The 108,863-nt window shown below is 56.3% G+C and carries 86 protein-coding genes, 4 tRNA genes and 1 pseudogene; 15 read left to right on the top strand and 76 right to left on the bottom strand.

Annotated features, from left to right (window positions below; all coding sequences use genetic code 11):
* The 4 genes from WHS88_06365 to WHS88_06380 all read left to right on the top strand — a co-directional run.
* On the top strand, window positions 1-1,653 hold a 1,653-nt coding region (locus WHS88_06365), incomplete at its 5' end, for a DNA methyltransferase (GenBank protein MEJ5259797.1).
* Between the two features lie 2 nt (window positions 1,654-1,655).
* Window positions 1,656-4,457, top strand: a complete 2,802-nt coding sequence (locus WHS88_06370; protein MEJ5259798.1) for a DEAD/DEAH box helicase family protein — start codon at window positions 1,656-1,658, stop codon at window positions 4,455-4,457.
* Between the two features lie 324 nt (window positions 4,458-4,781).
* On the top strand, window positions 4,782-5,987 hold the full coding sequence (locus WHS88_06375) for an aminotransferase class I/II-fold pyridoxal phosphate-dependent enzyme (GenBank protein MEJ5259799.1): 1,206 nt from the start codon (window positions 4,782-4,784) through the stop codon (window positions 5,985-5,987).
* Window positions 5,988-6,048: 61 nt separating this feature from the next.
* Window positions 6,049-6,477 carry a hypothetical protein gene (locus WHS88_06380; GenBank protein ID MEJ5259800.1) on the top strand — a complete coding sequence of 143 codons (429 nt, stop codon included), beginning with the start codon at window positions 6,049-6,051 and terminating at the stop codon, window positions 6,475-6,477.
* Window positions 6,478-6,504: 27 nt separating this feature from the next.
* On the opposite strand, the gene WHS88_06385 is transcribed toward WHS88_06380, so the two are convergent.
* Both WHS88_06385 and WHS88_06390 read right to left on the bottom strand, forming a co-directional pair.
* Window positions 6,505-6,575: transfer RNA gene (locus WHS88_06385), tRNA-Ala, on the bottom strand.
* A 176-nt stretch (window positions 6,576-6,751) separates the two neighbouring features.
* On the bottom strand, window positions 6,752-7,264 hold the full coding sequence (locus WHS88_06390; GenBank protein ID MEJ5259801.1) for a nitroreductase family protein: 513 nt from the start codon (window positions 7,262-7,264) through the stop codon (window positions 6,752-6,754).
* Between the two features lie 142 nt (window positions 7,265-7,406).
* Between WHS88_06390 and WHS88_06395 the strand changes: the two genes are divergently transcribed.
* Window positions 7,407-8,522 (top strand): MraY family glycosyltransferase, encoded by a 1,116-nt coding sequence (locus WHS88_06395; protein MEJ5259802.1) that lies wholly within the window; start codon window positions 7,407-7,409, stop codon window positions 8,520-8,522.
* Window positions 8,519-10,834 carry an O-antigen ligase family protein gene (locus WHS88_06400; protein ID MEJ5259803.1) on the top strand — a complete coding sequence of 772 codons (2,316 nt, stop codon included), beginning with the start codon at window positions 8,519-8,521 and terminating at the stop codon, window positions 10,832-10,834. The genes WHS88_06395 and WHS88_06400 overlap by 4 nt, the downstream gene beginning before the upstream one ends.
* Window positions 10,835-10,839: 5 nt before the next feature.
* On the opposite strand, the gene WHS88_06405 is transcribed toward WHS88_06400, so the two are convergent.
* The 11 genes from WHS88_06405 to WHS88_06455 form a co-directional block, all read right to left on the bottom strand.
* Window positions 10,840-11,598, bottom strand: coding sequence for a YebC/PmpR family DNA-binding transcriptional regulator (locus tag WHS88_06405; GenBank protein MEJ5259804.1), 759 nt, complete (start codon window positions 11,596-11,598; stop codon window positions 10,840-10,842).
* Window positions 11,599-11,638: 40 nt separating this feature from the next.
* Entirely contained in the window at window positions 11,639-12,574 is a 936-nt protein-coding gene (hisG, locus tag WHS88_06410; protein MEJ5259805.1) for an ATP phosphoribosyltransferase, read from the bottom strand.
* Window positions 12,571-13,272, bottom strand: coding sequence for a hypothetical protein (locus tag WHS88_06415; protein ID MEJ5259806.1), 702 nt, complete (start codon window positions 13,270-13,272; stop codon window positions 12,571-12,573). Before WHS88_06415 ends, hisG begins: the two co-directional genes overlap by 4 nt.
* A complete protein-coding gene (rbfA, locus tag WHS88_06420; GenBank protein ID MEJ5259807.1) occupies window positions 13,269-13,685 on the bottom strand; it encodes a 30S ribosome-binding factor RbfA in 417 nt (138 codons plus the stop codon). The genes WHS88_06415 and rbfA overlap by 4 nt, the downstream gene beginning before the upstream one ends.
* Window positions 13,686-13,730: 45 nt before the next feature.
* Window positions 13,731-16,436: a translation initiation factor IF-2 gene (gene infB, locus WHS88_06425; protein ID MEJ5259808.1), complete on the bottom strand. Its 2,706-nt coding sequence runs from the start codon at window positions 16,434-16,436 to the stop codon at window positions 13,731-13,733.
* Window positions 16,437-16,499: 63 nt separating this feature from the next.
* Window positions 16,500-17,729 carry a transcription termination factor NusA gene (gene nusA / locus WHS88_06430; protein MEJ5259809.1) on the bottom strand — a complete coding sequence of 410 codons (1,230 nt, stop codon included), beginning with the start codon at window positions 17,727-17,729 and terminating at the stop codon, window positions 16,500-16,502.
* Window positions 17,730-18,143: 414 nt separating this feature from the next.
* Window positions 18,144-21,599, bottom strand: a complete 3,456-nt coding sequence (locus tag WHS88_06435) for a glycosyl hydrolase (protein MEJ5259810.1) — start codon at window positions 21,597-21,599, stop codon at window positions 18,144-18,146.
* Between the two features lie 15 nt (window positions 21,600-21,614).
* Window positions 21,615-23,189 (bottom strand): sialate O-acetylesterase, encoded by a 1,575-nt coding sequence (locus WHS88_06440; GenBank protein ID MEJ5259811.1) that lies wholly within the window; start codon window positions 23,187-23,189, stop codon window positions 21,615-21,617.
* A complete protein-coding gene (locus tag WHS88_06445) occupies window positions 23,186-24,562 on the bottom strand; it encodes a glycoside hydrolase family 28 protein (GenBank protein ID MEJ5259812.1) in 1,377 nt (458 codons plus the stop codon). Before WHS88_06445 ends, WHS88_06440 begins: the two co-directional genes overlap by 4 nt.
* A 35-nt stretch (window positions 24,563-24,597) precedes the next feature.
* Entirely contained in the window at window positions 24,598-26,613 is a 2,016-nt protein-coding gene (locus tag WHS88_06450) for a family 43 glycosylhydrolase (protein ID MEJ5259813.1), read from the bottom strand.
* A 29-nt stretch (window positions 26,614-26,642) separates the two neighbouring features.
* Complete coding sequence (locus WHS88_06455; GenBank protein MEJ5259814.1) at window positions 26,643-29,294, bottom strand: carbohydrate-binding domain-containing protein; 2,652 nt, start codon at window positions 29,292-29,294, stop codon at window positions 26,643-26,645.
* A 394-nt stretch (window positions 29,295-29,688) separates the two neighbouring features.
* On the opposite strand from WHS88_06455, the gene WHS88_06460 reads away from it, so the two are divergent.
* The 6 genes from WHS88_06460 to WHS88_06485 all read left to right on the top strand — a co-directional run bounded on the left by WHS88_06460 (window position 29,689) and on the right by WHS88_06485 (window position 37,792).
* A complete protein-coding gene (locus WHS88_06460) occupies window positions 29,689-30,228 on the top strand; it encodes a sigma-70 family RNA polymerase sigma factor (protein MEJ5259815.1) in 540 nt (179 codons plus the stop codon).
* A 4-nt stretch (window positions 30,229-30,232) separates the two neighbouring features.
* Window positions 30,233-31,948, top strand: a complete 1,716-nt coding sequence (locus WHS88_06465; GenBank protein MEJ5259816.1) for an NPCBM/NEW2 domain-containing protein — start codon at window positions 30,233-30,235, stop codon at window positions 31,946-31,948.
* A 10-nt stretch (window positions 31,949-31,958) separates the two neighbouring features.
* A complete protein-coding gene (locus WHS88_06470) occupies window positions 31,959-32,717 on the top strand; it encodes a type II secretion system protein (protein MEJ5259817.1) in 759 nt (252 codons plus the stop codon).
* Between the two features lie 73 nt (window positions 32,718-32,790).
* Window positions 32,791-34,854, top strand: coding sequence for a hypothetical protein (locus WHS88_06475; protein ID MEJ5259818.1), 2,064 nt, complete (start codon window positions 32,791-32,793; stop codon window positions 34,852-34,854).
* A gap of 74 nt (window positions 34,855-34,928) precedes the next feature.
* Window positions 34,929-36,917 (top strand): LamG-like jellyroll fold domain-containing protein, encoded by a 1,989-nt coding sequence (locus tag WHS88_06480; protein MEJ5259819.1) that lies wholly within the window; start codon window positions 34,929-34,931, stop codon window positions 36,915-36,917.
* 125 nt (window positions 36,918-37,042) lie between these two features.
* Window positions 37,043-37,792, top strand: a complete 750-nt coding sequence (locus tag WHS88_06485) for a DNRLRE domain-containing protein (GenBank protein ID MEJ5259820.1) — start codon at window positions 37,043-37,045, stop codon at window positions 37,790-37,792.
* Window positions 37,793-37,872: 80 nt separating this feature from the next.
* Here the strand turns inward: WHS88_06485 and WHS88_06490 are convergent, their stop codons facing one another.
* Window positions 37,873-39,831 carry a glycoside hydrolase family 97 catalytic domain-containing protein gene (locus WHS88_06490; GenBank protein ID MEJ5259821.1) on the bottom strand — a complete coding sequence of 653 codons (1,959 nt, stop codon included), beginning with the start codon at window positions 39,829-39,831 and terminating at the stop codon, window positions 37,873-37,875.
* A gap of 218 nt (window positions 39,832-40,049) precedes the next feature.
* Window positions 40,050-43,346: a sugar-binding domain-containing protein gene (locus tag WHS88_06495; GenBank protein ID MEJ5259822.1), complete on the bottom strand. Its 3,297-nt coding sequence runs from the start codon at window positions 43,344-43,346 to the stop codon at window positions 40,050-40,052.
* Between the two features lie 278 nt (window positions 43,347-43,624).
* Here WHS88_06495 and WHS88_06500 point away from each other — a divergent pair, with 278 nt between their 5' ends.
* The gene (locus tag WHS88_06500; protein ID MEJ5259823.1) at window positions 43,625-49,924 is read left to right on the top strand and encodes a lamin tail domain-containing protein; all 6,300 of its coding nucleotides are present in this window, start codon (window positions 43,625-43,627) and stop codon (window positions 49,922-49,924) included.
* A 5-nt stretch (window positions 49,925-49,929) separates the two neighbouring features.
* Here the strand turns inward: WHS88_06500 and WHS88_06505 are convergent, their stop codons facing one another.
* From WHS88_06505 to WHS88_06770, 54 genes and pseudogenes are all read right to left on the bottom strand, one after another.
* Window positions 49,930-54,510: a lamin tail domain-containing protein gene (locus WHS88_06505; GenBank protein ID MEJ5259824.1), complete on the bottom strand. Its 4,581-nt coding sequence runs from the start codon at window positions 54,508-54,510 to the stop codon at window positions 49,930-49,932.
* 27 nt (window positions 54,511-54,537) lie between these two features.
* A complete protein-coding gene (locus WHS88_06510) occupies window positions 54,538-56,190 on the bottom strand; it encodes a TolC family protein (protein MEJ5259825.1) in 1,653 nt (550 codons plus the stop codon).
* A gap of 35 nt (window positions 56,191-56,225) precedes the next feature.
* Window positions 56,226-57,392, bottom strand: a complete 1,167-nt coding sequence (locus WHS88_06515) for an HlyD family efflux transporter periplasmic adaptor subunit (GenBank protein ID MEJ5259826.1) — start codon at window positions 57,390-57,392, stop codon at window positions 56,226-56,228.
* The gene (locus WHS88_06520) at window positions 57,382-58,080 is read right to left on the bottom strand and encodes a DUF4956 domain-containing protein (protein ID MEJ5259827.1); all 699 of its coding nucleotides are present in this window, start codon (window positions 58,078-58,080) and stop codon (window positions 57,382-57,384) included. The genes WHS88_06515 and WHS88_06520 overlap by 11 nt, the downstream gene beginning before the upstream one ends.
* On the bottom strand, window positions 58,077-58,952 hold the full coding sequence (locus tag WHS88_06525) for a polyphosphate polymerase domain-containing protein (GenBank protein MEJ5259828.1): 876 nt from the start codon (window positions 58,950-58,952) through the stop codon (window positions 58,077-58,079). Before WHS88_06525 ends, WHS88_06520 begins: the two co-directional genes overlap by 4 nt.
* A 431-nt stretch (window positions 58,953-59,383) precedes the next feature.
* Window positions 59,384-59,457, bottom strand: a tRNA-Met gene (locus tag WHS88_06530).
* Between the two features lie 55 nt (window positions 59,458-59,512).
* On the bottom strand, window positions 59,513-59,929 hold the full coding sequence (locus WHS88_06535; GenBank protein ID MEJ5259829.1) for an HIT family protein: 417 nt from the start codon (window positions 59,927-59,929) through the stop codon (window positions 59,513-59,515).
* 68 nt (window positions 59,930-59,997) lie between these two features.
* Window positions 59,998-60,435, bottom strand: coding sequence for a 50S ribosomal protein L17 (rplQ, locus tag WHS88_06540; GenBank protein ID MEJ5259830.1), 438 nt, complete (start codon window positions 60,433-60,435; stop codon window positions 59,998-60,000).
* Between the two features lie 38 nt (window positions 60,436-60,473).
* Window positions 60,474-61,472 carry a DNA-directed RNA polymerase subunit alpha gene (locus WHS88_06545; GenBank protein MEJ5259831.1) on the bottom strand — a complete coding sequence of 333 codons (999 nt, stop codon included), beginning with the start codon at window positions 61,470-61,472 and terminating at the stop codon, window positions 60,474-60,476.
* A 102-nt stretch (window positions 61,473-61,574) separates the two neighbouring features.
* Window positions 61,575-62,207 carry a 30S ribosomal protein S4 gene (gene rpsD, locus WHS88_06550; GenBank protein MEJ5259832.1) on the bottom strand — a complete coding sequence of 211 codons (633 nt, stop codon included), beginning with the start codon at window positions 62,205-62,207 and terminating at the stop codon, window positions 61,575-61,577.
* Window positions 62,208-62,255: 48 nt separating this feature from the next.
* A complete protein-coding gene (rpsK, locus tag WHS88_06555) occupies window positions 62,256-62,636 on the bottom strand; it encodes a 30S ribosomal protein S11 (GenBank protein MEJ5259833.1) in 381 nt (126 codons plus the stop codon).
* A gap of 51 nt (window positions 62,637-62,687) precedes the next feature.
* Window positions 62,688-63,071: a 30S ribosomal protein S13 gene (gene rpsM / locus WHS88_06560; GenBank protein ID MEJ5259834.1), complete on the bottom strand. Its 384-nt coding sequence runs from the start codon at window positions 63,069-63,071 to the stop codon at window positions 62,688-62,690.
* 31 nt (window positions 63,072-63,102) lie between these two features.
* Window positions 63,103-63,216 carry a 50S ribosomal protein L36 gene (gene rpmJ, locus WHS88_06565; GenBank protein ID MEJ5259835.1) on the bottom strand — a complete coding sequence of 38 codons (114 nt, stop codon included), beginning with the start codon at window positions 63,214-63,216 and terminating at the stop codon, window positions 63,103-63,105.
* Window positions 63,217-63,241: 25 nt separating this feature from the next.
* Window positions 63,242-63,457 (bottom strand): translation initiation factor IF-1, encoded by a 216-nt coding sequence (gene infA / locus WHS88_06570; protein MEJ5259836.1) that lies wholly within the window; start codon window positions 63,455-63,457, stop codon window positions 63,242-63,244.
* Between the two features lie 31 nt (window positions 63,458-63,488).
* Window positions 63,489-64,280: a type I methionyl aminopeptidase gene (gene map, locus WHS88_06575; GenBank protein MEJ5259837.1), complete on the bottom strand. Its 792-nt coding sequence runs from the start codon at window positions 64,278-64,280 to the stop codon at window positions 63,489-63,491.
* An 11-nt stretch (window positions 64,281-64,291) separates the two neighbouring features.
* Window positions 64,292-64,945 carry an adenylate kinase gene (locus tag WHS88_06580; protein MEJ5259838.1) on the bottom strand — a complete coding sequence of 218 codons (654 nt, stop codon included), beginning with the start codon at window positions 64,943-64,945 and terminating at the stop codon, window positions 64,292-64,294.
* A complete protein-coding gene (gene secY / locus WHS88_06585) occupies window positions 64,942-66,303 on the bottom strand; it encodes a preprotein translocase subunit SecY (protein ID MEJ5259839.1) in 1,362 nt (453 codons plus the stop codon). The genes WHS88_06580 and secY overlap by 4 nt, the downstream gene beginning before the upstream one ends.
* Before the next feature lie 26 nt (window positions 66,304-66,329).
* Window positions 66,330-66,779: a 50S ribosomal protein L15 gene (rplO, locus tag WHS88_06590; GenBank protein ID MEJ5259840.1), complete on the bottom strand. Its 450-nt coding sequence runs from the start codon at window positions 66,777-66,779 to the stop codon at window positions 66,330-66,332.
* A 7-nt stretch (window positions 66,780-66,786) separates the two neighbouring features.
* Window positions 66,787-67,278 carry a 30S ribosomal protein S5 gene (rpsE, locus tag WHS88_06595; GenBank protein ID MEJ5259841.1) on the bottom strand — a complete coding sequence of 164 codons (492 nt, stop codon included), beginning with the start codon at window positions 67,276-67,278 and terminating at the stop codon, window positions 66,787-66,789.
* Between the two features lie 66 nt (window positions 67,279-67,344).
* Window positions 67,345-67,710 (bottom strand): 50S ribosomal protein L18, encoded by a 366-nt coding sequence (gene rplR / locus WHS88_06600; GenBank protein ID MEJ5259842.1) that lies wholly within the window; start codon window positions 67,708-67,710, stop codon window positions 67,345-67,347.
* A 23-nt stretch (window positions 67,711-67,733) separates the two neighbouring features.
* The gene (gene rplF, locus WHS88_06605) at window positions 67,734-68,306 is read right to left on the bottom strand and encodes a 50S ribosomal protein L6 (GenBank protein ID MEJ5259843.1); all 573 of its coding nucleotides are present in this window, start codon (window positions 68,304-68,306) and stop codon (window positions 67,734-67,736) included.
* Entirely contained in the window at window positions 68,307-68,705 is a 399-nt protein-coding gene (rpsH, locus tag WHS88_06610; GenBank protein ID MEJ5259844.1) for a 30S ribosomal protein S8, read from the bottom strand.
* A 35-nt stretch (window positions 68,706-68,740) separates the two neighbouring features.
* Window positions 68,741-68,926: a type Z 30S ribosomal protein S14 gene (locus WHS88_06615; GenBank protein ID MEJ5259845.1), complete on the bottom strand. Its 186-nt coding sequence runs from the start codon at window positions 68,924-68,926 to the stop codon at window positions 68,741-68,743.
* A 26-nt stretch (window positions 68,927-68,952) separates the two neighbouring features.
* On the bottom strand, window positions 68,953-69,492 hold the full coding sequence (gene rplE / locus WHS88_06620) for a 50S ribosomal protein L5 (GenBank protein MEJ5259846.1): 540 nt from the start codon (window positions 69,490-69,492) through the stop codon (window positions 68,953-68,955).
* A 17-nt stretch (window positions 69,493-69,509) separates the two neighbouring features.
* Window positions 69,510-69,848 (bottom strand): 50S ribosomal protein L24, encoded by a 339-nt coding sequence (rplX, locus tag WHS88_06625; GenBank protein MEJ5259847.1) that lies wholly within the window; start codon window positions 69,846-69,848, stop codon window positions 69,510-69,512.
* A gap of 23 nt (window positions 69,849-69,871) precedes the next feature.
* The gene (rplN, locus tag WHS88_06630; GenBank protein MEJ5259848.1) at window positions 69,872-70,261 is read right to left on the bottom strand and encodes a 50S ribosomal protein L14; all 390 of its coding nucleotides are present in this window, start codon (window positions 70,259-70,261) and stop codon (window positions 69,872-69,874) included.
* A gap of 11 nt (window positions 70,262-70,272) precedes the next feature.
* Window positions 70,273-70,542, bottom strand: a complete 270-nt coding sequence (gene rpsQ, locus WHS88_06635; GenBank protein ID MEJ5259849.1) for a 30S ribosomal protein S17 — start codon at window positions 70,540-70,542, stop codon at window positions 70,273-70,275.
* 6 nt (window positions 70,543-70,548) lie between these two features.
* On the bottom strand, window positions 70,549-70,746 hold the full coding sequence (gene rpmC / locus WHS88_06640; protein MEJ5259850.1) for a 50S ribosomal protein L29: 198 nt from the start codon (window positions 70,744-70,746) through the stop codon (window positions 70,549-70,551).
* A gap of 15 nt (window positions 70,747-70,761) precedes the next feature.
* Window positions 70,762-71,184: a 50S ribosomal protein L16 gene (rplP, locus tag WHS88_06645; protein MEJ5259851.1), complete on the bottom strand. Its 423-nt coding sequence runs from the start codon at window positions 71,182-71,184 to the stop codon at window positions 70,762-70,764.
* A 186-nt stretch (window positions 71,185-71,370) separates the two neighbouring features.
* Window positions 71,371-72,000, bottom strand: a pseudogene (gene rpsC, locus WHS88_06650) (30S ribosomal protein S3).
* A gap of 18 nt (window positions 72,001-72,018) precedes the next feature.
* On the bottom strand, window positions 72,019-72,567 hold the full coding sequence (gene rplV / locus WHS88_06655; protein ID MEJ5259852.1) for a 50S ribosomal protein L22: 549 nt from the start codon (window positions 72,565-72,567) through the stop codon (window positions 72,019-72,021).
* 49 nt (window positions 72,568-72,616) lie between these two features.
* Window positions 72,617-72,895 (bottom strand): 30S ribosomal protein S19, encoded by a 279-nt coding sequence (gene rpsS / locus WHS88_06660; GenBank protein MEJ5259853.1) that lies wholly within the window; start codon window positions 72,893-72,895, stop codon window positions 72,617-72,619.
* Window positions 72,896-72,937: 42 nt separating this feature from the next.
* The gene (gene rplB / locus WHS88_06665; GenBank protein MEJ5259854.1) at window positions 72,938-73,792 is read right to left on the bottom strand and encodes a 50S ribosomal protein L2; all 855 of its coding nucleotides are present in this window, start codon (window positions 73,790-73,792) and stop codon (window positions 72,938-72,940) included.
* Window positions 73,793-73,812: 20 nt separating this feature from the next.
* Complete coding sequence (gene rplW, locus WHS88_06670) at window positions 73,813-74,091, bottom strand: 50S ribosomal protein L23 (protein ID MEJ5259855.1); 279 nt, start codon at window positions 74,089-74,091, stop codon at window positions 73,813-73,815.
* 12 nt (window positions 74,092-74,103) lie between these two features.
* The gene (rplD, locus tag WHS88_06675) at window positions 74,104-74,736 is read right to left on the bottom strand and encodes a 50S ribosomal protein L4 (GenBank protein ID MEJ5259856.1); all 633 of its coding nucleotides are present in this window, start codon (window positions 74,734-74,736) and stop codon (window positions 74,104-74,106) included.
* Between the two features lie 33 nt (window positions 74,737-74,769).
* Complete coding sequence (gene rplC, locus WHS88_06680) at window positions 74,770-75,420, bottom strand: 50S ribosomal protein L3 (GenBank protein ID MEJ5259857.1); 651 nt, start codon at window positions 75,418-75,420, stop codon at window positions 74,770-74,772.
* Between the two features lie 49 nt (window positions 75,421-75,469).
* Window positions 75,470-75,784: a 30S ribosomal protein S10 gene (rpsJ, locus tag WHS88_06685; GenBank protein ID MEJ5259858.1), complete on the bottom strand. Its 315-nt coding sequence runs from the start codon at window positions 75,782-75,784 to the stop codon at window positions 75,470-75,472.
* A gap of 372 nt (window positions 75,785-76,156) precedes the next feature.
* The gene (gene fusA, locus WHS88_06690; protein MEJ5259859.1) at window positions 76,157-78,238 is read right to left on the bottom strand and encodes an elongation factor G; all 2,082 of its coding nucleotides are present in this window, start codon (window positions 78,236-78,238) and stop codon (window positions 76,157-76,159) included.
* 111 nt (window positions 78,239-78,349) lie between these two features.
* Window positions 78,350-78,826, bottom strand: coding sequence for a 30S ribosomal protein S7 (gene rpsG / locus WHS88_06695; GenBank protein ID MEJ5259860.1), 477 nt, complete (start codon window positions 78,824-78,826; stop codon window positions 78,350-78,352).
* Window positions 78,827-78,881: 55 nt separating this feature from the next.
* A complete protein-coding gene (gene rpsL, locus WHS88_06700) occupies window positions 78,882-79,247 on the bottom strand; it encodes a 30S ribosomal protein S12 (GenBank protein MEJ5259861.1) in 366 nt (121 codons plus the stop codon).
* A 31-nt stretch (window positions 79,248-79,278) separates the two neighbouring features.
* Window positions 79,279-83,547 carry a DNA-directed RNA polymerase subunit beta' gene (gene rpoC, locus WHS88_06705; protein MEJ5259862.1) on the bottom strand — a complete coding sequence of 1,423 codons (4,269 nt, stop codon included), beginning with the start codon at window positions 83,545-83,547 and terminating at the stop codon, window positions 79,279-79,281.
* A 64-nt stretch (window positions 83,548-83,611) separates the two neighbouring features.
* Entirely contained in the window at window positions 83,612-87,367 is a 3,756-nt protein-coding gene (rpoB, locus tag WHS88_06710; protein MEJ5259863.1) for a DNA-directed RNA polymerase subunit beta, read from the bottom strand.
* A 225-nt stretch (window positions 87,368-87,592) separates the two neighbouring features.
* A complete protein-coding gene (gene rplL, locus WHS88_06715) occupies window positions 87,593-88,000 on the bottom strand; it encodes a 50S ribosomal protein L7/L12 (GenBank protein ID MEJ5259864.1) in 408 nt (135 codons plus the stop codon).
* A gap of 123 nt (window positions 88,001-88,123) precedes the next feature.
* Window positions 88,124-88,651 (bottom strand): 50S ribosomal protein L10, encoded by a 528-nt coding sequence (gene rplJ, locus WHS88_06720; GenBank protein MEJ5259865.1) that lies wholly within the window; start codon window positions 88,649-88,651, stop codon window positions 88,124-88,126.
* Window positions 88,652-88,698: 47 nt separating this feature from the next.
* Window positions 88,699-89,379, bottom strand: coding sequence for a 50S ribosomal protein L1 (gene rplA / locus WHS88_06725; GenBank protein ID MEJ5259866.1), 681 nt, complete (start codon window positions 89,377-89,379; stop codon window positions 88,699-88,701).
* A gap of 117 nt (window positions 89,380-89,496) precedes the next feature.
* The gene (gene rplK / locus WHS88_06730; GenBank protein MEJ5259867.1) at window positions 89,497-89,922 is read right to left on the bottom strand and encodes a 50S ribosomal protein L11; all 426 of its coding nucleotides are present in this window, start codon (window positions 89,920-89,922) and stop codon (window positions 89,497-89,499) included.
* A gap of 76 nt (window positions 89,923-89,998) precedes the next feature.
* Window positions 89,999-90,538: a transcription termination/antitermination protein NusG gene (gene nusG, locus WHS88_06735; protein MEJ5259868.1), complete on the bottom strand. Its 540-nt coding sequence runs from the start codon at window positions 90,536-90,538 to the stop codon at window positions 89,999-90,001.
* A 25-nt stretch (window positions 90,539-90,563) separates the two neighbouring features.
* Window positions 90,564-90,950, bottom strand: a complete 387-nt coding sequence (secE, locus tag WHS88_06740; GenBank protein MEJ5259869.1) for a preprotein translocase subunit SecE — start codon at window positions 90,948-90,950, stop codon at window positions 90,564-90,566.
* A 63-nt stretch (window positions 90,951-91,013) separates the two neighbouring features.
* Window positions 91,014-91,086, bottom strand: a tRNA-Trp gene (locus WHS88_06745).
* Between the two features lie 17 nt (window positions 91,087-91,103).
* On the bottom strand, window positions 91,104-91,271 hold the full coding sequence (rpmG, locus tag WHS88_06750) for a 50S ribosomal protein L33 (protein ID MEJ5259870.1): 168 nt from the start codon (window positions 91,269-91,271) through the stop codon (window positions 91,104-91,106).
* A gap of 110 nt (window positions 91,272-91,381) precedes the next feature.
* Entirely contained in the window at window positions 91,382-92,608 is a 1,227-nt protein-coding gene (gene tuf / locus WHS88_06755) for an elongation factor Tu (GenBank protein ID MEJ5259871.1), read from the bottom strand.
* Window positions 92,609-92,780: 172 nt separating this feature from the next.
* A tRNA-Thr gene (locus tag WHS88_06760) sits at window positions 92,781-92,853 on the bottom strand.
* Between the two features lie 239 nt (window positions 92,854-93,092).
* Window positions 93,093-95,336 carry a HEAT repeat domain-containing protein gene (locus WHS88_06765; GenBank protein MEJ5259872.1) on the bottom strand — a complete coding sequence of 748 codons (2,244 nt, stop codon included), beginning with the start codon at window positions 95,334-95,336 and terminating at the stop codon, window positions 93,093-93,095.
* Window positions 95,337-95,539: 203 nt separating this feature from the next.
* A complete protein-coding gene (locus WHS88_06770; GenBank protein MEJ5259873.1) occupies window positions 95,540-95,869 on the bottom strand; it encodes a hypothetical protein in 330 nt (109 codons plus the stop codon).
* Between the two features lie 158 nt (window positions 95,870-96,027).
* On the opposite strand from WHS88_06770, the gene WHS88_06775 reads away from it, so the two are divergent.
* The gene (locus WHS88_06775) at window positions 96,028-98,004 is read left to right on the top strand and encodes an alpha-L-arabinofuranosidase C-terminal domain-containing protein (GenBank protein ID MEJ5259874.1); all 1,977 of its coding nucleotides are present in this window, start codon (window positions 96,028-96,030) and stop codon (window positions 98,002-98,004) included.
* 22 nt (window positions 98,005-98,026) lie between these two features.
* On the opposite strand, the gene WHS88_06780 is transcribed toward WHS88_06775, so the two are convergent.
* The 5 genes from WHS88_06780 to WHS88_06800 all read right to left on the bottom strand — a co-directional run bounded on the left by WHS88_06780 (window position 98,027) and on the right by WHS88_06800 (window position 104,248).
* Window positions 98,027-98,719: an L-ribulose-5-phosphate 4-epimerase gene (locus WHS88_06780; protein ID MEJ5259875.1), complete on the bottom strand. Its 693-nt coding sequence runs from the start codon at window positions 98,717-98,719 to the stop codon at window positions 98,027-98,029.
* The gene (locus WHS88_06785; GenBank protein MEJ5259876.1) at window positions 98,716-100,392 is read right to left on the bottom strand and encodes a ribulokinase; all 1,677 of its coding nucleotides are present in this window, start codon (window positions 100,390-100,392) and stop codon (window positions 98,716-98,718) included. Before WHS88_06785 ends, WHS88_06780 begins: the two co-directional genes overlap by 4 nt.
* A gap of 28 nt (window positions 100,393-100,420) precedes the next feature.
* Entirely contained in the window at window positions 100,421-102,112 is a 1,692-nt protein-coding gene (locus WHS88_06790) for a sodium:solute symporter (GenBank protein ID MEJ5259877.1), read from the bottom strand.
* A gap of 37 nt (window positions 102,113-102,149) precedes the next feature.
* Window positions 102,150-103,214: an aldose epimerase family protein gene (locus WHS88_06795; protein ID MEJ5259878.1), complete on the bottom strand. Its 1,065-nt coding sequence runs from the start codon at window positions 103,212-103,214 to the stop codon at window positions 102,150-102,152.
* Between the two features lie 371 nt (window positions 103,215-103,585).
* Entirely contained in the window at window positions 103,586-104,248 is a 663-nt protein-coding gene (locus WHS88_06800) for a hypothetical protein (GenBank protein ID MEJ5259879.1), read from the bottom strand.
* 472 nt (window positions 104,249-104,720) lie between these two features.
* On the opposite strand from WHS88_06800, the gene WHS88_06805 reads away from it, so the two are divergent.
* On the top strand, window positions 104,721-106,250 hold the full coding sequence (locus WHS88_06805; GenBank protein MEJ5259880.1) for a redoxin domain-containing protein: 1,530 nt from the start codon (window positions 104,721-104,723) through the stop codon (window positions 106,248-106,250).
* Window positions 106,251-106,769: 519 nt separating this feature from the next.
* Here the strand turns inward: WHS88_06805 and WHS88_06810 are convergent.
* Both WHS88_06810 and WHS88_06815 read right to left on the bottom strand, forming a co-directional pair.
* Window positions 106,770-108,146, bottom strand: a complete 1,377-nt coding sequence (locus WHS88_06810) for a right-handed parallel beta-helix repeat-containing protein (GenBank protein ID MEJ5259881.1) — start codon at window positions 108,144-108,146, stop codon at window positions 106,770-106,772.
* A 135-nt stretch (window positions 108,147-108,281) separates the two neighbouring features.
* On the bottom strand, window positions 108,282-108,863 hold a 582-nt coding region (locus tag WHS88_06815), incomplete at its 5' end, for a hypothetical protein (protein MEJ5259882.1).

A 108,863-nucleotide genomic window follows, 5' to 3' on the forward strand; every position in this document is an offset into this window, starting at 1 on the left:
TACTACATTGACGACTATCCGCTCAAAGTGATGTCAGAAGTATGGACGGATACGGCCGGCTTCAATCCTGAACAAAGATACGTTGTTGAAACGCGCACAAAAGTCATCGAACGCTGCCTCCTGATGGCGACCGACCCCGGGGATTTGGTTTTTGATCCGACGTGCGGCAGCGGTACGACGGCCTACGTGGCCGAGCAGTGGGGCCGGCGCTGGATTACCTGCGACACCTCGCGGGTGGCGCTGGCCATCGCCCGCCAGCGTCTGATGACCGCCGTCTTCGACTACTATGAACTGGCACATCCGGAAGAAGGCGTCGGAAGCGGCTTTATGTACAAGACTGTGCCGCACGTGACGCTCAAGTCCATCGCCAACAACCCGGAGATTGACGGCATCTACGCCCGCATGCACCCGGCCATCGAAAAGGCACTGGCCGACCTCAACGCCTCGCTAAAGGGGCAAAAAATCAAATTCAAGGTTACATCCGGCGGACGCGAGGGGCATTTTGCGGATTTTGCCGCGCCCGATAATGCCACTTTCACAATGCCCTCTGGTCAAATCGTCAAGGTCAACGAACTCGTGGAGTGGGAAGTGCCGTTCGAGTTCCCTGCCGACTGGCCTGAGTCGGCACGGCCGCCGTTTGAGGCCTTTCACCGGGAACGGCGTGCGATGCAGAAGGCGATGGATGAGGCGATTGCCCGGCATGCTGAGCAGGAAACCCTCTATGACCAGCCGTTTGTGGACCGCAAGCGGGTGCGTGTGAGCGGACCTTTTACCGTAGAAGCCGTACCGGCGCCCGCGGTAAAATCTCCGGATGAGCTGCTGGAGGAAAAACCGCAGCCCGGGGATGTCTCTATCGCTCGAAGCGGGGAGACGCTTCGTCAGGCCGAGTGGCGGGATGAACTCTTACGAACCGGCATTCGCGGCAAGGGGGGGCAATACATTTATTTCAGCCGTCTGGAACCGATGCAGGGGTTCCGCTGGATAGCCGCAGAGGGAGAAACCAAGGGAGAGCCGCCCATGCGTGCGGTGGTTTCTTTCGGACCGGAACATGCCCCGCTGGAACAGCGGCAGGTGGCTCAGGCACTTGAGGAGGCACAGATGCTGGTACCCAAGCCCAAACTGGTGGTTTTTGCGGCGTTCCAGTTCGACCCCGAGGCGGCCAAGGATATTGATGAGACCAACTGGCCGGGAGTTACGCTGCTGAAAGTCCAGATGAATGCAGACCTCTTAACCGACGACCTGAAGAAAAAACGGGCCGGCAATGATTCGTTCTGGCTCATTGGACAGCCGGATGTGGAAATTCGACGAAATCCGGACGGACAATATATTGTCGAAGTGCTCGGTTTTGACTACTACAATACAAAAACCGGTCAGATTGAATCCGGCAGCAAAGACAAAATTGCCCTCTGGATGCTCGATACGGATTATGACGGACGGAGTCTTTATCCGCGTCAGGTCTTCTTTCCCCTGGCTGACGACAACGAAGCGTGGGCGAAGCTGGCCCGCAATCTCAAGGCGGAAATCGACCCCGAGCGCATCCGTGCCTACTGGGGCACCGTGTCGCTGCCCTTTGAACCGGGGGAATACAAGCGTATCGCTGTAAAAATCGTGGATGATCGAGGCATCGAGAGCTTAAAGATACTGGAGGTATAAAGATGGGTAAGACCACGATTGACCGGCTGATCATCAACTCGCCCTACGAAGAACCGCAGCACCACTGGCGCTACGAGCGGCAGACACGTATGTTTGAATTGGCGGACGGGCGGCGGCCGGCGGGCTATGTGACAGCCACACCGGATTCAAAATCTTTTGATGATCCGGGGATTTTTGTGGAAATTCCGCTGGTCAACCAGATTCGCCCGCGTGTGAAACAGTGGCGCCAAGCGGGGTACCCGGGTATCACGAGCATTACCAAACGGCTTCTGGAGCATTGGACGAATCCAGAAAACTTTGAACAGCGGCGTTTTTTCTTCTGTCAGCTGGAAGCGGTAGAGACGCTGATTTGGCTTACCGAGGCCCCTGCCTCGGAACGGACAGGGATTGACATTCCCGGCGACGGCGGAAAGTTTCTGCGGCAGTGCTGCAAAATGGCAACCGGTTCAGGAAAAACCATTGTGATGGCTATGGTAATCGCCTGGCATATTCTAAACAAGGTTGCAAATCCTCAGGATGCACGGTTTTCCAAAAACGTGCTGGTGATTGCGCCCGGACTTACAGTCAAGAAGCGGCTGGAAGTGCTGTATCCTTCGGCAGAACACAATTACTATGAAGCATTTGACATTGTCCCGTCGGCGCTGCTGGAAAAACTTCGTCAGGGTCGTGTGCTCGTGCGCAACTGGCATGCCCTGTCGTGGGAAAGCGAGGAGCAAATCAAGAGAAAAAAGGGGGTGGACAAACGCGGCGCTAAAAGTGACGAGGCCTATACCCGCGAGGTACTTGGAGAAATGGCAAATGCTCACAATCTTCTGGTCATCAATGATGAAGCCCATCATGCCTGGCGTGTGAACCCGGAAGCGACCGGCAAATACCTGCGGCAACGAGACCTAAAAGACAGCGCTGAAGAGGCAACTGTTTGGATCGGCGGGCTTGATCGTCTGCATCGTTCCCGCGGTATTTTGAAATGCTATGACTTTACAGCCACCCCCTTTGCTCCATCAGGAGGCCGCAGCGGAGAAGAAACATTGTTCGGCTGGATTGTCAGCGACTTCGGTCTGAACGACGCCATTGAATCCGGACTGGTCAAAACCCCGCGTGTTGTGGTCCGGGATGATGCTGTGCCTGATGCGCAGACGTATAAATCACGACTCTATCACATTTACAATGACCCTGAAGTCCGAGATGACCTAAGCCGTTCCGCCAAACCTGAAGAGCCGCTGCCTGATTTGGTGCTGAATGCATACTATTTGCTGGGATACGACTGGCGTGAGACGTTGAGGGCCTGGCGGGATGCAGGGCATGAGTTGCCGCCGGTGATGATTAGTGTGTGCAATCGTACCGAAACAGCGGCACGGGTAAAACACGCTTTTGAAACCAGACGAATCCACATTGATGAACTGTGCGATCCGGCCCGTATTCTTCATATCGACTCAAAAGTACTGGAAAAAGCAGAAGCCCAAGAGGAAGCCGCCGTTTCAACCGAGTCTGAAAAAAATCCGGATGAGGAAGAAGAAAGAAAGGAGCCCAAATTAAAGAAGAGTGAACAAGCAGAACTGCTGCGTCGCATGGTCGACTCCGTAGGCAAACCTGGGCAGCCGGGGGAAAAGATTCAGAATGTGATTTCCGTGGGGATGCTGTCGGAAGGGTGGGACACCAAAACTGTCACACACATTATGGGCTTGCGGGCTTTTACCAGCCAGCTTCTCTGTGAACAGGTGGTTGGTCGAGGTCTGCGCCGCACTTCCTACGAAATTAATCCGCAAACGGGCTTATATAATCCGGAATATGTCAACATCTTCGGTGTCCCCTTCACTTTTCTTCCGCACGAAGAGGCACAAGACGGACCGCCCAAGCCGCCTGCTCCTAAAACCGCTGTTTATCCTGATCCTGCAAAAGCACAGTATGAAATTCGCTGGCCGAATGTTGTGCGCATCGAACGGGTTTATCAACCCAAACTGACGCTGGATTGGTCCCATGTACGCCCGCTCGAATTGGATGCAACCAAAACAGCAAAAATTGCCGAATTAGCCCCTATTCTCGAAGGCAAACCGGATGTAACAAATATTGCCCGGATTGAGCTGGAGCGTCTGGCAAAAGAATTTCGCACTCAACGGATTATCTTTGAAACAGCCAGAGACGTGTTTGACCAGATGAAACATACATGGAAAGGCGGGAGAGAAATTTTACTGGCCCAGCTGGTAAAACTTATCGAACAATTTATTCGGTCAGACAGGATTTCTATTTTCCCGCCTCTTTTTAGTCAAGATGATTTGTTCCGCCGTCTGATCATCACATTAAACATGTCCCGTGTTGTTCAGCACATTTGGGATTCTATACGGCAGGAAAATACCGAGCGACTTGTGCCTGTGTTTGACCGCGACCATCCGATTCGCTCTACAGGGGAAATGCGTACCTGGTACACAAGCAAACCCTGTGAAAGAACTTTAAAATCCCATATCAACGTGTGCGTTTATGACAGTACATGGGAAGCAACGGATGCATTTGTACTGGACAACAGTGACAAAGTAACGTCCTGGGTCAAAAACGATCATCTTAATTTTGAGATTCTTTATCTTTATAAAGGTATTGTATACAAATACCGCCCAGATTTTCTTATACGACTTGCTGACGGACAGATGCTTGTACTGGAAACAAAAGGAGAAGAATCCGAAAAAGATAAAGTGAAACATCAATATTTAGATGAATGGTGTCAAGCCGTAACCAGCCATGGAGGATTTGGAAGATGGTCATGGTTTGCTGTCAGACGGCCCGGAGAAATCCATGAGATTCTAAATGGTTGAGACCATTTTCTACTCTGTTGCCGTCGCGAAAAAGGGCTTGCAAAGCGAAGCAAATTCACGATACTGGGAAGGAAAGAAAGCAGGAATACAGGAATACAGGAAGACAGGTATACAAGAATACAGGTAGGCAAGGAATCAGGGAAAAATTCGAAATCCGATCCGTCTTCGCTGCGCTTCGACGCGACAAGAAGCAGGAAGACAGGTAATCAGGTGGAAAGGGAAAAAATCCGAAATCCGAAATCCTAAACAAATTCGAAGTACGAAACTCGAAATACGAAACAAATACGAAACACGAAATACGAAATAACAGGAAGACAAGAAGCGATGGCAGCGAAGAGAACGGACAGCGTGGGCAAGCGCGGGCTTTCGATGGCCGCCCGGGCGGTGCATGCGGGGGAGCCGCGAAAGCGGTATGCGGACTCGATCACGACGCCGATTGTGCAGACGTCGACGTTTGTGTTTGCCGACAGCCGGGAGATTGAACGGTACACGCACGGGGGCAAAAAGCGGTACGAATACGGGCGGTACGGGAACCCGACGGCGACGATTGCGGAACGGCGGCTGGCGGATTTGGAGGGGGCCGAGGACTGCGTGGTGTTTTCGTCGGGGATGAGCGCGATTACGACGACGATTCTGTCGCTGGTACAGTCGGGCGACCATATTGTGATTACCGACGACAGCTACAAGAAGACGCTGGAGTTCTGCCGGTCGTACCTGAAGCAGTTCGGGATCGGCTGCACGATTGTGCCGTTCGGGGATTATGGGGCGCTGGAGAAGGCGATTCGGAAGAATACGCGGTTTATCTTTTCGGAGTCGCCGACGAATCCGTATCTGAATATTTTCGATTTGGTGAAGCTGAAGGCGATTGCGCGGCGGCATCGGGTGCTGACGCTGATTGACAGCACGTTTGCGACGCCGCTGAACCAGCGGCCGCTGGAGTTCGGGATTGATTTGGTGCTGCACAGCTGCACGAAGTATCTGGCGGGGCATAATGATATTCTGGCGGGGGCGGTGCTGGGGCGGACGGAGCTGGTGGACAAGATTCGCAACCTGCACAAGTCGATGGGGGGCACGATTGACCCGCACTGCTGCTATCTGCTGCTGCGGGGGCTGAAGACGTTTCCGCTGCGGGTGGCCAAGCAGAACGAGACGGCGCTGAAGGTGGCGCGGTATCTGGAGGGGCATCCGAAGATTCAGCGGGTGTATTATCCGTTTCTGGAGAGCCATCCGCATTATGAGGTGGCCAAAAGCCAGATGAGCGGGGGCGGCGGCGTGGTGACGTTTGAGACGAAGGGGACGCTGCGGTCGGCCAAGCGGTTTCTGGATGCGCTGCGGCTGTGCTATATCGGGCCGAGTCTGGGGGGCGTGGAGACGCTGATTACGCATCCGGCACTGGTCAGCTATTACGACTATTCGCGGAAGGAGCGGTACGAGCTGGGGATAACGGATACGCTGTTTCGGCTGGCGGTGGGAATTGAGGACGCCGAGGATATTATTGCGGACCTGGAGCGCGGGCTGCGGCAGCTGTGAAGAATTTCGGTTGCATATTCGGCGATTTGCCGTACTGTATATCCAAAAGGATAGTTTCCCGATGAGAAAACGGCTTTGCGTGTTTGCTTTCGCGGTTTTTCTGGCCGGGTGCAGCCGCTATCAGGCCGCCCGCATCGCCCAGCCAGCGGGGCCGTATGTGCCGGCGATTTATGCGGCCGCCCAGATTAACGATGCGGAACTTCGCAACGAGGGTCTTCGCAACCTGGCCGCACGAAAGGACTTAACAGAAGGCGAGCTGGATTATCTGGTTTGCCTGCTGGCCGTGCGAAAAGGCACCAGCCCGCAGGTCCGGGATGTCCTGCTGCAGGTACTGAATCATCCGGCGGTGTCCTACCGGATAAAACACCGCATCTCCAGCGTTCTGCCGAACTTAGGGCTTCTGCCGGCCGACCAGAAACAGATTGCGGACGCTTTGGCCCCCGTGCCGACGGAAAGCCAATCCTCCCGGGCGGAAACATCAGCGAATTGACCCAAGTGCCCCCCTGCCGGTGAAAACTGGAGCTGGCGGGAATCGAACCCGCATCCCCGCGATGCGACCGCGGTGTACTCCCATTATACGACAGCCCCTGAACGCAACAGGCCCCGCAGTATATCGGGACCTTTCGAAAAGTGCAATCTTTTTTCCTCCGATTCCCCGGACAAACCTTTGGAAAAAGAGCGGTCCTTGCGATGAGTGGAACCCGACAGCAGGACGCTCCGGTACGGCGGTTTGCCTGGTTCCGCCCTTGTTCCAAAAACTTGTTTCAAAAACTCCAGGTTTCAAAACAGGCAATCTTTTCCAGCGGGACACGGGCAGGACTTTTGAATTCGTCGGCCGGATAGCCCAGCGTCAAAAGCTCTACAACAACAGCGTCCGTGGGTATTTGCAGAATCTTTCGCACCTCGTGGGGCATAAAAGAGCCAATCCAGCAGGTTGCCAGGCCTAATTCGACCGCTTCCAGTGCCATATGCTCGAGGGCAATGGAGACATCGATCGGGGCTACGGGCTGTCCGCACCGCATGATGTAGGAGCTGACGGAACAGGCCGCTATCACCACCGGGGCCTGGGCCACGAAGGCCTGATTGTACGACGCCTGGGCCAGTGCGGTTCGCTTCTGCTGGTCTGTGACAACCACAAACCGCCAGTCCTGCAGATTGCGGGCGGAGGGAGCCAGCCGTGCCGCCTCCAATATCCGCATTAGTTTGTCTTTTTCAACCGGTTTGGGCAAATAAGCCCGACAGGAATACCGATTTTCAATCGCCTTCATCACATCCATTTTTCTGACTCCTCTTTTCTGTAGTTCGGCAGTGTACTGTATCATAATCGGCCTCGGCGGAAAAGGGAGTCTCTTCCGTCAATTTTTTCTTACATAAAATCTTCTTTTGAAGTATCTTATTGCTCCGGACAGAGGAAAAAAGATGGCATTTTTTCTTGTTTCAGGTTTGCTTTTAGGAATTGCTTCCTTCGGGCTGACGGTGATTCTGACTGCTGTCGTTCGGCGGGCGGCCGTCCGGTACGGCTTTGCCGCACACCCTCAGCCGGACCGCTATCACCAATCCGTAATCGCACTCGGAGGCGGCATCGCCCTTTTTGGAACCCTTCTGATTCTGCTGCTTTCGGCGGTCCTTTCCGTGCAGTTCGGCTCGGAATTTATCCGCCGCAGTTTTCCCGCTCTGAGCCCCTATTTGAGAGGGTTTGCGGACAAACAGAGGGATTTGCTTATCGTGCTGGGCTGCGGTCTGGTGCTGCATCTTGTCGGACTCTGGGACGACAAAAAGCGTCTGGGCCCCTTTCTGAAGCTGGCGGTCCAAATCCTGGTCTCCGCCGCTGCGGCTGTTTGGGCAGATATCCGCCTCGAATTCTTTATCCAAAACCGGCTGATTACACTTATCCTGTCTGTGCTGTGGATGGTTTTGTTGATTAACGCCTTCAATTTTCTCGACAATATGGATGGGGTTTCAGCCGGAATTGCCGCCATCGTCTCCGCCGTCCTGCTGGCGGCAGCCGCACGCAGCGGACAGGTCTTTGTCGGAGGGCTGGCGGTGCTGCTGCTGGGAAGTCTGCTGGGCTTCCTGACGTTCAACTTTCCGCCTGCGCGGATTTTTATGGGGGATGCAGGCTCGCTGGTGGTCGGTTTTTTTGTGGCCGTGCTCTCGCTTCGCACAACGTATTACAACCCGGCCCTTGAGCTGCCCCTCAGTGCCGTGTTTATGCCGCTGGTTGTGATGGCCGTTCCTCTTTATGATTTCAGCAGCGTCCTGTTTCTTCGGCTTCGGCAGGGGAAAAACCCCCTCATCGGCGATACGCAGCATTTCTCGCATCGGCTTCGCCGCCGCGGATTGTCCGACCGGCAGGTTGCCCTGACTCTTTATCTGACAACGCTCTGTACATCGGCCGGAGCCGTGGTTCTCCAGAAAACCGACTGGGTGGGTGCGGTTTTGATTTTTCTCCAGACGCTGATGGTGCTCGGCGTCATCGCCGTCCTCGAAAGCAGCGGACAGGCCAATCAGATTTCGTCTAAAGAACCCAAATGAAAAACACCTCAACCTGCGAAAAAACACCGTTTTTGACGGTTTCTGTTTTTTGGGAGAATGCGGCACTGCTGCTGATTCTCGGGGTGCTGGCGCTGCGGTCTGTTTTTATTGAGGTGACCTACTATACCGCTCCGGCCTCTCCCTTTCTGCTGCTGCCGGAGCCGGTCAACAGTCTGCTGATTTCGTTTGTCCTGCTTGCGGTTTTTTTTGTGCATCAGGTCCTGTTTTTTCTTCATCCACCGTCAGGTCAAATCAGCATTCGGCTGACCCTGTGGATCGGTGTTTTCGTTTTGCTGGGTTTTTTTTCGGCCGCCTCCGCCTCCAACAAACGCGATGCGATTACGGAGCTGACAACACTGGCCGCCGCCCTTCTGATTATCCCGACGGTCTCTGAGCTCTTCCGCAAACCTGACCGGATTCTTCTGTTCCTGTGGGTCTTGACGGCCCTGGGCATCACCGCCGTCTATCAGTGTCGGGAGCAGGCCCTCTCCGACAACGAAGCCGTCCTGCGAAATTATGAACAGAATCCGCAAAAAGTCCTGGAGGAAGTGGGGATTGAACCGGGGACGCTGAAGCACTGGCAGTTTGAGCACCGGCTCCGGTCCAAAGACATACGGGGGTTCCTGACAACCAGCAATTCGACGGGGTCTTTTCTGCTGCTTTGCCTGTTCGGCAGTCTGGGACTGCTGCGGTATGCCTTTTCGCTGCCGGCCCGTCCGGAACGGCTGATTCAGATTCTTCTGTACAGTTCTGCGGTGCTTTGTCTGGGTTACGGGCTGTTTTTGTGCCGAAGCCGCGGGGCCATCACTGCCGGCCTGTCTTGTCTGTTCGGCTGGATAGGGTGTCTTTGGCTGGGCAAACGGCTTTGGGCTTTCCGCGGGCAGCTGCTGACAGCGGCTCTGCTTTGTGCCGCCGCAGCTGTCTGCTGGGCTGTCTGGTACGGAATGCACCACGGTCGGCTGCCGGGCCCCAACGCCCTGCTGGTTCGCTGGCAGTACTGGGTGAGCACGGTTCAGATGATTGCCGAGCATCCCCTGCGGGGCATCGGCGGAGGCAACTTTACAATCTGGTATCCGCTGTACAAAATTCCGGCCGCTCCCGAATTAATCCGGGACCCGCACAACTTTCCGCTTTCTCTGGCGGCCCAATACGGCATTCCCGCCGCCCTCGTGTTTGCTGGCATTCTGATTGTGCCGCTGACCGCCGTGCTCCGGCACGGCCCCTGCCGTCCGGCCCCCTCCGGAACCGGCGGGCCGACTCTTTCGTCGGGGCTGCTCCTGATGGCGGTCTGTGCGGTCGTGCTGCTGATGGTGCGGCCCTGGGTCATCGGTCAAGTCGACGCCGAAGCAGACTCGCTGGTTCGCGGGGCGTATTTTCTGGTGTATTATCTGGCTCCGGCAGGAGTGATGCTTCTGTGCCTGTGGCTGTTCGTTTTGGCCGGACGTGTGCCGACGGATTCGGCGAATCTGCAAAGGGCCCTTCTGCCGGCACTCGGATGGGGGATTTCGGCGGTGCTGATTCACAATCTGATTGATTTTGCCCTCTTTGAAACCGCTGTGCTGACCGCTGGGATGCTCTGTCTGGGGGCGTTTTGGGCTCTGGGGGCGGCTCCTTCTTCGGTTTCCAACCGGAAAATCTCCGTGCGGCTTGCGTGTGTTTTCGGGCCGGCGGCGGTCTTTGCTGTTTGGACTTATGGGGCGGTCTGGCTGCCTCTTCGGGCAGGCCTTCTCCTTCAGCAGGCGCTGCGAACCCCTGCCCAAAGCATCTGCCTGCTGCGAGCGGCCGAAGCAAAAGACCCGCTTTCTCCACAGCCCGCCTGGTATCAGGGCCAAATTCTCTTTCAGCAGGCCGAAAAACGAACCGCTGACAGACAGCCCCTGCTCGAAGAAGCCCGCAAGGCCTTCACCCGCGCCCTGAGCCGCAACCCGATGGACTATCGGCTGATGGAGGCTCTGGGAGATTTGTTCACGGTTTGGGCCGAATCGGAAAACACAGAAGACGTCCGAACCTCTTTTTATCAAACGAGTTATGAATGGACCCTTCAGGCATGGCAGCGTTTCCCGGGCAGCGACCGGCTTGTGTATAAACTGGGGACGCTGTCCGAACGGCTGAACCGGCCTCAGGAAGCCGCCGGCTGGTACACTTTGGCCGTCCAGATTGAAGATGAATACCGCAGACAGTTTCGGCAGATGTACCCGAATGACCCGATTTTCAGCCGGCTGGGAGAAAGCCGCTATCAATATGCCAGAGATTATGCTCTCTCCCATACAGCCGCCCCGGCGCCGCCGGAGTCTCCGCCGTCCAGGCCGTAATCCCTTTAGCCCTGCGATTCGATTTTGGCCAGGATGCTGTCCGGAATATCAAAGTTGGCATACACGTTCTGGACATCATCGTGGTCTTCGAAATCCTCCATCAGCCCCAGAACCTTTCTGGCGGTTTCCTCATCTGTAATCTGCACGTTGGTTTGAGGGACCATGGCAATTTCGGCGGAGTTCAAGGGGATATTTTTTTCCTGCAGGGCTTTTTTGAGGGTCTCAAAAGAAGCGGGCGCACAGGTAATTTCATACAGCCGTCCGGTATTCTGCAAATCGTCGGCTCCGGCGGCCAGTGCCAGCTCCAGCAGCGTATCTTCGGCAATCGCCGAGGTATCGACGGTAATCAGGCCCTTCTTGGAAAACATCCAGCTCACACAGCCGCTGGCCCCCAGCGAGCCGCCCCGCCGTTCGAAGATTTTCTTGATTTCCGGGGCCGTTCGGTTTCGGTTGTCTGTAAGTCCTTCAATCATCACCGCGACACCGCCGGGGGCGTATCCTTCATAGAGCACCTCTTCGTAATGCACGCCGCCCAGCTCGCCGGTTCCTTTTTTGACGGCCTTTTCAATCGTGTCTTTGGGCATGTTGGCGGCTTTGGCCTTGTCAATGGCGTAGCGAAGGGGAAGATTCGCATCGGGATCGCCGCCGCCGTTTTTGGCCGCCACAATAATCATTCTTGCGATTTTGCTCCAGAGTTTGCCGCGTTTGGCGTCATTGGCCGCCTTTTTGTGCTTGATGCCTGCCCAGTGTGAATGTCCTGCCATATGGATTTACCCGCCTTGGAACGTTCGTCGTTTTCTCGGATTAATGAATCACTTTATTGAGCGAATAGGTAATAATTCCGGATGCGCCGGCATGCTTGAGCTGCGGAATGAGCTCCCGCTCGACTTTCTCTTCCACTACAATTTCCACCGCCGCATAGTCGGAATCGGCCAGCGGGGAGATGGTCGGGCTTTTCTCGGCCGGAAGAATCTGCAGAACCGCCGGCAAATCCTTCTTGGCGACGTTCATCTTCATTCCGACGAGGGTCCGGGCATCAATCGCGGCGTTCAGCAGAATCGCCAGGTTTTCGATTTTGCGTCTCTTGAAGGGATCCTTCCAGGCCTGACGGTTGGCGATAAATCGGGTGGTCGAAACCAGCACGGTATCCACAATGCGGAGATTATTCGCCCGCAGAGAGGAGCCCGTCTCCGTCAGTTCGACAATGCCGTTGACCAGCCGGGCCTTGACTTCCGTGGCCCCCCAGCTGAACTCCACTTTTACCCGGATTTTTTTTCGTCGGAAATACCGCTGCGTAACGCCGACCAGCTCCGTGGCAATAATGCCGCCTTCGAGGTCCTCAGGCTTCTGGACAGTCGATTCATTCGGAACCGCCAGAACCCAGCGGGCCGGTGCCGAGGTTGCCTTGCTGTACTCAAGCTGACAGACCTCGTGCACTTTGGAATTGTTTTCCATAATCCAGTCATAGCCGGTGAAGCCGGCGTCCAGGACTCCGGCCTCCACATACCGGCTCATTTCCTGGGCCCGCAGCAGAATCAGCTGAATCTGCGGGTCGTCAATCTGCGGAAAATAGCTTCGGTCCGCTCCGGTGATGGCAAAGCCGGCTTTGGCAAACAAATCAATGGTGGCCGCCTGCAGACTGCCTTTGGGGATTCCCAGCCTGAGAATCTCGCCGGAGGAGGGCTGCGGGGCTTTCTGTGAGGTTGTCTGTCGGTTCTGCTGAGGGTTTTGTCTGCTCATTTTTTCGATGATTCTTTCCGTTTCTTCGTTTTGGTGGTTTTTTTCCCGGATTTTCCTTCCGAATCCGACGCACGGGCTTTTTCCAAAGACGACAGCGTCCCCTCCGCGGCGGCCCGCAACAGTGCATAAAACCGCCAGGCATCCGATGCGGAAATCTGACGCTCCAGAAAGCCGTGAATCTCCTCTTCAGACGATTCCGGACAAATCAGCTGTTCACGAATCAGATACTCTTTCATCTTGTCGGTGAGCGGCACGGCATGTCCGCCCAGCGCAGTCAGAAAACAATAGTCCACGACAAAACGGCTGACCCCCTCTATATCCTCAACGGCCTTGCGGCCCTGCCGTTTGCCCTGGCTTTTCAGCGAAGCCAGACTCAGCCCGTCATAACGGTCGCAAATCTGATTGAGCATGCGGGTCAGACTCTGGGCGGCCGTCTGGGCCTGCGGGCTGTGATCGCCCATCACATCCAGAATCTCCTCGCTGCGGGCGACCCGCAAATCATTCAGGTCCACAAAATGATTCTGAATGCGTTTGTAAATCTTTTTGGTATCCGCCTCGGTATAGAACTGGCTGATATGGCCGACCACAAGCGCTTCAATCGGGTCCTCATAGGACACCGGTTCCAGGGCCGACGACAGGCGCTTCCAGGACTGAAACGCTTTTTTGAGCCGGGCGCTGTATTCCTTGCTGTTTTTCATAAAGAGGGCTCCTCCGAGGGCCAATCGTCTTGGCGGACACTGTCGGCATCCTCCGCCTGCTCCCACTGGCGGCGAAGTTCCTCAATCAGCCGCAGCGTTTCGAGGGTTGTATGAAACTTTCGGTCCATCTCGAAACGAAGATGCGGCACATATCGGCAGACCAGGGCCTCTCCCAGAGCGGCCTGAAACACGCCGGCGGCATGCCGAATGGCCTTCAGGGTCAGCGTCTGGGCGGCTTCATCGACACCGCTGACGCTCAGGAAGACCGTCGCCTGCCGCAAATCGGGTGTTACCTGAACCTGCGTGACGGTGACCAATCCCCTGATGCGGGGGTCGCTGAGCCGTGTCAGAATGGTGGTGCTGACCGATTCCCGGATGACCCCTGCGATTCGTTCCAGTCTGCGGCTTGCCATGACCGTTTCCACCCTGTCAGTCCCAACCCAATCCGCCTCAGTCTGCTACAGCTCCCGAGAAACCTGCACGATTTCGTAGGCCTCCAGGACATCGCCGGTCTTGACATCATCAAAGCCGGCAATTTTGATGCCGCATTCGAGGCCGGCCTTGACCTCGCGAACATCGTCTTTGAAATGCCGCAGCGACTCGATGGCACAATTGTCCTTGACGACGATATTGTTGCGAATCAGACGCAGCTTTGCATTTTTGGTGACCAGGCCGTTCTCGACGAAGCATCCGGCGACCGTGCCGACTCCGGAAATCTTGAAGGTATTCCGCACCACCAGCCGGCCGAGCGTCTTTTCCTGCTCCACCGGCTCCAGAAGGCCCTTCATCGCGGCCTTCAAATCTTCCGTGATGCGGTAAATCACATTGTAAAGCCGGATATCCACCCGGGCCGCCTCGGCCATCTGCCGGACCCGGTCTTCGGGAACCACATTGAAGCCGATGATGATGGCATCCGAGGCCTGGGCCAGCACCACATCGCCTTCCGTGATGCCTCCGACGCCGGCGTGAATCACCTTGACTTTCACCTCCGGGGTGCTCAATTCGGTCAGATAACGAACCAGCACATCCACAGAGCCCTGCACATCGGCCCGCACAATCAGATTCAGCTCTTTGATTTTGCCGGCTTCGATATGCTTGAACAAGTTGTCCAGCGTCACCTGAGAACGGCGAGCCAGCGATTCTTCGCGGCTGAGGGTTCGGATTTCCTCCGCCGCCGCCTTGGCCCGGTTGATATCCGACAGGCAGTAAAACTTGTCGCCCGCCTGCGGAACGCCGTCCAGCCCGGTGATTTCCACCGGCATGGAAGGCAGGGCCGACTTGACGGCATGTCCCCAGCTGTCGGTAATCGTGCGGACTCGGCCCCAGGCCCCGCCGGCCAGGACAATATCCCCCTTCTTCAGCTGGCCTTCTTTAATCAGAAGCGTAGCCACCGCTCCCCGGCTGGGAGCCATCTTGGCCTCCACAACCCAGCCCATCGCAGGGAGGGTGGGGTCGGCCTGATAGTTTTTCAGTTCCGCAATATAGTCCAGATGCTCAATCAAATCCTCGATGCCCTGTCCGGTGGCGGCGCTGGTTTTGACGATTTCGGTATTGCCGCCCCACTCGGCCGGGGTCAGTTCGTGTTCGGCCAGCTGACCATAAATGCGGTGTAAATCAATCCCCGGCAGGTCGATTTTGTTCAGGGCCACAATGATTTCCACACCGGCGGCCTTGGCGTGATGAATCGCCTCGACCGTCTGCGGCATCACCCCGTCATCCGCCGCCACAACCAGCACCACAATGTCGGTCATCTGTGCCCCGCGGGCCCGCATGGAGGTAAACGCCTCGTGGCCCGGCGTATCCAGGAAGGTGATGCGCTTGCCGTTGATTTCCACCTGATAAGCGCCGATGTGCTGCGTAATTCCTCCGGCTTCTCCGGCCGCTACCGAGGTCTTGCGGATTCGGTCCAGCAGACTGGTCTTGCCGTGGTCCACATGACCGAGCATCGTGACAATCGGAGGCCGCTTCTGCAAATGAAGTCTCGGACGCTGCTCGAATTCCTTTTCTATCTGCTCCAAAACCGTGCGTTTGCGCTCCACAACCAGTTCTGTACCGAACTCGAGGGCTATCAGTTCCGCCGTGTCGACGGAAATGGCCTGGTTGGCAGTGGCAATCACCCCTTCCGCCAGCAGTTTGGCGATAATATCGCTGGTCTTAACCCCCAGAGCCGCCGAAAGGTCTTTGACCAAAATCGGCTCGGTCACAACCGCTTTGGCAGGCCGTTCCACCGGCGGCGCCGGCTCTTCGGCCTTGGCTTTCGTTTCAATCCGCCGAGGCGGCCGGTTGCGAATCCATTCTCCTTCCGCAGCCGCCAGACGAGCCCGCCGCTCCTCCAGATCCCGCTCCCGAATCCGCTTCGGCCCGCCTTTGAGCAGACGATCTTCTTCTTCATCGGCGTGGTGCTTTCGGCGCCCGTGTGTTTTGTCTTTGGGCTTTTTGGCGACTGTATCCGCGTCGTCTTCCACCACAGGAATCAGCGGCTGAACAGCCCTCTCCGGCCCCTTCATCGGCGGGCGAGGCCGCTTGCCGCCGAACCGGCGAGAATCCGCTTCGGGTTTTTCGACCCGAATCACCGTCGGGCCGGTCAATTGGGCGGGTCTGGGCTTTTCAAGTTTCGGGCCGGCCGGCAGAATCGGAGCCGGCGGGGGAGGCGGAACAGCCGGGGCCGGCGGGACGGTTTGTACCTCCTGGACTGGCGGCTTGGGCGCTTCCTGAACCGGCGCGGTCTCTGCCGCAGCAGACGGCGCAGGCGCAGACGCCGCTTCGGGTTCTGTCTTTTCAGCCGCCGGCGCCTCGGCAGGACAGAGGGCCTGAGGCTGCGGGGCTTCTTTCGTCTCCGCCGGTGCCTCCGCCGCCTGAACGGTTTCAGTAGGTTCTTCCTGAACCGTCGGAACGGCGGGGGTTTCTTCCTCGGTCGGGGCAGAAACCTTTTTTCGACGGGCCACCCGCACTTTTTCCAAATCAACTCGTTCGGCGGTCTCGACAGAGGTGGTGTGCTCTCCTTCGCTGAACCACTCCCGGATGGTTGCCACCTGCCCGGCGGTCAGAGGAGACATATGCGTCTTGATATCCAGGCCTTCGGCCTGACACTTGGCCACAATCGCCTGGCTTTTGACTCCCAGCTCTTTCGCCAGAAGATAAACTTTTGTTACCGCCTTAGCCAATTTGAATTCTCCTGTACAGTCCCTGAAAAGTCCTGAAAAAGCTTCTTGGAGACGTGTACACAATTAACTTTTTCGTTTTCTTTCGCTGCGGGCCTTCTCCTGCATCAGGAGCCCTTCGGCCTGCGTCATTTTTTCTTCCGCAGCCATTTCTCGGGCAGCGGTCTGGGCCGCCTGAATCACCCTGGCGGCCAATTCTTCAGAAATCTTCAGCTCCTCTACAAGCGGCTTGACTCCGACTTCCTCCAAGTCCAAAACCGAGATGATTCCCAACGCCAGCAGTTTATCGACGAAGGAATCATCCAGTCCCTCAATCTTTCCGATGCAGGCGGAAAGCCGCTCGACCTCTCGGTTATACTCCGGCGGGGTCAAAATATCAATATCCCAGTTGGTCAGACGAGCCGCCAGGCGGACGTTCTGCCCGTGCTTGCCGATTGCCAAACTCAGCTGGTCTTCAGGAACCACCACCGTCGCCCGTCCCAGCTCAAAACAAATCGCAATCTCGCTGACCTTGGCGGGCCGAAGCGCGTTGGCAATAAAGACCTGCGAGGAATCGCTCCAGGGAACGATGTCGATTTTTTCCCCACCCAGTTCATCGACAATATTCTTAATCCGGCTTCCTCGAACTCCGACACAGGCCCCAACGGGATCCACCTTGTCATCGGTCGAATCAACGGCTATCTTGGTTCGATAGCCCGCCTCTCGGGCCAACGCCTTGATTTCAATAATCCCTTCGCTGACCTCCGGGACTTCCAATTCAAAAAGACGGCGAATAAAATCCGGATGAGTGCGGGACAAAACAATCTTCACCTGGCTGGAAGCCTCCCGCACGTCCAGAATCATCGCCCGGATTCGTTCGCCGGGGTGGTGCGTTTCACCGGTAATTTGTTCAGACTTGGGCAAAATCGCCTCGACTCGAGGGCTGAGGTTTACCACAAGAACCCCGCCTTCAAAACGGGCGACGGTTCCGTTGACGATCTCCCCTTTCCTTTGAGCATATTCACTAAAAATACTTTCCCGTTCGTCCTCGCGGAGTTTCTGAATCATCACCTGACGGGCTGTCTGGGCCGAAATCCGTCCCAATCTTTGGATATCAATCGGAGTGCCGTCCTTAAAAGCGGAAATATCTCCCGTTTTTCGGTCGATATGGACGGTAATATCACTTTCCGGCGGAGCCCCGAAGTGCTTGCGTGCTGCCGAAACCATCGCGGCTTCAAGGTCCTGAAAAACGGATTCCTTGTCAATATTCTTGTCCCGCGAGATGTTCTCCACGATTCGTAATACATCCTGATTCATAAAATCCGCATCCTTAATCCAATAAAAACAAAAAAGTGGAAACCTTCAGGTTACCACTTTTTCCTGCAAACCGTCGGCCCTTTTCTAACCGGAATCGCGAAGGCGGGCCGAAAAAATTGTCCGTTTAGTCGGCCATAACTTCGGTTCTCCGGAATCGCCGCCGTTTCTGCAGGTTCCCTGAAGAATCATTATCTATAGCAACAAGCCGTCCGTGCACCCTGCACCGCTGCACAATACAGGATGTAACACTATGCAACCGCACGGCTTATAGTTCCTTTAACTGTCATAACTCACCCTTTCCGCCTGAAAATCCAGCGTCGGCTGATTCTGAATTATAGAACAGTTTTTTTGAAAGTCAAGAAATGTTTGAATTTCTGAAGAATATATATCTATATACTATATCTTGTTATAGCATTATTTCAAATATAGTCCCAGAGGGCATTTGTCCAGCCGTCGTATTTCCTGAACCACAATTTCCGCACTCAGACGGGCCCCGGCCGGGGTCGTATGGGTATGGTCTTCTAAGAAAAACTCCTGCGTGACCTTTTCCTGTCCCTGCTGTTCATAAACACAGGCAATCGATTCATTTAAATTGATAAAAGGAACCCCCTCGGCCTGTGCAACCTGCTCCGCCCACGCGGCATAATCGGAACCGGCCCTCGTTAACCTGCCGTCTTTCCAGATGTTGCGGGGAACCGGTGATAAAAGAATCGGCTGAACCCCCTTTTCTTTCGCTTCGCGCACGTATTTTCGCAGATACCACCCATAGGTATGAACCACCTCTTTTTGTCCCGTCGCTTCCAACACCACTTCTTGCGTCTCGTCACCGATTCCCTTCAGAGAAGCACGAGCCCTGCCTGTCGCCAATGGCCCGCTGTCGTTATGCCCAAACTGAATCAGCAGAAAATCGCCCTCCTTCATCTCCTCCAGCACTTTTTGCCATCGCCCTTCTGTTAAAAAGGTGCGGCTGCTGCGTCCGCCGATAGCCCGATTTTGGACAGATATTTTCGACAAATCAAAAAAGTCTGCTATCGGGTCTCCCCAGCCCTGCAGACCAGAGGTGCCGTTCTTCACTGTGGAATCCCCAATAATAAAAAGAGTCGGCTTATCCGCATTTCGGCTTGGTTCTTCAAGCGGATTCAAAATCTTTGCCGGAATCAGACGCACCGGTCCCAACAGGCCTGAATCCCGAAGCGGCCAGTCCGCCGCATTCAGAGGCTTATAGTCGATATTCACTACATTAATATCATAGAAATATTTCCAGCGAACCTGCCGACGGTCCAAATCCCGGATGCGGTTGGCCGCCAGGTTGGTCACATCAATCTCCAGTTTATTGAGGCCCTCACGCAGCAGTCCGCCGATTCGGCACGCATACGGCGGCGTCCAGAAAATCCCAACTTCTTTGCCGTTCAGATGCACCCGAGCACTCTCGCAAACCGTCCCCAAATCGAGAATCCAATCCTCGGCGGTGCCGGCGGGCTTTTCAAACTCGAGCGTATAACGAGCCGTCCCCGCAAACCGCTCGGCCTCGTCATCGCCCCACTGAGTCCAGGAACTGAGCTGCTCAATCTGACGCGGCTTCGGCAGCGATGGACCACCCTGGATAAACTCAACCGTCCATCGCCCTTCTAAAGAAACCGAACCTGAGCTCGGACGCAGATAGGTCCACGCAGACGCATTCGGCATCTCCCTGGAGAAGGTTTTCAAAATCAGCGACTGTCCCGCCGTCATCTGGATGTACACCTGCGTTTGTCCATCTTTGTTCCGAACGGCTGCCAACCCCACTTGGTCTGAATGCAGCGGGTCCATCAAAACAACGGAACGGGCCGGCCTGCCCAGCGGGAGCCACTGCTCCAGCGGCTTTTGGCTCTGATTCACCAGAAAGTAATAGTACCCCTCCGGATGACTTCTTCGAACGACCTGGATGCCCGCATCCGTGAATGCCTCCCGGGAAATCCCGACGGACTGGAGCATCGGCTCGATGTCCCCAACCAAAATCTTTCCTTTCCTGCGCAAACAGGAACGGAAGGAACCGGCTGTTTCCTGCCGGAAAGCAAGAGATTGCAGCGTGCTGTTCAGCTTTTCCCGTCTCTTTTGCCAATCTTTCAGTCCGGGAACGTCCGAAGGCAGGCCCGAATCGAACAAAATCACAGCCCCCTTGTCGGCCAGTTTCAGCAGCGTATCGAGGGTCTCCGTCGGCATCAGGCGGCAGGCCGGAACCAAAACCGCCGAATAAGAATTGCCTCCGAGAACAATTTTTCCATCCCGAACGGCGCTCTTTTGGAGAAACCTGTCGGAAACGGCATCATATCCGTATCCCCGGCTCCACAGGGCCATCGCGGTCTTATAAAAGGCACTGTCATAAAACCACTGTTCCTGGTTGTGGATTCGAAAGGCCTGATAGAAGCCCTTCGAATCCTGCCACAAATCATAGACCGGCCAGTACAGCAGGATCTCATTGTCCGGCCGGCCCGCCTGCAGGATGGATTGACAGCGGGTCAGGTAGTCCGCAAACGCCGGCAGGTCCTGCCACAGCCCGCCGCCGGGTCCGAAATTGACCGACGCATAAAACTGCCAGCCCGGCCAGGGGGCCTCCTGCGGGGAATACGGAATCCCATGAAAGAAAATATGATTGACGCCGGACAAAAACAGGAAATCCGCCGCGGCTTTGGCATCCGCCAGCGAGGCCTGAAAATGCTCTTTGAGCCAGGTAAAAGACTCGGCGGAGGTCAGGGGCTGCCCTTTCAGATGGGCCGCCGAAGAGGCCATCTTCATCATCGGAATCTGCCGGCTGTCCACGGAACGGAAGATTTCCGTTTCCGGAATGTCCGCTGCGGCATACAAATCAATCAGATTGGCCGGCGCCCCGTGGGCCTGATTGCGGGAGAGCCCTTTGTATCGATGACACCACTGCGTCCACCGCTCGATATAGGCAATATGCAGGTCAGAAAGCGTCCGGCGGTAGTCGCACTTCACGCGGGCGGCTGTATCGGATGAATCCTCCCCGAACAAAAACTCAACGTAGTCCCGGAGGTCATAGCCCCGCCGCTTCTGAAACTCCCGAAAGAACTCCGCCGTCCAGTCCGCCTCGAAATACTCAAACGAATCATGGAAATGGGCTCGCGGCATCTGTCCGCGGTACCCGGCGAAGGCCTTGTCAAAAGCCGCCAGGTATTTTTCAAGGGCCGACACCGAAAACGGGTCCACGACGTTTCCCGCTCCGCCCGGGGCGGCGCGCTTGACTTTCTGCACCGGACGCCGGCCCGACAATTCATAAATTGTCCAGCTGCCCTGCGGCGCTTCCCAGCGGAGCCGGCCCTCTTTGACCTTTGCCGTCAAATCCATCCGGCGTCCATCGGCCGCAACGGCAATCACGGCCATCAGATAAGCCCTCGAATTTTTCGGAACCGACACTTCAAAGACCTGCCCGCCGGAAACCGAATACCGCTCGCAAAGCACCTTCATCGAGGCCAGCTCATCCGGAATATGCGGCCCGCCGAACGGCCAGCCCGTCCCCGTGGTCAAATCCACCTCCATTCCCAGCCGCTGTGCCTCCGCCGTCGTGTGGGCCAGCATCTTCATCCACTTCGGCGAAAGAAAATCAATAAACTGCTCCTCATATCCCTTGACGCCGTAAATCGGACAGATTTCAACTCCTCCGATGCCCGCCCGGCTGTACTCTTCCAGCAGGAAAGATAAATCGGCTTCGTTGACTGCACTGCCCAGCCACCACCATCGGGTCCACGGTTTGTTTTCCGCCGTCGGTGTCGGCCAGCCGACCTGCGTTTGTGCCGCAAAGACCCATCCGGACAATCCAATCGCAATCATCAGCCCGGCCGTCTGCCGAGCCAATCGGCCCCATCGATTCATTTCTTACTCCTGTTTCTATTCAAAAGAATCTGTGCGGAATGGAACGGCAGGCAATCCTTCCGCGTTATACAGGCTCACAACAGGAAAATCATCCCACGCATAACGCACCGCCAGCGGCTCCTGAACCTGCGGCGAACAGACCACCACCGTATCGCCCTCGATCCGGGCATCGGCCCAGTGAAATTTTCGGTCCGGACCCGCGACGGCAAATCCGCTCGGACTGCGTTCTTTCAAGACCAGCCCGCCTCCGATATGTGTAAAAGACAGACGAATGCAGCTGTCCTCCACCGCCATATTTTCAAAGACGGGGCCGGAGTATTCAATCTTTTCCCCATAGGCCAGCGCACGAGCCGCCAGGGCCAAACGCCTGCCGACTTCCTGTTTGTTCTTGGGATGAATGTTGTCCGATTCCCCGATATCGACCGCCGTAACCATCGCAGCATTGGGGAGCGTTCGATTTTTCGCCTGGGCCTGGCGCACCCGTGTCGTCCCTCCGCCCCGGCAGGGCTCCGCCGGCGGCTTGCCGTAGCCGGCCAGCTGCACATACACAAACGGAAAATCCCCCTGTCCCCAGCGGCTTCTCCAGTCGCGGATGAGTGTTTCCATAATCCGGTCATACACCGCCGCCGTCGGAATATTGGACTCTCCCTGATACCACAGGGCCCCGCGAATGGCATAGGGAATCAGCGGGGAAACCATCGCATTGAACAGCACGCAGGGGCTGTGCTGGTCCAGATGCGGATTTTTCGGAGCAGCGGGTTTTCGCGGCGGCTTTTCTCCGGCGGCTTCGGCTCTGGCGGCGGCCTCTTTCCAGGCGGCCAAATCCGCTTCATACTTCTTTTGAGCCGCCCCGCTGTCAAACTCCTGACATTTTCGGGCGTACTCCTCCAGCAGAAAATGCAGGTCTGTTTCGGCTTCGAGGGCTTTTCGGCTGACCCAGGCCTCGGCGGTGCTGCCTCCGTAAGCCGTTGTAATCAGCCCGACCGGCACATTCAGTTTTTTATGAATCTCACGGGCAAAAAAATACGCAACCGCCGAAAAATGCCCCACCGTCGCCGGCGAACAGACCTCCCAGCGGCCTTCGACATCATCGAGGGGCTCATCACAGGTGCCGAACGGCACATCAAAGACCCGAATGCCCGGCCAGTCGGCCGCCGCCACCTCCGCCTCCTCGTTGAGCACGCCGCACCAGTACCGGTCCTCCCGAGCGACCGTCATATCCATATTCGACTGGCCCGAGCAAAGCCAGACCTCGCCTATCCATACATCCGCAAAGAGCCGCTGTTCGCTCCTGCCGGAAACCGTCATTTCATACGGCCCGCCGGCCAGCATCGGCTCCAGTACAATCCGCCAACGGCCCGACGCATCGGCCAGGACGCTTTTTTCCTGTCCAGCCAGCCGCACGGTGATTTCCTCCCCCGACGATGCCTTCCCCCAGACCGGAATCGGCCGGCCCTGCTGGAGCACCATCGAATCCCCGAACACCCCGCAAACTTCAAGGGCAAGTGCCGGACCGGAAAGAACGGAAATAATCCAAAGAAGGACCGCTGTTCTGTGCGCCTTCCTGCAAAAGAGCGCTGCTGTGTTCATTCAAGCCCCGTCATATTTCGGCAGTTTTCAAAGCGAACCTTTGAGCCGTCCTCCGCCTGAATTCGGACATTCCGAAAGACCCAGTTTTCTGCGTTCTTAATCACACCGGCCTTTTTGGCGGTGATGTCGATGTTTTCCAGCAAGAAGAAACCGGCGGGCTGATTTTTGCGTCCGCTGACGGAAATTGCCGTTTCCGAATCCACCGCCTTGATGTTGCGAATGGTAATATCGCGAATATACGGCGTGCCCAAATCCTCCGGCACCTGCTGGAGCAGCGCCTTCCAGTGTTTGGGAAATTCCCGGCCCTCCGCTTCCAGCTGCCTGCGCACCTCCTCCGGCACCGTGTTGTAGGCCGGATACCAGTCATAATCCAGCTTAATGGCCTCACGGACATTGTGCATCTGAATATCGTGCAGGTAGGCATCCCGCACCGTGCCGCCGCGTCCCTGCGTGGATTTGAACCGAATGCCGGTGCTGGTCCCGTAGGCCTTCAGATTGTACGCTTCCACGTTGTAGATGCCGCCGGAGGTCTCGCTGCCGAAGGTAATCAGCCCGTGTCCGCGGCGGGCGATGCAGTCCCGAATCACCACATTGTACGTCGGACGGTTCACCCGAAGCCCGTCGGCATCCCGTCCGGCCTTCAGACAGAAATTGTCATCGTTGCAGTCAATATCGCAGTTCTGCACCAGCACGTTGGAGGAGGAATCAATGTCAATCCCGTCCGAACTGGGGCCGACCCGCTCATCGAGGTTGGCCCGAATCGTCAGCCCGTCCACGACGACATTGGTGCTGTAGCAGATATGAACCGTCCAAAAGCCCGGCTCCTGAAGCGTCAGGCCCTCCAGCTTCACATTGGAGGCATTGTAAATCAGAATCAGCCGCGGCCGCTTGCAGTCATAATCCACCACCCAGCGCAGGCCCTTGGGGTCATACTCCCGCCGCATCATCCAGTATTTGTCCCACCACATCGAGCCGGAGCCGTCAATCGTCCCCTTGCCGTAAATCCGTACGTTGGACACGTTGTGGGCATTAATCAGCGCTGCGGGCCAGTCCGTCTCGATCCCCGCCACGCGCGTATAGATTTCCGGATACTCCGACTCATCCTGAACCCCCTTAATGAGTACCCCCTCATCCACCCGCAAATCCACCCGCTCTTTGAGAAAAATCGAACCGGTCAGATACGTGCCGGGCGAAAACATCACCGTTCCGCCCCCCGCCTGTGCACAGGCGTCTATCGCTTTCTGAATGGCCTTGGTATTGACGGTCTTTCCGTCCGGCACCGCCCCGTATTCACAGGCGTTAAACTCTCCGGCTGCGGCCGCTGCGGAAAGTCCCAGCAGCCCCAGAAACAAAACGAGTCTCTGCAAATTCATAAAAACTCCTCTGCACAGTTTTCTATCAGTACGGCTTACGGTTCCGCCGTCTTTTTCAGGTCTTTTGAAGCCGCCAGAGCAATCGCCCGGCCCTTTTGTCCGACCGCACAGTAAAAATGATAAACGATTCCGTTCCAATAGACAACCCAAGGCTTGTGGGCATAGGTCTGGTCCCACGGTTCGGAGGAGGCAATCAAATCCGGGCCGTCCCATTTGGTCCAGTTTACTAAATCATAGGAGCAGGCAAAGGTATCAAACGCACCCGGCCGCCAGAAGGCCCCGAAATAAAACATCACCCACAGGTCGCCGATTTTGGCAATCTGCGGGTCCCCGCTGATGCCGGGTTTTCCGGAGGGCGAGCGGTTTTCCACAACCGGACCCGGCCCGAACCGCTTCCACTGCACCATATCGTGCGAAACGGCCATTCCGATGCGTTCTCCGCCTTCCCGGGCGGCCGCATTGTAAAACATCACATACGGAGCCCCAACCGTCAGCTGAGGGTCATAAATAATATGGCTCTTAAACAAAGTCCTTCTCTCAAAAGGACGTGCATCCGGGTCTGAGGGCCGCAGAACCGGCTCGGCCAGACGCTGCCAGGGTTTGGCCGACGTCGGGTCATCCGTCCAGGCCAGCCCGATGGACAGCGGCGGCGTTTCGTACCCTTCCTTCTCCCCGCCCAGATAAGACAGCCAATACTTGCCGTCATGGGTGCGCAGTCCATAATCCCCACCCCACCGATAATCGTAAAGAGCAATCCCGCCGGCGGCCTGGACCCAGTCCCAGGCCCCCTTTTGGCCGTGCGGCAGAATCACCCCCAGGGGATTCCAGTGCACCAAATCATCGCTGACCGCCAGATGGGTGGTATAGCCGGCGGGGTTGTCTTCCATCTGAAAATAAATCATATACCAACGGCCCTGATGACGAAAGACCGTCGGCCCGTCGACCATCTTGCCCGCAGGCGGTTCAATTACGATACCATACTTATACGGCGTCTTGACCTGCTCATAAACCGCCTGCATGTCCCGGCGGCTCACGGAGGTTCCTTTCAAGTCAATTCTCACCGGCCGGTTGCGGTCGCAGAAAAGCTGTCCGTCTTTCTCAAAAAGTTCCGCGACCTGAATCGAGCTGCGCCGCTGCTCAAACCCGTCTTTTCGGGCATCTTCTCCCCGCCGGCCGGGATGCGTGAAATAAAACACAAACGCCCGGTCGCCGCTGACCACCACATCCGGATGGCCGCCTTTGACCTGGTCATCCGCTCCCGTTCCCGGCTCTCGAAGCAGGTTGTCTTTCTGCCGCTGCCAGTTCAAAGCATCGGACGAGCGGTACACGCCCAGCCCGTCCCAGACATCCACCAGCATCCAATAGAACCCCCTCCACCAGAAGACCTTCGGCCCCTCGCCCCGCCACTGTCCGGGCACTTTTCCTTTGTCCTGCCACTGATACAAATCCCGGCTGTCCGCATAATAGATGGACTTGCCGTCGCGTTCGTTGTTGTACCACATCCGCCACGTGCCGTCGGGCAGCCGAAACACACAGGCATCAATCACCCGGTCGGAGGCAAGCGAAAGGGTGGATTGATACTCCCAGTTGATTAAGTTTCGGCTGGTCAAATGAAGAATCTGCCGCGGATGGTTCCAGTCGCGGAAAATCCCCGGCACATAGGTCAGATACATATGCCAGGTGCCTTCGTGATGGACAATCTCGGGGGCCCAGTAGGTATCATCTCCTTTTTTATAGCCGATGTCGGCCGTTCCGCGATAGGTCCAGGTCGCTCCGCCGTCAGCGGATTCGGCTATCCCAATCGGCGTTCCGTGCACCCAGCTGACTCCTTCGGCGTCGGCGGCATTGGCCCGGCGGTTGGTATAAAACATCAGCCATTTTTTTTCCTCCGGATGCCAGACCAGCACGGGGTCCGCCGCCCCGTCATACACTGGGTCCCGATACAGCGGTTTGGCGGCGATTTTCTCTTCTCCTGCTTCAGCCTTGTCCTGCGCGTTTGAAAGGCCTGACGCCAAAATACCCAAAACCCAAATCCATCCAAGCCCTCTCATTTTTGTCCTCCCTGACAAAAAACGTTGTTCTATGAACCCGGCAGAGGCGAAACGCCGGTCACTGACATCCAGTCAATATTGGCCAGACCTTCGGACATTTCTGCAATCAGCCGAATCCGATTGTTTCCGGCGGACAAAGACACAGGAACCAAAGCCGACGTGGTCCACGATGTCCAGCTGCCGGTGCTCGGAAAACTGATATTCGCCGCCTGGGTGACTCCGCCGACACTCACGGCAGCCGTTCGGTTGTTGCTGCTGCCGTTGGCATACCGCCACTGCAGCTGGACCGTGCCGGCTGAGGCCGCATACACGGACCACTCAATATACATCCCGACGGCATTGGTCGTATTGGCAAAACCGGTACCGGTAAAGCCCGCGTTATTGCTGTCAATCGTCCCGGTGAAGACTCCGATAAATCCCGGCTCGTTTTCCTGAATGACAATCGTGGTGATGCTGTTCGGCGCCGCCAAAACTTCACTCGAATACGCCGACTCATTGGCCCGCTTGTCCACAGCCGTCACCACATAATAATAAGTCAATCCGTTTTGAACGGACGTATCCACATACGCCGAAGCCGTCAGCGGATTCGGATTGAGCAGGATATACCCGCTCCCGGAGGTTTCCGAACGATACACATTGTATCCGAGCAGGTCGGATTCCGTATTATCCGCCCAGTCCAGCGTCACCATTCCGTCTCCGGCCCAGGCCAGCAACCCCGTCGGAACCGCCGGCGGAACCCGCTCCGGACCTTCCCAGTTTTCGGCAAACACTGCAAACTCATAATAATTAATCAGGCAGTCCTCATTCAAGTCCAGTCCGGTGGTCAGACCGCAATCGTTCAGAAGCCAGATGTCTGCAAACGAAGGCAAATCATCCAGATTCACAACCCCGTCGTCCGTGAAATCGCCGTAGACCCAATTGTCGCCGGCTAAAATAATATTCGGTACCGGCGGAGGCGCCATTCCGTCTCCCAGGTAAAAACTCGGATGCGGCGGCTGATTGTAGCCCACATTCTGCCAGGCAATCGCCACACGGTATTGCGAATCATGCATCAGTGTATAGAGCCGATGGTTGGTAACCGCTGTAGTCGTATAAATCCGCAAAGCCGTATTGTCATTCGTTCGCCAAATCACTTCCTCCCGCCAATCCCCGAAAAGGTCAGCCGACAGACACGGGGTCGATTTGGTCCCGTTGTTAGCCGAGCAGCCGGTTGCCGTCAGGAGTGTGCCAACACCGTATTTGCTGATTACGTTGCTGTTGAGAAATTCCCGCAATAAATCCCCATCCCACCACACCATAAAATTGATGGGATTGGAGTGACTGCCGAGGCTGATTCCGGTGCAGGTCGATAACGGCACACCGGTGGAAGCCCAGACTTCGTATCCTCGATAATCGGCCCGGATGTCGCCGGCACAGGCCCGGCCCGTATCCCCGCTCGCCGTATAACGGAAAATGACTTCACCGGTTCCTGCATCCCGGAACGTGGCCCCATAAGGCGAAGATTCGTGGCACTGCCAGACCTCCAGCCCCGGCCGGTCCGGATCCATATCTGATACATGCAGGGCATCGCCGTGCCCCAGTCCAGTCGAATAGAGCGGCTTTCCGTCATGGTCAATCGCGCAGGCCCCGTAAATAATCTCATCGAAGCCGTCCCCGTCCACATCGGCAATACTCAAACTGTGACAGCCTTGGCCGATATAATTGCTGTTGGGGCCGCTGGTGTGGGCCTTAAACCACCAGCGCAGCGTAAGTTGTCCGCTGCGCCAGTCCCAGGCGGTAATCTCATTTCGGGCCGAGTACCCGCTTTGGGGACCGTAATATCCGCGGGCCATAATAATACTCGGCCGCTGTCCATCCAGGTAGGCGACACCAGCCAGAAAACGATCGCACCGGTTGCCGTAATTGTCCCCCCACTGACTGGCGCTGCCCCGGTCCGGCAAAAATCTCGTTGTCGCCAGTGCGGCCCCCGTCAGCCCGTCAAAAACCGTCAGATATTCCGGACCGGTAATGATATACCCACTGGAATTGCGATAATCCGTCAGCGTATCGCCCGGCATCAGGACATAATTGCCCTGTCCATCCCTGGTAAAAGGAGCTGTTCGACAGACCACTTCCGCCCGTCCGTCACTGTCAAAATCATACACCAGAAACTGGGTGTAATGAGCCCCGGCCCGAATATTGATTCCCAAATCAATCCGCCACAGAAACGTCCCGTCCAGTTTATAGGCATCCAGATAAACATTCCCCGTATATCCGGATTGGGCATTGTCTTTTGAATTATCCGGGTCCCATTTGACAATAATCTCATACTGCCCGTCCCCGTCCAGGTCGCCCACACTGCAGTCGTTTGGACTGTAGGTGCAGGTATAACCGTCCGGTGTCGTTACGCCGGCAGGCACCTGAAGAGGAATCGTCAGATAGGGGGTGGACCAAACGCTGACCGGGTCAGTGGCTTTGCGTTCGATTCCGTTAATCACGGGAGCAATTCGATACGTGCTCGAAAGGGTTCCGCCGGTATCTAAATAATTGGTGGAGTTCGTAATGGGGGTGGAATTCAGCTTTACGGAGCCCCGATAAACATTAAATCCGATATCAGCCGGGTCAGTTCCAAGCAATCTCCATCCAATATAATTAGAATTTCCCGACCGTACGGCAATCACCCCCCTGTCGAGTTTTTCCATATATCGGGGACCGGAAAATCCAGTCGACGCAAGAATAAAAAATACGGCAGCACACGCACAGAAAGTTCCCCAGCGTTCTCTCATAAAACCCCCAGATTGATTGTTTTCGCTGCAGCCAAAACGTCTATGCCGGACAAAAAAGACAAGTTTTTCCTTAAACCTACCCCACATACTGGGTTTGTCTCATAGGGAAATAGAACACGAATCGCTTTTTTGCCTAACTTTTTTGGAAAAAAAAGCAATTTCTGTCAACGTATATTTCCTTTTTCATGCCAAAGTACATCTTGAATCTGTGACTGAATAAAAAATGGGTAATTTTTTTAAAAAACCTCTAATTTTTTCGGAAAACTTCTATATCCAAGAACGGAGAAATCTGTATGGAACTGGAGTAAATATGCCGGAAGAAAGAAAAAATCTTACATCGGAAGACTACCGGCTTTTTATCAAACTCTATCTGGCTAACGAACGCCGGCTCTATGGGTTTGTACGGGCCCTGATTCCAAACTGGTCGGATGTAGATGACGTTATCCAGGAAACGGCCGCCGTCCTCTGGTCCAAATTTGACCAGTTTGACAAATCTACGAATTTTTCCGCCTGGGCCCTGAAAATAGCCCATTTCCAGATCCTGAATTACTATAAACACCAAAAAAAGGATAAAGTTTACTTCAGCGAAGATATGCTGAATCTTCTGGCAGAGAAAAACCACGAACACCCCAATATCGATGAACGGCTGCCGATTCTGAAAAAATGCCTTCAGCAATTGAAGGATTATGAATTGTCTTTGATACAGATGCGTTATGAACCGGGCGGTTCGACCCGACGGATGGCCGAACAAACCGGCAAGGAGCTGCATGTGCTGTATCGGACGCTCAATAAAATTCATGCCAAACTGCTGCTGTGTATTCGGCAGCATCTACGGGAGGTTTATTCATAGGGCTATGGAACTTTCGAATATCCAGCTGAATCGTCTTTTTACGCTTTTGGGTGCCCTTCGGGATGAAATCATCACCCCGCAGGAGTTTGATGAGTTAACGGCTCTTCTGAAGAATTATCCCCAGGCGCGGGAACTTTATCTGGACTATATCTATCTATGCACGGACCTTTGCAATCTGCAGGCGGCCATTCGTCATACCCCCGCCCTGGCTTCCCCGCTGTCCTGCAGCACTCAAGAGCCGGAGGATTCCGGAGCCCCTCTGACCCTCGAATTCCTTCAGGTTCTTGGCGATTATGAGAAAAATGCAGAGGCCGTGGAACTGCCTCCAGTGGAACTGCCGGCTTTGCAGAGCCCTCGTCCGGTTCCGGCTGTTAAAACCAAACCTCAGGTATCCAAATTATCCCTGTTTGCCCTGCTTACGTCGCTGGCGGCTCTTTTGATGATTCTGGCGTATCCGCTGATTTTTCCTGCCCCGCAGCCCGGAGTTGCCTCGGTCCTCGATACACTCGGAGCCGCCTGGTCCTCCCGCGAACCCCTCGAAAAAGGCGTTCGTCTATCTGCCGGAGCCGCTCCGGTTCAGCTGATCAAGGGGCTGGTCAAGATTCAGACCGACAACGGTGTACATCTGGTTATTGAAGCGCCGGCAGAGTTTCGATTCGTCAACTCCGATGAGCTGTCGATGACCTACGGGCGTGTTTTTGTCAACATTCGGCAGGCCCCCAACGGCTTTGCCGTGCAGACCCAAAAATCCAAAATCATCGACCTGGGCACCCAGTTCGGCGTCTATACGGACATGCGGGGAGACATTGAGCTGCATGTATTTGAGGGCAAAACCGTCCTGATTGCCGGACTGAGCAATAAAACCAAACAGGTGATGGATGTCATGGCCGGCCAGGCCAAGCGATTCGGCGAGTCCAGCGGCGAAGTGCAGTCCATTCGCCTCAGCGAGGGTTTCTTCGCACGCGATATCCAGTCCCAGACCAACCTTGTCTGGCGTCAGGAAAAACAGATTGACCTGGCGGACATTCTCGGCGGCGGCACCGGATTAGGCGACGGCCAAAGAGGCGCCGGCATTAACCCCTCCAACCGACCGGCTGATGCCCTCGGGGAAATGCGTGACCGCCGCAGCGGCAATGCCTATAACAAAGTTCCCTCCAATCCGTATATTGACGGGGTGTTTGTGCCGAACGGAACAAGCCCGCAGGTGGTCAGTTCCGCCGGCCATATCTTCCGGGAATGCCCGGTTACCAGCGGCTACTTCTTCGCCGACATCCTCCATTCTCCGGCGGAAAAACTGCTGCAAAACAGCCAAAGCAAAACCGCCTCGCTTCGGCTCGGCTCCATTGATTACAGCGACGCAGGACAAACATTCCTGTGCATGCACGCCAACAGCGGCATTACGTTTGACCTGAACGCCTTTCGAAGCCGGCTGCAGTCCCCCATCCGCCGATTTAAGGCCCAGGCGGGTCTGCTGGACTTTGTCCCGGCGCACTTGAGGGCCGGGTATGCAGAATGCTGGATTTTGCTGGATGGTCAGGTGCGTTTTCACGCTGCTCTGGATGCAGGACAGACGGAGCCGATTGAGATTGACATTTCCGATTCGCAGCGGTTCCTGACGCTGGTGGTCACCGACGGCGGAAGCCGCGACCCCGAGCTGGACCGCAATGCCATCGGATATGACTGGTGCATTTTCGGACAACCCAAACTGATTTTGGAGTAATGACATCCTTATGAAAAAGGCCTTTACCCTCATTGAACTGCTGGTCGTAATCGCCATTATCGCCCTGCTGCTGAGCATCGTGATGCCCTCTTTGAAAATGGCCAAAGAGCACGCCGGGCGGCTGGCCTGTGCCGACCATCTGAAAATCATCGGTCAGGTGCTTCATCTCTACACGCAGGCGAACGCCGATTCCCTGCCGGAGGCCTATTATACGGAAACGCGAACAGGCGGAGCGGCGACCTATTTTATTTTTAACGTGGACCCGACCAAACCGCCGCAGACCCGCATCACCGGCACCTTCAATCTGGCTCCGCTGTGGACCCAGGGGTATATTGACAACGGCGCTGTATTCTACTGCCCGAGCAATAAGCGGACGGCCTTCAGCTATGAGGCCTATTTGGGGCCGCAGGACTGGCCTTCCGTGGACCCGGCATATGCCAATCCGAGCAATCCCAACTCGGTCCGAATCAGCTTTTCGTACCTGCCGCAGTCCTCACAGCGGAAAATGACCGTCGGCACCAAACAGTTCCCGGCCGTAGCCAAGAAGCTTTCCCAGACACACCCGAGCCGTTCCATCTGTCTGGATGTGCTTCAGGCCCGCGAGCGGATGTCTCATCGGCGGGGCGGCTATGCCGGCGCCAATCTGCTCTATACAGATGCCAGCGTAAAATTCCGGCAGAATCCGCAGGTGCTCGATCAGCAGGTGTACGGCTCCGACCCCATGCAGGACCCGGAATTGTGGAGAACCATTGTCCAGGGACTTGAATAACCGCATGCGCAACAGAGAGGCCAAAAAACGGATGGGTAATTTTCATAATAACTCTTTTGTGGAGGATTTGGTTATGAAAGCACGTATTGTATGGTTCGCAATTATCTTGTGCATGTTCGGGCTCGTGGCCCGCGCAGAAGTGGTCGTCACGACCGAGTTCGGTCAGGGAGCCGATACCTACCTGACCAATGACAGCCAGCAGGGCCCGACGGTCAACGTCGCCGGAGAGGAGCGGATTCGGGCCTTCCGTCAGCTGGCCAACACCCGTTCCAAAACGGGTTTTATCCGCTTTGATTTAAGCGGCATCGACGGGGACCTTGAAGGGGCCTTTATCACCTTTGACGCCACCTATCTGAAAGGCGGTGAGAAATCCGTCACGGTTTATGGGCTGATTGACGGGCCGATGGATATCTGGAACGAAAGCACCATCACCTACAACACGGCCCCCTGTATGGTCCCGAATCCGCCGACAACGCTTGGGAATTACCAGTTTGCTGATGGAACGGTTGTCCAGCTGGGAACCTTAACGACACCATCCGCACCGGCGGACCCAATCACCTACCCGGTGGCATTTTCTTCGAATCCGACCGCCCTGCCGCTGAAGGATTTCCTCTCCAAAGACACCAACGGCCTTGTCACCCTGATTTTCATCGGCGGCGACAATGAAGTCGAAGTGGCCTCCAAAGAACACGCTACGTTTAATCCGCCAATGCTGACGCTTCCGAATGCCTATGCCGTCCGACGGGCCTCCAATCCCGTACCGGCCAACAATGTCAAAGTCACAATCGGACAGTATTCGACCCTGAGCTGGACCAATCCGGAACCGAACCTTCCGGAAGGCCAAATTACCTGCGATGTGTACTTCGGCGAAACCGAGCCAAACGCCCTGCTGCCGCACTACGGCCTGACCCTGCTGGCTTCCGGCGTCACCGGCAATTCCGTTCCGATGCCGCAGCTTGCGCCCTACAAGACGTATTACTGGGTGGTGGACACCTATGACACCAGCCGCACTCCTGAATACGTTCAGGGCAAGGTCTGGACTTTCAACACCAACAACAGCGCCCCGGTCGTCAATGCCGGCCCGGACCAGTTTGTCTGGCTGACCCGGACCATCGTAGATACCACCAGTGAAGCCGACACGTACATTCGGGATAATGTGGTGCGAGGTTCCTATGAATTTATGGATATTCGCGGCGGGTCCGTCGATTTCGTCGGGTATCTGCGGTTCAATCTGTCGGAACTGAAGGCCTTAGGTCCCGGCACCATCAAAAACGCAACCCTGACTTTGACTGTTTCCGGCGGGGCCTCCCGTAATGATGCCGTCACCAATGCCCGCTTTGCGCTGCAGGGACTGAACAATGTGGCCGGCAACACCCCGCAAAACTGGAGCGAGGCCGCACTCACCAAAACCGGTGAAGTGATTCCCGGCGCCGAGTGGGACGGGGCAGCTCCCCTGACCAACGCCATTGCATCCGGGCGTGTGACCGACCTGGATGACAACGTGGCAGGCATCAGCGAAGTGATTACACCGGCCGGAGGCAACGCCGCTAATCCGGGAACCAAGATCGCTATCTCCGGCGCTGCTCTCGAGGCCTTCCTGCAGAGCCGTCTGGAAGATAACGGTCTGGTAACCTTCATCATCACCAATGATGACGGAAACGATCGCGGCTACGGACTGGGCACCAAAGAAAATCAGAATCCGGATTACCGTCCGCGTCTGCAGCTGACGTATCTGCTCGAAGGAGCAACAGGCAGCGGCGATGCCGTGGTAACTCTGGTCGGAACCGTGACGGATGACGGGCTTCCCAGCGGACAGATTACGGTTCAGTGGACGCAGGTGAGCGGACCCGAAGGGGCAGAGCCGGTCGTGATTGATCCCGATGACCAGTTGGAAACCACAGTTACCCTCGCATCCGCCGGCTGGTATGAATTCCAGCTGGAAGCCAGCGATGGAGAGCTGAGCAGCACCGACAACGTCCGGGTTTATGTCGGCATCGACCCCTGCGATGCGGCTCATCAGGTTCCGGGCTATACGCGGCTGATTTCCGATTTGAACGACGACTGCTTCGTCAACCTTAAAGATGTCGCGATTCTTGCCTCGCAGTGGCTGAACTGCAGCAGTCTGGATTGTCCCTAATTCCTGACCTTTGAACCGGGGGCAGAGCAGGGCGTTCTGCCCCCATTTACGAAACACTTTTTCGGAGGACATTTATGAGAACAAGCATCATCTGGGGAGGAATCATCCTGCTGTGTTCTTTTGGACTTGCGGCCCGGGCATCGGTTACCCGCACGACCGCTTTCGGCCGCGGAGCGGATACCTACCTGACCAATGACAGTCAGCAGGGGCCGAACACCAACACCGGGACAGAAGTTCGGATGCGGGCCTGGCGGCAGCTGGCCAACACCCGCTGCAAAATCGGATACATCCGGTTTGACATCGAGGGAGTAGCCGGAGACTTCAGCAATGCCACGCTGACGCTGCATTATACGTATATGAAAGGCGGACAAAGTACAATAACCGTCTATGGCGTTAAGGACGGACCGGATGATTTCTGGATTGAAAGCGGGACCGGCGGCATCACCTACAACACCGCTCCGGGCGTTCTTCCCACGACACTCGGAAATTATTCAATTGACACCAGCAAGGCCGTTCAGCTGGGGACCTTCATCAGCCCGGCGGCGCAAACCCTGCCGTTTTCCGTAACCACCAACCCCGCCACTCTGGATCTGGCTTCTTTCCTGGCCTCCGACACAAACGGTCTGGTCACCTTCTTCTTTATCGGTCCGGATGACGAAGACGAAATCGCCACCAAGGAGCGTACAGACGGAACCCCGCCTCCCACACTGAATATGCCCAACGCTTCTCTGGGCAAGGCCATTAATCCCAATCCGGCTCATGATTCCTATGTCAACCGTTTCTCCCTGACCCAGCTGCAGTGGGAGCTTCTGCCGGGAGTGGGCAAATGTGATGTTTATTTCGGAACAGACCCGAATACGGCCGTGATGAGCAAACTGACCTTTGCACCGGCCGTAACGTCCGTGAATATCAATTCCTTCGCCGGCTACAGCACACCGCTGACGGAAGGAACGTATTACTGGCGTGTGGACTGCTACGATACCCACCCGACGGACCCGAACAAATTTGTCGGACCGTTCTGGAAATTCACCGCCACCGCCGCTCCGATTTTTGAGAGCATTTCCCCGGCTTACCAGGCCAAGTTTGTCGGCGAAACGGCGGACATCATAACGGCCAACTTTACCAGCGGCTCTTCGATGACGTACACCTGGTACCGAAGTGCCGACAACGCCACCAACACGGCGGCGGATGATGTGGTCGTGGGGACCAACTCGAACACCCTTGCCCTCGGAACCCTTGCCAAGACCCATGCCGGCTGGTATTACTGCGTGGCCTCCGGTGCCGGCGGCCAGACAGCCAGCAGCACCGTGCGGGTTTCCATCAAGCAGCAGATTGCCCATTACACCTTTGACGGGAATGCCAATGATTCCTCCGGCAACAATCTGCACGGAACCCTTCTGGGTGAACCGACGTTTGCAGCCGGCATCTTCGGACAGGCCCTGTTGTTTGACGGCATCGATGATTATGTTCAGCTGCCTGCCGGATTTGACGACTTCTCGCCGGGCCTGACCATTTCCGTCTGGGCCAGACCCGCTGCCGTCACATCCTGGGCACGATTTGTCGATTTCGGCAACGGCGCCAACAGCGACAACATCTTCCTGACCCGAAACGGCACAACGACAAACCTGAGCTACAGCCATTACCGCGGAACGACCAGTGCGGGTACGGTCACAGCCACCGCCGCTCTGAACCTGAATGAATGGCAGATGTATGTCGCTGTGATGGATGCTTCGGGCAGTGTGACCCTGTATCGAAACGGCGTGCCGGTCCAGACAGGCGTTATTCCCCAGATGCCGAATATTATTGTCCGCAACAACAACTACATCGGCGAGAGCAACTGGGCGGATGACGCCTTCTACAGCGGCCTGATGGATGATGTCCAGATTTGGAACTATCCGCTGACGGCCGACCAGATTGCTGATATGTACGCTGCCGGCGCCGGCAGCTTCTGCCGGTTCCGTCCGCAGCTGGACTTCAGCGGCAACTGCATTGTGGACCTGGCCGACCTGGCCATCTTTGCTCAAAGCTGGCTCCAGTGCGGTATCCATCCGGACTGCCAGTAAGATAAGGATTCTGTTTCTTCTCAGGGCAGGTCTTTCCGGCCTGCCCTGAGAAGCTTTGTGTGTGGAGTGTGTGAAAGAAAAAACGTTCAGAATGCAACAAATGAAAACTTTTTTGGAGGTTGGTTATGGAAAGAAAAATCTTTTACCTGCTCTTAATGCTTTTGTTTTTTGTGCCCTCTTCTCGGGCTCTGGTCATCACCACAGAATACGGCAATGGCGCCGATGCGTATATCGGCAATGACACGCAGGTTCGCTCCACGTCCACAGCCGGCGCCGCTGCGACAGAACTTCGAGCCCGCTACAACGGCGGCGGTTCTCGGTTCCAGTGCACCTATCTCCGATTTGATTTGAGCGGGATGACGAACGAAACCTTCGTCGGTGCCCTTCTGCAGCTGGAAGCCACATACATCAAAAGCTCAACCGGACGCCGACTGGATGTCTACGGGCTGACTGATGAGTCGCTGGACAACTGGACGGAATCGACCCTCTGCTATCAGAACGCCCCCGGAATGCTTCAGCCGGCATCCGGCTGGGACACCGGAGACTATCTGATTGATGAAACCAAGTTGACCTGGCTGGGTTTCCTGAACACTCCCGGAACCGGCGGCCAAACCCCGACATATCCCATCACATTCAGTTCCAACACCACCGATTTGGGAACGGCCTTCAGCAATTTCCTGGCTTCGGACACCAACAAACTGGTTACTCTGGTGATTATCAATTCGACCGGCACATCTTCGATCAACTGTGAAGACCGCTTCGCTTCCAAGGAACATGCAACGTTCACAGCACCGGCACTGGTTCTTGTGCCGGAACCGGCAACACTGGCATTGGTAGGCCTGGGCGGTTTGATTTCACTTCGGCGGCGCGGATAACCCACCCGCGTGCAGAAAAAAGGGGAATCCGTCTAACGGCGGACTCCCCTTTTCTTTTTTAAACCGGACTGCAAACAGCCCTATCGGGGCTTTGAATACAGCACAAATCCTCCCTGCGGCGGCAGGCTAATGGTCAGTTTCCGGACATCTCGGGCTGACACATCCCTGGCTTCCAGCCGGTCGGAGTCCGCCCCGTCAGTGATTAAGACTCCCTGAAAATTCCGGGGCAGAAAAGACAGGTCCAGCGTGAGGGTTTTGGCGGTCTTTTCACCATTGATGCCCGCTGCAAACCATTGTTTGCCTTTCCGCCTCGCCAGCACAACCTCTTTGGCCGGATAGCCGGATACGAAACGCGTTTCATCCCAACAGGTCGGCACCGCCTTGAAATACTCCAGTGCAAATGCCGGCAGGGCCTCCGCCTCAAACGGCGCCAGGCCGAAATGCTGAATGCCCGACTCAAAAATGACCGGCAGCGCCATCTCAAAGGCCGGCGTGGTCCGGCGCTGCACCCCGCGAATCCGGCGGCTCATCACCACCGGCGTAAAATCCATTGGAGCGACGACATTTCGCGTAAACGGCAGAATACAGCTGTGTTCGGCCTGCCGGTCGGCGTTGCGCTGGTCAAAGGTGCAGAACTCCATCCCCATCACCGCCTCGGTTGTCACCAGATTGGGCCAGGTGCGGTGCCAGCCGCGCGGCAGCGTCGCCCCGTGGAAATTGGCCAGCAGCTGATACGCCGCCGCATCCCGCAGAATATCCAGATACAGCTGCATTGTCGCCTGTTTGTCCCCGCCGAAAAAGTCCACCTTTATCCCTCGGATGCCCATTTGGCGGAGCCGCTCGAACTCCTCCCGCCGCACGTCCGGCAGATGCACCCGGTTTTTCGGTGTCATCGGCGCTGTATTCCACTCCCCGTTGGAATTGTACCACAAAATCAGCTCCACGCCCTTTTGACGGGCCTGCTTCGCCAGCTCGGCAATCTTCTCATAGCCGACCAGACGGTCCCAGTCGGCATCCACCAGCATATATTCCCAGCCGAGCTTGCCGGCCATTTCCAGATACTCCTGCAGATACGGCAGTTTCGTCCCTTCCGTATCATACCGCAGCCAGCTCCAGGCCGCCCGGCCCGGCTTGACAAAAGAAACATCCTTCACCTTCGAGGGGGCCGCTACATCCGTCGCCAGCGTGGACTGGACGATTGTGCCTAAATCCCGCCCTACGATAACCAGCCGCCACGGAGTGGAAAACGGAATGACGGCTGAAGGAGCAACCGGGTCCTGCGGTCCGCGGTGCTCGTTGACCTGCGGGAAGGCAATCCGATAGACGCCGCCGTCCGAATGCTGCGCCAGCCGGCAGCCGCAGTAATTCTCATCCACCGCTGTTTCACTCAGCAAAACCCAGCCGGCCTGTCCCACCCGAAACAGCGCCGGAAACGCCCAGCCCGCCGAATACGGCGAAGGAAGCCCGACGGGTTTTTCAATCTCATAATGGGCCTCATACGAAGGATAGGTCTTCTCCCAGCCCGTTTTGGAATCGTGCATCGGATGCAGCCAGCTGACCGTCCCGGCCGGAAAGGCAAAACCGGTGTGTTCTTCCTCCACCGAAACCTTCCGCCCGCTCGGCTCCGGAAAATGATAGCGGAATGCCAGCCCGTCATTGGAGACCTGAAAGACAATCTGAATGAGCTGTCCCTGCGGATTGGCCAGGGTTGCCGTCCGCCGGTTGGCCCGATAGGTGATATGACTCTGCTTGCCGTGCGGCATCGTATATTTATCTGACACCTTTTCTGTTTTGGAAAAACGCTTCAGGGTCAGCTGCCCGGTAAAATCCGCATCGCTTCGCTTGATTCCCAGCGGCGATTTCTCCAGAAGGACATCCTCACCCAGCCGAACGGAATAAAACGGCCTGCCCTCTTCCAGCAGAAAATCCACCCGCACGCGTCCGTCCGGACTCTGAATCGTATGGCTCCGTTCCATGGCATACCCCATCTGAACCAAAGCAGCCCCACAGAACAAACACACCGCCAACCGCAATTTCATACAGACTCCTTTCTTAAAAATGCCCAACTCTTTCATTCCAATCGCTTATCCCCTTCCGCTTTTGCATAATTTGCATAAGGAGGAAGGCGGGATTCAAACCGACACGTCATTCCCGCGCAGGCGGGAATCCATTGTACTCTCCCGTGCCTCGTCCTTCGAATCTTCAGCAAAGGAGGAAGGCGGGAATTCAATCCTTTCAGCACAGCTTCATCAGCCCCTTAATCAATCCCTTCAAACATCTCTTCCGTAGCCGTTCGAACCCTTTGGTACACTCCCCCCTGCGAGGGCTGACCGGGTTGCGGCGTTTCATCGGCAATCACGGCGATTTCGGCGACCGAAGCCGTCAGGTCATCCCCAAAGCCCGACAAAGCCCGGATTTTCATCCTTTGGACACGAACCGTTCCGCCGAAATCCATTTGCTGCGGATGAAACGTGGATTCCAGACGGCCTTTCAGCGGCTCGGTCCATTCCTGCCCGTCCTCGCTGAAGCAGATTTCGTACTCGCGAACATCTCCTTCGTGCCCGCGATGGTCCTGCCGATTCATCCATATCAGTCCTTTCATTCGAACCGGCTGTTCAAACTGAATCGTCAGCTCAAACGGATGGCGTCTTTCGCGGCTCGCCCGCCCCGTAAACCAATATGTATTGGGATTGCCGTCAATGGCATTGGCCGCCGCATTGCGTCCATCCTCCCACTGGCTCTGAATCGTCGCACCCAGTTTCTTCATAATCTGGTTGTCAAAAATCAGGCCGCGCAGCTGTTCGACAGAAACAGCGGTCTTCGGAGCAAACCGTTCGCTGTTCATATAATTCAGCAGACTGTACCGCAGCTGCCGGGCCGCCGGACGTTCGGAAAGATTTGTTTCCAAATCCGCCGCACAAACCAGAAGCTTCCCCGCACCGACCCGGCACTCAAAAATCGCCGCCAGTTTATAATTTCGATGCCAATCGTCAATCACCTGAACAATCGGCTCCAGTTCCGCCGGCATATCCGCCAAATTGAGAACCCGGCAGGCGGGCTGGAAAACCTGCTCCCACTGCCAGTCATAATAAAACTCCGTCGCAAAGCCCGCCAGGGCCGGATGGCTCGGCTCACAGACAATCCCCAGAAAGCGCTCCCAATTCGGCCCCATCAGCCGGTTCCAGAATATCGGCAGCCGGCCGATCGGCGGACAGTCCCAGCGCAGCCGGTTATAATGCGGCATCCACAGCACTTTGCCGCCTGCCTGAAGCCGTTCAAAGGCCTCCTGTTCCGAGCGGGTTATCAAAATATCCGCTCCGGCCGGCTCCGACACACCCTTCGGATACACCCAGAAATTCCAGTCATTCTCAAACGGCGTCCCCGTCAGGCCGACAATCAGCCGATACATCGCCGGGGCGGGCAAATCAGCCAAATCCGTCCGGACCCGTCCGAGCGGCATTGCACTGCCCAGCTCGACGACATCCACCTTCCAGCCGCCCTGGCGAACGATGTGTCCGTTTCTGTCTGCAATCCGCCAATAGACCTCCGTCCTGCCCATCGGTTTTGCCCCATAATGAGCGATTCGGACCTCCGGCTCAAAGGGCTCATTCTGCGTGAAAATCCGCTTCTTCAGCACTGCCAGCGGGACCGTCGTTGTGCAGAACCGCCGCCACTGCCGTGCCGAAACATACCCTTTCTCCTCCCAAAAAGCATCCAAAACCCCCACAAGGGCCGTGCCCTGCCCGAGGTAGTCATGCAAATCCAGCAGCTGAAAGCCCGCCAGACCGGGCGTTCGCAGGTTGGCTTCAATTTCCTCCTTATAACAGGCCGTCTGAAACATCCCGCTGGCCAGGGCAAATTGCTTGTTTTTGGCCAGCAGTCCGGCCGCCGCCGTAGACTCCCGGAAAATCTCATAATTGCCCGGCCGCAGATACCCCGTAAACTTCCGGATGATGTCAAAATCCGGATACGCGCACCACTGCCCGAGTTCGTGAACAATGATGGGAACATCCACCCCCTCAATCGAGGACAGATAATCGCCGCCGAACCAGGCCCGATTGCCCCGCACCGGCCGCAAACCGACCCGATGCACCGCCAGAAAATCCGCCCCCTTGACAGGTCCCGGGTCGTCTATCAGCGGCCAGCCCGTGCCCGTCGTATAAAGCCGGCGGGGGTCTTTTTGGCGGTAATGCTCGACCCACTTCGGCAGGGATTCCTTCCAGCGTCCGGCCGGCTCGTTGCTCGGGGAACACAGCACAAACGACGGATGATTTCCGTAGGCCCGAATCATCCGCTCCGTTTCCTCGTACATCCGTGCCTCCATCGCCGTGCCCGGACTGATGGCATTCCACATCCCCGCCTCCGGCTGCAGATAAAAGCCCAGCTCATCGGCCGCCTCAAACGCCGCCTCAGGCGGACAGAACGAATGGAACCGCATATGGTTTAAGCCCCATTCCCGGCAGGTCTTAAACAGATTCCGCCAATACGCCACATCCGTCGCCGGATATCCGGTGAGGGGAAAATCGCCGCCCGAATGCGTCCCCCGAAAATGACTCCTTCGCCCGTTGACCAGCAGATGGGGGCCGTCGGTGCTGATTTGCCGCAGTCCAAAGCGAATCTCCCTGCGGTCATCCGCCCCTCTGCCTGTCAATTCCACCGTCAGCCGATGCAGCACCGGCTCGAACTCATCCCAAAGGCGGGCATTCTTTCCTAACGACACCGTCAGCTCGGCTTGTCCGCCGTCCGCTGTCCAGGAAACGGGCACACGAACCCGTCCGGCTTTCAGGGTCCCTTTTCCCGGCTGGCCCGTGCTGTTCCCGATTTGCACCTGAACCCGCACCGTTTTGTCCTGAATATTCGGATACACCTGGACATCCTCCAGCCAAACCGGCGAGGTGGACTTCAGTTCTATGCGTCCGACAATGCCGTTCCACGTACTGCCCAGCGAATCTGAAACACTGTGGGCATCCGGCCGATAATCCATCAGCATTCGATTGTCCAGCCGAATCGTCAGCCGATAGCGGCCGGGTTCCAAGAGCCCCAAATCAAACACGTGAGGAGCCACGAGAGAATTTTCCGAGCCGACCTGCTGCTCATTCAGCCAAACTGTGGAAAGCCACCGTGTCCTCTCCAAAAACAGCACTACCCGCCGGCCCTTCCAGTTTTTTGGGATTTCAATATCCCTCTGATACCAGGCCGCTCCCAAATAATGACGAGGGGGCTGGGAAAGAAACGGAACCTTCACATCTCCTTCCGCATAGGGCTGATACTCCTTCCTCAAATACCAAAACTTGTCATACAAAGACAACACCCAGGGCGTGTCCTTGCTGATTGGGTTGCCGTATCCCTGGGCCTGGAGAACGCCGGGCAGCTGAATTTCATCCGACAGAACTTTTCGAAACCACTCCTCCCGCAAACCGACATCCTGCGGGTCCAGGGCAAAACGCCATTTTCCGGACAGGTCAAGAGAGAATGGAGCCGCCTGAGTAAAAGCCGACACAATCCATACAAAAAGAATAGAGTACATCGCGATTTGCCTTTGCTTCCGTTCCATGGACATCCTTTCCTTTCTTGAAACCCCGCAGTCAATATCAGAACGTCCTTATTGTAATCAAAGGGCGCTGAAAAGCCAGTTTTAGACAAAAACAAAGAAAAAGACAAAAACAATTTTTTTCTTTCCCTGCCCGTCCAAAAAAGATATAATTTATAGGACTTAGACAAGAATTAACCAATCGCTAATGGGGATTCGGATTGTCGTAAACTTGGATTGCATTTCTTCCGATGAACATCCTAATGAGAACTGGAAGGGACTTTTTTAAAACCGGAGGTCTTGTGAAACGATTTCTTCTCGTCCTACTGGCATTGTCGTTGTCCATTTGCGCAGCCGCCGAGATGGTTCACCGCTACTCCTTCAACACGAATGCCAACGATTTGGTTGGCACTGCCCATGGCGTATTAAAAGGGACAGCGGCCGTTTCCGGAGGTGCCCTGGTCCTGGACGGCTCCAATGCCTGGCTGGAGCTTCCCGCGTCCGTCATCGGCATCAATAAGTATCACAGCATTACAATCGAAGCCTGGTTCACCTTGAACGTCTCAACCGGCTGGAACCGGCTTTTCGACTTCGGAGATACCTACGCTGATGCCGGGGGATACTATCTTTTTTACAGCCCCTCGGCCGGCGGCAGCGGCTCTCGATTCTGCATCTCCACAACCGGTTTCCCCGGCTATCAGACGGGGGAAGAATCGGTAAATGCCTCGATTGTTTCCTCCGGGGCAGCCACTCACATCGCCTGCGTGTATGACGGAATCAATCGTCAGATGCGAATCTACCGAAACGGCTATCTGGCCGCTACAGCAAGCAATATCACACATTTACTGACTGATGTGCGGACGGCGTTTGCTTTTATCGGAAAATCCTGCTACACGTGGGACCCTCTTTTGAATGGGTCCGTCGATGAATTCCGCATCTACAATATCCCGTTTGATGCATCAATGGCCCTGGCCAGTTATCAAGCCGGTCCGAACTCTCCCATCAGCACTTACGCCGTTCCGTCCAATCCGAGTCCGGCCAACGGTCAAAACACCGGCATCCTGCCGACCCTCACCTGGGACGCCGATCCCAACCCGGCTATTTTGTACCATCGTGTATATCTGGGGACAGATTACAAAACCGTTCTGACGGCCACCACGACTACAACCGGGGTTTATCAAACTACAAAGCCCTCTTCAGACAGGACGTTTACCCCGTCCGCTCCACTGGAAAAAGACCAGATTTATTACTGGCGCATCGAAGAAGTCACCTCCTCCGGATACATTTTCAGCGGCCCGGTCTGGAGTTTCCGCGCCGTCAATCCCAAAGCCAACAATCCGAATCCGATATCCGGGGCAATGGGAATCTCTCCGGCCGGTGTGACCCTGCAATGGGAGGCCGGATACGAAGCCGTCGGACACCGCATTCTGTTCGGCACCTCTCCTTCCGCCCTTCAGGTGCTTGAGGAAAATTATCCGCAAACATCATATTGGGTCGGTCCTCTGACGGCGGGAATCGATTATTTCTGGCGGATTGATGAAATCGCCGCCTCCGGTCCGCCTGTTATAGGCGACGTCTGGATGTTCTCCACCAGCGATGTCATTCCGGCCTGTCTGCCGGGTGATTTGGATGGAAACTGCGTCGTGGATTTAAATGATTTGTTCCTCTTTGCTCAGCAATGGCTCCGGACAACGGACTGCCGCGGATACGACTGTGCCGACTTTGACAACAATCAAACGGTCGATTTGCAGGACTTCTCCGTCGTCGCCGCCGGCTGGCAAAACAGCGGCAAACCCCTGATTGTCATCAACGAAATCCATTTCCATCCGGATTCCAACAAAGAACCGGTTGAATTTATTGAACTGTATAACGCCGGGGCCCAGCCGGTCGATTTGAACGGCTGGTATTTTGAAGATGCTGTCGAATACCGTTTCACAGAGTCCTTCGTGCTGGCACCGGGCTCTTTTGCGGTGATTGCGGGCAATCCGGCCGCCGTCTTTCAAAAGTTTGGAGTCTCTGCTTTCGGTCCCTGGCAGGGCAAACTCAGCAACGAAGGCGAGCGAATCGTCCTGCGAAACGCTCTGGGACAGAAAATCGATGAGGTCACCTACGGAAGAGGCTTCCCCTGGCCGGTCGCCGCCTGCGGCGAAGGGGCCTCAATGGAGCTGCTCAATCCCTATCTGGACAACGATTTGGGAGGCAGCTGGCGGAGCTCCGGCTATCAGCCGAATGCGACGCGCCCGGAACTGGCCTTTGGTCCGCCGACCCCGGGCCGAATCAACAGTGTTCTGACCAATAACGCCCCGCCGCAAATCCGTCAGGTTCGGCACACTCCCAAGCAGCCCAAATCGACGGAGCCGATTGTTATTACAGCCAAAATCACCGACCCGGACGGCGTGGCTTCCGTCAATCTGAAAGTCCAAATCGTCCTGCCGGGACAGTACATCCCCGCCTATCTGCCGATTCCCATCGCCTCCCTGCTGGCCAATCCGCATCAGATTCAGCCCCAAAATCCGGCGTTTGAAGACCCGGCCAACTGGCAGAGCTATCCGATGCGGGATGACGGAACCGGCGGAGATGCCGTCGCGGGCGATTCCATTTACACCGCGGTCCTGCCGGCCCAAATCAACAGAACTCTCGTGCGCTACCGCATCGAGGCCACCGACAATACCGGCCGCTCGGTCCGAGTTCCCTACGCCGATGACGGTTCGCTGAACTTTGCCTGTTTTGTGTACAACGGCGTACCGCCCTATGTAGCCAGCAAAGATACCGTACAGCCCTCCGGACCGGGCTATGTGTACAGCTCGGAGATTCTCACTTCCGTTCCGGTGTATCATCTGATTACCCGGGCGGAAGACTTCTTCCAATGCCACGGCTACAACAGCGCCGACCGAATCGATCAGGGCACCACCAACTACAACAATCAGGAAGCCGGCAAGGTCTATAACTGGTCCGGCACCTTCGTGTATGACGGCGAGGTCTATGACAACATCGGCTATCGGCTGCGGGGCGGAAACGGACGCTACAACTACGGTCAGGGCGGAAAACGCTCGATGAAGTTCCGGTTCAACCGCGGCAACTACTTCCAGGCCCGCGACCTGTACGGCAACAAATTCCCCAACCGCTGGCAGCATCTGGTTACCGCCAAAATGTTCGGCAACCGCCTCCAGGGCCGCTACGCCATCAACGAAGTGCTCGATATGATGCTCTGGAATCAGGTCGGAGTCCCGGCTCCAATGGGCTGGTGGTTCCACTTCCGCGTAATTGACGGCCCCGAGGAAGCCCCCAATACCCTCAACGGACAGTATGAAGGCGACTTTTGGGGCCTGTATCTGGCGTGGGAGGATTATGACAACGCCTTCCTCGAAAATCACGGCATGCCCAAAGGCAACCTTTACAAACTCTCGGACAAAATCTACGAAGGCTGGCGGCAGCGGCGGTACCAGGGCCCTGATGCCGTAGATGACGCCTCTGATTATGAAAACATCCGCTGGAACCTGAACGCCGAGGCAACCGCTCAGCAGGTCCAGGCCTGGCTGGATGTGGATATGTGGATTCGCTACCACACGGTTGTGGAGGCCGTTCGGCATTATGACATCTTCTCCGGCCCCAATTGTTTCCACTGTCTGAAAAACGCCGCCTGGTACTTCTATCCGGACTACAAACCGGAAAACCAGTACTGGGGCCGTCTGTGGATTCTGCCCTATGATGTCGACGACACCTGGGGGCCGTTCTTCAATCAGGGAGTTGACCACGGCAAAGCCGCCGTGTTCGACCAATACTACGTCACGGAAGGCCAGCCCGTCCAGCGAACGATTCAGCCCGAAAAAGCCCCGCTCCGGCAGGCCTATCGGAACTACATCCGCGAGTTTGTTGATTTGCACTGGAAGCCGGAAATCATCAACGGAATGATTGATGAGCTGGCTTATCATATCTCCCAGCTGGTGCCGGCAGACCGCGACCGGTGGCGGCTCAACCCCCTTCCGGAAGGCGCCCGGGATGACGGTCCGCTGAGCAATGTGGTGGCGGATTTGAAAAAATTCGCCTGGCAGGGCGGAAGCTGGACCGGCGATCCGTGGTTCGGAGACCCGCCGTGGCCGGGTACCGTGGCCAATCTCGAAGCCCTCGCCGGGGCCGAAGGCGATTCTACCTCTATTCCCTATACGCCGACGATTTCCTACATCGGGACCGCCGGTTATCCGCTCAACGACCTGCGGTTCCAGACCAGTCCATTCAATGACCCGCAGGGCAGCAATACCTTCGGAGCCATCCAGTGGCGGATTGCGGAACATCGGCTCAATTTTTCCGTCCCCGCCGCCACAACCGAACTGACGCTCGTTCCCCAGGAAAGCCAGTGGCGCTACTTCAAAGGCACTCAGGAACCTTCCAGCGTGTTCGGGGAATGGAGGCAGCTGCATTTCAATGATGAAGAGTGGCTCATCGGGCAGACGGCCATCGGTTATGGAGACCGCGACCTTAATACCATCCTGACCGATATGAACCGCAACTACTACACCGTCTATCTGCGCAAGAAATTTGAAGTGCCCAACAAAAACTTAATCCAGTCGCTCAAGCTTCGCGTCCGGATTGATGACGGCTGCATCATCTGGATTAACGGGGTCGAAGTCGCGCGTCTGTACTGCACCGCCGGCGACAAATACTACAACAGCCTGACCGGAAGCACCAACCACGAGGCGGATGATGCGACGGCCTATGAAGAAGTGGTCTTGACCGGGCCCTATCCGTATCTGCTTACCGGCGAAAACATAATCGCTGTCCACGGCCTGCAGGTGTCCACGACCAGCAGCGATTTCTCTGTGGATGTCTCCCTGATTGCCCAAACCACCGAACCGGTGCAGCCCGGACTGGCCTCTCAATCGAACCGCTATGAAATTCAGCCGGTCTGGGTCAGCGAGGAAATCACCGACCCGGCCAATCGGACCATCCAGATTCCTGGCGAGGTCCTTCGCACGGGCCGCACCTACCGTGTCCGATGCCGGATGAAAGACAACACAGGCCGCTGGAGCCGCTGGTCGGAGCCGATCGAATTTGTCGCCGGCCGGCCAATAGGAGCAGACCTCCTGCAGTACCTGCGAGTCAGTGAGCTGATGTATCATCCGGCCCCGGACCCGCTCGGCCGCTATGACAAAGAGGAGTTTGAATTTATTGAACTGACCAACATCAGCACTGACAAAACGCTGGATTTAAGCACCGTGTCCATCAGCAACGGAATCACCTTCTCCTTTGCCGGGGCTTCCGTCACAACCCTGGCTCCCGGTGACTATGTGCTGGTGGTTCGAAATCGAAATGCGTTTAATCTGCGTTACCCGGGTCTGAACTCCAAAATCGCCGGCCAGTATTCGGGCCGTCTGAACAACGACGGAGAGCAGATTGACATCTCCGATACCTGGAATGGGATGATTGTATCCTTTACCTACAACGACGGCTTCGGGTGGCCGCAGGCGGCGGACGGCGCCGGACATTCTCTTGTGCCCGCCGGCTGGTGGACCATGGAAGACCAGCAGGCCGGCATCCTTGATTACGGCGGAAACTGGCGTGCGAGCGCTTATATCGGCGGCTCCCCCGGCGCCCCCGACCCGACTCCGCCTTCCTCGCTGCTGATCAACGAGTTTATGGCCCATACCGACTTCAGCGACCCGATGTATCCGGGCTATGACAGCAACGACTGGATAGAGCTGTATAATCCGACGGCTTCTCCGATTGCTTTTGACGGGTCCTGGTATCTGAGCGATGAGATTACCAACCTGAAAAAATGGGCCATTCCGACGCAGTCTGTTCCGGCCTACGGCTTTGTCAGTTTTGACGAGGTCACCGGCTTCCACAATCCGCTCACCAGCGGCTTCGGTCTGGACAAAGCCGGAGAACGAATCTTCCTGTCCTATCTGCCCGGCATCGTCGGAGTGGACCGGGTCGTGGACTGCATCCGTTTCAAAGGGCAGGAAAACGGCATCTCGATGGGACGGTATCCGGACGGCGGCGCCTACTGGTTCCGGATGACCGGCACACGGGGGCTCCCGAACTCCTATCCGCTGGCGGACCTTGTTATCTCAGAGCTGATGTACAATCCGCCGAATGCTATCGGCGCGGAAGAATACATCGAACTGTTTAACCCCACCAGCCGAACGATCGTTCTGACCAGCCCTGACGGCTCCGGCAACTGGAGGCTGGACAATGCCGTGTCGTTTACATTCCCATCCGGACTGTCGATGGCACCCGGGGCCAGAATCGTCATCGTTCCCTTTGACCCGGTCTTCGAACCCGGCCGTCTGGATGCCTTCAATGCCTATTACGGCTCTTCGCTGGCGGCCGGATTCAACGTTTTCGGCCCCTGGAGCGGCAATCTGTCCAATGGAGGCGAACGGCTGGCCCTCGAAAAACCGCAGGCGTCCGATATTCCGGGGGATCCGTCGGCGATTTCCTGGATTGTCATCGACCAGGTGTACTACAGCGATTATCATCCGTGGCCGGCTGAAGCGGACGGACAGGGTGCTTCTCTGACTCGGCTCTATCCGTTTAATCCGGCCCGTTCCGGAGATGACCCGACAAACTGGACGGCTGCTGCTCCGACTCCCGGCTTCTAAAGCGCTTAATTGCCTGGAGCGGGCAGTCCGGCCCGCCAGTTGATAACGTCATCCCCGTACTGGGCGGGAACAATCCGTTGCAGGGAATGACCGCCGCCGTCCGCACTGGTCGGCCAAGGCGGCGCATCATCGTAGGAAATCTGTTCCACACAGATCCAGAAACGTTCCCTGCCGTATTCCTGATCTCCAGGCCGAACCAGCCGAATCGTCTCTCCGCCGTTATCGAGTTTTGTCCCGCCGGCAAACGGCCCTAAAACCTGCACGCCCGAAGGCATCGTACCGTAATACGCCGTAAAAGCCGTCGGATTTTCCGCCACAATCAGAATCCCGCCGGCGGGAATTGTCGTACCCGCCGGAAACACAAAATCAATTCCCCGGTCAAACCTCCACGGAACCGACTCGGTGATGAAATTGCCCGGAGCAATTTCGGTCGAAACCTCGTCCTGCAGCACAACCGGCTGAGAACTGATATTGCGCAGTTCCAGAAACTCTCCCCCTGTATTGGCGGCGGACGGATGATACTGAATCTCCGAAATCACCACAGGCCCCACCAGCGGATAGGCATTGGCCGCTCCCGGCGTCGGACTGCTCATCGCCGTAAAAGCCGTGCCCCCGTCCAGCGTGCTTTTCTGATAGCGTCCGAAGGTAACCCCTGTGGCGGAGGCTCCGAAACTCTGTGCCGCCTCATAGCCCCCGATTTCCCCGTTCAGACCGCTTCGCAGATAAACGGTTTCGCCGCCTTCGCTGAGGGCAAACGGCTGATTCACACCCGGGGCAGACGGATTCCCAAAATGCAAATCCTCATAAAACACCAAATAGCCGCCGGCGGGCACCGTTGTTCCTGCAGGAATCTCATACTTTTTGATACGACTTTCATCTCCTGTGCTGTCGCTGAGGAACCAGCCGCCGATGGCAATCGGCTGAGACGTCGTGTTGTACAATTCAATCCAGTCCGGCTGTCCGCCGTGAGAATGGGCCAGCAGTTCATTGATTACAATCGCCCCCGGGTCCGGCACCATCCCCGAATCGTCCGTTCCCGGTGAACCGCCGGCCAAGGCACTGGCCCGCCACCCGTCCTTTCGGCTCCACGCCCCCAAATCCGTCTGAGCGGGGTTGCGGACCGTCAACGAAAAACCCTGTCCGTCCGTAATCGGATACCAGCTGTCCTTGTAGGCAAACTCCTGAATGACCGCCCCCAGGGCATCCTCCAGACGAATCGTCTCTCCGGCATTGTCCAGCCGGCCCGTATATTCTCCGGCAATCCGACCGCTGAAGGAAGGATACCGCTGGAGAAAAGCCGCCCGATTGACAACGACGACAATCCGCTCACCGGCGGCCAGAGTCTGGGGCCCAAAGGCAAAATCTATTCCCTTGGTAAATCGAACCAGATTTAGATTGATGGTCTCCGGACCGATATTGACCAGTTCGATGAATTCGTGATTTGGGTCCGGCGGATTGTACATCAGTTCCGAAACCCGCAGATTCTGTTTGACCGGCCCGACCGCGTAAACCGCTTCATTGAGCACGCTCCACTGGCCGGTGCTGCTTCGAATCCTCGCCTTGACGGGAACGCTGGCCGTCAGCTGGATCGGACCGGTATAGGCCGCCGCCGTCGGGGCAATGCCCGCCGGAATGGTTGTATAAACGGAAGGCGCTTCCAACTCCGCCGAAATCAGAAAATCGGAACTGGTGAGATTTACGTTCAGACCGTGAATGGCCAGAATGTTCGTCCCGGCCCGCAGTGCGCTTCTATACGAGGAAATATCAAAAGAATCCCACGCAGAGGAGGCCTCTCGATTGGCGGTAGCCGCCGAGTTCCAGCTCAGGGAAGCAGGGGCGTTTACCCGCCTGACTTCGATTCCGTTCAAAAAAGCCACAAAACCGTCGTCATAGCGAACCCGCAGCGTCAGTGTGGTATAATGCGGCAAAGCGGCGCCGTCCACAGTGAACGGAATCCGGATATAACAGGTTGTATTCTTGTTGTACATCGCCGCTCCGACATCAATTCCAATCATGCTCTCATAGCCGGTCTGCCGTTCGTAGCCGACCCCGCCCGTGCCGCCGGTCCAGCCGGCATCATTGAAAGGTTCGCTGCTGCCCCGCCAGGCCGTCCCGATATCCCCTGTGGGGACCAGCACTTTCTTCGGGGCGCTGTCGGGCACAACAAACCCCTGCGCAACCAGCTGGGTGGATGAAGGCAGACGCGGGTCTGTGCCGTCCAGCGTATAGTAAAGCGTCCCCGAAGGGGTGGATTGCGTCATTGTCAGAATCGAGCCGGAGCTGACATATCCGCCGTGCTGGTACACCCCATTGATATAAAAAATCGGATAACCGAACGATGTGCTGAATAAATTATTGTTGGCAAAGGCCGCCAGGATATACGGTTCACGCTTGGGAATAAAAATATCCGGCACGTAGCGGACCGGAAACGCCGTCGTTTCCGGCAGCACAGCAGATACCTCACCGAAGACCTCCCACCACTTCGACAGAAGATTGGCCTGAGTCAGAACCCCTCCGTTGCGAAAATGCCGGTGCACCCGGTCGGCAAACATCTGCCGAAACTCCGGATTGTTCCGCAGGGCCCGGTACAGCTGAGAAATCGGACACCAGGACAGGTTGTTCAGCCCTGTCGGAGATGTCCAGCTGGGAAAATGCTCAAAAGAATTTTTCTGCAGATTTTCCCCGTTGTTTCCGAATATCCACGTTTCCGCCAGTCCTTCCGCATCCCAAATGCTGAATGCAAATTTCCCATCCGGAGTCCTTCGCCGATGCACATCCCAGTTGTTGCCGGGCCAGTCAAAATTGCCGATGTAATTCTGAAGAATCAGCATATCGATAAAGGACGGAAGGTCCAGCCGGCTTGCCACATACTCATAATCAGCCATATTGCTCAGATTGCGGTTGTTGGCATACCAAAGCAGACTGCTCCAGGCCGCATCGTCCCCGTCCCGCACGCCGGACTGTGTAATGACGTCAAAGTCGTCTTTGGTGTTGTACCATTCCTGATAAAACTCCTTGTCACCGCGGGCGGTTGGATTGTAATAGCCGCGATAGACGCCATTGATGTACAGATTGGCAAAGAAGCCGGTCACCTGCGCATGCCCCATGTCCCGAAACAGCCGACGGGCCCATTCATCCTTGACAAACGGCGTGCAGGCGTCGTTATGACCCGCGCGCAAAACAATGCTCTCAAACGAATCCACATTCAGAAACGGAAACAGCGGATACTCCAGCCGCCCTGTTCCGTACACATTTCGAAACCAGAGATTGAAACTGAACTTGTTGGTGTTCCAGCCAGGCCACCAGTTTACCCAGCAGGTAATCCAGTCCTCCCCGCGCGTATAGCGGGGCCGCGTAAAATCGCTGCCGTGAACCCGAATCCCGCAATCCTGCTGAAAAGCCGCTCCCGTATTCCGATTCAGATATTCAAACGAGACGGGCCGCTCATAGCTTCGTCCGCGCTGCAGCGGATTGTTATAGCTGCCCGGGCCGCTGGACTGCCAGACGCCGTCGCTGTATGTGCCGCCGACAATCGCCATCACCCCATCCGGCTCGTACAGAGATTTCTGCGGGTCTCCGACAATGGAGATAACCGGCATCGACCGTATCGCTGCAGAAGCCCCGAAAAGGTACGTGTGCGTGCCGACAGGACTCGGCTTCCAGCCGGTCTTGACCGCCGCCGCACGAATACAGCGCGTGGAAGAGACCGAAATCGGTCCCGTGTACCGCACGGCTGACGCCGTTGGGGCCTCATTTTCAATCGGAGTGCTGCTGTTGGTTGTATAATAAATCGTCACCCCAGGCGTATCACAGCTTAAAATCAGGCTGAACGGTGCATCATAAAACCCCCGCTTGTGGCTGAACTCCACATCGCCGACAAGACCGCTGTATGCGCTGCTGTTGGCCGCTCCGGGGGTGGGCACAGCAAAAAACCGCTGGTCAGAACCTCCATCCGGCCAGCGTCCGTACGAAAGATTGGTTGTCTGGGTTCCGAAAACGACGGTATCAATCGGCTTGACCCCGTCCGTATCAAACAATCCGATTTGCTCGCCTGCCGCACTCAGACTGAATGAGGCGTGCAGTCCGGGACTGTCCTGAACGTGCCCATCCGCCCAGACCACCAAAAACCCCTTTGGAGGAATCGTCGTTTCCGACGGCCGACCGAAGGGAAACCGCCAGGCGGTCGGATTGTTCAGATTGTCGGTCAGATACATCCCGGCCAAATCAATCGGCACATCGCCGGCATTGTAAATCTCAATCCAGTCATCAAAATGTCCCTGCGGATCGCTGATGCCGCTGGCGCTGTTGCTGGATGCCATAAATTCATTAATCAGCAGCGGCGGATGATACAAATCGGTCAGCCAGTTCATCGCAAACTGCTGGAAATCCGACAGGGTCACGCCGGAAAGACTGTCCAAATCCGCACAAAACAGACCGGAACAGGACACGTCGGTCAGCCACTGTTCTCCAAAAATAACCAGGTCGGTCAGGTCCACCCGCCAATCCTGATTTAAATCGCCGACCGGATAGGAACCGCCTGCGGCCGCCGCCAAAGAGACAGCCGCCCACAGCAGAAATCGTTTCATGGTTTCCCGCCTTCCTCTCCTTCTGTCCTACGGCTGAATACCGGCCGATGACGCCGTCCGCACCTCCCATCCTCCGCCGGATTTCACCCACAGCATTCCGGTATCCCGATAAAACTGCAACAGGGCCGTCGAATACGCAAAAACGGCCTCCGTAAAGGCCCGATGGGCCTGATAAGAATCCTTCTGGGCATCGAGGACATCGCGGCTTTTGGCCCGGGCAACCTGCATCAGCTCGAGGGTCTTTTCCAGCCGCTCCTGTGCCAGCCGGCAGGCCTCCTTTTGAACCTGATATCGCTGCCGGGCTTCCTGACAGTCCCGATAGGCCTTCCGCACCTCCAGAACCACCTGCTCGGTCAGCTGCTGATGAATCCGCTGCTGCTGCGCCCAGGCAATCAGGGCCCGCTTGTAGTTATTTTTCTCCCTTTCCCGGTCCAGCGGCAGGTCCAGCCGAAGCGTTGCCTCGTAGCGGTCGCGAACCCGCTGCAAATCGCCCGGGTCGGCCCCGAACGCATACCGTCTGGCGCCGTCGTTGGCGGGGCTGTAAAAACCCACGAAGGTCAAATCCGCCTTCAGGGCATCCGCCGCTATTTCTGCATGCCGCTGTGCATCGAGCGTGCGGTCAAAGGCATTGGCCAAATCCAGACGCTGATTCAGGGCCGCCTCAATTGCCTGCTCCTCCGTCAGAGGCAGCTCGCGGAGCCCATCGGCCAGGGCCGCCCATTCATTCACATCCGGTTCAATCGGCGCCTCCTGCGGAATATTGAGCATCCGTTTGAGCACATCTTTCTGGGTTTCATACTGCTGCCGTGCCTGAAGGTAGCTGTCCCAGGCGCGGATTTTGTCCTGATGGGCCTGCTCCAGTTCAAACGCCGCTAAACGGCCGGCCTGAACCAGCGGAGCCATCCTGTCATAGATCGACAGCATCTGCAGGTAGTGCTCCCGGCTGTATTTCAGCTGCATCTGATAAAAAAGCAGGCGGTAATACTCCGTCACGACAGACACCAGAAAGGTCTGGCGAAACCGATTGAAGTCCCGAATGGCATACAGCGTATCCTGCTCAGCCTGCGTCAGGGCCTCCAGAACAACCTTTCGGTCCGCCCCGCGAAGAAGCGGCTGGGTCACCGCCGCCTGAAAGATAGTCTGCAGACCGCTGCGGAAGTCCCCCGACAAGACATCCATATAGCCGACCGACAAACCGCTTGTCAGAACCGTACCGCTCGCCAGCAGTCTGCGGATGCCTCCTTCTCCGGAACCCCCCAGGGCCTCCCGCCCGCCCTCCCCTCCCTGGTCGCCTTCTTTGGCATATCCCCCCGTGGCCCGCGCAAACGGCGTCCACTCATACAAATGCTGCGCATCCCGCAGATTCAGGGCCGCCAGATACAGCTGCTCCTTGGCGGTCTGATATTCATGGGTCCTCGTCACCGCCAGCTCGGCCGCCCGGGCCAGCGACAGAACAGGGTTTTGTTCAAATTCCTGGAGGCGCTCCGGCCGGCTGGGAGATGAAAAGGGGTCTATCCGGTAATCTGCTCCGTCTCCGAAAGACTCCTTCCAGCGGTCTTCCAAAAGGGAATACACAACGTCATCCGTCTGACGGCTCACTCGTTCCGGGTCCAGCGAACATCCGGCAAACCATAAAAGCAGATAACAAATCCCCCCGGCTGTGAGAACCGTGTTTTTCATGGATTTCGGAGGTTCCTGTTCATAAAAACCGACGGCTAAATGCCGCGAATTCCCACCAGTTCATTCGGGAGCAGCTGCATATCCGGATGCACCGGAATCCGAACGGGTCGGCCCCATTCCGGAATCGTCGGATTTTTCCAGAGCCGTTCCGGCATCAGTTCCACCATTGGGCCGATTTCAGCCACCTCGGAACGCAGGACCTTTCGGGGAGCGGACGTCTTGATGATTTCGACCGGCTGACGCAGTGTGATGGAAGCGCCTTGTTCCTGAGGCACCCAGGCCGTCACAAAATCGACGGACGGGGCCACCAGTGTCAGAATCGGCATATCCCGGCTGACGGTCTGGCCGGGTGTACAGCCGACGGAGGCAACAATCCCATCAAAAGGAGCCTCGAGAACCACATCAAAATGCACGGCCGAAAGCTCCTCCAGCCGCTTTTCCTGCTGAACAATGGCCCGCCGAAGCGGCTCCAGAGACAGCATCGGCTCCGGAGAAACCGAACCAGCCGAAGCCCGGAAGGCCTCCAGACGCTCCTGAAGAGTCTGATAATCCTGTCGGGCCTGCTCCAGCCGCTGCTGGTCCTGAGCAATCTGAACCGCCAGGGCCTCCGCCTGAACCCGGACTTTCTGCAGTTCGTACGGTTCTATCGCCTTCCTGGCCAACAGCTCTTCGAGGACCCGCTGTTCGTTTTCGAGGTCTTTGAGCTGAATGCGAGCCGGCTCAAGACGCGTCTGAATCTCCAGAATCAGCAGGCGAGTTCGTTCTGCATCCAGGGCCATCTGGTGCTCGCGATAGAGCTGCTCGAGGCGCTCGCGTGACTGTCCGGCGGCCAGCTGTCGAATCATCTGTTCGGCCTGCAGTTTCCGATATTCGAGCTCCGTCAGGGCCGCCGCTTTCTCCGCTTCCAGCTGGGCCCGCGTCCGCTCAATTTCCGCCGGCGCCAGAAGCCGCAGAACCGCCAGGGGCTGTCCCCGGCGGACTGACTGATACAGATGAACCGGCACCGAGATGACCCATCCGGAATCCGGTGCGGTGAAGACACAGGTCTGCGAACCGGCGATTCCCACCGTTGAAAACCGCCCGTGACGATAAAAGAAAAGATAACAAACCGCCGCCAGCGCCGCCAGCCAGACCAGTACCGGCAGCAGCCCCGTCAGGATATGCCCCTTTCTCTTCGAAATGATTCTCCGGTCAGAGTTCAAGGATTTGCTCCTGAATGGCTATGCTCAGATTCTCAATTCCTTCGATTTTCCGCAGTTCGGAAAGCATCTGCTGATTCAGAGAGGCCTTCCGCAGAGTAATCTGATAGGCGTAATCCATCCGGGAACGGTCCGGCCCGCGGCTTTGGGAAGAGGTCAGGACAATCGTCCGGCAAAACCGCCGGAGCACCTTAAAAAGCGGATGGTCCGGACTCAGCTCGCCGTGAAAGGTAAACCGAAGCAGCGCATTGCTTGAATGAAACGCCCCGAAATCCGCCCAGTACAGATAGAGCAGCACCAGCCCGAGAACCGCCGTGCCGATGACGGCAATCGCATATCGTCCGGACCCGCAGGCCATGCCGATCACCAGAGCGCAGAACAAAAAAGCAATGTCCCGCGTGTCCTTAATCATGTTTCGAAACCGGATAATCGACAGCGCCCCCATCAAACCGACCGCCACGACAAAGCTGCCGGCAATCGTCGTCATCACAAGGGCCACCACTATCGTAATCACAATCAGCGACTGCACAAAGGATTTGGAATACGACAGTCCGTGATGCGTAAACGAATAAATCCACGCCAGCACCTGTCCGAGCACAAACGCCAGCAGCAGCGACAGAATCACTGTCAGAGCATCCGCTCCCGACTGCGAAGAATAATCATCAAATAGATGCCGTAATCCGTCCATCATTCCAGATATCGGAAGAGGACCCCTTCCGAAAAACAGGATACAGAGGAGACATATTTGGACATTGACGACAGATTCAGTTCAAACAGGCGAATCATCGTCTCCAGCCAGGCCGGATAATGGTCCGTAAACTTGATTTCCAAAACGACAAACGGAACCGGCACGGTCTGCCAGCCCGGTCCATTCAGCGTCACCTCCAGCCCGTGCGGTTTGCGGAAATGAAGCTGCCGATCAAAAGTAACCCGCACCCGATGGTCGCCCTCCCCTTCATAGGCCTCCCGCATATACCGAACCAGAACGACCGGCTGAGCCTGCAGCGCCTGTTTGTAAAACAAAAACTGCTTGAGGGCCTGGCGGTCTTTCTCCGAGCGGCCGTGAAGGTCCAGCGTCCCCTCCAGGGCAGCCTGCAGTTCTGAGCGTTCAACTCGAGCCCGGCTTTTGACAATTACTTTATTCACCCGCCGCTTGACTTCCAAAAACAGCGGGGTCTGCGGCAGGTCATTGTACGTTCGAATCCGCAATTTAAACCGGTTCGACTTGCCCGAAAGCGTTTCCCGGCACAGCTGAAGGTCTGGAGAGTCCCAATACAGACTCGAAATAGGGTACTGACGGTCCGGATACATCAGGGCATATTTATCCACCGACAAATAGTGCTGAACAAAATCTCGAATGGCCTGAGCTTTTCCCTCCGTAATTCGGTACTTCAATTCATAGCGGCAGCAGGTTAAATCTTTGCGGCCCAGAGAACAGACCGGAGCGATTTCCTCCCTGGATGGGCCGGCGAGTTCTGCCTGAATTGGAGAGGGGCCGGAAAGCTCAGCGGGTTCGAGGGGAACGGTATCTTTTCCCGGCGACCTCTTGACCGGTTCTACCACCTTCTTATCTTTTCTCCCTGTCAGAAAGCTTCGAAACATTTGTGTGAATCAGCAAAAGCTTCTAAAAAAGAAGTCCCATTCGGACGAAATTTATCTTCTTCCACACCCTGACGAACCCCACACTCTTCTGTATGCAAGAAAAACCGCCCCTCTTGAGTTTATTTTAATCCATTTCTAATCGAATTATAACGAAAAAACAAGAAAAAAGTCAACACCAATATCTGAATATTCTGGAACAAAAAAGTAAAAAACCTTTGCTGAAAAAGATTTTGAGCCGCTCAAGAATCAGGAAAAGATTATCGGGCCTGTTTGGACTCTTTCCATTCCGGAAACCCTTTTTGTGATAGGGTGCAAAATCGGGTACATTTGGCCCTTTTTCGACAAAAAAAGGACTTGCCGATTTTTCTGCAAGTCCTTTTTTGATAAGCATTTGGCGGGGGGAGGATTCGAACCTCCGACCTCCGGGTTATGAGCCCGACGAGCTACCAGACTGCTCTACCCCGCGATCAGGTTTTGTCTTCTATACCACAGTTTGCGGCCTTGTGCAACCGCTCATTCAATTATTTTTCGAGCATCCGGCGAATTTGTTCGGCTATCTGAGCGGCCTTTCCTTCCGGATAGGAATAGGAAGGCCAGTTCCGGAACAGCCCATCCCCTGTCTTTCTGGGAATAATATGAAAATGCAGATGCTCGACAATTTGTCCGGCCGCTCGGCCGTTGTTGCAAAGCACATTGTATCCATCCGCTTTCATCGCCTTTTGGACGGCCCCGGAAACTTGAGATAAAACGGCCGCCAGACTCGAAAGCGTCGAGGCCGGGCATTCATCCAGCCGGTTGTAATGCCGCCTGGGGATTACCAGTGTATGCCCATCCGATACCGGGCCAATATCCAGAAAGGCCAGAACCTCCTCGTTTTCAAAAACCTTTGCGGAGGGAATCTGCCCTGCGGCGATTCGGCAAAATACACATTCATCCATCTGAATCCTCCCGCCTGAACCGACAAAAAAAGCGGACGCAGTACCGCCGTCCGCTTTGGAAAATCCGCTTAGGACTTCTTGGAGGTCTTTTCCGGTTCTGATTTGCCCTGCTCAACCAGCTGAAGCAGAACCAGACGCCCGTTGTCGCCGAGCCGGTGCCTGGGCAGGCGAATAATTCGCGTATAGCCGCCCGGCCGGTCCAGGAAACGGGGGCCGATATCACTGAAAAGCTTTCCAATCACCGTGCCCACCTTGACCATTCGGCCGTCCTCTTCTTTGTAAATCGCCCGGTCGTTCAGCAGACGAAGTGCCTGCCGACGGGCGTGAAGATTCCCCTTTTTGGCCAGCGTAATCAGCTTCTCGGCAAATCCGCGGACCTCTTTGGCTTTTTCCAGCGTCGTCGAAATCGTCTCATGCTCAAACAGAGAAGCCGCCAGATTCCGACGCAGGGCGAGCCGATGCTCGCTGGTTCGTCCCAATTGTCTTCCTGCTATCCGATGACGCATATCCAATCACCTCAATTTTGTCTTTTTTCCGCTTTGTTTTAGACTCCGGTCATCCCTAAGGACAATCCGAGTTCCGCCAGTTTCCGCTTGACCTCACGCAGACTGGTTTTCCCGAAGCTGCGAATCTTCAGCAGGTCCGCTTCCGTCATCTTCACCAGCTGTCCGACGGTCTGAATATTGTTCGACTCCAGGCAGTTGCTCGAGCGGACCGTCAGCTCCAGCTGCTCAATCGGCATCGCCAGTTTGGCCGCCAGTTCCTCATTGACCGCCTTGGACGGCTGCGGCTCGGCCTGGACCGCCTCTTCCACAGTCTCTTTGCCCAGCTGGTCATACTGAACAATCGGGTTGATGTACTTGCGGAGAATCTTGCCCGCTTCCACCAGAGCCATTTCCGGCGTGACGGTGCCGTCCGTCCAGATTTCCAGAATCAGCTTGTCATAGTTGGTGCGCTGGCCGACTCGTGTATCCTCCGTCTTATAGCGTACGCGCAGAACCGGCGAATAAATCGCATCGACCTCAATCCGCCCGATTTCCTGCTCTGCGCGGTCGGAGGCCGCAATCCGCTCGGAAGCCGGCGAATAGCCGCGGCCGTTGCCCACCACCATTTCCATCTCAAAGTTTACATTTTCCGTCAGCGTCGCCAGCACCAGATCCTTGTTGATGATTTCAATCGCCGGGTCGCACTCAATCATGCCCGCCGTCACAGGACCGACCTGATTCGCACGCACTTTCATCGTGCGGCGCTGGTCGCCCTGCATCCGAACCACCAGACGCTTGACGTTCAAAACGATATCCGTCACGTCCTCCATCACCCCCGGGATGGACGTAAATTCATGCGTGACATTCTGAATCTTAATGGATTCAACGGCGCTGCCTTCCAGCGAAGAAAGCAGAATCCGCCGAAGACTGTTTCCGATTGTCGTGCCGAATCCCCGTTCAAACGGCTCGATAATAAACCGGCCGTACCGGTCGGTGGACACATCCGTGTCCTTCTGCACACGCGTCGGCAGTTCCAAACCTCTCCAGGTAATTCTCATACATAGGCCTCCAGCAGCGGGCGAATGTTCTCAGTGCTTTTCTTCGGGCCGAAAGGAGAAGAAAACCACTCTCTGGAATCCGCCCGGTTTTCCAATAATTCGTTATTTCGAACAGAACTCCACAACCAGATGTTCTTCAATCGCCAGCTGGACATCCTCACGGGACGGCAGAGCCACGACAGTGGCCGCCGGCTTGGAGGCATCCAGCTGAAGCCAGCCCTGCACCTGAAAATTCGGATTGGCCTCCAGCTGGGCCTTGACCAGCTTGCGGGTCCGTTCCGAGTTCTTCAGGGTAATCTTGTCGCCGATATTGACTAGTCGGTCCGGAATATCCACCCGCCGGCCGTTCAGATAAATATGCCCATGGGCAATCAGCTGCCGGGCCGCCTTGCGGGAGGGAGCAAAGTTCAGCTTAAACACCACATTATCCAGACGCCGTTCGAGAAGCTCCAGCAGCGTACGTCCAGTGTTGCCTTTCCGGCGGGCGGCTTCGCGGAAAATGCTCATAAACTGCTTTTCCATCAGCCCGTAATACCGTTTGACCTTCTGCTTTTCGCGAAGGCGAACGCCGTAATCGCTGTAGCGTCCTCTCCGCCAGCCGTGCATTCCGGGAGCCATGCTCTTTTCCCGCCGCTCAATCGCACACTTGGCGGTTTCGCACCGTGTGCCCTTGAGCATCAGCTTCATTCCTTCTCGCCGGCATAACCGACATGTAGGTTCAAGATAACGTGCCATATTCTGTCAGCTTCCTCTTTGTAAGGTTCAATTGTTCCGTTGTCCGGATTAAACACGCCGACGCTTGCGGGGACGGCACCCGTTGTGCGGAATCGGCGTGACATCCTCAATGGAGGCAATCCGAAGACCCGCCTGCTGAATCGCGGCAATCGCCGATTCCCGGCCGGACCCGGGCCCTTTGACGCGGATTTCCACCTCGCGCAGGCCGCTGCGCATCGCCGTACGGGCCGCCTTTTCCGCCGCCCGCTGTGCCGCAAACGGCGTACTCTTCCGCGAGCCCTTAAAGCCCACGCTGCCGCCGGAATCCTGACAAATCGTATCGCCGTCCATATCCGTGACCGTAATCAGGGTGTTGTTGAACGTCGCCGTGATATGAACAATCCCGCGAACCACATTTTTCCGAACTTTTCGTTTTACGCTTTTGGCCATAACCAATCAACTCCTCTATTCCGTCTCCGCTGCGACGGCTGGTCTTAGCGGTTACCGCATTTCTTTGACGCTCTTCTTGCCGGCCACGGTTTTCCGTTTGCCTTTCCGCGTACGGGCATTGCTTTGCGTCTGCTGACCGCGAACCGGAAGACCGCGGCGGTGACGAATGCCCCGATAGCAGCCGATTTCCTTCAGACGAGCGATATCCTGCGAAACCTTTCTCCGCAGCTGCCCTTCCACGAGGTAGTCCCGGTCGATAATCTGGGTGATTCGGCTGACCTCATCTTCCGTCAATTGCCCGGCCCGCACCTGCGGATTGACCTTGGCTTCCTCCAGAATCTTGCAGGCCAGATAGCGTCCGATGCCGTGGATGTAGCTTAAGGCAATCCACGCCGGCTTGTTGTTCGGTACATCTACACCAATGATACGGGGCATATGAACTCCTGTCGCTTAGAAAGACTCGTTATCAGCCCTGACGCTGCTTATGACGGGGATTCGAACAAATCACTCGCAAAACCCCTTTGCGTCGGACCAACTTGCAGTTTTCACAAATTCGTTTTACGGAACTTCGTACTTTCATAGATTTTTCCCTGTCCAACCGGGTGTTAACTTCTCGTAATAATCCGTCCTCGGGTCAAATCATAAGGACTCATCTCCACCAGCACCTTATCCCCCGGCAGTATCCGGATAAAATGCATCCGCATTTTTCCGGACACATGGGCCAGGATGCGATGGCCGTTCTGCAGCTCTACCCGAAACATGGCATTCGGAAGAGCTTCTACGACCGTCGCTTCCAGTCTGATGGCATCTTTTTTCGCCATATCCCTCTGTTTTTTTTCTCCTGACGGCTGATTACCCGGCCTTCTCATCGAGCGTTAAAACCTCACAGCCGCCTTTTACCACTGCTATTGTATGTTCAAAATGGGCCGAATACTGCCGATCTTTTGTCACAACGGTCCATCCGTCTTTCAGCGTCCGAACGCCCGGCTTGCCCATATTGACCATCGGTTCTACCGCCAGCACCATCCCCTCCTGAAGCACGATATCCTCGCGAAGCAGTTCCGGGCTGACAAAATTCGGCACCTTGGGCTCCTCATGCATTTCCGTCCCGATGCCGTGCCCGACATAATCCTTCACCACGGAAAATCGGGCTTCTTTCGCACAGGCCTCCATCTGGGCCGCTATCGTACTCCACCGAACCCCCGGCGCCATCCGCTCGATCGCAATCTGGAGCATCCGCTCCGTCACCTCCAGCAGCCGCCGATGTGCCGGAGCAATGGGGCCGATTCCGATGGTAAAGGCTGCATCGCCGCAGTATCCATCCAGTTTCACCCCGAAATCGACGCTCAGAATATCGCCCGGCCGCAGCACCACATCCGGCGAAGGAATCCCGTGCACCAGCTGCTCATTGACCGAGGTACAAACGGCCCCCGGGAACGGCCGGCCTCCGGAAGGATTGGGAACCCCTTCAAACAGGGCAATCGCTCCGGCCTCTCGGGTCAATCGGCGGGCCAGGGCATCCAGATGCGCCGTGCTGACGCCCGGTCCGGCTTCCTCTTTGAGTTTTGAAAGAACCTTCGCCACGACCTGTCCGGCCCGGCGGATTTTCTCGATTTCCCGGCGGCTTCTGAGCTTAATCGCCATAAGGGCTCAATTTAACGTCCCAGCCGCCCGAGTGCTGCAAAAACGGCCTCACTGACTTTGTCAATCGGCTGGTCCGCATCAATCACAATAATCCGGCTTTGCGTACGGCGATAATATCCCAGAACCGCCGCCGTCTGCTCATGGTACGTTTTCAGTCGATTCGAAACCACTTCGGGACTGTCATCCTTGCGCTGCACAAGCGGGCCGCAGCCTTTATCACACTGTCCGTCCACTTTCGGCTTCAGGTTGACAATATGATAAACAGCCCCGCATTTCGGACAGCTCCGCCGGCCGGTCATCCGGTCCAGAATCGCCTCATCCGGAACTTCCAGCGAAACGATCGCATCGATGGTCTCTCCGGCCTTTTTCAGCGCGGCATCCAGCCCTTCCGCCTGCACGACGGTACGGGGAAAACCGTCCAGAACATATCCTTTGGAGCCGGTTTTCTTAATCGCCCCAATCATCATATCAATTATCAAATCATCCGGAACCAGACCGCCGGAATCCATATAGGACTGGGCCTTGCGCCCCAATTCGGTCCCGGCCGCCCGTTCGGCCCGAAGGATATCTCCGCTGGACAAATGGGCCAGGCCGTATTTTTCTGCGATTCGCTTGCACTGTGTGCCTTTGCCGGCACCGGGCGGTCCCAAAAGAATCAGCTTCATACGCGAGCTCCCCGAATCCGTCCGGCCGACGAAAACCCTTCGTAGTTTCGCATCAGCAGGTTCGCTTCAATCCGCTGCACCAGGTCCAGCGAGACGCTCACCACAATCAAAAGTCCCGTTCCTCCGAGGAAGGAAGCGGCCGTATAGTCCACGCCGAACATCTGCGTGACCAGACTGGGCACCACCGCAATAATCGCCAAAAAGGCCGCCCCGAAGAAGGTAATCCGAATCATCACGGTTTCCAGATATTCGGCCGTCCGATGGCCGGGACGAAGCCCCGGAATAAAGCTGCCGCGGTCCCGAAGATTTTTGGCCATATCCTTCGGCTGAAACTGGACCGTCGTCCAGAAATAAGCAAACACAAAAATCAGAATAATATAAAGCAGGTTATACGTGTACGCCTGGGGGCGGAACGCTTCGATAAGCACACGCATAAAAGCCATTCCTCCCAGCAGATTGGGACGGGCCAGCTGCTCCAGAATAATCGGGGGGAACATCATCAGCGACGAGGCAAAAATAATCGGCATCACGCCGCCGTGATTGACCCGAAGCGGCAGATAATGCTTGGCCCCGCCGTACATCCGATGGCCCCGCATCTGCTTGGCCTGCTGAATCGGAATCCGCCGCTGGCCCTGCGTAATCAGAATCGTTCCGGCCACGACAAATACAAACGCCAGAATCAGGAAGACAACTGTCAGAATCCCGTAAGTGCCGGGCTCCGGGCTGACCCGCAGGTCCGTCTTTTCAATCACCCCGAGCACCGCGGCCGGCATCCGGGCCAGAATGCCGGCCATAATAATCAGACTGATGCCGTTTCCGATTCCGTATTCGTCAATCTGCTCGCCCAGCCACATCAGAAAGATGGTGCCGGCCGTCATCCCCACCACGCCCATCAGGATTGCCCGGCCGTGCATGCCCGGATACGTGTATCCGTCCATTGCCGCCATCCGCATAAACATCAGTGCCTGAATGATGCACAGCGGAACCGTCAGATAGCGCGTGTATTCCTGAATCTTTTTGTAGCCGGTCGCCCCCTCCTGGCGGAGTTTCCGAAGCGGCGGATAGATTTCCCCCAGCAGCATCAGAATAATCGAGGCCGAAATATACGGCATAATCCCCAGTCCAAACAGACTGCTGTGCTCCAGCGTACCTCCGGTAAACATCTGAAGCACCTCGGCGGCGCGTCCGAACGGTGTTTCCTTATCCCGAGAGGCCGCCTGCTTGGTGATCTGCTCCTGGTCGAAACCGGGAACCGGAATATGATAGCCGATCCGGTAAATCACCAGAAGGGCCAGCGTAAACAGAATCTTGTTTCGCAGGTCCGGAATTTTGAAGATGTTGACAAATGTCGTCAGCATGTTGTTGGTCCTTCCGTGTCTCGACCTCAGGCCACCACTTTTACCGTCCCGCCGCAGCCGGATATCTTCTGCTCTGCGCTTTTGCTGAATTTATGGGCCGACACCGCCAGTTTTTTGGTCAGTTCGCCGTCCCCCAGAATTTTCACGCGGCTTTGCACGCTCCGGACAAGTCCGGCACCGGCCAGCTCCTTGACCCCGACCGTATCCCCGTCGCGGAAATACCGCTCGAGCTGGGAAACATTGACGATTTCGTATCGCTCGGAGAACGGAGCATTGCTGAAGCCCCGCTTGGCCAGCCGGCGAAACAGCGGCATCTGGCCGCCTTCAAACGCCGGATGGAGGGAGAACCCGGAACGGCTCCGGTCGCCTTTGTGGCCGCGACCAGCCGTCTTTCCGTGTCCGCTGCCGGGACCTCGGCCTACCCGTTTCCGCTTTTTATTTGCCCCGACCAACGCTGTAATTTCATCACTTCGCATGGTTGACTCACCACCTTTTGACTGCTTCCACCGCGACCCCGCGGATCGATTCGATGGTTTCCTTATCCCGCAACTGCAGCAAACCGTTCATCACGGCCTTGACAACATTCTTGGCCGAGCGGCTGCCGTTGATTTTCGTCAGCACATTCCGAATCCCGGCGTATTCGAGGACCGCCCGGGCGCTGGAACCGGCAATCACCCCGGTACCCGGACTGGCCGGAATCATTGTAATCTGCGTCGCACGGCTCTTGCCGATCACTTCGTGCGGAATCGTCCCGCCGACGACCGGAATGCGCTTCAGATTTTTCTTGGCGTCCTTGATGGCCTTTTCCACCGCCGGCGGAACCTCATTGGCCTTGCCGTATCCGACGCCCACCGTTCCGTTTCGGTCGCCCACCACCACCAGGGCCGAAAAACTGAACCGGCGGCCGCCTTTGACCACCTTGGCGTTCCGAAACACCTTCACCACCGTATCTTCCAGCGGCTGTTCGCCCGGCATTGTTAGTCTGGTTTCTTCAGCCAACTCTGTTCTCCGTTTCTGCAGGTTTCTTGATTCCCGTATTCCTTAAAACTTCAGGCCCGTCTCGCGGGCTGCATCCGCCAGAGCCTTCACTCGCCCGTGAAATTTGTATCCGTTTCGGTCAAAACAGACCGCTCGAATTCCCATATCCAGCGCCTGCTTGGCCAGCGCCGCCCCGACCGCCTTGGCAGCCTCCCGATTGCCTCCGCTCTTGAGCTGTCCCCGAAGAGCCCGGCTCATTGTGCTGGAGGAGACCAGCGTCACCCCCGCAATATCATCAATAATCTGAGCGTAAATATGCCGGCTGGAGCGAAACACCACCAGACGCGGACGCTCCGGCGTCCCGAAAATCTTTCTCCGCGAGCGGAAATTACGCCGCAGACGCGTTCGTTGTATCCGTTCTCTCTGCATCCAACAACTCCTGACCTGTTCAATTACCCGCCGGAGGCAAAGGCCTTGCCTTCCTTGCGAATCACATGTTCATCCGCATACCGAATTCCCTTGCCCTGATAGGGCTCCGGCGGACGGACCTTCCGAATCTCTGCGGCGAACTGACCGAGCACCTGCTTGTTGGCGCTGGACAGCACAAAGACCGCCGGGGTTTCATTGCCTTTCGTGGCCGGCGTCTTGATTTCGACCTTGACTTCCTTGGGAATCGGCAGTTCCGCCGGCTTGGCATACCCGACCGACAAAATCAGCTTGCCGCCCTGTTCTTTGACGCTGTAGCCCGTACCGTAAATCAGCATTTCCTTCTGGAAGCCCTCGCTGACGCCCTTCACCATGTTGTTCAGGAGGGCGCGGGTCGTTCCGTGAAATGCCCGTTTCTGTCGGTCCTGCGGGTCCGGATTGCTTACTTCAATTTTGCCGTCCGCCACCCGAACCTGAATTTCAGGCCGACACTGCAGCTGCAGGGTTCCCTTCGGCCCGCTGATTTTAATCAGCTGACCGGACTGCTCGACCTTCACGCCGCTGGGAATCTGAATTGCCTTTTTTCCGATTCGACTCATTTAACTCACCGTGCACAGTAATTCGCCGCCGATATGGTCCCGACGGCAGACTCGATCACTTACCACTCCACGACTCGTGGACAAGATGGAGATGCCCATCCCGTTGAGCACCACCGGCAGCTCATCCACACCGCAATATTTCCGACGTCCGGGCTTGCTGACCCGTTTAATCATCTGAATCACAGGCCGTCCGTCCGGTGTGTACTTCAGAAAGACCCGAAGAAGACCCTGTTTGCCGTCATCAATCCGGTCATAGTCCCGAATATACCCCTCTTCTTTCAGGACGGCCGCTATCCCTTCGCACACCTTGGAGGCCTTTACCTGGACCTGAGAACGCCCGACTCGCGATGCGTTCCGAATCCGGGTCAACATATCAGCTATCGGATCACCTAAACTCATGAATCTCTCCAAAAAAACGTCCGGTCTGCTGCCGTTTACCAGCTGGCCTTTTTGACGCCGGGAATCTTCCCCTCGTTGGCCAGTTTCCGAAAACAAATCCGGCAAATCTTAAACTTCCGATATACCGCACGAGCCCGCCCGCAGATTTGACACCGCGTATAAGCACGGCTCCGAAACTTCGGTTTCTTTCTCGCCTTGTTTTCCAGTGCCTTGGTGGACATATCCGTCTCCAGCGCTTCGTAATGGGTTACGACCGAAACGGCATTCCGAACAGCCGCAGCAGTTCACGGCCTTCTTCATCCGTTTTGGCGCTTGTCACAAACGTTATATTCATGCCCTGATTGACTTCGATGCGGGCCGCATCAATTTCGGGGAACACACTCTGTTCCTCCAGACCCATCGAATAATTCCCGTGCCCGTCAAAGCCGTTGGGATTGAGCCCGCGGAAGTCTTTCACACGCGGAATCGCCAGGTTAATCAGACGGTCCAGAAATTCATACATCCGGTCCCGACGAAGGGTTACCTTCAGGCCCGTCTTGTCTCCCTGACGCACCTTGAAGTTTGACACGCTCTTTTTGGCCGCACAAATCAGGGGCTTCTGGCCGGTAATCACCGTCAAATCCCGCAGGGCCATATCCAAAAACTTTTTGTCCTGCGTGGCCTTTCCGACCCCCATCGAGACCACAATCTTCTCCAGACGCGGAACGGCCATCGGCGTCGTATAACCGAACTTCTCTTTCAGAGCCGGAACAACCTTCGATTTATATAAAACCTTCAAACGAGCCATATTGACTTCACCTTATGTTATTTCTGCTTGGCTTTCCGTACAATTCCGATTTCCGTTCCGTCCGCAGCTGTTCGCTTCTTGACACCTTTGGAATCCACAACGAAACGAACCCGGGTGCCCTTGTTGGTTTTGGGATGCACCGGCAGCAGATTGCTCAGATGAATCGGCCGTTCAATCCGAATCCGCCCGCCCTGCGGATTTTTCTGTGAAGGGCGAACATGCTTATAAACAAGGTTCACGCCTTCCACCAGGGCCAGTTCTTTGTCCGGCATCACCCGAATCACCCGTCCGGTGACCCCTTTCTGGTCTCCGGATATCACCTGCACCATATCGCCTTTTTTAATATGTCTTGCCATATGCGCTCTCGGCTTTCCTCACACTAAACCACTTCACTGGCCAGCGAGATAATTTTCATAAAGTTCTTCTCGCGAAGTTCCCGGGCCACCGCCCCGAAAATTCGGGTCCCGATCGGATTGTTTTCATTGTCAATGATGACCGCCGCATTGCTGTCAAACCGGACATAGCTGCCGTCCGGGCGCCGGACCGGATACTTCGTGCGGATAATCACGCACTTGTACACCTTCTTGCGGTCCAGCTGACAGCTGGGCAGGTGCTTTTTGATCGCCACACACACGATATCTCCGATGCTGGCGGTCACCCGGGTGTACTTTCCTTTTCGGGCACTGCTCTTGCCCAGCACTCGGATACACTGAGCTGTTTTCACGCCGCTGTTGTCGGCGATTTCCAACATGGTTTCCTGCTGTATCACGGCTGCATCCTTTACTCTTTGACCGCTTTCTGCAAAATCTTCACCAGCCGCCAGCTCTTCCGCTTGCTGATGGGGCGGCATGGAGTAATTTCCACAAAATCACCTACGCCGGCCTCATTCGCCGGGTCATGCACCGCCAGTTTCGTCCGCCGGCGGATATACTTCTCATATTTCGGGTGCTTCATCAGGTAATCAATCCGCACCACGATGCTCTTGTCTCCGCTGCGGCTGACCACGGTTCCGCGCTTCTTCTGAATCTTCTTGTTCTTGACTGCTTCCATATGCACTTACCGGCCCTTCCGTTCTTCCTCTCGCATCACCGTTTTGATTCGGGCGATATCACGCCGGATATTTCGGATCACATGTCGGTTCTGCAGATTCTCCGTCACCGCCTGACAGCGAAGCTCAAAGACTTTCCGCTGCAGCTCCTGAAGCTTTTCCAGGCGTTCATCAGTTCGCATTTCTCGAATTTCGTTTATCTTCATAATAGAGACATCCTCTTATCCAAGCGAATGACGGCGTGTCACAAAGCGGCAGCGAATCGGCATCTTGTGCGCCACGCGAAGCAGGGCTTCTTTGGCCACACTTTCCTCGACGCCGCCGATTTCAAACAGAATCGTCCCGGGCTTTACACGCGCCACCCAGCCGGCCACTTCCGCCTTTCCTTTTCCCATACGCGTTTCCAGCGGTTTGGCCGTGTACGAATGGTCCGGGAAAATCCGGATATACACCTTGCCTTCCCGGTGCAGGTAATGGGTCGCCGCCACACGGCCGGCCTCGATCTGACGGCCCGTAATCCAGTGCGCCGACAGGGCCTGCAGTCCGTATTCCCCGAACGCCACATAATTCTTCCGTGTGGCAACCCCCTTCAGGGTGCCGCGCTGCTGTTTTCGATATTTGACTCGTTTGGGCATTAAGGCCATAAGCAATCCACCTCTTTGAGCAATCTGTCCTTAGACTTCCTGACCGGGGTTTCCCGCCGCGCTGTCCGATTCAACGGAGGATTCTTCCACGGCCGCTGCACCCTCCGCCCGCTCACGGGGTCCTCGCCGGCTCCGGGAGGCCCGCCGCGGCTTCAGCGGCGCTTTGGCAATCGCTTCTTCCCCGAATTTCCCTTTATAAATCCAAACCTTGATGCCGATGGTGCCGTAGGTCGTTCGGGCCACCGCCAGCCCGTAATCCACATTCGCATCCAGCGTCTGCAGCGGAATCGACCCCATCTTCTGGGTCTCACTGCGGGCAATTTCCGCTCCGGCCAGACGTCCGCTGCAGATAATCTTAACCCCCAGCGCCCCGGCGTTCATCACATTCTCGCAGGCCGTCTTCATTGCACGCCGATACGCCGCGCGTTTTTTAATCTGCTCCGAGATGCTTTCGGCCACCAGCGTCGCATCCAGATTCGGCTCTTTGATTTCAATCACATTCACGCTGACCTTGCGGTCAATCAAAGCTTCCAGCTCTTCCTTGAGCTTGTCCACTTCGGCGCCGCGCGGACCGATGACCATCCCCGGCCGGGCCGTGTGCAGCGTGACCTTCACTTCATTCCGGGTTCGGGCAATCTCAACCTTCGAAACCGCCGCATACGGGGGCTGACGGTTGAATTTCTTGTCCACGTACTCCCGCAATTTGTAATCTTCAATCAAAAACTCCCCGTAATTGGCCTTCGGAGCAAACCACGTGCTCTGCCACGGCAGCGTGATGCCTGTTCGAAACCCGATCGGCGATGTCTTTTGACCCATAAATGCCTCGATTCCCGATTATTGCTGCGATACGGACACTATAATATGACTGGCCTCTTTTCGAATCGGATGGGCGCGTCCGCGGTCTTTGGCCCGCCACGCCTTGGTCCCGATGCGCCGGCCCGCCGGATCCACCCTCGCTTCCGACACAACCAGATTCTCCACATCCGCCTCCTGCTCATCCGCATTGGCAATCGCGCTCTGCAGCACTTTGCGAACCGCCTCTGCCGCCCGCTTGCGGGTGAACTGAAGGATATCCAGTGCTTCCTGCACCTCCCGGCCCTGAATCAGCTGGGTAACCAGATGCACCTTCCGAGGCGACATCGGAGCATAACGATACATCGCCCGCCACTGGGAGATATCCTGGACTTCCACGCCCAGCGCTTCCGCCAGCCGGCGAATATCATCCGAATTCGGTTTCGGCGTCAGAAGGCCCTTCCGCCAGTTTCGAAGCGCCCGTACGGCATCCTGTTCGCTGCGGCCTCCGCGGGCCAGATGTCCGGCCAGCTGCTGAAGCGTCATCTTCCGCTGACGGCATATCTGATTGAATTTTTTTACATTCAGCATAAGTTTGCAACCTTACTTGCTCGATGGTCCGTCCTGTCCGCTTCTTCCCTTATTTGGCCTCTTCTTTCTTGGCGCCGGAGTGGCCGCGGAACGTACGGGTCATCGAAAATTCACCCAATTTATGCCCTACCATATCTTCCGTTACAAACACCTTGTGAAACATCTTGCCGTTGTGGACCAGAAAGGTATAGCCCACAAATTCCGGAATGACCGTGCAGGAGCGGGCCCAGGTCTTGATGGGCTCCTTGCTGCCGGTTTCCATCTGCCGGCGAACCTTCAGATACAGCTTTTCGTCAACATACGGCCCTTTTTTTCGCGAGCGTCCCATTCAACTACCTCTTTGCTACCTGTTGCTCTTGCCTTATTCGGCCTACAGCACCAACTGAACACCCCGATTGCTCTTGCGGCGTCGGATAATCCGGCGGCTGCTGACCTTGCGCGGGTTGCGCGTCTTGCCGCCCTTGGCCAGCACCCCGGTCGGCGAGCAGGGATGACGGCCGCCGTTGGCTCGGCCTTCGCCGCCGCCCAGCGGGTGGGCCACCGGGTTCATCGCCTTTCCGCGAACATGCGGGCGAATCCCTTTATGACGATTCCGTCCGGCCTTGCCGACCTTGACGTTCTGGTAATCCGAATTGCTCAGCTGCCCGATGGTCGCCCGGCATTCCTTGCGAACCATTCGCATCTCGCCGCTGGGCAGAACAATCGTCACCCAGTCGCCTTCCTTGGCCATTACACGGGCCACGCCGCCGGCCGTCCGAACCAGTTTGCCGCCCTGGCCGGCTTCCAGCTCAATATTGTGAATTTCCACGCCGACCGGCACAAACTCCAGCGGCATCGCATTGCCGATTTTCGGCTCCACCGAAGGTCCGCTTTCGACCGTCTGGCCCACCTGAATGCCCTGCGGGGCCAGAATATAGCGCTTCTCCCCGTCTTCGTACTGCACCAGCGAGATAAAGCAGTTTCGATTCGGATCATACTCAATCGTCAGGACCTTGGCGGGCATATTGTCCTTGTTCCGCTTGAAATCGATAATCCGGTAAATCCGGCGCCCGCCGCCCCCGCGGAACCGAACCGTTGTCTCGCCGGTATTGTTTCGGCCGCCGCTCTTTTTGATGCGAACGCATAAACTCTTTTCCGGACGAAACGCCGTCAATTCCTTCTTATAGTCAATCACCGAAGCATTCCGGCGTCCGGGACTGGTCGGTTTATACACTCGAATGGCCATCGTGCATTCCCTTTATCTGGTTAATACAAATCAATCCGATACTCATCCTGCAGCACAACCCAGGCCTTCTTCCACGCCTTGGTATGAGTCAGAAAACGCCCGCGGCGCCGCGGTTTGCCCTTGACATGGGCCGTCCGCACATCCCGCACCTTCACATTGTAAATCTTCTCGATCGCCTGGCGAATCTGAATCTTATTGGCCTTTGGGTTCACTTCAAACGCATACACATTCCGCGCATTGGCAAAATGCATGCTTTGTTCCGTAATAATCGGCCGAACGATAATGGCATATTCATTCACGGCTGTTCCCCGTTAATTCGTATGGGTCTGTCGGTTCACGACGGACAAAAACGCTTCTTTCGTAAACAGCATTTTCTGTCGGTTGCAGATATCCCCGGCATTCAGGTCCGAAACCACCATCACATCCACTTTCGGGATATTGCGGGCGGACTTATAGAGATTCACATCCTGGCTGGGAATCGTCACCAGACAGCTTCGATCAATCTTCAGATTCTTCAGAACCCGTGCAAACTCTTTTGTTTTGGGTTCGGAAAACGCCAGCTCATCCACCACAACCACCTGGCCGCTCTGGAGCTTGGCCAGAATCGCCGAATCCCGCGCCAGCTGGCGCTGCTTTTTGGGCATCCGCTGGCTGAAGTCCCGCGGCAGCTTCGCAAAGGCCACACCGCCGCCCCGACGCGAACAGGTGCGAATCGTACCCATTCGGGCATTTCCGGTACCCTTCTGCCGATACAGCTTCCGCGTGGACCCTTCCACACGACCGCGGTTTTTCGTCGCCGCCGTTCCCACACGCCGATTGGCATGATACATCACAATCGCCTGCTTCAGCAGGGCCGCTCGAACATGACCGCCCAGGACCTCTTCATTGACCTGAATACGGTCCACTTCCTGCCCTTCTCGATTGTACACTGCTACATCAATCATTGCTCTTACCAGCCTTCCGTTCTGAAAGGGCTTTTACTTCTTTGTCTTTGCGGTTCGGATTTCCACATATCCGCCGGAAGGACCGGGGACCGCCCCCTTGACCGCCAGCAGATTGTTTTCCGAATCAATCCAGACCAATTTATGATTGCGGCTGGTCACCCGGTCCATTCCCATATGACCGGCCATCCGCTTTCCTTTCTTGATATTTCCGCCGTGACCGCGGTCGCTTCCGTGGCCGCTCAGCGAGCCGGGCGAGCGGTGCTTGCGTTCCGTTCCGTGTGAGGCCGGCTGGCCGCCGAACCCATGCCGCTTCATGACACCGGCAAACCCCTTGCCCTTGCTGATGCCGCTGACATCCACATACTGGACGCCCTCAAAAATCTTCACATCCAGCAAAGCCCCCGGCTTGTACTCCTCTTTCGGCTGCTCCGCCAGACGCCATTCGCGGATAAAACGCTTGACCGTCGCGCCCGCCTTGTCCGCATGTCCTTTTTGGGGCTTCTTGACTCGGGAGGGCTTGACATCATCATACCCCAGCTGCAGAGCACAATAGCCGTCCTTCTCCGGGGTCTTTACCTGAAGAATCGTACAGGGACCGGCCTGGAGAACCGTCACCGGGGTCATCCGGCCCGCCTCATCATAAACCTGTGTCATTCCGACTTTTTTACCGAGCAACATCACCATGGTCGAAATCCTTGTTTGGGGTCGCTGTCCGCTCCTGCGGGTGCCCTCATCAGGCCTTTATCTTAACAAAAACGCCCGCAGGAACCACAAGCCGGTTGAGGGCTTCGACCGTGCGGGCATTGGCATCATAAATATCAATCAGACGCTTATGGGTGCGCATCTCAAACTGTTCCCGGGATTTCTTATCCACATGCGGGCTGCGAAGCACTGTGTACCGCTCAATCCGGGTCGGCAGCGGAATCGGTCCGCTCACCAGTGCATTGGTGCGGCGGGCCTGTTCGACGATTTCCTTGGCGGAACTGTCCAACGCCCGATGGTCATAGGCCTCCATCCGGATACGAATTCGTTCGGTTTCGCTTGCCATGACTGTCCCTTACTCTTTGTCTACCTCTTTTGTCTTTATTATGGAAAGCGGAACAAATTAACCGCTTTTGTCTTATAAGACAAGAAAATTTTCGACAAAAAACGGATTTTTCACTTATCAATCCGCTTTTTGACCTTTTTCAGGCAGGAAAGGCACTCGTTAGGGCCTCCCTTATGAGCGGTCGCCTTCTTTCAGACGCCATCGAACAGGTTTTCGCCAAATCCCTTGCCTGTTCGGATTGCCCTTTCGGGCTTTCTACCGTCCATGCACTTGTTTTCTCGACATGGCGGCTCCAACTCGATACGCAAAGAAGTCCATTCTCTGCTCGCTAAGCCGCAAAAACAACCTATATAACTTTCTTACAAAAATCTGTCAATATCCTAAAAGAATTTTTTCTGAAATTTGTTCCGGCACCCGCTCGTAGGTCAGCGGTTCCATCGTAAAGCTTCCCCGACCGGCCGTCGCCCCGCGAAGCTCCCCCGAATAGCCGAACATCTCCGCCAGCGGCACGCGGGCATCAATCACCCGGGTCGTCCCGTGCAGTTCCGTATGGGTAATCACCCCGCGACGGGATATCAGATTGCCCTGAACGGCCCCAAAATATTGGTCCGGTATAATAATCTGCACCCGCATAATGGGCTCGAGCAGAATCGGCTGGGCCTTTGAGAGGGCGTCCCGAATCGCCAGCACGCCGGCCTGTTCAAATGCTAAATCAGAGGAATCCACTGTATGATACGAGCCGTCCAGAAGCGTAACCTTAATCCCTACAACAGGATAGCCAGCCAGCGGTCCGCTTCCCAACCCTTCCCGAACCCCGTTTTCCACAGACGGAATATACTCTTTGGGAACCGTTCCGCCGATAATGGCATTGACAAAGACATTCTCCCGACACAACACACCGTTTTCATCCAGATTGGGCTCCGCCCGAATAATCACATGGCCGTACTGACCGCGCCCGCCCGTTTGTTTAACGAATTTGCCTTCTCCTTCGGCCGATACGCTGATGGTCTCTTTATAGGCCACACGCGGCTTGCCAACCCGTACATCCACGCCCAAATCCCGGATTAATTTATGCTGGAGAATCTCCAGATGCAGCTCGCCCATCCCGCTGATGAGGGTCTGGCCGGTCTCTTCATCGTAGGTATGGTCAAAGGTCGGGTCTTCACGCCGCAGAATCCGAAGGGCCTCGCCGAGCTTGGTTCGGTCCGCCGCCGACTTCGGCTCAATCGACATACTAATCACCGTTTCCGGAAAACGGATGCTTTCCAGCTGCACCGGATAATGCGTATCCGTCAGCGTATCCCCCGTCAGTGTCTCTTTGAGCCCCACAACCGCCACAATCTCGCCGGCCCGCGCTTCCTCCAGCAGAAACCGCTCATTGGCGTGCATCTCAAAAATCCGCGTAATATTCTCTTTGCGGTTTCGGTTGGTATTCAGAACCCGGCTGCCTTTACGGAGTGTGCCCTGATAAATCCGCAGAAAATACAAATCTCCGTGCTTGTCCGCCGTAATCTTAAACGCCAGCGCCACGAACGGCTTTTTCTCATCCGGAACAATTTCGACTTTTTGCTCCAGCTTTTCGCCACGAAACGCAATCGCCGGCGGACGGTCCAGCGGCGAAGGCAGGAAATCGCACACGGCATTCAGCAGGCGCCGAATTCCCATATTCCGCAGCGCCGCCCCAACCAGCACCGGATGCAGTTTCCCCTCCACGGTGCCCTTTCGAATCGCCCGATACAGCCACTCCGCCGAGACCGGACGGTCATGCAGATACGCATCCAGCAGTTCTTCATCAAATTCCGCCGCCGCCTCAATCAAATCATGCCGTGCCACCTGCGCATGGTCTTTCAGCGAATCCGGAATCGGCTCCTCGCGCCAGTCCGCCCCCACCTCCAGCTTGTCGTAATAGAACGCCTTCTCTTCAATCAAATCCACCAGTCCGACAAATTCACTTTCCGCCCCAATCGGAATCTGAATCGGAACCGGATGGGCCTGCAGCTTCTCCCGGATGCTGGCCACACACATATCAAAATCAGCCCCGATTTTGTCCATCTTATTAACAAAACACAAACAGGGCAGACCGTATTTTTTCCCCTGCCGCCAGACCGTCTCGCTCTGCGCCTGAACCCCCTCGGAGGCATCAAAAACAGCGACCGCCCCATCCAGTACCCGCAAAGACCGCTCGACTTCCGCCGTAAAATCCACGTGACCCGGTGTATCAATCAGATTGATGATATGTCCGTTCCAGAAACATTTGGTGGCCGCCGAGGTAATGGTAATACCCCGCTTCTGCTCCTCCTCCAGATAATCCATCACGGCGGTACCTTCGTGGACCTCGCCGATTTTATAGGTCTTTCCGGAAAAATACAAAATCCGCTCACTGACGGTCGTCTTGCCCGCGTCAATGTGCGCCATAATTCCGATATTTCTCAGTTTTCTCAGTCGTTCACTCATCGTGGAAGAAATTCCTTATTTCGGATAGTTTCGAATGTCTATCCTGTTTTCGAATAAAAAAACTGCCACGGTTTTTTCAGGTCAAAAACCGTGGCAGTCTGACAGCTGCAATTACCAGGCAAAGTGAGCAAAGGCCTTGTTGGCTTCCGCCATTCGATGCACGTTCTCGCGGGTTGTAATGGCGGTTCCTTCCTTCTTATAGGCATCCATCAGTTCCGAAGCCAGGCGGATATGCATCGGCTTTCCGCCCTTGCCGCGGGCCGCCGCAATAATCCAGCGGAAGGCCAGCGACTGCTGCCGGGCCGGGCGCACCTGCATGGGCACCTGGTAGCTGGCGCCGCCGACTCGCTTGCTGCGCACCTCCAAGAGAGGCTTGACGTTCTCCACGGCCGTTTCAAACACTTCCAGCGGCGGAACATCCGGCATTTTCTCCTGGATAATCTTCATCGCCTCATAGAAAACCTTGCTGGCCTTGCTCTTTTTGCCGTCCCACATCAGGCAGTTGATGAATTTGGAGACGGTCTTGCTATGATAAACCGGATCCGGCTTTAACATTTCGTAGGAAGCTGTAAACTTTTTTGTTGCCATACATTCACCTTTGCTCTTGTCTTACTGGCCCAAACCGTTTCCCAAAGCCGGCTCCTTAGGCCTTCTTGGCTCCGTACTTGCTGCGTCCCTGCTTGCGTCCGGCCACGCCGGCGGCATCCAGAACGCCGCGAATGATATGATAACGCACACCGGGCAGGTCGCGAACACGGCCGCCGCGAATCAGCACCGTGCTGTGTTCCTGCAGGTTGTGGTCGATGCCCGGAATATACGCGGTCACCTCTTTGCCGTTGGTCAGACGCACACGGGCTATCTTTCGCAGAGCCGAGTTCGGCTTCTTGGGCGTCTGGGTTCGAACAATCAGACAAACCCCCCGCTTCTGCGGGCTGCCGCTGATATCCGAGATTCGCTTCTTGCCTTTTTTCTTCCGGCCTTGTCGTACCAACTGATTAATTGTAGGCATTGTAACTCCAAATCCAATCGTTTCCTGCGTTTTATTCCAGACCCAGCGCGGCCTTGACCGCCCTGTCTTTTGCAGCCTCGGCTTCTTTGGCCTCGCGAAGCTCCTCCAGCTGCTTGGGCACCGGCGGTTCGGCCAAATGCTTGATCCGCATATCCAAATACCGCTTGAAGGCGGTTCCTGCCGGGATCAGGTGTCCCAAAATGACGTTTTCCTTCAAACCCAGCAAATAATCCACTTTACCGGCCAGCGCCGCCTCTGTCAAGACCTTTGTCGTTTCCTGGAAGCTGGCCGCCGAAATGAAGCTTTCCGACTGCAGGGACGCCTTTGTAATGCCCAGCAGCAGCGTGTTGGCCGTGGCCGGACGCGGCTTTTTGCCCTTGGCGGGCGTTCCGCCCAGCATGGCGGCCTTTTCATTGGCCGCTTCCAGCACCTCTTTGGAGACCAGCTGGCCTTCCTGGAGGTCCGTATCGCCCTTTTCCACCACCCGCAGACTCTTGCTCAATTCCGCATTGACACGGCGGAATTCCGACTTCTCCACCACTTCCCCGGGCAGGAACGGGCTGTCGCCGACCGATTCAATCTCCACCTTGTTCATCATCTGAGCGATGATGATTTCAATGTGTTTGTCATTGATATTCACGCTCTGCGCCCGGTACACGTTCTGAATCTCCCGCAGCAGATACCGCTGCAGGGCTTCCTCACCCTTGATGCGCAGGATATCGTGCGGCACCAGCGGCCCGTCCGTCAGGGCGTCGCCCGCCTGCACGTGGTCGCCGGTGTGGAAGTTCAGATGCCGGTCGCGCGGCACATGGTGTTCCTTTTCCATGCCGCTTTCGTTGCGGATGATAATCGTCATCTTGCCGCGGCGCTTGTCGGCCTTCAGCTCCACGACACCGCTGATTTCCGCCATCGCCGCCGGCTCTTTGGGCTTGCGGGCCTCGAAGATTTCCGTTACCCGCGGCAGACCGCCCGTAATATCCTGCGTGCCGCTGGTGCTGCGAGGCAGACGGGCCAGCAGGGTGCCGGCCTTGACTTCCTGCCCTTCCTCGACCTCCACACGGGCCTTGGCGGGCAGATAATGAACATCCAGAATCTTGCCGTCTTTGTCCTCGATAATCACCTGCGGGTGCTTGTCCCCTTTGTGCTCGATAATCACCGGCTTGCCGCGCTGCCCCTTGCGCTCTTCTTCCAGCCGCATCGTTTCGCCTTCGATCACATCCACCAGACGAACCATGCCGGCTACTTCCGCCAGAATCGGAACGCGGTGCGGGTCCCAGGCGAACAGACGCTCGCCCTTCTTGACCCGCTGGCCTTCCTGTACCAGAATCTCGCCGCCGTACGGAACCTTAAACCGTTCCAGTTCGCGGTCTTTCTCATCCACCAGAAGCATCTCGCCGCTGCGCTTGAGGGCCACCATCTTCTTCTGGCCTTCTTCTTCCGTTTCCACAACGTTCAGGTCCAGGTATTTGACGATGCCGTCGCGCGGGGCCTTCTGGTCATTCTCAATCAGCGTCACCGCCGCAATGCCGCCGGTGTGGAAGGTTCTCATCGTCAGCTGGGTTCCGGGCTCGCCGATTGACTGGGCGGCGATGATGCCCACCGCCAGCCCTTCCTCCGCCAGCTGACCGGTGCTCATATCCCATCCGTAGCACTTGGCACACACGCCCAGCGGGCTCTCGCAGGTCAGCGGGCTGCGCACGCGAATCGCCTCCAGGCCCAGCTGCTCAATCTTCTCCGCCGCTTCCGGCGTAATCACTTCATTTTCCCGGACAATCATCTCGTCCGTAATCGGGTTGCGGATGTTGTCGCGGGCCGTGCGGCCGATAATCAGCTGCTTGAGCGGCACATCCACCGTCTCGCCCTTGTACACCGTCGATTTCGTAATCCCCTGCAGCGTGCCGCAGTCATGCTCGCGGATAATCACATTCTGCGCCACATCCGCCAGTTTTCGCGTCAGATAACCCGAGTCGGCCGTCTTGAGGGCTGTATCCGCCAGCCCCTTGCGGGCTCCGTGCGTCGAGCTGAAGTATTCCAGCACGTTCAGACCCTCGCGGAAGTTCGACTTAATCGGCGTTTCGATAATCTCTCCGCTGGGCTTGGCCATCAGGGCCCGCATGCCGGCCAGCTGCTGAATCTGGTCGATGCTGCCGCGGGCACCCGAATGACGCATCACCCAAATCGGGTTCAGGTAGGGCTTGCCGTCGCGGATGTCGTTCTGCATTGCCCGCATCATCGCATTGGTCACCTGAACGCGGGCATGGGTCCAGGCGTCAATAATCTGGTTGTAGCGCTCCCCTTCCGTCAGAACGCCCGCATTGAAGTTCTTCATAATGCGGTCGACCTTCTTCTGGGTCGCTTCGATAATCGCCTGCTTCTCCGGCGGAATCCGCAGGTCCATCAGGCCGAAACTCATCCCCGACAGGGTTGCCTGCTTGAAGCCCAGCTCCTTGATGTCGTCCAGCAGATGAATTGTCGCTCGGCAGCCCGCTTTTTTGTAGGTATCCTCAATCACCTGGCCCAGCCGTTTCTTGTCCATCACAATGTTGTAGAACGGCAGTTCCGGCGGCAGGATGTCATTAAACAGACACCGCCCGGGCGTCGTCTCAATCACCGGACCTTTTTCCCGGCCCCGCTCGCCCAGCACTTCCTTGCCTTCCGGCAGACGAACCTTGACCCGCGCATGCGGGCTCACAACGCCCAGATTCAGAGCCGTTATCGCTTCCATCGGGTCGCGGAAGCACATTCCCTCGCCCTTCTGCTTGTCCGCCATATAGGTGATGTAGAAGTTGCCCAGCACGATATCCTGCGAGGCATTGAGCATCGGCGAACCGTTGGCGGGCGAGAAAATGTTGTTTGTGGACATAATCAGCGTATGCGCTTCCACCTGCGCCTCGATGCTCAGCGGCAGATGCACCGCCATCTGGTCGCCGTCAAAGTCCGCGTTAAAGCCGCCGCAGACCAGCGGGTGAAGCATAATCGCGTTGCCCTCCACCAGCACCGGCTCAAACGCCTGAATGCCCATCCGGTGCAGCGTCGGAGCCCGGTTCAGCAGAACCGGATGCTGATGAATCACTTCCTCCAGAATATCCCAGACCTGCTCATCCCGCCGCTCGAGCATCCGCTTGGCGCTTTTGATGGTATCCGCCAGACCGCGCTCTTTGAGCTTGCGGATGATAAACGGCTGATACAGTTCCAGGGCAATCTTTTTGGGAAGACCGCACTGATACAGCTTCAGGTGCGGACCGACGACAATCACCGACCGGGCCGAATAGTCGACCCGCTTGCCCAGCAGGTTCTCGCGGAAGCGTCCCTGCTTGCCCTTGATCATGTCCGTCAGACTCTTGAGCGGACGGTTGTTGCTGCCCAGCACCGGCCGGCGGCACCGCCCGTTGTCCAGCAGCGAATCCACCGCCTGCTGCAGCATCCGCTTTTCGTTGCGGATAATCACTTCCGGTGCATTGAGGTCTATCAGCTTCTTGAGACGGTTGTTGCGATTGATGATGCGCCGATACAAATCGTTCAGGTCGCTGGTGGCGAAATTGCCGCTTTCCAGCTGCACCAGCGGCCGCAAATCCGGCGGAATCACCGGAATCACCTCCAGCACCATCCACTCCGGCTTGTTTTCACTGGCCCGAATCGCATTCACCAGCTTCAGACGCTTGGTCAGGTCCTTAATCTTCTGCTTGCTGGTCGTCTCGTTGATGGCCGCCCGAAGCTCCTCGCTCAGCGCCGCCAAATCCAGCTTGCTGAGCAGCTCTTTGATGGCTTCGGCCCCCATCGATGCCTTAAAACAGTTGCCGTATTTGCTGATGGCTTCCCGATATTCATCCTCCGTCAGCAGCTGCTTGGCCTTCAGCGGACTCTGTCCGGGGTCGGTGACGACGTAGTCCTGAAAATACACAATCTTTTCAATGTCCGTCGTCTTCATCCCCAGCAGCGTGCTCAGCCGGCTCGGCATCGCCTTGAAAAACCAGATATGCACCACCGGTGCCGCCAGGTTGATATGCCCCATCCGCTTGCGCCGAACGCGGCTGTGCGTCACCTTCACCCCGCACCGGTCGCAGATAATTCCCTTGAATTTCGTCCCCTTGTATTTCCCGCAGGCGCATTCCCAGTCCCGCTCCGGACCGAAAATCCGCTCACAGAACAAGCCGTCCTTTTCCGGCCGATAGGTTCGGTAGTTGATCGTCTCGGGCTTGCGGACCTCCCCGAACGACCAGCTCCGAATGTCATTCGGACTGGCCAGCGAAATCTTCACCGAACCGTAATCATTGATTCGATCGTAAATCGTCTCTGCCATAATAGGACCCGCTCCGTTTTCTATCCTGTTTCCTGTTTGTTATCGCACCCAGCCTCAACCCCGCTTACAGCGGCACGGCCCCCAGCCGCTTTTTCTCCAGCTGGATATTCAGGCCCAGCCCCCGGATTTCATTGCAGAGCACATCAAACGAAATCGGTGTGCCCGCCTCCAGAGTATTGGTGCCCTTGACCATCGATTCATAAATCTTGGTGCGTCCTTCAATATCATCGCTCTTGACCGTCAGCAGCTCCTGAAGCGTATAGGCCGCTCCGTACGCCTCCAGCGCCCAGACTTCCATTTCGCCGAACCGCTGGCCGCCCGTGCGGGCCTTGCCGCCCAGCGGCTGCTGCGTAATCAGACTGTACGGTCCCGTCGAGCGGGCGTGAATCTTGTCATCCACCAGATGATGCAGCTTCATCATATAGATGTAGCCGATGGTCACTTCCTGGTCAAACGGCTCGCCCGTCCGCCCGTCATAAATCCGCGTTTTGAGCATCGGCGGAATCTGCGTAAACAGCTCGTCCGCCGGCGGCGCCTGCTTCTTCTCTTCGATCTCTTTGATGCGGCTGCGGACATGCTCGTTGGCCTCTTCGATGACCGCCCGGATGTCCTCTTCCGTCGCCCCGTCAAAGACCGGGGTAATCGCATCAAAGCCCAGCACCTTGGCCGCCCAGCCCAGATGCGTCTCCAGAATCTGGCCGACGTTCATACGGCTGGGCACACCCAGCGGATTCAGACAGATATCGACCGGCGTGCCGTCTTCGAGGAACGGCATATCCTCCACCGGCATAATCTTGGCGATGACGCCCTTGTTTCCGTGACGGCCGGCCATCTTGTCGCCGACCGAAAGCGTCCGCTTGGTCGCCACATACACCTTGACCATCTCCAGCACGCCGGCCGGCAGTTCGTCGCCGTGTTTGAGCCGGTCCAGCTCGTGCTTTTTCTCTTCCTGAAGGGCCGTAATATTCGGCCAGTACCGGTCCACAATCTTCTGGGCATCCTCCCGCAGCTTGGCCGGCTTAATCCAGGAGATGTCAAAGTTCTCCACCTGCTCATACAGCACGTCGATGTTGTCGCTGACGCCGACCCGCTGCTTGGTATTCGGGTCCACCACCTCAATGCCCAGCTCCCGGTTGATTTCCTCCATCATTTTCCGGAAGACAGCGCACTCTTTGGCAATCATTTCTTCTTCATACTTCTTCATCTTCTGCTTCTGCTGCTTGCGCTGCTCTTCCGTGCCGCCGCCGCGCCGCATAAAGTGGCGCGTCTTGATGACAACGCCTTCAAAGCCGCTGGGCACCTCCAGCGAGTCGTTCTTGACATCCTCGCCGGCCCGGCCGAAAATCGCATGCAGCAGCTTCTCTTCCGGCGTCAGCTCCGTCTTGCTCTTAGGCGAAACCTTGCCCACCAGAATATCCCCCGGACCGACCCGCGTGCCCTCCCGGACAATTCCGTTTTCATCCAGGTTGCGGAGGGCCTTTTCGCTCACGTTCGGAATATCCCGCGTAAACTCCTCGCGGCCCAGTTTGGTATCCCGCACCTCGACGGTGAATTCATCGATATGAATGCTCGTATAGACATCATCCTGCACCAGCCGCTCGCTGATGAGAATGGCGTCCTCAAAGTTGTATCCGTCAAACGGAACAAACGCCGCCAGAACATTCCGCCCCAGCGCCAGCACGCCGTTGCTGGTGCCGCCGCCGTCGGCGATAATCTGGCCCTTCTTGACCTTCTCGCCGAGCCGGACAATCGGCTTCTGATTCAGACAGGTCCGCTCGTTGAGCCCCACAAACTTGTGCAGCCGGTACTCATCCGTGCCGTTGATGACGATGCGGGAAGCATCCACCGCCGTCACCGTTCCGGCCTGACGCGCGCGAACCACCATGCTCGAGTTCTGCGCCACCGGCTCTTCCATTCCGGTCCCCACCAGCGGCGGCTCGGTCACCAGAAGCGGCACTGCCTGCCGCTGCATGTTCGAGCCCATCAGCGCCCGGTTGGCGTCGTCGTGTTCCAGGAACGGAATCAGCGCCGCCGAGACCCCGACAATCTGGCGAGGCGAAACGTCCACGTAATTGACCAGCGAGCTGTCCACCTGCGTCAGGTCGCCCTTTTCCCGGGCCAGCACCAGCCCGTCCCGCAGCTTCATCGTCGCCGGGTCAATCATGCTCGGCGGGGCAAAAATCGCCTCCATCTCCTCATCCGCCCGCAGATACACGATTTCATCCGTTACCTTTTTGTCCTTGACCTTTCGGTACGGCGTCACCAAAAAGCCGTATTCATCCACCTTGGCGAAAATGCCCAGCGAGACAATCAGACCGATGTTCGTGCCTTCCGGCGTTTCAATCGGACAGACACGCCCATAGTGGCTGATGTGCACGTCGCGTACTTCAAAGCCCGCACGCTTGCGGTTTAGTCCGCCCGGCCCCAGCGCACTCAGACGCCGTTCGTGCGTCAGCTGGCTGAGCGCATTGGTCTGGTCCACCACCTGGCTCAGTTCGCCCCGTCCGAAGAAAAACTCCACACTGCTGGAGACGCTCTTGCTGTTGACCAGGTCGGCAATCCGCTCAATCTCCTCCGGCGACTTCATGCTCATCCGCTCCTGGACCGTCCGCCGAAGCTTCAGCAGCCCCTTGCGAATCTCCGAAGCCGCCAGCTCATCAATCGTCCGCAGCCGCCGGTTGCCCAGATGGTCAATATCATCCACCTGGCCTTTATTGCTGCGAAGGTCCAGAATGTACCGAATCGTATTGATGAAATCCTCCGCCCGAAGCGTCATCTCCCGCTCGTCCACGTTCTGATGGAACTTGCGGTTCAGACGGAAACGCCCTACCGCTCCCAGCCGGTAGCGGTTTGTATCAAAAAACTTCTCCTCAAACAGCGCCTTGGCCTTTTCAAGCTGGGCCGGATTGCCCGGACGCAGCCGGGCATACAGCTTCAGCAGGGCCTCTTCATGGCTGTCGCAGCCGTCCTCCGCAATCGTGTTGAGAATCAGCGGGTCGGACGCCTCGCGAATTACCTCCACCGTTTCCAGGGAGCTGGCCTGAATCGCCGTCACCGCATCGCCCAGCTGGGCGCCGGCTTCGACGAGAATCTCTCCCGTCTCCGTGTCCACAATCGGACCGACCGCCCACATCGTCGGCTCCAGCTTTTTGACCTTGACCGTCTCGGTCTTGTAGAACAGCCGCAGCAGGTCCTCGGTCTTGCTGTATTTCTCATCCATCGCCCGCAGGAAGGTCGTCGCCGGAATCTTGCCGGACTGGTCAATCCGAATCACCAGCACGTCCTTTTTGGACACCGACATTTCAATCCAGCTGCCCCGTTCGGGAATAATCCGCGCTCCGTGCAGAATCCGGTCCCCGTCCTTGCTGTCAATCACAAAATCCACGCCCGGACTGCGGTGCAGCTGATTGACAATCACACGCTCGGCCCCGTTGATGATGAATTCCCCGCCGCCGATCATCACCGGAATCTCGCCCAGGTAAATGCCCTGCTCGGCCACAACGCCGGCGTCCTTGCGTTTCAGCCGGCAGTGAATCTTCAGCGGATAGCCGTACGTCAGCCGCAGTTCCCGGCACTGTTCAATCGTATAGCGCGGCTTTTCCAGTTCGTAGCCCAGATATTCCAGCTCCATCGTCTTGTCATAACTGACGATGGGAAAGATCTCCCGGAAGAGGGCCTCCAGGCCGATATCCTTCCGCTTGGACATCGGCACATCCGCCTGCAGAAACCGTTCATAACTGGCAATCTGCACTTCAATCAGATTCGGAATCGGAACTGCATCCCCGATTTTCCCGAAAACCCGGACCGTTCGTGATTTCATTCGACCTTATCTCCCTTTGGATCCGCTCAATCCGCTTTGGGCTGTCAGCTGGTTGATTTCAAGATGCCGCTTTCCAGTTCACCCGGGCCGCCCAGACTCTCCCGGCGCAAAAACCAGCAGCAGGTTCGACCCTCCGGCCCACGCCGGATTCGTCGAACCTGTCTGCAATCGTCTGTTCTCGATGAATCGTCGAAAACGTTTCCGCCGACACGTCGGCAAACTTCCTTACTGAATTTCCACAACCGCACCGGCCGCTTCGAGCTGCTTGCGGGCCGCTTCGGCTTCTTCCTTGCTCACATTTTCCTTCACCGGCTTCGGTACACCGTCCACCAAGTCCTTGGCTTCCTTCAGGCCCAGCCCCGTCAGGGCGCGCACTTCCTTGATGACCTGAATCTTCTGGTCGCCGAACGACTTTAAGATTACGGTAAAGCTGGTCTTTTCCGCCGGGGCGGCCGCCGCCGCTCCGCCGCCTGCCGCCGCAGGACCGGCCACCATCACCGCACCGCCGGCGGCCGGTTCAATTCCGTGAACCTCTTTCAGATAATCCGCCAATTCCTTCGCCTGCAGCAGCGTCAGGCCGACAATCTTATCCCCCAGTTCCTTGATTTCCTGGCTGAATGTTCTCTCTGACATCGTTTCAAACTCCTGTATTTCCAGCGGCCTCCGGTAGCGGGACTCCGCCGTCCCATTTAACCCGCCTGGCGGGACAACCGGCCGGCCAAACCTTCATTGATTTCGCACATTTACAAACGGCTGTTACGCCGCCTTTTCCTTTTTCTCGATCAGACTCTTGATGCAGCCGGCAATCACGCCGCCCGGACCCAGCATCGCCCCGACGGTCCGGCCCGCCGGTCCAAGAATGCTCTGAACCACACGGCCCTGAAGCTCACGACGATTGGGCATCTTGGCCAGTTCCGTAACGCCCGATGCATCCAGCACGCGGCCGTCCACAAAGGCGCCCTTAAACTTCAGGACCTGCAGCTTTTTGGCCCACTCCACCAGCTCTTTGGCCACATCGACGACACTGTCGCCTCCCCAAGCCAGCGTACAGGGCCCTTCCTGAAACAGCTGCGCTCCGGCCGCCCGCCCCAGCGACTCCAGCGCCCGCCGCATCAGCGAATTTTTCACCACCATCAGATGGATGCCCTTTTCCAGCAGCGCTCCCCGCAGGCGGTTGTTGTCAACCCCGTTCAGGCCAATCGTCTGAAGCACCACAAAATCCGGCGCCTCCGACAATCGCCGTTCATATTCTTTCTGAATCAAACCCTTTACATAGTACGTCATAATCGCTCCTCAGCATCAAACCGGCCTTTTCGCCGGATGGATTTTCGTTACTCAACCGCCAGCTGCACACTCGGACTCATCGTGGCGCTCAGGCAGACTTTCTTGATGTAGGTGCCCTTCATCGAGGTCGGACGAAGGCGTTTGATATGATTGATGAACGCATCGATGTTCTCGGCCAGTTTGGTTTCATCAAAGCTGAGCTTGCCGACGACCGCGTGCACATTTCCGCCCGCATCGTTTCGAAACTCCACCTTGCCCGCCGTAAATTCTTTGACGGCCTGCACCACATCCGTCGTGACGGTTCCGTTCTTGGGCGAGGGCATCTTGCCCTGCGGCCCCAGCACACGGCCGAGCTTGCCGACCTTGCCCATCACCTTCGGCGAGGCAATTGCCACGTCAAAATCCGTCCAGCCGTCCATCACCTTGGCAATCAGCTCATCCGCTCCGGCCTCCACGGCACCGGCCGCCTTGGCCGCCGCCGCATCCGACTCTTCACAGAATGCAATCACCCGGCGAGCCTTGCCGATGCCGTGCGGAAGACTCACCGCCCCGCGCACCGCCTGCTCGGCCTGCTTCGTATCAATCCCCAGGTGCATCGCAATCTCGACCGACTGGTCAAATTTGGTCGAGGCGAATGTCTTGAGCTTCTTGACCGCCTCCGCCAGCGGCAGCGGTGTCTGAACCGCCTTCTTGGCTTCGTTTTGATACCGTTTGCTTCGTTTTCTCATAGATTTCCTCGCGAAAAAAAATTTCGTTCGCTCCCACTGTCAAGCCGTGGTCCGCTTTTTGGAAAGCACATCTCTGACCGTCTGTCTTTTTCGGAACCAGCCCGGACCGGCTTTCGCTCAGTCCACCACTTCCACACCCATGCTGCGGGCCGTTCCTTCAATAATCTTCTCGGCCTTTTCCAGGGAATAGGCGTTCAGGTCCTTCATCTTGGTCTGGGCAATCTTGCGAATCTGGGCCCGAGTAACCTTCCCGACCTTTTCCTTATTCGGTACGCCGCTGCCTTTGGCCAGACCGGCCTCCTGCTTGAGGAGAACCGACGCCGGCGGACTCTTGATGATGAACTCAAAACTGCGGTCTGTATAAACCGTAATCTCTACCGGAACGATGGTCCCGTTGAACTCCCGCGTCCGTTCGTTGAACTGCGAGACAAACTGGCCGATATTCACGCCATGCTGGCCGAGGGCCGGGCCGATCGGCGGGGCCGGGGTGGCCTGCCCGCCCGGGGCCTGCAGTTTAATGACTGTTTTTACTTCTTTTGCCATAACACGTTCCTGTTCTGCTCAGCTTTCCATACGCCCTGCAAGTCCAGCCTTGAGGGCCGATATGCTCATATTTCGTTCAGACTTTTTCAATCTGCCAGTATTCAATATCCAGCGGGGTGCTGCGGCCGAATATCGTCACAATCACCCGCACAATGCCCCGCTCGGTGTCAATCGAGTCCACCGTTCCTTCAAAGTTTTCAAACGCCCCTTCCCGAATCTTCACCACATCCCCTTTGGCAAACTCCACCTTGATATTCGGAGCGTCCTCGGGTTTATCCGCCTCCTTGAGCATCTTGGCCACATCGGTATCCCGCATCGGCGTCGGAATCCCTTCCGTCCCGATAAAGTCCCCCACCCCCATTGTTTCCTTAATCACATACCACACATCATCCGGAATCCGACCGTCCTCCTTCGGCTCCAGCTCCATAAACACATACCCCGGATAGAGCTTGCGCTTCTGCACGCGCTGCTTGCCGCCCCGGATTCGCTTAATCTGCTCCGTCGGCACCAGAATCCGCCCGACGGAGCGAATCCCTTCCACCTTGAGCTTCCGCTCCAGTGCATCGCGGACCTGCTCTTCTTTGTTTGAAGCCACTCGCAAGACAAACCACCGCATCCGTGAGCCCTTTCCGGCCGGGCGATTAAAACAGCCCGAGCACGCTGCCGAATATCCAGTTGAACAATAAATCCACAATCGCCAGACCAATCGACATCAGAATCACCACCGTAATCACCACGGTTGTCGAAACCGCAATCTCCTGCCGGGTGGACCAGCTGACCTTTTTAATCTCCCCTTCAGCAGCTATCAGAAAATCCGATACAGACGGCTTGTTAATCACCCAGAATGTCAGCCAGCTCAGAATCACACAGAGAATCGCCGGCACCAGTGTCTGAACCAGAATCGACTGGTTCGCCAGGTGCTGATACAAGACCGCGCATCCGATCAGAATCAGAACAAAAACCCCAAGCCCCGTTCCCAGACGGGTGTACGTGGCCTGACCTCGCTTGTAAATCCGATTGATACTCATTGGGTTTCCTTTTCCGGCCTTCGACTTCTCTCCTTTCGGCCGATGCCGAAAGTTTTAATCCTACAGGCCAGGAGGGATTTGAACCCCCAACCTGCGGTTTTGGAGACCGCTGCTCTGCCAATTGAGCTACTGGCCTTTCCCGAATCCGTTCGCCTATTTGCGGCGAATTTTGTGCAGCGTATGCTTCCGCTCCCGCTTGCAGAACTTCATCAGTTCGAGTTTCGGAGTCCCGCCCTGCACATTGACCTCTGTGCGGTAGTTGCGGTCGCCGCACTCTTTGCATTCGAGCCAAACATATTCTCGCTTGATTGCCTTTGCCATACAAACCTCAACATCCTTCGATTCCGGTTCAGCCCGGAATCCGGACACAAAAAGGGAAAGAAGGTGCCGCTCTAAATGCGGCGGCACCTCCTGAATCGTCTGGAAAACTCTTACGCCAGAATCTTGGTCACAACCCCGGCGCCTACCGTGCGGCCGCCTTCACGAATCGCAAAGCGAAGCCCTTCTTCCATCGCAATCGGAGAAATAATCTCCACACTCATTTCGATGTTGTCGCCGGGCATGCACATCTCAACCGGCTTGCCTTCACGGCTCTTGATTTCCTTAATCGTTCCGGTCACGTCCGTCGTCCGGAAGAAGAACTGCGGACGATAGCCGGCAAAGAACGGGGTATGACGGCCGCCTTCCTCTTTCGTCAGCACGTACACTTCCGCATTGAACTGGGTGTGCGGGGTAATCGTGCCCGGCTTGGCCAGAACCTGCCCGCGCTCCAGCTCTTTCTTTTCCACGCCGCGCAGCAGCAGTCCGACGTTGTCGCCCGCCTGCCCTTCGTCCAGCGTCTTGTTGAACATTTCCACGCCCGTGACCGTCGTCTTGCGCGTCTCTTTGGACAGGCCGACGATTTCCACTTCGTCGCCGACCTTCACCACGCCGCGCTCAATACGGCCCGTGCCGACCGTGCCGCGGCCCTTGATGCTGAACACGTCTTCGACCGGCATCAGGAAGGGCTTATCAATTTCACGCTGCGGAATCGGAATGTATTCATCCATGACCTTCAGGAGCTCAAGAATCGGCTTGCAGGCGGGGTCATCCAGAGAGGCAGCCCGCATCGCCTGATTGGCCACCCCGCGGATAATCGGCGTATCATCGCCCGGGAAGTTGTACTTGTTCAGAAGTTCCCGAAGCTCCATCTCCACCAGGTCCAGCAGTTCCGGGTCGTCCACCAAATCCACCTTGTTCAGGAAGACCACGATTCGCGGAACGTTTACCTGACGGGCCAGCAGGATGTGCTCGCGGGTCTGCGGCATCGGACCGTCGCTGGCGGAGACCACCAGAATAGCCCCGTCCATCTGGGCGGCACCCGTAATCATGTTCTTGACATAGTCCGCATGTCCCGGGCAGTCCACGTGAGCATAGTGGCGGTTTTCCGTTTCATATTCAACGTGGGCCGTGGCAATCGTCAGAATCTTTGTTTCGTCACGGCGGCCCTGTGATTCAGAGGCCTTGGCAATATCATCATAGGATTTAAACTTTGACCAGCCGCACAATTCGCATACCCGCGTAATCGCCGCTGTCAGCGTCGTCTTGCCATGGTCAACGTGTCCAATCGTTCCCACATTGATATGAGGTTTCTTCCGTTCAAATACTGCCTTCGCCATGTCTTGAGTCTCCTGTTTCTGAAGTCCTTTTTCCTGCTCAGGGAAGGATTCTTGAATCTCCCGTTTTCTTGTTTACATTGACGTTTTATCATCTCCGGCCCGCAAGGACCGCCGCCGCTTTTTCTCAAACAAAACGCAGCACAAGGCCCCTTCGGCCAATGCCTGATTCTCCAGCTGCTGATGGGATTTGAACCCATGACCTCGTCCTTACCAAGGACGCGCTCTACCTGCTGAGCTACAGCAGCAAACGATCCCCTTCACGCCCTGAACATTCACAAAAAAACATCTTCTTGCTCCGGTCTTCTTTTCCGAAAGACCAGACAAGATTCGCCGTTTTCAGACAGTTTTTAGACAATCTCTCTGCTAATTGATTTTTGTAAAACGCAGAGTATATACACACCCCGGTTGAAGTGCAAATACAAAAAATTAAATTTTTCAGAAATTTTTACGCCCTAAACAAGGCAATCTCTGTCCGAAAAACTGATTATTGACCCAATGCTTCCGATTCCACTTTAACAGAATACACCTCGGTCCAATTCTGAACCTGAACCGACCATTCCGGATAATTCGGAGATATAGTATTCTCTTTCAATCCTTTAACAAAATCCGCCTTATCCGCTTCTTTCACATCCGGGGTACTAAAGTAACTTTCAATAAAAGTGGCTATCGGATGGCTTTTGCCAATATCTCCCCTGGCCAGCACTTCTTTCAGAATACTCTCCGCCACGGCATATTGTCGAAGCAATACAGCCGCACGAAAAGCAACAAGATTCGCGGTGTCCACAAATTCCGGACGCGCGTTCCCTGCTTTTATCCGTTTGCTGATTTCAAGAATCTGAGCATAGTCTTTGGCTGTCTCGGCAAGTTTCATTTGATTCGTCCAGATTTCCTCCAAAAGAGCGCGGGAGGATTCGGCTGCGGCCTTTTGTTCGGCCAAATCCCAAATAAACCGCTGCCGTTCCGGCAGGAATCCCTGCTCAGCCCCCCGTTTTGCCCAATCAACACAAACCGCTGCTCTTTGTTTCTGCAAAATAGCCCGAAAGGCCTGCCAGGCAACGTCAGATGCCCCATTTCCGCCTATCTGCCTGGAAAGCCATTCAAGGTCTTCTTTGTCCCCTACTTGGCCTGCCAATTCATAAACCATTTGTCGAATACTGGAATTGCTGTCCGATGCCAGTCCATATTCCTTAAAGGCCCTGAAGGCCTCATTTCTATCAATTCCAATCAATCCAGTCGCCCCAGCCAGCCGTATTTCAGGATTGTTCTTATCTGTTATCGCCTCTTTAAAAATCTCCTGAAAAAGCTGTCCGGCCAATTCTTTCTGATACCCCTGACTGGAAAGGCGGGCCATTATCATCAGCAAATCCCCCGCCAGAGCCCCGCCCGCACTGACAGCCTGACGGTACCGGTCCGCCAGACTGCCCAAATAAACTGCTGATTGGGCGGAATCAATGTTCACCCGCTCCAGCAGCTTGCGCATCACTTCTCCGCCCAGCCGGGCGGCAGCAGCTTGCTCGTTCCTTAAGTAATTGGCTGCCAGTTCAAGAACCTCATTCGGCATCGACTCCGGAAGCGTGATATTCGAACCGGGGGATAAGGCAAAATAGCACGCTTCGCCCAGCGCCTCAAAAATAGCCATTGATACCTGCGAATCCGTCTCCTTTTTATGCTGCTCCAGAAGTTTTTCCGCCGGGTTCAGCACGCTCATCGTCGTCAGCACCCGCGCCGTCTGCAAACGCACCTCCCGCTCGGGGTCCCCAAGCAGCACCAGCAGTCTTTCCCGCAAAGCCGGTTCAACATCGCCGCTAAGCCGATTCATCTTGCGAAGAGCCCACAACCGAATCGGAGCCAAATCCGAATTCAGCCGCTCCAGCAGATAGCGTCCGCGCACCTCCGGCGGCTGGAGTTCAAACTCATTGTCCAGGGCGGACAAATAAAGACGCTGCCAGCGGTCCCGCTCTTCCTGGATCTCCCGAAGACGCATCTCCTGACGCAAAAGCCGCTCCCGGCGGATATCTTCCGGGCTTTTCTGGCGAAGCTGTTCCAAAATGGTTGTCCAGACCTGGCGGCCGGTCCCGACGGGTATCCCAAACGATTCCTGAAGGGCACGCTCCGCCGCTTGCTGAATTTCAGGATTCGGCTCATCCATTAATTGAATCAGCAGGCGAAACGCCTGCGGTTCCGTGCGAACCTGAAGGGCGTAAATTCCCCGCAGCCGAACCTTTATATCCCGCTGGGTGTCTTTGATAACCGACATCAGGGGCCCCTCAATATCCGAAAAGCGATAAATTAACAGCGCCTCGGCGGCCAGTTTCGAGACCCCCTCATCCGACCCTGTCAGCACCTCAATCAGCGGCTCCACAAAAAGGTCCGCCGGGACAACCGTCCCGCCCAAACCCCGGGAGCGAATCAGGGCTCGACAAACAGACGCCCGAGCCAGCGGATTATCGGACGCTCGCAAGGCCCTCACCAGAACGTCACGGCCTGCGGCATCCTGACGCAGCAGCAAACCGATGGCTGCATCCACCCGAACCTCCTCGCTGCTGCCCTGCATCAGGGCTTCACTATAGACACGAAGCTGACGACCGGGATCCTCCTGCGCCCCCAAAAGAACCGCCCCGCCAGCCCCGCTCCCGGAAGATATCCGCATATCCGAGCCCGACAGGTCGGATAAAAAAACAAGAATCATCAATACTGTCAGAAGCTTTGTGCGCACAAACAAGTCCAATCGTTCCTTGGGCTCACCTTCTGATTATTCTTCGGCCAAAACGCCTCAATCCTAACAGATTTCTTTCCGCGGTCAATTTTGGCAGACAGAAAAAGACTCTCTATATGAATGGACGCTCTCCGTACCCTCGTTATTACTGAAATTTTAGAAAGATTGTTCGCAAACAGACGGACAATTATCCGGGAAATGCGCCGCTTTTGGATTTACTGCGGCTCCTGAGCATGTTCCGACATGGGCCGACCCGCCTTGCACGCCTCCAGCTGGGCGGTAACGTCCGCAACAATCTCCAGCATCTTCGCATAGGTCTGGCCGTGAAGCTCTTCATCCTTTTGGGCCTTTTCCTGAAGGGCCTCAATCTCCTTCTTCAGACGCTCAATCTCCCGCTCCTTTTCCTGAATCTGCTTTTTGAGCTGCAGATTTTCCTGTCCGACCAGCTGGGCCCTTCGATCGGTCTTTTGTCCGCTTTCCTGGCAACCCGCCCCCGCTATCAGCACCGCCAGCACTGCACAACAGACTCGAATATGAATGGTCATCCTGCACGCTCCGATTCAAAAAGATTCTTCCTGTCCGCAAACTCTGAAACCTATTATACCCCCTTTTTCCGCAGAATCAATCTGAACCCAGGAAATGTCCCCTTGACGGCCCTGCATTTCGTCGATACGTTGAGTGAAAAACGGAGGATAACAGAAACATGCGGTTTTCCAAATTTCTCTTCCTGCCGGCTCTTTGGGTTCTTTCGGCCTTCCCTTCTCCTGTTCAGGCACTAACCCTAACCATCCGGACCGATTCCCCCGGCAAACCCATCAGCCCGATGCTGTTCGGAATCTTTTTCGAAGACCTCAACTATGCCGCCGACGGAGGGTTGTATGCGGAACTCGTTCAGAACCGCTCCTTTGAATATTCCGCCCTCGACAGACCCGACTGGAACGCCCTGACCGGCTGGCAGCTGCTCAAACGCGCCGAAGGCGACGGCACTGCTTATATCGGCGATGCCCGCCCGCTCGGTCCCAACAATCCCCGCTATCTGGAGCTTCACTGCCGTGCCGGACGGGAAGGAAGCGCCGTGGGTCTGTCCAACAGCGGCTTTGGCGGCATTGTCCTCAAAGCGGGCGAGGGCTATACCTTTTCCGTCTTCGCCCGACAGCAGCCCGGCCGACATTTCTCCTGGCAGGTCTGCCTCGAATCCCGCGACGGAACCATTTTGGACAGCCGCGACCTGCCCCCCCTGAGCTCGGACTGGAAGCCGTATTCCGCCGTCCTGCATCCCAAAGAAAGTACAGACAGCGGCCGAATTGTCCTGTGGATTCACGGAGACGGCGTCATCTATCTCGACATGGTCTCCCTGTTTCCGCAAAACACATTCAAAAACCGCAAAAACGGCCTCCGCCGCGACCTGGCGGAAGTGATTGCTGACTTAAAACCCCGCTTCGTGCGCTTCCCCGGGGGCTGTCTGGTTCACGGTGACGGGCTCAGCAATCTCTACCGCTGGAAAGACACCATCGGCCCCGTCGAGCACCGGAAAGCACAAAAAAACATCTGGCGCTACCACCAAACCGTCGGACTGGGGTATTTTGAATACTTCCAATTCTGCGAAGATATCGGCGCCGAACCGGTTCCGGTCATGGCCGCCGGCGTGTCCTGCCAAAACACCGACCGGTACTGGGGGGTCGGCCAGCAGGCCGTCCCTCTCGAGAAAATGCCCGAGTACATCCAAGAGGTCCTGGACCTGATTGAATGGGCCAACGGCGCCCCGGACTCGACTTGGGGCCGTCTGCGGGCCCAGGCCGGACACCCCGAACCTTTTAACCTCAAATACCTGGGCATCGGAAACGAAGATGCCATGACACCCGCCTTTCGCGAACGCTTCGAAATGCTCTATCGGGCCGTCAAAGCCAAATACCCCGACATCACCGTCATCGGCACCGTCGGACCGGCCCCCGAAGGATTCGACTTTGAAGAGGGCTGGAAATTCGCTGACGCCCTCCGCCTCGAAATGGTCGATGAACACGGCTACAAATCCCCCCAGTGGTTCTGGAGCAACCTGAACCGTTATGACCGATACGACCGCACCAAATCAAAAGTCTATCTGGGCGAATACGCCGCCCATGAACCCGACCGTCGAAACACCCTCCGTTCTGCTCTGGCTGAGGCCGCCTATATGATCGCCCTTGAACGAAATGGTGACCTGGTTCGCATGGCCTCCTACGCCCCCCTGCTCGGCAAACATGGAAATACCCAGTGGAATCCGAATCTTATCTATTTTACCAACACAGAGGTCCTTCGGACCGCCAACTATTATGTTCAGATGCTCTTCGGCACCCATGCAGGCGACCGATACTTGCCGGCAAACCTCGACCCGCCGCTGTCGGATGAAAAAAAGTTCGCCTTCTCTGCCGTCCGAGACAGCCGAAACGGGGATATTATTGTGAAAATGGTCAATGGGGATGCTCAAGCTGTTACGCTCACCCTGAATCTGCAGGGCCTGCCTCAAGCGGAAACCCCGGCGATTCAAACCCTCCTGACCGCCGACACGCCCGACGCCTGCAATACCTTCCGCTCCCCGAACGACATCGTCCCCAAAACCGCCCCCATAACCCTGCGTGACGAGCAGACTTTCACCGCCGCCCCCTATTCCCTGACGGTTCTTCGGATTCCACGCCAAAAATGACGTGCCGGCTTTCGCCGCCGGATTATTTCTGCCCGTAGTAGGCGTTTTTGCCGTGCTTGCGGAGATAGTGTTTGTCCAGCAAAACGCGGGAAATCTCCGGCTGTTCCGGATTCAGCTGCAGAGTCCCCAGAGCCATCTGCGCACACTGCTCCAGCACCACGGCGTTTTCCACCGCTTTTTGCGCATTCGGCCCCCAGGTAAACGGCCCGTGATTGGCCACCAGAACCGCCGGCACCTGCATCGGGTCCAGCCCGGCAAACCGCCGTACAATCACCTTGCCGGTATTCAGCTCATAATCCCCCTCAATCTCCTCCGGCTGCATCGGGTCCGTCACCGGCACCGGCCCGTAAAAATTGTCCGCATGCGTTGTGCCGAAACAGGGGATTTCCCGGCAGGCCTGCGCCCAGATTGTCGCATACAGCGAATGCGTATGGCAGATTCCGCCGACCTTCTCAAACCGCCGATACAATTCCAGATGAGTCGGCGTATCCGAAGAAGGCCGCAGCGAACCCTCTACGACCCGGCCGTCCAAATCCAGCGCCACCAGGTCCTCCGGACGCAGCGCATCGTAGTCCACCCCGCTGGGTTTTATGAGCACAATCCCTTTGGCCCGGTCAATTCCGCTGACATTTCCCCAGCTGTAAATCACCAGATTCTGGATTTTCAGCTGGAGATTGGCCTGCCAGACCTGCTCCCGCAGTTCTTTGAGCATCATTGTTTGAGAACCTCTTCCTTAATCTTCAGCAGGTCTTTCATCACATTGTACAGCGACTGATTGTATCCTTTGGTCCCGAAGGCATCATGCAGCTGCTTATAAAGCACATAGAGCCGTTTATAAACCGCATGATTTGCCGCAATGGGCTTAAAGGTCTTGGCCTTGACCCCGCACATTGCTTTTTGGGCTGAGGCAAAGTCCGGATGCGCTCCGCCCACGACGGCTCCGCAGATGGCCGCCCCCAGCGCACAGGTCTGAGGCGAACGGGAAATCTTCATCTCCCGGCCCGTCACATCGGCATATATCTGCATAATCATCGGGTTCTTCTCGGAGATGCCGCCGCAGTTGATAATCTGCTCAATCTTCACGCCGTACTCTTCGAACCGGTTGATAATCGTCAGCGCCCCGAAGGCCGTCGCCTCCACCAGCGCCCGGTAAATCTCCTCCGGACGCGTATGAAGCGTCTGGCCCACCAAAAGCCCCGTCAGCCGCTGGTCCACCAGAATCGTCCGGTTGCCGTTATTCCAGTCCAGCGCCAAAAGCCCTGACTGCCCCGGTTTGAGTTTGGAGGCCTTGGCCGTCAGCGCGGCATGGTCGCCTTCTTTCTTTCCGCCGGGCTGAATGTAGTTGACAAACCAGTTGAAAATATCGCCCACGGCGGACTGCCCCGCTTCCAGACCGAAATACCCCGGAAGAATCGAGCCGTCCACAATCCCGCAGATGCCCGGAATATCCGGCAGCTTGGCTGTATTCGGCGCCACCGCCATATCGCAGGTGCTCGTGCCGATGATTTTCACCAGCGTCCCCGGTCCGATGCCCGACCCGACTCCGCCCAGATGCGCATCAAACGCTCCCATTGCCACCGGAATCCCCGGCTTTAAACCCAGCCGCTTGGCCCACTCTTCCGTCAGGTCGCCCGCCTTCTGGTCCACCGTCTGCGTGGTGGCCGTCAGGGTATCCCGAAGGGCCCCCAGTTTCGGGTCCAGTTTGGACAGAAACTCTTTGGCCGGATAGCCGCCCCAGGCCTCATTGAACATCGCCTTATGCCCCGCTGCACACCGGCATCGTTTCAGCTTGGACGGATGGTCCGTTCCGGTCAGCACCGCCGGAATCCAGTCCGCATGCTCCACCCACGTATAGGCCGCATCAAACACCTTCGGGTCCGTCCGCAGGCAGTGCAGAATCTTGCTGAAAAACCACTCCGACGAGTACGTCCCGCCGCACTTGGCCAGATACTCCGGATGCTCGCGCGCCGCCAGCTCCGTAATCTCAGCCGCCTCGGCATAGCCCGTGTGGTCCTTCCACAGCCACACATAGGCGTTCAGATTCTTTTTGAACTCCTTCTTCATTGCCAGAGGCACACCGTCCTTATCGACCGGAATCGGCGTCGAGCCGGTCGTATCCACCCCGATGCCCACAATCTGGTCGGCCCGGAACTTCTTGTCGTTCTTCCTGGCCTGAGCCAGAGACTTCTTAATCGTCACCTCCAGCCCTTCCAGATAGTCCGCCGGATTCTGCCGGGCCACATTGTGGTCTTTGCGGTCCAGCAGAATCCCCATCTCGCCGGACGGGTAGTTATAAACCGCCGTGCCGACCTCTTTTCCGTTCGCCGTATTGACAATCACACACCGGACCGAATTGGTCCCGTAATCCAAACCGATTGCATAGGCCATAACAACCCCTCTCTCAAACCGCTCCCGATTACCAGAAATAGATATAGAACGCGACAATCACACCCAGAATAATCAGCGTGTGAATGACATCCCACTTATTCCAGCTGGCCCGTGTGGCGGCCTTTTCTTCCGGCGTAGCCGCATAGTACGTATAGCGGATCTGATTCGAAGACGGCGGCGGCGTCATCAGACTGACGATGACCGTCACAACAATGCACAGAATAAACAGGAAAACACAATAATGCAGCCAGTTGACATTGGCCGCCCAGTACAGCAGCGTCCCTTCCGCCAAACGCCCTTTGAGCACATCCAGAGCCAGCCGGAACATTCCGAGAGCAAAGCCCACCACCAGGCCCCAGAATCCGCCCATGGCCGTGGCCCGCTTCCAGAACACGCCCATCACAAACGCCGCGGCAATCGCCGGTGCCAGCAGTCCCTGAACCGCCTGCAGATACCGGTACAGCACATTGCCCATGCCCTTCATCACCGGAATCCAGACGATGCCGAGAATCACCACCGTGGCCGTCGCAATACGCCCAACCACAACCAGATGCTTCTCACTGGCGGTCGGATGCAGTTTTTTGTAAAAATCGCCGACAAACAGCGCCGCCGAAGAGTTAAACAGCGAAGCCAGCGAGCTCATCAGGGCCGCCAGCAGGCCGCACACCACAAATCCCTTAAACCCAATCGGCAGCAGCTGTGATACCAGCGTCGAAAAGGCCGCATCCGCATCCGGCTTGCCCTCCGCCGTCAGCGGCATATTCAGCAGACCCTTCTGGGTCAGCGCATAGGCAATCATCCCGGGCACGAGGAAAATGAATACCGGCAGCAGCTTAAAATAGCCTGCCAGAATCGTCCCGCGGCGTGCTTCCTGCTGGTTCTTGCCCGACAGAACGCGCTGCACAATATACTGGTCCGTGCACCAGTACCAGAACCCGATAATCATCGAGCCGAACAGCACCCCCGTCCACGGAAACTCCGGGTCCGATGCCGGCCGAACCAGTTTCAGATTCGGCCCGCAAATCCGCTCCACCTCGCCCCATCCGCCGACGCGAATCAGTCCGACAACCAGAATCACAATCGAACCAATCAGCAGCACCGGCGTCTGCAGAACCGACGTGTACATCACGGCCTTCATCCCGCCCAGCACCGTGTACAGACCGGTAATCACAACCAGCCCGATGGCCGACACCCAGAACATATCCATCCCGCCGATCAGCGGCACGTTCTCCGGAACGCGGGTAATCCCGAACACCGTTCCGAACACCACGCCGCCGGAATACACCGTCACAGCCACCTTCGTCAGGACATAACTGACCAGTGAAATCAGCGAAAGAATCGAACGGGAACCCGGCGAAAACCGATGCTCCAGATACTCCGGCATCGTGAAAATCTTAATCCGGTCATAAAACGGCACAAACACCCATCCGAGCACCAGAATCAGCCACGCATGCATCTCCCAGTGGGCCATCGCCATTCCGCTCACAAAGCCGACGCCCGACAGCCCTACCAAATGCTCCGAACCGATATTCGAGGCAAAAATCGAGGAGCCGATGGATACCCAGCCCGCGTTCCGGCCCGCCAGAAAGTAATCCTGAGACGTCTCTTCTTTCTGACGAAGAACCCAGACGATAATCCCGACCAGCCCGATAAAAAAGGCGATCATGATGGCCGTGTCCAGACCGCTCCAGGCGGACATGGCTAACAATCCTGTTTCCATAGCTGTCTCCTTTTGAAGGATTCCCTAAACCGATTCGTTATCGAGTCGAAAACTTATGTATGGTTGTAGTCTGATAGACCTGGCCCGGACGCAGAACCGTGGACGGGAACTGTGCCTTGTTGGGCGAATCCGGGAAATGCTGCGTCTCCAGACAGAAGCCTGTGCGGTGCTGATAGACCTTGCCGCCCTTGCCGGCAATCGTTCCATCCAGGAAATTGCCCGCATAAAATTGAATCCCCGGCTCCGTCGTCCAGATTTCCATTACCCGTCCGCTGGTCGGTTCATAGACCTTCGCCGCCAGAGACATCTCGTTGCCCTTCTTGTCCAGCACCCAGTTGTGGTCATAGCCCTTGCCGTACTTCAGCTGATCATAATCGGCATTGATTCTCGCCCCGATTGCCGTCGGCTTTGTAAAGTCCATCGGCGTTCCCTTGACCGGACGAATCTCTCCGGTCGGAATCAGCCCTTCATCCACCGGCGTAAAGAACGGCGCATTGAGCATCAGCTCATGCCCCAGAATATCCCCCTTGCCCTGACCGGCCAGATTGAAATACATATGATTGGTCAGATTGCACACCGTCGGCTTGTCCGTCGTGGCCTTATAGTCAATCTGCAGCTGATTGTCATCCGTGAGCGTATAAATCACCGTCACCTTCAGCGTGCCCGGATATCCTTCCTCCATATCCCTGCTCACATAGGACAGCTCCACGCCTGCTGTGTTCTTGGTCGTAAACGGCTTGGCCGTCCACAGCCGCCGGTCAAATCCGTCCACACCCCCGTGCAGATGATTGACCCCGTCATTGGCCGCCAGCTTGTATTCCTTGCCGTCCAGCGTAAATTTCGCCTGACCGATGCGGTTGCCGTACCGCCCGATGATGCAGCCGAAATACGGATTGGTCTTGCGTTCCAGATACCCCTTCAGGTCATCATGACCGAGCAGGATATCCTCCAGCTTGCCATTGCGGTCCGGCACATACAAGGCCACCACATGTCCGCCGTAGTTGGTAATCTTGGCCGTCATTCCGCTGCTGTTTTTCAGGATGTACAGGTCCGCAGTCCGCCCGTCCGGTAAAACTCCGAACGGCTCTTTCTGAACACTCATTCTTGCACTCTCCTTTCCTTGAAGCCGCCAAATCTGCCAGTTGCAGGCCCCCGCAAAAATCAACAATCCCGCTGTCAGTCCAGTCAACACATTCCGTTTCTTCATAGCGATTGTCTCCCTTCAATTCCTAAGGATTTACGGCAAACTCGTCGAGGGCAAACCGGAAAAGTGCGACCCTCCCTTTCAAGCCCGAACAGACCGAAACCCCCAACCGTACGCGGCTTGCTGATATCGCAGGTTTCCGAACGTCCTCTCCCAACCTCAAAACTCCCTGAAGACGACTGTCCTGTGTTCAACAATTAAAACTGTGAAGGTAAGAAATGCCCCCCATCCTGTCAAGCATATTTTTCCCCCAAACCTGACCCGGCTGCTTATAAATCCGGAATCACCTCGGCCCAGAAAGCCCCCGTACTGCTGAGCTTAAAGATGTATATCAGCCCCGGACGCATCTGCCGATACACCGCATTGCCGTAAATCGCCCGGATTCCCAGCGATTCCAGCCGTTTGGGCTGGTTGGATAAGCTCCAGATTTCCTGCCAGAACAGCTGCCGATCCTTTACCGACAGTTTCCGTCCAATGTCGGCATACGAGGCGGGCTCCGTCCCCTCCGGCTGGATTACAAATCCGTCCTCCGGCCGCATCTTCTCCCCATAAATCCGCCGCCAAAGCCCAATCGCCCGCTCCCGGCCGTCCATCACGAGCTGCTTATCAAAACAGACAATCAGCATGTCAAAATGGGCAATATCGCCTTCGATTTCCACTTCTTTCCGAAGAACCTGCTCAGACGCATCCTCCGGCAGAGTCTGAACAAACAAAATCCTTGTAAAAAGCCGCCCGTCCCGCAGCTTCTGCTCAACCACTTTGGCATACCCGACCTGCTGCTCAAACGCCAGATTGGCCAGGGCTTCCTGAAGCTGCTTATTTTCCGCAAGGAGCTGCTGAATCGTCCGCTGGGTTTCCGTGCTCTTCCACCAATACACCCCGCCGGCCGCCAGCACCGCCGCCAATACCATAATGCTGAACAATCGCTTCATACCCCTTTTATCGTTTATCCCGACAGAAAAGATTGACTTTTTGCCTTCTTTCCCATTCCCCCACATCTCGTCATCTCCGCGCATCCCTCTTCACTGTTCATTATAACTGACCACTGATAACTGTTGACTGATGACTGATTCATCCCCTTTTTCCCCGGGCTTATCGCCCGGGGCTATTTCCCTCGCCCAAGTCCCCGTCGTTCCCTCGCAGGCCACCGTCATTCCCGCGCAGGCGGGAATCCAGACCTTCCCACGACCTGTCCTCCGAAGCTTTCAGCGAAGGAGGAAGGGCGGGAATCTATTTTGGGAAAGCAGCCAGTGGCCGGACTCCGGCAGCCGGCCGTTCTTTCCGCTTCCTGACCAATCCCTGATAACTGATGACTGATAACTGATGACTGATAATTGTTTTTTCTTGAAACAGCCCCCCCATCGCGATTAGTCTATATCTACAAACGCAGAAAAGGAGACCTTTATGAAAAGCACGCAGATTATCATTATTTTCCTCCTAATCCTGAGCATTCTCCTCCAGTTTTACCTGTGTGTCATCCTGACCGTCACGCTCCTGCCCAGCATCAACCAGCAGATTCAGACCTCTCTGAAACCAGCCGCCGCTGTGCCGCCGGCTCCCGCTCCGCCCCTTCCTCCAACTCCTGCAAAAAAAGAAGCCATCGAAGAAGGACGTCCCTTTCCCCCGCTCGAGTTTACAGACCTCGATGGCAAAACCCACAACATCCAGGACTACCGCGGCAAGGTCGTCGTCATCGATTTCTGGGCAACCTGGTGCGGCCCCTGCAGAGCAGCAACCCCTTACCTGCTCGAAACCTACAACGCTTTCAAAGACAAAGGACTGGTCATCCTGGGCATCTCACTGGACAGCGACAAAAAGGCCCTGACTGATTATCTGAAGGCGCACGAAATCCCATGGCCGCAGTACTTTGACGGCCTGGGCTGGGACAACAAAATCTGGCGGCGGCTGGGTTCGGGCGGCATCCCCCTCATTATCGTCATCGACCGGCAGGGCATTGTCCGACATTACGACATCAATCCTGGACAGCTGAAAAACGCCGTCCAGCGCCTTCTCGAAAATCCCCCAGCGGCCTCCTCCGCCGAACGAACATCCGGCTCCTGCTGCCAACCCAAACAAGACCCCGTTCTCGCAGCCGTCAGCGACAAACCTTTTCAGGAACGCATCCGGAACGTCTGGTGGGACGGGCAGGAGTACACATTCACATTCGCCGGTCAGCAGCCCATCCGCGAAAACCGAATCGGTCCGATTGACTGCCGCATAACCGGTCTTGCCTTCCATCCCGACGGCCGCATCGCCTTCGCCTCAGGCCATGGAACAACCCCGGATATGCTTTTGTCCTACTGGAGCCCCGATGGAGTCGGGGAATCCATTGTGGACCTCCAGTATCATCCATACAGCGAAACGGCAGACAGAGACGCCCTCGAAGCCGAGGGCAAATTCTGGTTCTTTGCGGGTCCGCTGGCCGTCAGCCGGGACGGCACCTGCTTCTTTTCACTGGGAGCGTGCGGACCGAACGGCATTTATAAAGTCCTTTCAAAAAATCCTGTCCAAATTCAAAAACTGCAGAGGAGCGATGCCGTACAATCCCTGCAAATCCCCTATTTTGACCCGGAATGGCTTTATGTCGGCAGTTCGAAAGGACTTTACCGCCTCCCCTTGACCTCTTCGGACGACAAACGGTACGGATTAACCCCCTGGTTTTCCGTCAACGGCGACTACATTTACCACACCTATACCCTCGCGGCGGACCCCAATCTCGTCCTGGCCCAAATCACCTTTCGAGTCCACGAAAAAGAGCCGGAAAAATCCTACTATCAAAAGTCCTTCGTGTTTGACAAACAAACGCACACCTACCGAGCCCTTCCCATCGACCAAATCGGCCCGATGGCCATTTCCTGGGATGGAAAACGCATGATTCGCTTTGACATCTCCTCCTTCTCCATCGTCGAGTTCTCCCTGCCTGCTTCTGAATAGAGCTAAATACTCCGGCTCTGTCCAGAGAAACCTCGCAGTTTGTTCCTTCCTTTTCACTAAAATCCTTTTCTCACCTGCTCCCTCATTATCTCCGCGCATCTCTTTCTATCCTGTTCACTGATGACTGACCACTGATGACTGAAGACTGATAACTGAAGACTGATGACTGATGCATTCCCTTTTCCCCCGGGCTTACGCCCGGGGCTATTTCCCCGCCAAGCCCCGTCATCCCCGTGCAGGCCCCTGTTGTTCCCGCGCAGGCCACCGTCATTCCCGCGCAGGCAGGAATCCAGTTCTTCCTCCCCGCGACTTGTCCTTCGAAGCTTCAGCGAAGAACGAAAACAGAATAGCCCCGCCCGCAAGGGCGGGGAAAAAAGAGAATGAAAACCCTATCCTCATCTTCCCCGGGCTTGCGCCCGGGGCTATTTCCCACGCACCACCCCCGTCATTCCTGAACCCAGTCGCCCGAAGCTTTATCAAAGTGAGGAAGAGAGAAAACCGAGCCTTTATCAAACACTCTTAGAAACCCGTTTTGAGCCAATACGAAGCCGCTCTCTTCCAATCAGACAGGTTCACAGACCCGCTCCCGTTCAAATCTGCTCCCCCGCATCGTCCGCACGCCCCCATCAGCCACCATTCCGCCAGCCGTTCAACATCCAGCAAATTCACCCGTCCGTCCGCGGCGCAGTCTCCCGGAATATACTCGAAAGCCCCTAAATCCGGTCCCGCCTCCAGATATTCCAGTCCCAAAATCGCCCCGGCATCAATCGCTGCACTGCCGGCTCGAAGACGGGCGAAACCGAGCCGCGGCAGTGAACCGTCCGCCTCGCGCAGACCGTCGGCCCCCGCCGAATCCAGCTCCGCGAAATCCTCATCTGTCAGCACAAAACCATTCCAGGAGTTGAACTGGTCGTCAATCTCCTCATACATCAAAACCGCCCCCAGATGCGACAGGTTGTTCCGAAGCACATGCGCCGAATTATGCTCATCAAAATAAAAATTCCGGCCGCCGTTTCGAATCCCGCTGCACTGATAGACGGTCACGCCCGTAATATTCCCGTTCACATCGATTCCATGATGGGGATTGTCAAAGGCCGCACAATACACCAAAAAATGTCCGCCGGCGCCGGCTCCCAGCTTAAACCCGTTCCCGTCCCCGGCAAAGGCGGTATCTCCCCAAAGATTGATTCCGTTTCGAAAGGCCCAGCACCGCTCAAATGTGACGGCCTCACTGGGAGGAGTTGTATTCCAGCAGTCATAGCCGTCATCCGAATTGCTCCACGCCCGACACCCCCGAAGAATATTGCCCGGACCAACCCCGAATTTGACGGCAAATCCGTCCGCGTTCTCCCCGTGATTGGCCGGGTCGTAATTCTCATAGGAATCACAGTTCAGGAGCAGATTATACGCCGCACCGGTATGCAGCTGGATGCCGGAATCTTCATTCCAGCGGGCCGTAATCCGCTCAATCTGATTATGCCCGCCGGTAATGTACAGCCCGTTATCGCCCGCATTTTGGATAATAAAGTCGTAAAACACCCAGTAGCTGCCGCTTAGTTCAATCCCGCGAGTCCCCGTGGACGTGCCTGAAAAGTCAAGAATAACCGTTTCACCGGGATAAGAACGCAGCGTGATCGGATTCTCCAAAGTTCCGCTTTTGCTGATGGAAACTTTCGTGGAATAAGCATGCTGTCCGCCTCGAAGGAAAATCGTATCCCCCGCCGAGGCTGCCGTAACGGCCCGGCCGATTGTTTTGAAAGGACTGCTGAGGGTGCCGCTATTGCTGTCGCTGCCGGAGGGGCTCACATAATACTCCGCCGCCCAAACCCAAACCGGCCATCCAATCGCCAGCCAGACAAAAACCCCGCCAGCCAGCCAAACTCTTCTCATCATCATACCCCCTTAAAAAGCACCGGCACCCCTCTTTTTGACCAAATCAGATATATTTTAACCGAAAACCCCTGCCTTGTCAAGGAATCTAATCAGTTTTCCTTCCAAAACAGGGGCTTTCTGGGCGCTTCTTCGCTCACTTTAAGGAGTCGAATTATAAAAAGCACAATCACACGTTTCTTCACACGCAGTACAAAGGAGATTGCCGCACTGACCGCAGGGAGTTAATGCCGCTCCGCATTCCGGACAGACAGGCCCGCTGAAAGACTGTACCGCCTTCTCGCCGGTTTTTTTTAGAATGCTGTTCACAAGAAGAGAAATGTCCTTCTGGATATGGACCGTGGCTAAATATCTTCTCTGATTCTGGACAGAAACAGTCTTTTCCTCAGACATCTGAATAATCGAAGGGTCAATCTTTCCGCCTCTTCCGGCAAAATCCCGAAGCGATGCATTTAACCTCGCCCAGGGCACATGGGGCTTAATAATATCACCCAGATTATTCTTTTTCAGCCATCCAAACAAAACATTATCCGCAAGGTCCGTCTGTCTTTTATAGACAGATTTCAGAACACATTGCACATACAGCCCGTTGGGAAATGCAATTTGTTCGAAACCGCTTCCTTTGAGTGTTTCATGCAGTTCCGCCCTCTTCCTTTTTAAGAGTTCTTTCCAATGTTCAATTTGTCTGTTCAGCAAATTGATTTCCTCTTGCAGAATAACTAG

The organism is Anaerohalosphaeraceae bacterium (assembly GCA_037479115.1).
GTDB lineage: Bacteria > Planctomycetota > Phycisphaerae > Sedimentisphaerales > Anaerohalosphaeraceae > JAHDQI01.

Excerpts from the sequence above, each read along its gene's own strand:
- rpsE (MEJ5259841.1), bottom strand. The coding sequence starts at position 67,278 with ATGCCGGGCGAACAGCCGCTGGAAGATACGGTGGTGAAGGTGTTTCGG.
- WHS88_06435 (MEJ5259810.1), bottom strand. The coding sequence starts at position 21,599 with ATGAATCGATGGGGCCGATTGGCTCGGCAGACGGCCGGGCTGATGATT.
- WHS88_06465 (MEJ5259816.1), top strand. The coding sequence starts at position 30,233 with ATGGAACTTTCGAATATCCAGCTGAATCGTCTTTTTACGCTTTTGGGT.
- WHS88_06400 (MEJ5259803.1), top strand. The coding sequence starts at position 8,519 with ATGAAAAACACCTCAACCTGCGAAAAAACACCGTTTTTGACGGTTTCT.
- rplR (MEJ5259842.1), bottom strand. The coding sequence starts at position 67,710 with ATGCAGAGAGAACGGATACAACGAACGCGTCTGCGGCGTAATTTCCGC.
- rpsD (MEJ5259832.1), bottom strand. The coding sequence starts at position 62,207 with ATGGCACGTTATCTTGAACCTACATGTCGGTTATGCCGGCGAGAAGGA.
- WHS88_06805 (MEJ5259880.1), top strand. The coding sequence starts at position 104,721 with ATGAAAAGCACGCAGATTATCATTATTTTCCTCCTAATCCTGAGCATT.
- rpsK (MEJ5259833.1), bottom strand. The coding sequence starts at position 62,636 with ATGGCCAAAAGCGTAAAACGAAAAGTTCGGAAAAATGTGGTTCGCGGG.
- rplB (MEJ5259854.1), bottom strand. The coding sequence starts at position 73,792 with ATGGCCATTCGAGTGTATAAACCGACCAGTCCCGGACGCCGGAATGCT.
- nusG (MEJ5259868.1), bottom strand. The coding sequence starts at position 90,538 with ATGCGGTGGTTTGTCTTGCGAGTGGCTTCAAACAAAGAAGAGCAGGTC.
- WHS88_06580 (MEJ5259838.1), bottom strand. The coding sequence starts at position 64,945 with ATGAAGCTGATTCTTTTGGGACCGCCCGGTGCCGGCAAAGGCACACAG.
- rpmG (MEJ5259870.1), bottom strand. The coding sequence starts at position 91,271 with ATGGCAAAGGCAATCAAGCGAGAATATGTTTGGCTCGAATGCAAAGAG.
- fusA (MEJ5259859.1), bottom strand. The coding sequence starts at position 78,238 with ATGAGTGAACGACTGAGAAAACTGAGAAATATCGGAATTATGGCGCAC.
- rpsH (MEJ5259844.1), bottom strand. The coding sequence starts at position 68,705 with ATGAGTTTAGGTGATCCGATAGCTGATATGTTGACCCGGATTCGGAAC.
- WHS88_06545 (MEJ5259831.1), bottom strand. The coding sequence starts at position 61,472 with ATGAGAATTACCTGGAGAGGTTTGGAACTGCCGACGCGTGTGCAGAAG.
- WHS88_06505 (MEJ5259824.1), bottom strand. The coding sequence starts at position 54,510 with ATGAAACGATTTCTGCTGTGGGCGGCTGTCTCTTTGGCGGCGGCCGCA.
- rplJ (MEJ5259865.1), bottom strand. The coding sequence starts at position 88,651 with ATGACGTACTATGTAAAGGGTTTGATTCAGAAAGAATATGAACGGCGA.
- WHS88_06535 (MEJ5259829.1), bottom strand. The coding sequence starts at position 59,929 with ATGGATGAATGTGTATTTTGCCGAATCGCCGCAGGGCAGATTCCCTCC.
- map (MEJ5259837.1), bottom strand. The coding sequence starts at position 64,280 with ATGGCGATTAAGCTCAGAAGCCGCCGGGAAATCGAGAAAATCCGCCGG.
- rplK (MEJ5259867.1), bottom strand. The coding sequence starts at position 89,922 with ATGGCAAAAGAAGTAAAAACAGTCATTAAACTGCAGGCCCCGGGCGGG.
- secY (MEJ5259839.1), bottom strand. The coding sequence starts at position 66,303 with ATGCTGACGACATTTGTCAACATCTTCAAAATTCCGGACCTGCGAAAC.
- secE (MEJ5259869.1), bottom strand. The coding sequence starts at position 90,950 with ATGAGTATCAATCGGATTTACAAGCGAGGTCAGGCCACGTACACCCGT.
- WHS88_06490 (MEJ5259821.1), bottom strand. The coding sequence starts at position 39,831 with ATGAAATTGCGGTTGGCGGTGTGTTTGTTCTGTGGGGCTGCTTTGGTT.
- rplA (MEJ5259866.1), bottom strand. The coding sequence starts at position 89,379 with ATGAGAAAACGAAGCAAACGGTATCAAAACGAAGCCAAGAAGGCGGTT.
- WHS88_06445 (MEJ5259812.1), bottom strand. The coding sequence starts at position 24,562 with ATGAATTTGCAGAGACTCGTTTTGTTTCTGGGGCTGCTGGGACTTTCC.
- rplV (MEJ5259852.1), bottom strand. The coding sequence starts at position 72,567 with ATGCTGAATGTAAAAAAATTCAATCAGATATGCCGTCAGCGGAAGATG.
- WHS88_06375 (MEJ5259799.1), top strand. The coding sequence starts at position 4,782 with ATGGCAGCGAAGAGAACGGACAGCGTGGGCAAGCGCGGGCTTTCGATG.
- WHS88_06470 (MEJ5259817.1), top strand. The coding sequence starts at position 31,959 with ATGAAAAAGGCCTTTACCCTCATTGAACTGCTGGTCGTAATCGCCATT.
- WHS88_06795 (MEJ5259878.1), bottom strand. The coding sequence starts at position 103,214 with ATGAGTGTTCAGAAAGAGCCGTTCGGAGTTTTACCGGACGGGCGGACT.
- WHS88_06770 (MEJ5259873.1), bottom strand. The coding sequence starts at position 95,869 with ATGACCATTCATATTCGAGTCTGTTGTGCAGTGCTGGCGGTGCTGATA.
- WHS88_06405 (MEJ5259804.1), bottom strand. The coding sequence starts at position 11,598 with ATGGCAGGACATTCACACTGGGCAGGCATCAAGCACAAAAAGGCGGCC.
- WHS88_06455 (MEJ5259814.1), bottom strand. The coding sequence starts at position 29,294 with ATGGAAAAACTCGACAGGGGGGTGATTGCCGTACGGTCGGGAAATTCT.
- rbfA (MEJ5259807.1), bottom strand. The coding sequence starts at position 13,685 with ATGGCAAGCCGCAGACTGGAACGAATCGCAGGGGTCATCCGGGAATCG.
- WHS88_06780 (MEJ5259875.1), bottom strand. The coding sequence starts at position 98,719 with ATGATGCTCAAAGAACTGCGGGAGCAGGTCTGGCAGGCCAATCTCCAG.
- WHS88_06480 (MEJ5259819.1), top strand. The coding sequence starts at position 34,929 with ATGAGAACAAGCATCATCTGGGGAGGAATCATCCTGCTGTGTTCTTTT.
- hisG (MEJ5259805.1), bottom strand. The coding sequence starts at position 12,574 with ATGAGCAGACAAAACCCTCAGCAGAACCGACAGACAACCTCACAGAAA.
- WHS88_06800 (MEJ5259879.1), bottom strand. The coding sequence starts at position 104,248 with ATGAAGCGATTGTTCAGCATTATGGTATTGGCGGCGGTGCTGGCGGCC.
- rpmJ (MEJ5259835.1), bottom strand. The coding sequence starts at position 63,216 with ATGAAAGTACGAAGTTCCGTAAAACGAATTTGTGAAAACTGCAAGTTG.
- WHS88_06395 (MEJ5259802.1), top strand. The coding sequence starts at position 7,407 with ATGGCATTTTTTCTTGTTTCAGGTTTGCTTTTAGGAATTGCTTCCTTC.
- WHS88_06415 (MEJ5259806.1), bottom strand. The coding sequence starts at position 13,272 with ATGAAAAACAGCAAGGAATACAGCGCCCGGCTCAAAAAAGCGTTTCAG.
- rpsG (MEJ5259860.1), bottom strand. The coding sequence starts at position 78,826 with ATGGCAACAAAAAAGTTTACAGCTTCCTACGAAATGTTAAAGCCGGAT.
- rplE (MEJ5259846.1), bottom strand. The coding sequence starts at position 69,492 with ATGGCTCGTTTGAAGGTTTTATATAAATCGAAGGTTGTTCCGGCTCTG.
- WHS88_06775 (MEJ5259874.1), top strand. The coding sequence starts at position 96,028 with ATGCGGTTTTCCAAATTTCTCTTCCTGCCGGCTCTTTGGGTTCTTTCG.
- WHS88_06460 (MEJ5259815.1), top strand. The coding sequence starts at position 29,689 with ATGCCGGAAGAAAGAAAAAATCTTACATCGGAAGACTACCGGCTTTTT.
- rplL (MEJ5259864.1), bottom strand. The coding sequence starts at position 88,000 with ATGTCAGAGAGAACATTCAGCCAGGAAATCAAGGAACTGGGGGATAAG.
- tuf (MEJ5259871.1), bottom strand. The coding sequence starts at position 92,608 with ATGGCGAAGGCAGTATTTGAACGGAAGAAACCTCATATCAATGTGGGA.
- rplC (MEJ5259857.1), bottom strand. The coding sequence starts at position 75,420 with ATGGTGATGTTGCTCGGTAAAAAAGTCGGAATGACACAGGTTTATGAT.
- WHS88_06510 (MEJ5259825.1), bottom strand. The coding sequence starts at position 56,190 with ATGAAAAACACGGTTCTCACAGCCGGGGGGATTTGTTATCTGCTTTTA.
- rplP (MEJ5259851.1), bottom strand. The coding sequence starts at position 71,184 with ATGGCCTTAATGCCCAAACGAGTCAAATATCGAAAACAGCAGCGCGGC.
- rplF (MEJ5259843.1), bottom strand. The coding sequence starts at position 68,306 with ATGAGTCGAATCGGAAAAAAGGCAATTCAGATTCCCAGCGGCGTGAAG.
- rpsL (MEJ5259861.1), bottom strand. The coding sequence starts at position 79,247 with ATGCCTACAATTAATCAGTTGGTACGACAAGGCCGGAAGAAAAAAGGC.
- rplO (MEJ5259840.1), bottom strand. The coding sequence starts at position 66,779 with ATGCGAAGTGATGAAATTACAGCGTTGGTCGGGGCAAATAAAAAGCGG.
- rpoC (MEJ5259862.1), bottom strand. The coding sequence starts at position 83,547 with ATGGCAGAGACGATTTACGATCGAATCAATGATTACGGTTCGGTGAAG.
- WHS88_06370 (MEJ5259798.1), top strand. The coding sequence starts at position 1,656 with ATGGGTAAGACCACGATTGACCGGCTGATCATCAACTCGCCCTACGAA.
- rpsQ (MEJ5259849.1), bottom strand. The coding sequence starts at position 70,542 with ATGGAAGCAGTCAAGAACAAGAAGATTCAGAAGAAGCGCGGAACCGTG.
- WHS88_06495 (MEJ5259822.1), bottom strand. The coding sequence starts at position 43,346 with ATGGAACGGAAGCAAAGGCAAATCGCGATGTACTCTATTCTTTTTGTA.
- WHS88_06520 (MEJ5259827.1), bottom strand. The coding sequence starts at position 58,080 with ATGATGGACGGATTACGGCATCTATTTGATGATTATTCTTCGCAGTCG.
- WHS88_06390 (MEJ5259801.1), bottom strand. The coding sequence starts at position 7,264 with ATGGATGTGATGAAGGCGATTGAAAATCGGTATTCCTGTCGGGCTTAT.
- WHS88_06380 (MEJ5259800.1), top strand. The coding sequence starts at position 6,049 with ATGAGAAAACGGCTTTGCGTGTTTGCTTTCGCGGTTTTTCTGGCCGGG.
- rpmC (MEJ5259850.1), bottom strand. The coding sequence starts at position 70,746 with ATGAAGATAAACGAAATTCGAGAAATGCGAACTGATGAACGCCTGGAA.
- rpoB (MEJ5259863.1), bottom strand. The coding sequence starts at position 87,367 with ATGAAATCACGAACGGTCCGGGTTTTCGGGAAAATCGGGGATGCAGTT.
- WHS88_06450 (MEJ5259813.1), bottom strand. The coding sequence starts at position 26,613 with ATGAGAGGGCTTGGATGGATTTGGGTTTTGGGTATTTTGGCGTCAGGC.
- rplQ (MEJ5259830.1), bottom strand. The coding sequence starts at position 60,435 with ATGCGTCATCGGATAGCAGGAAGACAATTGGGACGAACCAGCGAGCAT.
- infA (MEJ5259836.1), bottom strand. The coding sequence starts at position 63,457 with ATGGCGAAAAAAGATGCCATCAGACTGGAAGCGACGGTCGTAGAAGCT.
- WHS88_06485 (MEJ5259820.1), top strand. The coding sequence starts at position 37,043 with ATGGAAAGAAAAATCTTTTACCTGCTCTTAATGCTTTTGTTTTTTGTG.
- rplX (MEJ5259847.1), bottom strand. The coding sequence starts at position 69,848 with ATGGCAAGACATATTAAAAAAGGCGATATGGTGCAGGTGATATCCGGA.
- nusA (MEJ5259809.1), bottom strand. The coding sequence starts at position 17,729 with ATGAATCAGGATGTATTACGAATCGTGGAGAACATCTCGCGGGACAAG.
- rpsS (MEJ5259853.1), bottom strand. The coding sequence starts at position 72,895 with ATGGGACGCTCGCGAAAAAAAGGGCCGTATGTTGACGAAAAGCTGTAT.
- rpsM (MEJ5259834.1), bottom strand. The coding sequence starts at position 63,071 with ATGCCCCGTATCATTGGTGTAGATGTACCGAACAACAAGCCGGCGTGG.
- WHS88_06440 (MEJ5259811.1), bottom strand. The coding sequence starts at position 23,189 with ATGAACACAGCAGCGCTCTTTTGCAGGAAGGCGCACAGAACAGCGGTC.
- WHS88_06785 (MEJ5259876.1), bottom strand. The coding sequence starts at position 100,392 with ATGGCCTATGCAATCGGTTTGGATTACGGGACCAATTCGGTCCGGTGT.
- WHS88_06790 (MEJ5259877.1), bottom strand. The coding sequence starts at position 102,112 with ATGGAAACAGGATTGTTAGCCATGTCCGCCTGGAGCGGTCTGGACACG.
- rpsJ (MEJ5259858.1), bottom strand. The coding sequence starts at position 75,784 with ATGGCAAGCGAAACCGAACGAATTCGTATCCGGATGGAGGCCTATGAC.
- WHS88_06810 (MEJ5259881.1), bottom strand. The coding sequence starts at position 108,146 with ATGATGATGAGAAGAGTTTGGCTGGCTGGCGGGGTTTTTGTCTGGCTG.
- WHS88_06615 (MEJ5259845.1), bottom strand. The coding sequence starts at position 68,926 with ATGTCCACCAAGGCACTGGAAAACAAGGCGAGAAAGAAACCGAAGTTT.
- WHS88_06475 (MEJ5259818.1), top strand. The coding sequence starts at position 32,791 with ATGAAAGCACGTATTGTATGGTTCGCAATTATCTTGTGCATGTTCGGG.
- rplD (MEJ5259856.1), bottom strand. The coding sequence starts at position 74,736 with ATGATTGATGTAGCAGTGTACAATCGAGAAGGGCAGGAAGTGGACCGT.